The 110579-nt window shown below is 68.9% G+C and carries 110 protein-coding genes, 1 tRNA gene, 1 other RNA gene and 1 riboswitch (1 of these 113 running past the window's edge); of the genes, 60 read left to right on the top strand and 52 right to left on the bottom strand.

Going from position 1 to position 110579, the window contains the following annotated elements:
- From OM513_RS01090 to OM513_RS01050, 9 genes are all read right to left on the bottom strand, one after another.
- Window positions 1-272, bottom strand: partial view of a cystatin domain-containing protein gene (locus OM513_RS01090; RefSeq protein ID WP_264942298.1) — the 5' portion only. The gene continues 73 nt to the left of window position 1, outside the view; the window shows 272 of its 345 coding nt (coding positions 1-272); the start codon lies at window positions 270-272; its stop codon lies beyond the left edge, outside the window.
- Between the two features lie 120 nt (window positions 273-392).
- The gene (locus OM513_RS01085; RefSeq protein ID WP_264942297.1) at window positions 393-770 is read right to left on the bottom strand and encodes a hypothetical protein; all 378 of its coding nucleotides are present in this window, start codon (window positions 768-770) and stop codon (window positions 393-395) included.
- 243 nt (window positions 771-1013) lie between these two features.
- A complete protein-coding gene (locus OM513_RS01080; protein ID WP_264942296.1) occupies window positions 1014-1607 on the bottom strand; it encodes a hypothetical protein in 594 nt (197 codons plus the stop codon).
- A 160-nt stretch (window positions 1608-1767) separates the two neighbouring features.
- The gene (locus OM513_RS01075) at window positions 1768-2145 is read right to left on the bottom strand and encodes a hypothetical protein (protein ID WP_264942295.1); all 378 of its coding nucleotides are present in this window, start codon (window positions 2143-2145) and stop codon (window positions 1768-1770) included.
- 88 nt (window positions 2146-2233) lie between these two features.
- Window positions 2234-4099, bottom strand: a complete 1866-nt coding sequence (gene thiC, locus OM513_RS01070; RefSeq protein ID WP_264942294.1) for a phosphomethylpyrimidine synthase ThiC — start codon at window positions 4097-4099, stop codon at window positions 2234-2236.
- A 9-nt stretch (window positions 4100-4108) separates the two neighbouring features.
- Window positions 4109-4510, bottom strand: coding sequence for a hypothetical protein (locus tag OM513_RS01065; protein WP_264942293.1), 402 nt, complete (start codon window positions 4508-4510; stop codon window positions 4109-4111).
- Window positions 4511-4552: 42 nt separating this feature from the next.
- A riboswitch (TPP riboswitch) is annotated at window positions 4553-4662 on the bottom strand.
- 50 nt (window positions 4663-4712) lie between these two features.
- The gene (locus OM513_RS01060; RefSeq protein ID WP_264942292.1) at window positions 4713-5591 is read right to left on the bottom strand and encodes a MipA/OmpV family protein; all 879 of its coding nucleotides are present in this window, start codon (window positions 5589-5591) and stop codon (window positions 4713-4715) included.
- A gap of 110 nt (window positions 5592-5701) precedes the next feature.
- Window positions 5702-6421 (bottom strand): sterol desaturase family protein, encoded by a 720-nt coding sequence (locus OM513_RS01055; RefSeq protein WP_264943006.1) that lies wholly within the window; start codon window positions 6419-6421, stop codon window positions 5702-5704.
- Between the two features lie 126 nt (window positions 6422-6547).
- A complete protein-coding gene (locus tag OM513_RS01050) occupies window positions 6548-7165 on the bottom strand; it encodes a TetR/AcrR family transcriptional regulator (RefSeq protein WP_264942291.1) in 618 nt (205 codons plus the stop codon).
- Between the two features lie 66 nt (window positions 7166-7231).
- Here OM513_RS01050 and OM513_RS01045 point away from each other — a divergent pair, with 66 nt between their 5' ends.
- From OM513_RS01045 to OM513_RS01020, 6 genes are all read left to right on the top strand, one after another.
- Window positions 7232-7846 (top strand): glutathione S-transferase N-terminal domain-containing protein, encoded by a 615-nt coding sequence (locus OM513_RS01045; protein ID WP_264942290.1) that lies wholly within the window; start codon window positions 7232-7234, stop codon window positions 7844-7846.
- 162 nt (window positions 7847-8008) lie between these two features.
- A complete protein-coding gene (crtY, locus tag OM513_RS01040) occupies window positions 8009-9172 on the top strand; it encodes a lycopene beta-cyclase CrtY (RefSeq protein ID WP_264942289.1) in 1164 nt (387 codons plus the stop codon).
- Window positions 9169-10647, top strand: coding sequence for a phytoene desaturase (locus OM513_RS01035; protein WP_264942288.1), 1479 nt, complete (start codon window positions 9169-9171; stop codon window positions 10645-10647). Before crtY ends, OM513_RS01035 begins: the two co-directional genes overlap by 4 nt.
- Before the next feature lie 42 nt (window positions 10648-10689).
- On the top strand, window positions 10690-11271 hold the full coding sequence (locus tag OM513_RS01030; protein WP_264942287.1) for an LOG family protein: 582 nt from the start codon (window positions 10690-10692) through the stop codon (window positions 11269-11271).
- On the top strand, window positions 11268-12236 hold the full coding sequence (locus tag OM513_RS01025) for a phytoene/squalene synthase family protein (protein ID WP_264942286.1): 969 nt from the start codon (window positions 11268-11270) through the stop codon (window positions 12234-12236). The genes OM513_RS01030 and OM513_RS01025 overlap by 4 nt, the downstream gene beginning before the upstream one ends.
- Window positions 12237-12305: 69 nt before the next feature.
- Window positions 12306-12521 carry a hypothetical protein gene (locus OM513_RS01020; RefSeq protein WP_264942285.1) on the top strand — a complete coding sequence of 72 codons (216 nt, stop codon included), beginning with the start codon at window positions 12306-12308 and terminating at the stop codon, window positions 12519-12521.
- Between the two features lie 7 nt (window positions 12522-12528).
- On the opposite strand, the gene OM513_RS01015 is transcribed toward OM513_RS01020, so the two are convergent.
- A complete protein-coding gene (locus OM513_RS01015) occupies window positions 12529-12906 on the bottom strand; it encodes a hypothetical protein (protein WP_264942284.1) in 378 nt (125 codons plus the stop codon).
- Between the two features lie 167 nt (window positions 12907-13073).
- On the opposite strand from OM513_RS01015, the gene OM513_RS01010 reads away from it, so the two are divergent.
- From OM513_RS01010 to OM513_RS01000, 3 genes are read left to right on the top strand one after another with little or no spacing between them, the layout of a single operon-like run.
- Window positions 13074-14897 (top strand): ABCB family ABC transporter ATP-binding protein/permease, encoded by a 1824-nt coding sequence (locus OM513_RS01010; protein WP_264942283.1) that lies wholly within the window; start codon window positions 13074-13076, stop codon window positions 14895-14897.
- A gap of 14 nt (window positions 14898-14911) precedes the next feature.
- Window positions 14912-15916, top strand: a complete 1005-nt coding sequence (locus tag OM513_RS01005; protein WP_264942282.1) for an alpha/beta fold hydrolase — start codon at window positions 14912-14914, stop codon at window positions 15914-15916.
- A gap of 6 nt (window positions 15917-15922) precedes the next feature.
- A complete protein-coding gene (locus OM513_RS01000; protein WP_264942281.1) occupies window positions 15923-16420 on the top strand; it encodes a hypothetical protein in 498 nt (165 codons plus the stop codon).
- Between the two features lie 67 nt (window positions 16421-16487).
- On the opposite strand, the gene OM513_RS00995 is transcribed toward OM513_RS01000, so the two are convergent.
- Both OM513_RS00995 and OM513_RS00990 read right to left on the bottom strand, forming a co-directional pair.
- Entirely contained in the window at window positions 16488-17948 is a 1461-nt protein-coding gene (locus OM513_RS00995) for a helicase HerA domain-containing protein (RefSeq protein WP_264943005.1), read from the bottom strand.
- 73 nt (window positions 17949-18021) lie between these two features.
- Window positions 18022-18297 (bottom strand): GNAT family N-acetyltransferase, encoded by a 276-nt coding sequence (locus OM513_RS00990; protein ID WP_264942280.1) that lies wholly within the window; start codon window positions 18295-18297, stop codon window positions 18022-18024.
- A 41-nt stretch (window positions 18298-18338) separates the two neighbouring features.
- On the opposite strand from OM513_RS00990, the gene recQ reads away from it, so the two are divergent.
- The 4 genes from recQ to OM513_RS00970 are packed head-to-tail and all read left to right on the top strand — an operon-like array spanning window position 18339 to window position 21420.
- Window positions 18339-20126 carry a DNA helicase RecQ gene (gene recQ, locus OM513_RS00985; protein ID WP_264942279.1) on the top strand — a complete coding sequence of 596 codons (1788 nt, stop codon included), beginning with the start codon at window positions 18339-18341 and terminating at the stop codon, window positions 20124-20126.
- The gene (locus tag OM513_RS00980; protein WP_264942278.1) at window positions 20126-20602 is read left to right on the top strand and encodes a hypothetical protein; all 477 of its coding nucleotides are present in this window, start codon (window positions 20126-20128) and stop codon (window positions 20600-20602) included. Before recQ ends, OM513_RS00980 begins: the two co-directional genes overlap by 1 nt.
- A 12-nt stretch (window positions 20603-20614) precedes the next feature.
- Entirely contained in the window at window positions 20615-21043 is a 429-nt protein-coding gene (locus tag OM513_RS00975; protein WP_264942277.1) for a TIGR01244 family sulfur transferase, read from the top strand.
- A gap of 11 nt (window positions 21044-21054) precedes the next feature.
- Window positions 21055-21420, top strand: a complete 366-nt coding sequence (locus OM513_RS00970; RefSeq protein ID WP_264942276.1) for a hypothetical protein — start codon at window positions 21055-21057, stop codon at window positions 21418-21420.
- Here the strand turns inward: OM513_RS00970 and OM513_RS00965 are convergent.
- Together OM513_RS00965 and OM513_RS00960 are read right to left on the bottom strand one after the other, a co-directional pair.
- The gene (locus tag OM513_RS00965) at window positions 21389-21832 is read right to left on the bottom strand and encodes a copper chaperone PCu(A)C (protein WP_264942275.1); all 444 of its coding nucleotides are present in this window, start codon (window positions 21830-21832) and stop codon (window positions 21389-21391) included. The genes OM513_RS00970 and OM513_RS00965 overlap by 32 nt on opposite strands.
- Window positions 21833-21849: 17 nt before the next feature.
- On the bottom strand, window positions 21850-22461 hold the full coding sequence (locus tag OM513_RS00960; protein ID WP_264942274.1) for a TetR/AcrR family transcriptional regulator: 612 nt from the start codon (window positions 22459-22461) through the stop codon (window positions 21850-21852).
- Between the two features lie 175 nt (window positions 22462-22636).
- On the opposite strand from OM513_RS00960, the gene OM513_RS00955 reads away from it, so the two are divergent.
- Window positions 22637-23599, top strand: coding sequence for a sterol desaturase family protein (locus OM513_RS00955; RefSeq protein WP_264942273.1), 963 nt, complete (start codon window positions 22637-22639; stop codon window positions 23597-23599).
- A complete protein-coding gene (locus tag OM513_RS00950) occupies window positions 23533-25122 on the top strand; it encodes a GMC family oxidoreductase (protein ID WP_264942272.1) in 1590 nt (529 codons plus the stop codon). The genes OM513_RS00955 and OM513_RS00950 overlap by 67 nt, the downstream gene beginning before the upstream one ends.
- A 10-nt stretch (window positions 25123-25132) precedes the next feature.
- On the opposite strand, the gene OM513_RS00945 is transcribed toward OM513_RS00950, so the two are convergent.
- The 3 genes from OM513_RS00945 to OM513_RS00935 all read right to left on the bottom strand — a co-directional run bounded on the left by OM513_RS00945 (window position 25133) and on the right by OM513_RS00935 (window position 27984).
- Window positions 25133-25984, bottom strand: coding sequence for a hypothetical protein (locus OM513_RS00945; protein ID WP_264942271.1), 852 nt, complete (start codon window positions 25982-25984; stop codon window positions 25133-25135).
- Window positions 25985-26179: 195 nt separating this feature from the next.
- Window positions 26180-27631, bottom strand: a complete 1452-nt coding sequence (locus OM513_RS00940; protein WP_264942270.1) for an ammonium transporter — start codon at window positions 27629-27631, stop codon at window positions 26180-26182.
- A 14-nt stretch (window positions 27632-27645) separates the two neighbouring features.
- On the bottom strand, window positions 27646-27984 hold the full coding sequence (locus OM513_RS00935) for a P-II family nitrogen regulator (protein ID WP_264942269.1): 339 nt from the start codon (window positions 27982-27984) through the stop codon (window positions 27646-27648).
- A 408-nt stretch (window positions 27985-28392) separates the two neighbouring features.
- On the opposite strand from OM513_RS00935, the gene rimP reads away from it, so the two are divergent.
- The 6 genes from rimP to rbfA are packed head-to-tail and all read left to right on the top strand — an operon-like array spanning window position 28393 to window position 34541.
- Window positions 28393-28935, top strand: coding sequence for a ribosome maturation protein RimP (rimP, locus tag OM513_RS00930; protein WP_264942268.1), 543 nt, complete (start codon window positions 28393-28395; stop codon window positions 28933-28935).
- Window positions 28936-28940: 5 nt separating this feature from the next.
- Window positions 28941-30569: a transcription termination factor NusA gene (nusA, locus tag OM513_RS00925; protein WP_264942267.1), complete on the top strand. Its 1629-nt coding sequence runs from the start codon at window positions 28941-28943 to the stop codon at window positions 30567-30569.
- On the top strand, window positions 30550-31305 hold the full coding sequence (locus OM513_RS00920; RefSeq protein WP_264942266.1) for a DUF448 domain-containing protein: 756 nt from the start codon (window positions 30550-30552) through the stop codon (window positions 31303-31305). The genes nusA and OM513_RS00920 overlap by 20 nt, the downstream gene beginning before the upstream one ends.
- A complete protein-coding gene (gene infB, locus OM513_RS00915; protein ID WP_264942265.1) occupies window positions 31302-33986 on the top strand; it encodes a translation initiation factor IF-2 in 2685 nt (894 codons plus the stop codon). The genes OM513_RS00920 and infB overlap by 4 nt, the downstream gene beginning before the upstream one ends.
- Window positions 33983-34126: a hypothetical protein gene (locus tag OM513_RS00910; RefSeq protein ID WP_264942264.1), complete on the top strand. Its 144-nt coding sequence runs from the start codon at window positions 33983-33985 to the stop codon at window positions 34124-34126. The genes infB and OM513_RS00910 overlap by 4 nt, the downstream gene beginning before the upstream one ends.
- A 10-nt stretch (window positions 34127-34136) precedes the next feature.
- Window positions 34137-34541: a 30S ribosome-binding factor RbfA gene (rbfA, locus tag OM513_RS00905; protein WP_264942263.1), complete on the top strand. Its 405-nt coding sequence runs from the start codon at window positions 34137-34139 to the stop codon at window positions 34539-34541.
- Between the two features lie 11 nt (window positions 34542-34552).
- Here rbfA and OM513_RS00900 read toward each other — a convergent pair whose 3' ends face one another.
- Window positions 34553-35443, bottom strand: a complete 891-nt coding sequence (locus OM513_RS00900; protein ID WP_264942262.1) for a hypothetical protein — start codon at window positions 35441-35443, stop codon at window positions 34553-34555.
- Between the two features lie 133 nt (window positions 35444-35576).
- Here OM513_RS00900 and OM513_RS00895 point away from each other — a divergent pair, with 133 nt between their 5' ends.
- The 7 genes from OM513_RS00895 to OM513_RS00865 all read left to right on the top strand — a co-directional run bounded on the left by OM513_RS00895 (window position 35577) and on the right by OM513_RS00865 (window position 42351).
- Entirely contained in the window at window positions 35577-36161 is a 585-nt protein-coding gene (locus OM513_RS00895) for a thymidine kinase (protein ID WP_264942261.1), read from the top strand.
- A gap of 45 nt (window positions 36162-36206) precedes the next feature.
- On the top strand, window positions 36207-36683 hold the full coding sequence (locus OM513_RS00890) for a hypothetical protein (protein WP_264942260.1): 477 nt from the start codon (window positions 36207-36209) through the stop codon (window positions 36681-36683).
- A 185-nt stretch (window positions 36684-36868) separates the two neighbouring features.
- Complete coding sequence (locus OM513_RS00885; RefSeq protein ID WP_264942259.1) at window positions 36869-37219, top strand: hypothetical protein; 351 nt, start codon at window positions 36869-36871, stop codon at window positions 37217-37219.
- A gap of 38 nt (window positions 37220-37257) precedes the next feature.
- Window positions 37258-38253 carry a tRNA pseudouridine(55) synthase TruB gene (gene truB, locus OM513_RS00880; RefSeq protein ID WP_264942258.1) on the top strand — a complete coding sequence of 332 codons (996 nt, stop codon included), beginning with the start codon at window positions 37258-37260 and terminating at the stop codon, window positions 38251-38253.
- A 21-nt stretch (window positions 38254-38274) separates the two neighbouring features.
- A complete protein-coding gene (gene rpsO, locus OM513_RS00875) occupies window positions 38275-38544 on the top strand; it encodes a 30S ribosomal protein S15 (RefSeq protein ID WP_264942257.1) in 270 nt (89 codons plus the stop codon).
- 214 nt (window positions 38545-38758) lie between these two features.
- Entirely contained in the window at window positions 38759-41095 is a 2337-nt protein-coding gene (gene pnp, locus OM513_RS00870) for a polyribonucleotide nucleotidyltransferase (protein WP_264942256.1), read from the top strand.
- Between the two features lie 236 nt (window positions 41096-41331).
- Window positions 41332-42351, top strand: a complete 1020-nt coding sequence (locus tag OM513_RS00865) for a sensor histidine kinase (RefSeq protein ID WP_264942255.1) — start codon at window positions 41332-41334, stop codon at window positions 42349-42351.
- Between the two features lie 14 nt (window positions 42352-42365).
- On the opposite strand, the gene OM513_RS00860 is transcribed toward OM513_RS00865, so the two are convergent.
- Complete coding sequence (locus tag OM513_RS00860) at window positions 42366-42545, bottom strand: hypothetical protein (protein WP_264942254.1); 180 nt, start codon at window positions 42543-42545, stop codon at window positions 42366-42368.
- A 199-nt stretch (window positions 42546-42744) separates the two neighbouring features.
- Window positions 42745-43090: a transfer-messenger RNA gene (ssrA, locus tag OM513_RS00855) on the bottom strand.
- Window positions 43091-43138: 48 nt separating this feature from the next.
- Between ssrA and OM513_RS00850 the strand changes: the two genes are divergently transcribed.
- Window positions 43139-43570, top strand: a complete 432-nt coding sequence (locus OM513_RS00850; protein ID WP_264942253.1) for an RrF2 family transcriptional regulator — start codon at window positions 43139-43141, stop codon at window positions 43568-43570.
- A 20-nt stretch (window positions 43571-43590) separates the two neighbouring features.
- Here OM513_RS00850 and OM513_RS00845 read toward each other — a convergent pair whose 3' ends face one another.
- Entirely contained in the window at window positions 43591-44790 is a 1200-nt protein-coding gene (locus tag OM513_RS00845) for an RICIN domain-containing protein (protein WP_264942252.1), read from the bottom strand.
- Between the two features lie 93 nt (window positions 44791-44883).
- Window positions 44884-45324: a large conductance mechanosensitive channel protein MscL gene (gene mscL, locus OM513_RS00840; protein ID WP_264942251.1), complete on the bottom strand. Its 441-nt coding sequence runs from the start codon at window positions 45322-45324 to the stop codon at window positions 44884-44886.
- Between the two features lie 140 nt (window positions 45325-45464).
- Here mscL and OM513_RS00835 point away from each other — a divergent pair, with 140 nt between their 5' ends.
- The 4 genes from OM513_RS00835 to OM513_RS00820 are packed head-to-tail and all read left to right on the top strand — an operon-like array spanning window position 45465 to window position 48091.
- Window positions 45465-46055: a LemA family protein gene (locus tag OM513_RS00835; protein ID WP_264942250.1), complete on the top strand. Its 591-nt coding sequence runs from the start codon at window positions 45465-45467 to the stop codon at window positions 46053-46055.
- A 28-nt stretch (window positions 46056-46083) separates the two neighbouring features.
- Window positions 46084-46881, top strand: a complete 798-nt coding sequence (locus OM513_RS00830; protein ID WP_264942249.1) for a TPM domain-containing protein — start codon at window positions 46084-46086, stop codon at window positions 46879-46881.
- A complete protein-coding gene (locus OM513_RS00825; RefSeq protein WP_264942248.1) occupies window positions 46881-47564 on the top strand; it encodes a TPM domain-containing protein in 684 nt (227 codons plus the stop codon). Before OM513_RS00830 ends, OM513_RS00825 begins: the two co-directional genes overlap by 1 nt.
- The gene (locus OM513_RS00820) at window positions 47561-48091 is read left to right on the top strand and encodes an NUDIX hydrolase (RefSeq protein ID WP_264942247.1); all 531 of its coding nucleotides are present in this window, start codon (window positions 47561-47563) and stop codon (window positions 48089-48091) included. The genes OM513_RS00825 and OM513_RS00820 overlap by 4 nt, the downstream gene beginning before the upstream one ends.
- Window positions 48092-48139: 48 nt before the next feature.
- Here the strand turns inward: OM513_RS00820 and OM513_RS00815 are convergent, their stop codons facing one another.
- The 3 genes from OM513_RS00815 to OM513_RS00805 all read right to left on the bottom strand — a co-directional run bounded on the left by OM513_RS00815 (window position 48140) and on the right by OM513_RS00805 (window position 51166).
- Window positions 48140-48421, bottom strand: coding sequence for an ETC complex I subunit (locus tag OM513_RS00815; protein WP_264942246.1), 282 nt, complete (start codon window positions 48419-48421; stop codon window positions 48140-48142).
- Window positions 48422-48485: 64 nt separating this feature from the next.
- Entirely contained in the window at window positions 48486-50966 is a 2481-nt protein-coding gene (hrpB, locus tag OM513_RS00810) for an ATP-dependent helicase HrpB (protein ID WP_264942245.1), read from the bottom strand.
- A 65-nt stretch (window positions 50967-51031) separates the two neighbouring features.
- Window positions 51032-51166 (bottom strand): hypothetical protein, encoded by a 135-nt coding sequence (locus OM513_RS00805; protein WP_264942244.1) that lies wholly within the window; start codon window positions 51164-51166, stop codon window positions 51032-51034.
- 122 nt (window positions 51167-51288) lie between these two features.
- Between OM513_RS00805 and OM513_RS00800 the strand changes: the two genes are divergently transcribed.
- Entirely contained in the window at window positions 51289-51963 is a 675-nt protein-coding gene (locus tag OM513_RS00800) for a response regulator transcription factor (protein ID WP_264942243.1), read from the top strand.
- Window positions 51960-53321, top strand: coding sequence for a sensor histidine kinase (locus OM513_RS00795; RefSeq protein ID WP_264942242.1), 1362 nt, complete (start codon window positions 51960-51962; stop codon window positions 53319-53321). Before OM513_RS00800 ends, OM513_RS00795 begins: the two co-directional genes overlap by 4 nt.
- Window positions 53322-53325: 4 nt before the next feature.
- Here the strand turns inward: OM513_RS00795 and OM513_RS00790 are convergent, their stop codons facing one another.
- Both OM513_RS00790 and OM513_RS00785 read right to left on the bottom strand, forming a co-directional pair.
- The gene (locus tag OM513_RS00790) at window positions 53326-53550 is read right to left on the bottom strand and encodes a hypothetical protein (RefSeq protein WP_264942241.1); all 225 of its coding nucleotides are present in this window, start codon (window positions 53548-53550) and stop codon (window positions 53326-53328) included.
- A gap of 82 nt (window positions 53551-53632) precedes the next feature.
- Window positions 53633-54646, bottom strand: coding sequence for a polyprenyl synthetase family protein (locus OM513_RS00785; RefSeq protein ID WP_264942240.1), 1014 nt, complete (start codon window positions 54644-54646; stop codon window positions 53633-53635).
- 123 nt (window positions 54647-54769) lie between these two features.
- On the opposite strand from OM513_RS00785, the gene OM513_RS00780 reads away from it, so the two are divergent.
- The 4 genes from OM513_RS00780 to OM513_RS00765 are packed head-to-tail and all read left to right on the top strand — an operon-like array spanning window position 54770 to window position 58117.
- A complete protein-coding gene (locus OM513_RS00780) occupies window positions 54770-55060 on the top strand; it encodes a chorismate mutase (RefSeq protein ID WP_264942239.1) in 291 nt (96 codons plus the stop codon).
- A 36-nt stretch (window positions 55061-55096) separates the two neighbouring features.
- On the top strand, window positions 55097-56215 hold the full coding sequence (locus OM513_RS00775; protein ID WP_264942238.1) for a glycoside hydrolase family 130 protein: 1119 nt from the start codon (window positions 55097-55099) through the stop codon (window positions 56213-56215).
- A complete protein-coding gene (locus OM513_RS00770) occupies window positions 56212-57798 on the top strand; it encodes an alpha-amylase family glycosyl hydrolase (RefSeq protein ID WP_264942237.1) in 1587 nt (528 codons plus the stop codon). Before OM513_RS00775 ends, OM513_RS00770 begins: the two co-directional genes overlap by 4 nt.
- Window positions 57799-57847: 49 nt before the next feature.
- Complete coding sequence (locus OM513_RS00765) at window positions 57848-58117, top strand: hypothetical protein (RefSeq protein ID WP_264942236.1); 270 nt, start codon at window positions 57848-57850, stop codon at window positions 58115-58117.
- 125 nt (window positions 58118-58242) lie between these two features.
- Here OM513_RS00765 and OM513_RS00760 read toward each other — a convergent pair whose 3' ends face one another.
- From OM513_RS00760 to OM513_RS00735, 6 genes are all read right to left on the bottom strand, one after another.
- The gene (locus tag OM513_RS00760) at window positions 58243-58830 is read right to left on the bottom strand and encodes a hypothetical protein (protein WP_264942235.1); all 588 of its coding nucleotides are present in this window, start codon (window positions 58828-58830) and stop codon (window positions 58243-58245) included.
- Window positions 58831-58902: 72 nt separating this feature from the next.
- Window positions 58903-59238, bottom strand: coding sequence for a carboxypeptidase-like regulatory domain-containing protein (locus OM513_RS00755; RefSeq protein ID WP_264942234.1), 336 nt, complete (start codon window positions 59236-59238; stop codon window positions 58903-58905).
- Between the two features lie 18 nt (window positions 59239-59256).
- A complete protein-coding gene (smc, locus tag OM513_RS00750) occupies window positions 59257-62670 on the bottom strand; it encodes a chromosome segregation protein SMC (RefSeq protein WP_264942233.1) in 3414 nt (1137 codons plus the stop codon).
- Window positions 62671-62695: 25 nt separating this feature from the next.
- Window positions 62696-63415, bottom strand: a complete 720-nt coding sequence (locus OM513_RS00745; protein ID WP_264942232.1) for a DsbA family protein — start codon at window positions 63413-63415, stop codon at window positions 62696-62698.
- Window positions 63416-63445: 30 nt separating this feature from the next.
- Entirely contained in the window at window positions 63446-64156 is a 711-nt protein-coding gene (locus OM513_RS00740; protein WP_264942231.1) for a DsbA family protein, read from the bottom strand.
- Window positions 64156-64689 carry a DUF721 domain-containing protein gene (locus tag OM513_RS00735; protein ID WP_264942230.1) on the bottom strand — a complete coding sequence of 178 codons (534 nt, stop codon included), beginning with the start codon at window positions 64687-64689 and terminating at the stop codon, window positions 64156-64158. Before OM513_RS00735 ends, OM513_RS00740 begins: the two co-directional genes overlap by 1 nt.
- 27 nt (window positions 64690-64716) lie before the next feature.
- Between OM513_RS00735 and OM513_RS00730 the strand changes: the two genes are divergently transcribed.
- Genes OM513_RS00730 through OM513_RS00715 form a run of 4 tightly spaced genes read left to right on the top strand, consistent with a single transcriptional unit; the run spans window position 64717 to window position 68415 of the window.
- Window positions 64717-65733, top strand: coding sequence for an A/G-specific adenine glycosylase (locus OM513_RS00730; RefSeq protein ID WP_264942229.1), 1017 nt, complete (start codon window positions 64717-64719; stop codon window positions 65731-65733).
- A complete protein-coding gene (locus OM513_RS00725; protein WP_264942228.1) occupies window positions 65730-67058 on the top strand; it encodes a serine hydrolase domain-containing protein in 1329 nt (442 codons plus the stop codon). The genes OM513_RS00730 and OM513_RS00725 overlap by 4 nt, the downstream gene beginning before the upstream one ends.
- The gene (gene nudC / locus OM513_RS00720; protein ID WP_264942227.1) at window positions 67055-67966 is read left to right on the top strand and encodes an NAD(+) diphosphatase; all 912 of its coding nucleotides are present in this window, start codon (window positions 67055-67057) and stop codon (window positions 67964-67966) included. Before OM513_RS00725 ends, nudC begins: the two co-directional genes overlap by 4 nt.
- Entirely contained in the window at window positions 67963-68415 is a 453-nt protein-coding gene (locus OM513_RS00715; RefSeq protein ID WP_264942226.1) for a hypothetical protein, read from the top strand. Before nudC ends, OM513_RS00715 begins: the two co-directional genes overlap by 4 nt.
- A 22-nt stretch (window positions 68416-68437) precedes the next feature.
- Here the strand turns inward: OM513_RS00715 and OM513_RS00710 are convergent, their stop codons facing one another.
- On the bottom strand, window positions 68438-69328 hold the full coding sequence (locus tag OM513_RS00710) for a prephenate dehydratase (RefSeq protein ID WP_264942225.1): 891 nt from the start codon (window positions 69326-69328) through the stop codon (window positions 68438-68440).
- A 106-nt stretch (window positions 69329-69434) separates the two neighbouring features.
- On the opposite strand from OM513_RS00710, the gene OM513_RS00705 reads away from it, so the two are divergent.
- Window positions 69435-70043 carry a c-type cytochrome gene (locus OM513_RS00705; protein ID WP_264942224.1) on the top strand — a complete coding sequence of 203 codons (609 nt, stop codon included), beginning with the start codon at window positions 69435-69437 and terminating at the stop codon, window positions 70041-70043.
- 95 nt (window positions 70044-70138) lie between these two features.
- Here the strand turns inward: OM513_RS00705 and OM513_RS00700 are convergent, their stop codons facing one another.
- Complete coding sequence (locus OM513_RS00700; RefSeq protein ID WP_264942223.1) at window positions 70139-71026, bottom strand: LOG family protein; 888 nt, start codon at window positions 71024-71026, stop codon at window positions 70139-70141.
- 57 nt (window positions 71027-71083) lie between these two features.
- Complete coding sequence (locus OM513_RS00695; protein WP_264942222.1) at window positions 71084-71779, bottom strand: extensin-like domain-containing protein; 696 nt, start codon at window positions 71777-71779, stop codon at window positions 71084-71086.
- A gap of 169 nt (window positions 71780-71948) precedes the next feature.
- Here OM513_RS00695 and OM513_RS00690 point away from each other — a divergent pair, with 169 nt between their 5' ends.
- The 3 genes from OM513_RS00690 to OM513_RS00680 all read left to right on the top strand — a co-directional run bounded on the left by OM513_RS00690 (window position 71949) and on the right by OM513_RS00680 (window position 76107).
- Entirely contained in the window at window positions 71949-73103 is a 1155-nt protein-coding gene (locus OM513_RS00690) for a phosphoserine transaminase (RefSeq protein WP_264942221.1), read from the top strand.
- A gap of 127 nt (window positions 73104-73230) precedes the next feature.
- Window positions 73231-74808 (top strand): phosphoglycerate dehydrogenase, encoded by a 1578-nt coding sequence (gene serA / locus OM513_RS00685; RefSeq protein ID WP_264942220.1) that lies wholly within the window; start codon window positions 73231-73233, stop codon window positions 74806-74808.
- 201 nt (window positions 74809-75009) lie between these two features.
- Window positions 75010-76107: an ATP phosphoribosyltransferase regulatory subunit gene (locus OM513_RS00680; protein ID WP_264942219.1), complete on the top strand. Its 1098-nt coding sequence runs from the start codon at window positions 75010-75012 to the stop codon at window positions 76105-76107.
- A 53-nt stretch (window positions 76108-76160) separates the two neighbouring features.
- On the opposite strand, the gene OM513_RS00675 is transcribed toward OM513_RS00680, so the two are convergent.
- From OM513_RS00675 to OM513_RS00665, 3 genes are all read right to left on the bottom strand, one after another.
- Window positions 76161-77594, bottom strand: coding sequence for a mannitol dehydrogenase family protein (locus tag OM513_RS00675; RefSeq protein WP_264942218.1), 1434 nt, complete (start codon window positions 77592-77594; stop codon window positions 76161-76163).
- 68 nt (window positions 77595-77662) lie between these two features.
- Window positions 77663-78619: an aspartyl protease family protein gene (locus tag OM513_RS00670; RefSeq protein ID WP_264942217.1), complete on the bottom strand. Its 957-nt coding sequence runs from the start codon at window positions 78617-78619 to the stop codon at window positions 77663-77665.
- 84 nt (window positions 78620-78703) lie between these two features.
- Window positions 78704-81121: a ligase-associated DNA damage response DEXH box helicase gene (locus tag OM513_RS00665; RefSeq protein WP_264943004.1), complete on the bottom strand. Its 2418-nt coding sequence runs from the start codon at window positions 81119-81121 to the stop codon at window positions 78704-78706.
- A gap of 18 nt (window positions 81122-81139) precedes the next feature.
- Between OM513_RS00665 and OM513_RS00660 the strand changes: the two genes are divergently transcribed.
- Both OM513_RS00660 and OM513_RS00655 read left to right on the top strand, forming a co-directional pair.
- Window positions 81140-82138, top strand: coding sequence for a ligase-associated DNA damage response exonuclease (locus tag OM513_RS00660; RefSeq protein ID WP_264942216.1), 999 nt, complete (start codon window positions 81140-81142; stop codon window positions 82136-82138).
- 63 nt (window positions 82139-82201) lie between these two features.
- Entirely contained in the window at window positions 82202-82672 is a 471-nt protein-coding gene (locus OM513_RS00655; RefSeq protein ID WP_264942215.1) for a hypothetical protein, read from the top strand.
- Between the two features lie 6 nt (window positions 82673-82678).
- Here OM513_RS00655 and OM513_RS00650 read toward each other — a convergent pair whose 3' ends face one another.
- Window positions 82679-84106, bottom strand: coding sequence for a sigma-54-dependent transcriptional regulator (locus tag OM513_RS00650; RefSeq protein ID WP_264942214.1), 1428 nt, complete (start codon window positions 84104-84106; stop codon window positions 82679-82681).
- Window positions 84107-84275: 169 nt separating this feature from the next.
- Here OM513_RS00650 and OM513_RS00645 point away from each other — a divergent pair, with 169 nt between their 5' ends.
- From OM513_RS00645 to OM513_RS00615, 7 genes are all read left to right on the top strand, one after another.
- A complete protein-coding gene (locus tag OM513_RS00645) occupies window positions 84276-84416 on the top strand; it encodes an aa3-type cytochrome c oxidase subunit IV (protein WP_264942213.1) in 141 nt (46 codons plus the stop codon).
- Window positions 84413-85534: an NAD(P) transhydrogenase subunit alpha gene (locus OM513_RS00640; protein ID WP_264942212.1), complete on the top strand. Its 1122-nt coding sequence runs from the start codon at window positions 84413-84415 to the stop codon at window positions 85532-85534. Before OM513_RS00645 ends, OM513_RS00640 begins: the two co-directional genes overlap by 4 nt.
- Before the next feature lie 149 nt (window positions 85535-85683).
- A complete protein-coding gene (locus OM513_RS00635) occupies window positions 85684-85977 on the top strand; it encodes a proton-translocating transhydrogenase family protein (RefSeq protein WP_264942211.1) in 294 nt (97 codons plus the stop codon).
- 12 nt (window positions 85978-85989) lie between these two features.
- On the top strand, window positions 85990-87450 hold the full coding sequence (locus OM513_RS00630) for an NAD(P)(+) transhydrogenase (Re/Si-specific) subunit beta (RefSeq protein WP_264942210.1): 1461 nt from the start codon (window positions 85990-85992) through the stop codon (window positions 87448-87450).
- Window positions 87451-87489: 39 nt separating this feature from the next.
- Entirely contained in the window at window positions 87490-88443 is a 954-nt protein-coding gene (locus OM513_RS00625) for a hypothetical protein (RefSeq protein WP_264942209.1), read from the top strand.
- Between the two features lie 131 nt (window positions 88444-88574).
- Window positions 88575-89555 carry a helix-turn-helix domain-containing protein gene (locus tag OM513_RS00620; protein WP_264942208.1) on the top strand — a complete coding sequence of 327 codons (981 nt, stop codon included), beginning with the start codon at window positions 88575-88577 and terminating at the stop codon, window positions 89553-89555.
- A gap of 85 nt (window positions 89556-89640) precedes the next feature.
- Window positions 89641-89716 (top strand) — tRNA-Val (locus OM513_RS00615).
- 107 nt (window positions 89717-89823) lie between these two features.
- Here OM513_RS00615 and OM513_RS00610 read toward each other — a convergent pair.
- From OM513_RS00610 to OM513_RS00590, 5 genes are all read right to left on the bottom strand, one after another.
- Entirely contained in the window at window positions 89824-90546 is a 723-nt protein-coding gene (locus OM513_RS00610) for a hypothetical protein (protein ID WP_264942207.1), read from the bottom strand.
- Between the two features lie 255 nt (window positions 90547-90801).
- Window positions 90802-91748 (bottom strand): IS630 family transposase gene (locus OM513_RS00605; RefSeq protein ID WP_264942206.1). Its coding sequence is split into 2 segments (ribosomal slippage): window positions 90802-91412 and window positions 91412-91748, totalling 948 coding nucleotides; the frame shifts between segments, so codons are not numbered across the junction.
- 154 nt (window positions 91749-91902) lie between these two features.
- The gene (locus tag OM513_RS00600) at window positions 91903-93072 is read right to left on the bottom strand and encodes a serine hydrolase domain-containing protein (protein ID WP_264942205.1); all 1170 of its coding nucleotides are present in this window, start codon (window positions 93070-93072) and stop codon (window positions 91903-91905) included.
- 33 nt (window positions 93073-93105) lie between these two features.
- The gene (locus OM513_RS00595; RefSeq protein WP_264942204.1) at window positions 93106-93786 is read right to left on the bottom strand and encodes a GntR family transcriptional regulator; all 681 of its coding nucleotides are present in this window, start codon (window positions 93784-93786) and stop codon (window positions 93106-93108) included.
- 29 nt (window positions 93787-93815) lie between these two features.
- Window positions 93816-95123 carry a serine hydrolase domain-containing protein gene (locus tag OM513_RS00590; protein ID WP_264942203.1) on the bottom strand — a complete coding sequence of 436 codons (1308 nt, stop codon included), beginning with the start codon at window positions 95121-95123 and terminating at the stop codon, window positions 93816-93818.
- 177 nt (window positions 95124-95300) lie between these two features.
- Between OM513_RS00590 and OM513_RS00585 the strand changes: the two genes are divergently transcribed.
- A complete protein-coding gene (locus OM513_RS00585; RefSeq protein ID WP_264942202.1) occupies window positions 95301-97616 on the top strand; it encodes a TonB-dependent receptor in 2316 nt (771 codons plus the stop codon).
- Between the two features lie 341 nt (window positions 97617-97957).
- Here OM513_RS00585 and OM513_RS00580 read toward each other — a convergent pair whose 3' ends face one another.
- From OM513_RS00580 to OM513_RS00550, 7 genes are all read right to left on the bottom strand, one after another.
- Entirely contained in the window at window positions 97958-98698 is a 741-nt protein-coding gene (locus OM513_RS00580) for a glutathione S-transferase family protein (protein ID WP_264942201.1), read from the bottom strand.
- 10 nt (window positions 98699-98708) lie between these two features.
- Complete coding sequence (locus OM513_RS00575) at window positions 98709-99476, bottom strand: SDR family NAD(P)-dependent oxidoreductase (protein ID WP_264942200.1); 768 nt, start codon at window positions 99474-99476, stop codon at window positions 98709-98711.
- Window positions 99473-101242 carry a hydantoinase B/oxoprolinase family protein gene (locus OM513_RS00570; protein WP_264942199.1) on the bottom strand — a complete coding sequence of 590 codons (1770 nt, stop codon included), beginning with the start codon at window positions 101240-101242 and terminating at the stop codon, window positions 99473-99475. Before OM513_RS00570 ends, OM513_RS00575 begins: the two co-directional genes overlap by 4 nt.
- Complete coding sequence (locus OM513_RS00565) at window positions 101239-103287, bottom strand: hydantoinase/oxoprolinase family protein (protein ID WP_264942198.1); 2049 nt, start codon at window positions 103285-103287, stop codon at window positions 101239-101241. The genes OM513_RS00570 and OM513_RS00565 overlap by 4 nt, the downstream gene beginning before the upstream one ends.
- Entirely contained in the window at window positions 103271-104173 is a 903-nt protein-coding gene (locus tag OM513_RS00560; protein WP_264942197.1) for a BKACE family enzyme, read from the bottom strand. The genes OM513_RS00565 and OM513_RS00560 overlap by 17 nt, the downstream gene beginning before the upstream one ends.
- 2 nt (window positions 104174-104175) lie before the next feature.
- Complete coding sequence (locus tag OM513_RS00555) at window positions 104176-104931, bottom strand: SDR family oxidoreductase (RefSeq protein ID WP_264942196.1); 756 nt, start codon at window positions 104929-104931, stop codon at window positions 104176-104178.
- 77 nt (window positions 104932-105008) lie between these two features.
- On the bottom strand, window positions 105009-105743 hold the full coding sequence (locus tag OM513_RS00550) for a GntR family transcriptional regulator (protein WP_264942195.1): 735 nt from the start codon (window positions 105741-105743) through the stop codon (window positions 105009-105011).
- A gap of 202 nt (window positions 105744-105945) precedes the next feature.
- Between OM513_RS00550 and OM513_RS00545 the strand changes: the two genes are divergently transcribed.
- Genes OM513_RS00545 through OM513_RS00535 form a run of 3 tightly spaced genes read left to right on the top strand, consistent with a single transcriptional unit; the run spans window position 105946 to window position 110575 of the window.
- On the top strand, window positions 105946-108099 hold the full coding sequence (locus OM513_RS00545; protein WP_264942194.1) for a TonB-dependent receptor: 2154 nt from the start codon (window positions 105946-105948) through the stop codon (window positions 108097-108099).
- Between the two features lie 59 nt (window positions 108100-108158).
- Window positions 108159-109313 (top strand): serine hydrolase domain-containing protein, encoded by a 1155-nt coding sequence (locus OM513_RS00540; RefSeq protein WP_380916251.1) that lies wholly within the window; start codon window positions 108159-108161, stop codon window positions 109311-109313.
- Entirely contained in the window at window positions 109310-110575 is a 1266-nt protein-coding gene (locus tag OM513_RS00535) for an MFS transporter (protein WP_264942193.1), read from the top strand. Before OM513_RS00540 ends, OM513_RS00535 begins: the two co-directional genes overlap by 4 nt.
- Window positions 110576-110579: the final 4 nt, after the last annotated feature.

Genomic DNA, 110579 nt, shown 5'->3' with positions numbered 1-110579 from the left:
CCGTCGGTAAAGACCAGCGTCATGCGATAGTTGGTACCGGCCACCACCTGGGTATAGACGTCCACGATCTCGGCCAGCTCCGCGCCCGGCACGTCGAGCTGGTTGAACGCCCAGATGGCAGCGGCCTCGATATCCGGCGTGATCTTGTCCTGAGGCTTCCAGCCGCCCACGCTGGGCACCGGCTTGCCGGGGATCGTCTGCGCGGAAGCCGCGGACGGGGCCAACAGGCAGGCTGCGCCGAAAGCAGCGGCGGCGAGTGCGAGCTTTTTCATAAGACTATCCTCCCAACGGGCGCGAAGCGTGACGCCCGCGCAACAACCCCCCGGTTGCGGCGCGTTTCTGCCATGTATCCGTTGCGCGTCAAAGCGGGATTCGCGCGCCCGCGCCTGCCCTCAGCGGTTGGCGCACAGCCTGGCGTAGTCCGCTTCCTGCACGGGCAAGATCTCCAGCAGCGCGTTATGCTTCTCCACGGCGGCGTTATAGTCGCCGGTCTCGCCCAGCTTGTCCGCATATTCGGCGATCCGGACCAGCAACCGTTTTGCCTCGCCCAGATGATAGATGCTTGAGCCCAGCAGCTTGCAGCCGGCGCCGAAATCCCTCTCCTCGCTCATGCGTTCGCGCAGCCGCTGGATCTCGTCGAGCTCCTTGTTCAGGTCGCGGACGCCGAAATTATACTGCATGACGTAGAAGTCGGCCCCCTGCGCGGCCGCCGGCTGGGCGGCCAGCAGGAGCGGGGCGAGGGACAGCGACGCGAAGGCAAGGCGGGGCATGGTTCGATCCGCTTCGATGGATGACGCCATGGTGATGGCGCGTGCCGGGGCGGCGGGCAAGCGCGGACGCGAATGCCGATGCCGCCCGGATGCGCGGCCCGCAGGGCCTATTCGGCCGTGCCCTCGTCCGCCTTCCCGTCGATGCCCTTCGCCACCTCCTTGCGGATCTTGGTTCGCTGGGCGGCGGCGGTCGGCGTCCTCTTGCCGGGGCGCCAAAATCTTGCGGCGCGACCCGGCACCGGATCAGGCGCAGCCTTCCGAATAGCCCAGCACCGGTTCCGCGCCGGCGTGGATGATCGACAGCTTGCCATCCTCGCCGATCTCGAAGCGCAGGCCTGGGTTGCGGCCCTTCGTGCCGGGCGTCGTCAGGTTCTTCGCGGGGGCCGGCGTATAGTCATGGGGGCGTTCGATCAGCCCCGGATAGGCGGCGCGCACGGCCGCCTCGGTGGCGCCGATGCCGATGCCGGTCGCCAGCTTGACCGCGGTTCCCTCAACCACGCTGATCCGCCGCACCGCGCCGTCCTCGACGATGGCGTAGACGCCGGGGAAGGCCGCGGCGCTATAGGTGATGCAGCTATCCGAAGCCTGCTGCTCATCCTTCTTCCAGGCCGTGCCAGCCGGCAGCGGCTCGCCGATCCGCAGCTCGGCCAGCCCCTCGGGGGTCAGCACATTGGCGGCGGCGGCGGCGGCGGCGGCGGGCGAGGGTGCTGTGGCCGGCGCGGCCGCATTGGCGTCAACCGCATTGGCCGCGGCGTCGTTGGCGGGGGTCTCCGCCGGCTTCGGCGAGCAGGCGGGGAGCGAGAGGGCGAGCGCGCCCAGGGCAAGCAGGTGCTTCATGCCCGCAACAATGCGCGAACGCCGCCGCCGGACGCAACTGGACGGGTATCCAGTCGCACCGGACGAACGGCTAAAGTCTGACCGCCAGTGGCGGCATTGGCTCCACTCTGCGCTGCCTTTCCAACGATGCTGCGGATGGCCGGAACCTCAGGCCTGCGCTTCAGCCGCAGCGCTGGTCCTTCAGCAGGCGGACCTTGGCGAGCTGGGTCTCCAGCTCCTCGAAGGTCGCCTGGGCGCTGGTATAGGCGCTCTGGTCGCCCGAGCTCGACGCGAGCTGCTTCATCAGGTTGAGCGAGGCGAGCGCATCGAAACCCAGCTCGCGGATGCGGTCGATATGCCGGCAGCCCTCGGCGGCATCCGGCGCGGCGCGCATCAGCGTCAGTTCGCGCTGCATCTCGGCCTTGTCGGCATTCACCGTATCGGCGTGGCGGTTGTAGGCTTCGATCGAGGCGTCGCTCATCTGCGCATGCGCAGGGGCGGCGAGGAACAGCAGCGCGGCAGCGCCGGCGGCCGCGAACAGGGCCGGTACATTCGGCATGGAATCGCTCCGGATGGGAGTTGGCGGAAGATCAAGTCCCCGGCGGGCGCCGGACGCCCGCGATCAGGGCATCCGGCGGCGGGCCTTGTCAATCATGCTCGCGTCCGTTGGCGCCGATATAGAGTTCGCTGCCGGTCTCGCGATATTTCTCGCTCATCGCCTGCATGCCCTTCTCCGCATCCTCCGCCGATGCGGCGATGAAGGTTTCCGCGCCCTGATTCTGCTTGGCGGCGAAATCGCGGACCTCCTGCGTGATCTTCATCGAGCAGAATTTGGGGCCGCACATGCTGCAGAAGTGCGCGGTCTTGGCGCCTTCCGCCGGCAGGGTCTGGTCGTGATATTGCTCCGCCGTGTCGGGGTCGAGCGACAGGTTGAACTGGTCGCGCCAGCGGAATTCGAAGCGGGCGCGGGATAGGGCGTCGTCGCGGACCTTGGCGGCCGGGTGCCCCTTCGCCAGATCGGCGGCATGGGCGGCCAGCTTGTAGGTGACGACGCCGACCTTCACGTCGTCGCGGTCGGGCAGCCCCAGATGCTCCTTGGGCGTGACGTAGCAGAGCATCGCCGTGCCATACCAGCCGATCATCGCCGCGCCGATGCCGCTGGTGATATGGTCATATCCCGGCGCGATATCGGTGGTGAGCGGCCCGAGCGTGTAGAAGGGCGCCTCGCCGCAGGCGGCGATCTGCTTGTCCATATTCTCCTTGATCTTGTGCATCGGCACATGGCCGGGGCCTTCGATCATCACCTGCACGTCCTGCTCCCAGGCGCGCTTGGTCAGCTCGCCCAGCGTGTAGAGCTCGGCGAACTGCGCCTCGTCGTTGGCATCGGCGATGCTGCCGGGGCGCAGGCCATCGCCCAGCGAATAGGCGATGTCATACGCCTTCATGATCTCGGTGATCTCGTCGAAGCGCTCGTAGAGGAAGCTCTCCTTGTGGTGCGCCAGGCACCATTTCGCCATGATCGATCCGCCGCGGCTGACGATGCCGGTCACGCGCTTCGCGGTGAGCGGGATATAGGGCAGGCGCACGCCGGCATGGATGGTGAAGTAATCCACGCCCTGTTCGGCCTGCTCGATCAGCGTGTCGCGGAAGATCTCCCAGGTCAGCTCCTCGGCGATGCCGCCCACCTTCTCCAGCGCCTGATAGATCGGCACGGTGCCGATCGGCACGGGCGAATTGCGCAGGATCCATTCGCGCGTGTCGTGGATGTTGCGTCCGGTGGAGAGGTCCATGACGGTGTCCGCGCCCCAGCGGATCGCCCACACCATCTTGTCCACCTCGCTCGCCACGTCGCTCGCGACGGCGGAGTTGCCGATGTTGGCGTTGATCTTGACCAGGAAGTTGCGGCCGATCGCCATCGGCTCGCTTTCCGGGTGGTTGATGTTCGACGGGATGATGGCGCGGCCGCGCGCCACCTCGTCGCGGACGAACTCGGGCGTCACATAATCGGGGATGGCGGCGCCCCAATCCTGCCCGTCGCGCACATATTCGGCCAGCCGCTCGCGGCCCAGATTCTCGCGCGTGGCGACATATTCCATCTCGGGCGTAACGATGCCGCGGCGGGCATAGTGCATCTGCGAGACGTTCATGCCCGGCTTCGCACGCAACACCTGCTTGCGCACGTGCGGGAAGGGCTGGACGCCGCCGGAGCGATCGGGGCCGAGCTGGCCGTTGTCCTCCGGCTTCACCGCGCGCTGGGGCACCTCCTCCACGTCGCCGCGCGCGCGGATCCAGTCGCGGCGCAGCTCCGGCAGCCCGGCCATGATGTCGATGCGCGCGTCGGGGTCGGTATAGGGGCCGCTGGTGTCATAGACGCGCACCGGCGCCTCGCCGCTGCCGGGCTCCAGCCGGATCTCGCGCATCGCCACGCGATGGGGGCCGACATGGATCTTGGCGGAGCCGCGGATCGGGCCGGTGGTGACGCCGATCTCGGCCTTTGCGGGAATGTCTGCCATGTCGTGTCCTCAGTTCAGGATGCCGGCCGCGCCGGCGATGATCAGGATGGCCCCGGCGAGCATCACGCCCGCGCCCCAGGGCCGCGAATAACGCAGCAGCGGCCGGCCCATCGCCAGCCACGCGCCGGGGATCGCGATCAGCGCGAGCCCCTTGACGATCGAGCCGAGCCCGATCCCCGAAACCACGATGGCGAGCGGATCGCTCCAGCCGCCCGGCAACAGCACCACAAGCGCGCCGAACAGCACCGCCACCAGCCCGATGGCGGCGTTGAGCGCGGGGGAGCGCTCCATCTCCTCCACCATGCGCGGCCATAGCGTGGCGTCGCGCAGCCCGGCGAAGCCCAGGGCGATCATCACCGCGCCTTCGACCACGGCGAGCTGATAGGTGATGGGATCGGCAGTCGTCAGCATCGCGCGTCCATCCTCTTCGCAAGGGCAAGGGACGGATCACGGATTTCGGCCGCGCTCCCTCCCTCCGCCGGTGTCAGCCGGATCAGGTTCAGCGGGTCGCAGGCTGCAGCCTGCCTCTCAGCCGCGCGTCAGCGGCCCCCCGGGGATGGACGGAGCTTAGGCGCGATGCGGGGCGGCGTCCAGCGCGGCGGCAAGGCGCGGCTCAGAAGGTGTAGGCAAGGCCCAGCATGCCGGTCCACTGGTTGGGCGAACCGGCGACGCTGGTGACGGGCGAGGCGGCCGAATCGTCGAGCATGCGGCGGTAGGATCCGGCGCCGACCAGCGCCAGGCCGCGCGTCAGGTCGCCGGTCAGCGATACCGCGGCATAGCTGGCGATCGTCCAATCCTTCCAGCCCTTTCCGGCGCTGAAGACGGGCAGGCCGCTCGCCGCGCTGCCGGGCGCATCGACGCTGAAATAATAATCGGCATAGCCCCGCCCGACATAATCGGCCGACAGGTTGATGCCGATATAGGCCGTGGTGCTCAGCGGCGTGCTGTAGTCGATCGCCGGGGTGATCACATAGCTGCCGTGCGCGCCCAGCACGTCGTGGACATAGGCCAGCGAGACGCCCAGCTTGTCGTAATCGCTGGTCACCACCCCCTGGCGCGCGATCCCGGCGAAGGCCCCGGTCTCCAGCGCGATGTCACGCTTGGGCAGCTTCTTCACCTGCGCGTCGACGATCGACGAATGGCGGTTGAAATTGGCCTGGATCACCGGGCCTAGCTGGATGTCCCAGCCGGGGCCGCTGGAGGTGGGCACCAGATCGGCCCAGAAGCGGTTGCCGCGAAGCATGAAGTTGATGCCCGACACGCGGCCGCGCAGCCCGGGAATGATCGAGAAGGCGGTGTCGTCCGACCCTTCGTAGCTGGGGACCACGCCAGCGGCCAGGCCGATGGTCAGCCCGTCGCCCTCCAGCGCCGCGGTGTCGACCGGCGGCGGCGCATCGCCTTCCTGCGCCTGCGCCTGCGCCTGCGCCGGGGCGGCGGCGAGCAACGCGGCGATGGCGGCAAACGGGGCGGCGGCGCAGGCGGGGACTTTCACAGGGGCATGCTCCGGGGACGTGTTGCAGTTGCGAAACGCAACGCAGGGATATTCGCTCCCGCGCTTCGTCGCAATTGCGTCATGATTACGTCACGGGAATGAAATCATGGTTACCGCGCGAAACCGCCCAGCCCCGCGTCGGTGCCGCACAGCCGGTCCCAGAAGCGGAAATACAGGCCGTAGTTGCAGCGATATCGGTCGTGGTGGCGCTGGTGGTGGCTCGCGGTGATCAGCCATCGCCCGGCGGGGCCATGCACCAGCCAGCGCGGGAATATCTCCCACCCCATATGGTTGGTGACGCCCATCACGGTCATCACCGTCAGCACCACGCCCAGCGCGGCGGCGTGGATCGGCACGGCGAACACCAGCGCGGGGATCACGATCGCGCCGGTCAGCGCCTCCACCCAATGGAAGCTCATCGCCGCCCAGGCGGTGGGCGGGCGGCTGGCATGGTGGACGGCATGGGCGATGCGGAACCATCGCGGCCGGTGCATCAGCCGGTGCGTCCAGTAAAACCAGGTGTCGTGCGCCAGCAGGTAGAGCAGCACCGACAGCGGCAGATACCAGAGCGGATAGGCGTGGACGTCGGTGTAGATCAGCGTCCAGCCGCGGTTCTGCCAGCCCCAGGCGACGATCCCGGCGGGCACGCCATAGACCGCGGCGCTGGCGAGGCTCCAGCCGATCTCCATGCGGATCTGGCGGCCCATGCCGTGATAGAGGCCGGGGCAGCGCAGCCGGGTCGCAAGATCGAAGCCGCCGCTCGCGATCAGATAGCGCACGCCGACGATCAGCGTCATCGCCAATGCCGAAAGCAGGATCGGGATCGTCACGTCAGCCATCGCCGCGCCTCCATGGCATGGTGGAGGGCAGGAATCACGCCATCCCGGCAAAGATAGACGGTGCGAGGCCGCGGCCGGGCAGGCGGCGCGGCTTCTCCGCCGGCTGCGGGACCACGGCTAGGATTGAGAATCGCCGTCCGGCTTGCCCGCGATCATGTCGACGCAGGCGGCGGCGATCGCCTCCAGCTCCTCGCGCGGGCGGCCGGTGCGCGCGCGGATGCTGAGCGCCTGGAGCACCGATACGGCCAGGTGCGCATGCGCCTCCGGCGTCGGGCTGCCCGCGTCGGCCAGCATCGTCCGCAGCGCGCGATCCTCAAGGTCGAGGACGCGGGAGAGCATCGCGCGGATATCCGGATCGGTCACCGCCTCGGCCACCGCGGTGTTGAGCGCGATGCAGCCGGAGGGGCCGAACTCGCCGTCCAGATAGACCTTGATCGAAAAGCGGAACATCCGCTCCAGCATCTCGCGCAGCGGCAGCTTCGCCTCGATCAACCCGGCGAAGCTCTGTTCCAGCCAGCCATAGGTGCGTTCGAGCGCCGCCAGATAGAGCGCGCGCTTGTCGCCGAACGCCGCCGCCAGGCTGGGCCGCGCGACGCCGGTGACCGCGGCCAGCTCGTCGAGCGAGGTGGCCGAATAGCCGCGCGTGCGGAAACGCGCGCTCGCCGCCTGCAGCGCCAGGTCCTGATCGAAGGCGCGCGGACGGCCGCGCGCGCGCTTTTCTGTGCGATCTCGCATAAAATTCCTTGACCCGGTTATTTTTATGCGGAATCGTAAGAAAATCAAGTTCGGGGAGAACCGGCCATGAAGCTCTATTTCCGGCCCTTCGCATGCTCGCTCGCCGCGCGCATCGCGCTGGAAGAGGCCGAGCTGGACGCCGAATATGTCGCGGTCCCGCCCGGCGGGCGGCTGGCGGACGGCCGCCATTTCACCGCGCTCAGCCCGATGGGCTATGTCCCCGCGATCGAGACGCCCGGCGGCTTCGTGCTGACCGAGGGGCCGGCGGTGCTGGCCTATATCGCCGGGCTGGCGCCCGAAGGCGTGCTGGCCCCGCCACATTTCTCCGACGCGCATTACCGGATGCTCGCCTGGCTGAACTTCATCGCCACCGAGCTGCACAAGGGCGTGTTCGCGCCGCTGATGGCGGGCGATGCCGGGAAGGATGCGCGCGCCGCCGGGCGCGCACGTGCCGTCCGCCCGTTCGAGCTGCTGTCGGCGCATCTGGCGACGCGCGAACATCTGGAGGGCGGGTTCAGCGTGGCCGACGCCTATCTGCTCGCGGTGCTCAACTGGAGCGAGCACGCCGGGATCGCGCTCGGCGAATGGCCGGTGTTGCATCGCTGGCGCGAGGCGCTGCGCCGCCGCCCCTCGGTGGCGCGCGCGATGGCGCGGGAATGGCCGCTGCTGAAGGCCGCCTGATCGCGCCGCCACGATCTTCCGAGGAGCCGGTCCCACGCATCTCGGGTCCGCTCCCACTTCCTCCCCCTCCCGCTCCCCGGCGGGAGGGGATTTTTTGCGCCGTTGCCCTGCCGGAACGGTGCTTCCCTTGTTGCCCGCGGGCGCATCCGCTACGCGAGGCCGATGCCGGCAACCATCCAGTGCGACGTGGCGATCGTAGGGGGCGGGCTCGCGGGGGGGCTCATCGCGCTGGCGCTCAGGCGCAAGCGCCCCGATTGCGACGTCCGCGTGATCGAGGCCGGGCCGCGGCTGGGCGGCAACCATCTCTGGTCGTTCTTCGCGGGCGATGTGGCGCCGGCGGAGCGCTGGCTGGTGGCGCCGCTGATCAGCTATGGCTGGACCGGCTATGACGTCGCCTTCCCCGCGCGGCAGCGGACGCTGCGCGCGCAATATTATTCGGTGGAATCCGAACGCTTCGATCAGGTGCTGCGAGAGGCGTTGCCCGAAAAGGCGGTGATGACGCGGCGCAAGGCGCTGGCCGCCAGCCCCACCGCGGTCGTGCTGGCCGACGGCGACCGGATCGAGGCCAAGGGCGTGATCGACGCGCGCGGCCCGGGTGACCTGGGGCTGCTGGAGCTGGGCTGGCAGAAATTCCTCGGCCGCGAGCTGCGGCTGGCGGACGCGCACGATATGCCCCGCCCGATCGTGATGGACGCAACCGTGCCACAGGCCGATGGCTATCGCTTCGTCTATTGCCTGCCCTTCGCGGCGACGCGGATGTTCGTCGAGGATACCTATTACAGCGACGATCCGGCGATCGACGCGCCCGCGCTGGCGGCGCGCATCGGCGATTATGCGGCTGCGCGCGGATGGCATGTCGAGCGGGTGGTGCGTGAGGAAGCGGGCGTGCTTCCGGTGGCGATGGGCGGCGATTTCGACGCCTATTGGCAATCGGGCGGGAACAAGGTGGCCAAGGCGGGCGCCCGCGCCGGCCTGTTCCACCCGGTGACCAGCTATTCGCTGCCCGATGCGGTGCGTGCCGCGGCGCTGGTGGCCCAGGCGGGCGATCTTTCCGGCGCCGGGCTTAACGCGCTGCTCCACGGCTTCGCCAGGCGCACCTGGCGGCGGCGCGGCTATTACCGGATGCTGGCGAAGATGTTGTTCCGCGCCGCGGAGCCGGCCGAGCGCTATCGCGTGCTGGAACGCTTCTATGGGCTGGACGCGGGGCTGATCGCGCGCTTTTACGCCGGGCGGACGACGCTGCTGGATCAGGCGCGGCTGCTGGCGGGCAGGCCGCCCGTGCCGGTGGGCCGTGCAGTGGCGGCGGTCGCCGGGAGGAAGAAATGAAGCGCGCGGCAGTGATCGGATCCGGGTTCGGCGGGCTGGCGCTCGCCATCAGGCTGCAGTCCGCGGGGGTGCAGACCGTGGTGATCGAGGCGCGCGACAAGCCGGGCGGCCGCGCCTATCACTGGCAGCGCGATGGCTTCACCTTCGATGCCGGCCCCACCGTGCTTACCGCGCCCGAAGCGCTGAAGGAGCTGTGGCAGCTTTCCGGCCGCGACATCGGTGAGGATGTGACGCTGCGCCCGGTGACGCCCTTCTACCGGCTGAGCTGGCCCGACGGCACGACCTTCGACTATACCAACGACGATCGCGTGCTGCGTGCGGAGATCGCCAAGCTCGATCCCGAGGATATCGAGGGCTACCGCCGCTTCCTCGCCTATTCGGCCGGGGTCTATGAGGAAGGCTATGTGAAGCTGGGCTCGGTCGCGTTCCTCGACTTCATGTCGATGATCAAGGCCGCGCCCGCGCTGGCACGGTATCAGGCGTGGCGATCGGTTTATTCGATGGTCTGCTCGTTCGTGAAGAACGACAAGCTGCGCCAGGCGCTCAGCTTCCACACGCTGCTGGTGGGCGGCGATCCGACCAAGACCAGCAGCATTTATGCGCTGATCCACAAGCTGGAGCGCGATGGCGGGGTATGGTGGGCCGAAGGCGGCACCAACCGGCTGGTTAGCGGCATGGTGGCGCTGTTCGAGCGGCTGGGCGGCGAGATCCGGCTGGGCGATCCGGTGACCGCGATCGATACGCTGGGCGACCGCGTGACCGGCGTGCGCACCGCCAGCGGATATGCGGCCCAGGTGGACGCGGTGGCGAGCAACGCCGACATCGTCCACAGCTATCGCACGCTGCTGAAGGGGTCGCGCAGCGCCCAGCGCACCGCGGCCCGGATCGAGCGCAAGCGCTTCTCGCCCTCGCTGTTCGTGGTGCATTTCGGCGTGCGCGGCACCTTTCCGGAGATCCCGCACCACAATATCCTGTTCGGGCCGCGCTATGAGGGGCTGCTCGCCGACATCTACGACAATGGCGTGCTCAGCCGCGATTTCTCCATCTACCTCCACCATCCCAGCGCGAGCGATGCGGGCATGGCGCCGGAGGGGCATGCCGCCTTTTACGCGCTGGTGCCGGTGCCGCACCGGGGCAAGTTCCCCGCCGACTGGGCGGAAACCGCGCCGATGCTGGAAAAGCGCGTGCTGGACGAGGTGGCGCGGCGGCTGATCCCCGATCTGCACGAGCGGATCGTGACCAGGTTCAGCTATACGCCGGACGATTTCGTCCAGGATCTGAACGCGCATCTGGGATCGGCCTTCAGCCTGGAGCCGATCCTGACGCAGAGCGCGTGGTTCCGCACGCACAACCGCGACGATCACATCCCCAACCTGTACTTCGTCGGCGCGGGGACGCATCCCGGCGCCGGAATCCCCGGGGTGGTGGGCAGCGCCAAGGCAACGGCGGCGCTGATGCTGGAGGATTTGAAGTGAGCACGGCAAATCGCCCCGCCAAGCGCGATAGGGAAGCGTAAGATGAAGCGTATCGCAGTCTATTGCGGATCGGCCAGCCCGGCCGACCCGGTGTATATCGAGGCCGCACGGCATGTGGGGCGGACGCTGGCGGAGCGCGGGATCGGCCTGGTCTATGGCGGCGGGCGGCTGGGGCTGATGGGCGCGGTGGCCGATGCGGCGCTGGAGGCGGGCGGCGAGGTGATCGGCATCATCCCCGAAGCGCTGGTGAATGCCGAGGTAGCGCACCGCGGGCTGACCACGCTGGAGGTCGTCCAGACGATGCACGAGCGCAAGGCGCGCTTCGTCGATCTGGCGGACGGTTTCGTCAACCTGCCCGGGGGCACCGGCACGATGGACGAGCTGTGGGAGGCGCTGAGCTGGGCGCAGCTCGGCTATCACAGCGATCCGATCGGGCTGCTCAACATCGCGGGCTATTACGACAAGCTCGTCGAATTCTGGGAGCATATGGGCCGCGTCGGCTTCGTCCGGCCGCAGCACCAGGGGCTGCTGATCGTCGATACCACGCTGGAAGGGCTGCTGGACAAGCTGGCCAGCGCCCAGCCGGCGGTGCCGATCATCCATATGAAGCGCGAGGATCTGTGAGCCCCCCGCCGCCGGAGCCGCGCGGCCCGGCGGCCACCTCGCGCGCAGCGATCGTCGCGACGGCGGGGGAATCGATCGCCCGGGGATCGAAGAGCTTCGCGATGGCGAGCCGGCTGTTCGATCCCGCCACGCGCGAGCGGGCGTGGCTGCTCTATGCCTGGTGCCGCGCCTGCGACGATCTGGCCGACGGGCAGGACCATGGCCACGGCATGCACCGGGTAAGCGATCCGGAGGCGCGGCTGGCGGCGATCCGCGTGCGCACCGCCGCGGCGCTGGCGGGGCAGGTGGTGGGCGATCCCGCGTTCGACGCGCTGCGCATCGTGGCGGCGGAGACCCGGCTGCCGCACCGGCTGGCGCACGATCTGGTGGAGGGCTTCGCGCTCGACGCCGCCGGCTGGCGGCCGCGGCACGAGGACGACCTGTACCGCTATTGCTATCACGTCGCGGGCGCGGTCGGCTGCATGATGGCGGTGGTGATGGGGGTGGCGCCGGACGATGAGGCGACGCTGGACCGGGCGTGCGACCTGGGCATCGCCTTCCAGCTCGGCAACATCGCGCGCGACCTGAACGACGATGACGCGGCCGGGCGCTGCTATCTGCCCGAGGACTGGCTGGCCGAAATGGATATCCCGCCCGGCGAGCAGATGCGCCCGCGTTACCGCCCGCGCATCGCCGTACTGGCGCGGCGGCTGGCGGATCGCGCGGCGGCCTATGGCGACAGCGGGCGCGCGGGAACCCCGGCGCTGCCCTTCCGATCGGCCTGGGCGGTGCTGGCGGCGGCGGGCATCTATGGCGCGATTGCCGGGGAGGTCGCGGCGCGCGGCGAACATGCCTGGGACCGGCGCGTCAGCACCCCGGCGACGACCAAGCTGGGCTGGATCGCCCGGGCCTTTTCCCAGGCGCTGCGGCGGCGCGCGCTCTATCCCCCCGTGCCGCGCGACGGGCTGTGGACGCGGCCGCGTTAACCGCGTCCGGCAAGGGCTGCGAAAGGATCGCGGCGGCATGAACGAACCGGAAAAGCAAAGACGGGTCCGGTGACGCTTCTATCGCTCCAGCTATCGCGCGCATTGGCCAAGGGCCGGGCGGTTCCGCCGCCCGCGCCGACGCGCGCCAGCCTGCTGGAGGCGCTGCTGCGCAAGCGCGCCGCCGCGCACAACGCGGGTGCCGAAGAGCTGGAGGCGATGCTGCGCAGCCAGATCCAATGGTCGCTGCCGATGATCCGCGGCGATGGCGCGGCGGAGGGCGCGTAACCGCCCCTCAGGCGTTGCGCACCATCAGTCCGCCCAGCAGGGGTGCCACGCCCGTGGCGATCTGCATCCACAGCGGCTGCGGCACCAGCAATGCCGCCGCCGCCCCGCCCGCCAGCACCAGCGCCGCCACGATCCAGCCGGCCCAGCCCCATCCGCCCGCGATCCGCACCGCGATCAGCCCGCCCGTCAGCGCGCCCAGGAAATATCCGCCCGCGATCATCGCCTTGGCGCTGTCCGGCGCCGCCTGGATCGCCGCGTGGATCGAATCGAAATCGCCCGGATCGAACGCCGCCAGGGAGAAGATCTGGTGGTTCACATATCCGGTGAGCCAGATCGCCCCCGCGGCCACCGCGGCGCCGACCGCGACACCCAGCAGCTTGCGCATTGCAGTTGCCCCGTTTGTTTCCCGCCTGTTTCCCGGAACTAGCGCAAGCGGCAAGGCTTCGCCAGCGCGCCGAAAGGCGGCTGTCCCGCTTCGGGCAAGGCGGGACAGCCCCGGCGATGTGGTTTTCGCGCATTGCATGCGGGCGGCATCGGCCCCAAATGCGCGCCATGCCTCCCGAAAACCCCGCCGGCACTTCCGAGCGTCCGCTGCTCGGAACGCTCCGGCGCTTCCTCCCCTATCTGTGGCCGGCGGACGCGCCGGGGCTGCGCGCGCGCATCGTGATCGCGCTGGCGTTCGTCGTCGCGTCGAAGCTGGTGCAGGTCTATGGCGCCCCCTTCGCGCTGCAGGGCGCGATCGACGCGATGGCGGGGGGATCGCGCGACGCGGTGTGGCTCGTCGTCGCGCTGGTCACCGGCTATGCCGCCGCGCGGCTGGGCACCGTGCTGTTCGACAATCTGCGCAACGCGGTGTTCGAGCGTGTCGGCCAGGATGCGACACGGCGGCTGGCGGCGGACGTGTTCCGCCACCTCCACAAGCTCAGCCTGCGGTTCCACCTGGAACGGCGCACGGGCGCGGTCACCAAGGTGGTGGAGCGCGGGACCAAGAGCATCGATACGATGCTGTATTTCCTGCTGTTCAACATCGCGCCGACGATCCTGGAGCTGGCGCTGGTGCTCGGCATCTTCTGGACGCGGTTCGGCGTGTGGCTGGTGGCGGGGACGGTGACGATGGTCGTCGTCTACATCGGCTTTACCCGGATGGTGACCGACTGGCGCGCGAAGCTGCGCCAGCAGATGAACGATCTGGATACCGGCGCGGTGGCGCATGCGGTGGATTCGCTGCTCAACTTCGAAACGGTCAAATATTTCAACGCCGAAGAACGCGAGGCGGCGCGATACGAACGCGCAGTGACCGCCTATGCCAAGGCCGCGACGGTGAGCGAGAACTCGCTCGCCTGGCTCAACATCGGCCAGGCGGTGATCACCAATCTGATGCTGGGCGCGGGCATGGCGCTGGTGGTGTTCGGATGGGCGCGGCACGAATTCACCACCGGCGACGTGGTGCTGGTATCGACGCTGCTCAGCCAGCTCTTCCGCCCGCTCGACATGCTGGGGTTCGTCTATCGCACGATCCGCCAGGGCGTGATCGACATGGGCAGCATGTTCGACCTGCTCGATACCAATGCCGAGGTGAAGGACGCGCCCGGCGCCCAGCCGCTGCGGGTGGAACGCGGGCATCTGCGGCTGGAAGGGGTGCATTTCGCCTATGATCCGGATCGCGAGATCCTGAAGGGCATCGATATAGACGTGCCCGCGGGCAGCACGGTCGCGGTGGTCGGCCCCTCCGGCGCGGGCAAGTCCACGCTCGCCCGGCTGATCTTCCGCTTCTACGATCTCACCGGCGGGCGCATCACCATCGACGGGCAGGATATCGCGCAGGTGACCCAGGCCAGCCTGCGCGCCGCGATCGGCATCGTTCCGCAGGATACGGTGCTGTTCAACGACACCATCGGCTACAACATCGCCTATGGTCGCGAGGGCGCGACCCAGGACGAGATCGCCGATGCCGCGCGCGGGGCCGCCATCGCCGGGTTCATCCAGTCGCTGCCCGACGGGTTCGACACGCGCGTGGGCGAGCGCGGGCTGAAGCTTTCCGGCGGCGAGAAGCAGCGCGTGGCGATCGCCCGCACGCTGGTGAAGAACCCGCCGGTGCTGATCCTGGACGAAGCCACCAGCGCGCTCGATTCGCGGACGGAGGCCGATATCCAGGCGACGCTGGAGGCGATCGGGCGCGGGCGCACCACGATCGTGATCGCGCACCGGCTTTCGACGGTGGTGAACGCCGATCGCATCGTCGTGCTGGAAAGCGGGCGCGTGGCCGAGCAGGGGACGCACAGCCAGTTGTTGCGCAAACGCGGTCTTTATGCCGAGATGTGGGCACGCCAGGCGCAGGAGCGCGAGGCCGGCGAGGACCCCGTTCCCGCCGAATAGGGAGGATAAGGGCGATGAGCGTGCTGCTGTGGGTGATCGGGATCGCCGCCGCGATCGCCGTGGCGCTGGTGCTCCTGTCGCTGTGGATCGTGCGCAAGATCGACGCCGCGCTGCCCGCGACCGGCGCCTGGATCGACGTGAAGGGCGGGCGCATCCATTATTCCGCGATGGGCCCGGCCGATGCGAAGGGGCCGCCGCTGGTGATGATCCACGGCATCATGGGCCAGCTCCGCCACTTCACCTACGCCTTCGCCGATCGGATGGCGAAGGACCATCGCGTGATCCTGATCGACCGGCCCGGCTGGGGCCATTCGACGCTGCACGGCCCGCGCGCGCCGATCAGCCGCCAGGCCGACATGATCGCCGAGGCGCTGGGCAAGCTGGGCGTGGAAAAGCCGGTGCTGGTGGGCCATTCGATGGGCGGTGCCGTCAGCCTGGCGATCGCCGTGCGCCATCCGGAACTGCCCAGCGCGCTGGCGCTGATCGCGCCGCTGACCCAGCCGATCGAGAAGGTGGTGGACACGTTCCGCGGGCTGATGGTGCCCACGCGGCTGGCGCCGATCATCGCCTGGACGCTCAGCATCCCGATGGGGATGCGCAACGGCGCGAAGAATGCCGCCCAGGCATTCTCGCCCGATCCCGTGCCCGCCGATTTCGGGGTGAAGGGCGGCGGGCTGCTCGCGCTCAAGCCCGCCAGCTTCCAGTCGGGCGTGTTCGAGATCGCCACCGCGCTGCCCGAGATGCAGGCGCAGGCGGCGCGCTATGCCGAACTCAAGATCCCCGTGGCGATCCTCTATGGCCGGGGTGACTATCTGCTCGATCCGGAACTGCATGGGGAGAAGACCGCGGCGGCGATCCCCGGCGGGCGGCTGACGCTGGTGGAGGGCGGGCACATGCTCCAGGTCTGCCACGTCGACGCCACCGAGGAATGGCTGCGCGCGCTGCTGGCAGCGCAGGCCCCCGCCCCCGCTCCTGCCCCGGCGCGCAAGCGGGCGGCGAAGGCCGCGGCGGCGGAATAGCCGGGAATGCGCCGGATCGCGGCCATCGGCGCGCTGGCGCTGTCGATGCCGGTGCCCTGTACGGCGCAAACGGTGGTGCTGGCGGCGGGCGATCAGGTGACGCTGGCCCAAGGGGGCGATGGTGCGCTGCGCCCGGGCCTGATCGGCGTCGGCACGCTGCGCCCCGATGATGCCGCTGCGCTCGGGCCGCGCGACCCTGGGCGGACGGGGGACGCGGTGGAAGCGATCCCCGCGCCGCCGGTCGCGGCAAATGCGGTGGATCTGCGCTTCCTCTGGTCAGGGGACGGCGGGACCGTGCTGATCGTGGAAAACGGGCTGGAGCGCGCGGTCAGCTATCGTGCGCGCATCCGCGAGCGCGGCGGGGCGTGGCAGGCGGTTCCGGTGTGCTTCGTGCTGGCCGGGCGGCGCGGCTACGAACGCTGGCCCTTTGCGATCGACGAGATCGAGCTGAGCGGGTTCGCCCTGACGGACTGGTCGCCGGGCGATCCGCCGCTCTGCCGATAGCGCTTGTTCCGGCGAGGGAGCGGGCCGGTGCCGGTCCAGCGAAGCTGAAAACGACCCCAGGCGCGCGCTATCCCGCCTCGGCCGGCTGGGTGGTCCAGCCCAGGCGCGGGATGGTGATCGATCGCTTTCCCGAAAGATCGCTGCGCAGCACGAACAGCTCGCGATCCTCGATATAGCTGATCAGCCGCCGTGCGCGGCCGAGCGAGCTGGTGCCATAGCTCGACGCGATCTCCGCGTCGCTCGGGCAGGGCGCGCCCTCACGCGCCGCGCGGGCGACGAGCAGGAAGGGGCCGAGCATGTCGTCGGGCAGCGCGCGCGCCACGTCGAGCGCCTGTTCCCATTGCTCGTCGGGATCGTCGGGGATGCCTGCGCGCGCGGCGGACAGGCGGCGGACGAACCCCGAAAGGTCCAGCGCCGGGCGTGGCAGCCCGGCCATGCGGCAGCGGACCAGGAACTCCTGATAGAGCCCCGGTGGCGTGCGCAGCGCCGAATCCGCGTCCTCCACGATCGCGGCGAGGACCTGCGCCACGATGGTGGCGATCTCGGCCGGGTCGCGCGCCTCCTCGATCCGTTCGGGCTCGGGGGTAAGCGTGGTGCGCGCGGCCAGGCTGGCGATCAGCCGCTCCGAATCGGCCACGCGGGGCGGCGGCGGCGCGGGCGGGGTCCATTCGGGCTCGGCCGGGGCCAGCAGCAGGTCGCGCATGTCCTCCGCCGGGGCCTGGGGCAGCGGCACCAGCTTGGGGCTGCCGCTGCGCGCCGATGTCTCGACCGCGCCGATCTGCACCGACACGGGCCGCCGCGCGATCGCCGGGCCGAGCGCCAGGAACACGCCGCGCTGCAGGTCGCGGATCTGCTCGGCCTGGCGGCGTTCCATGCCCAGCAGGTCGGCGGCGCGCGCCATGTCGATGTCCAGGAAGGTGCGGCCCATCAGGAAGTTGCTCGCCTCTGCCGCGACATTCTTGGCCAGCTTGGCCAGCCGCTGGGTGGCGATAACGCCCGCCAGTCCGCGCTTGCGGCCGCGGCACATCAGGTTGGTCATCGCCGACAGCGAGGCGCGGCGCACCTCCTCGGCCACCTCGCCGCCGCCGGAGGGGGCGAAGAGCTGCGCCTCGTCCACCACCACCAGCGCGGGATACCAATGATCGCGCGGGGCATCGAACAACGCGTTGAGGAAGGCCGCGGCGCAACGCATCTGCCCCTCCGCCTCCAGCCCTTCCAGGCTCAGCACCACCGACGCGCGATGTTCGCGGATTCGCGTGGCGAAGCGTGCGATCTCGCGTTCGGCATAGTCCGCCGCCTCGATCGCGACATGGCCGTAACGATCCCCCAGCGTGACGAAATCGCCCTCGGGATCGATCACGATCTGCTGCACCTGCCCGGCGCTCTTTTCCAGCAGGCGGCGCAGCAGGTGCGATTTGCCGGAGCCCGAGTTGCCCTGGACCAGCAGCCGCGTGGCCAGCAGCTCCTCAAGGTCCATCGCGACGGCATCGCCCCTGCCGTCCACCCCCATGTCCACGCGCACCGTCATCGTCATGGCCTTTGGCAAAGGGAAGCGGCGGGGGGCAAGCGCCGTGGCGCCCGGGCGGACGATTAGCTGGGGATTACGCCAGCAGGTCCGCCCACTCCGGGTGCTTCTCGATATAGGCACGGACGAACGGGCATTGCGGCACCACCTTCATCCCGCGCGCGCGGGCATCGGCGAGCGCGAAGGCGATCAGCCGGCTTGCCACGCCGCGCCCGCCCAGCTCGGGCGGAACGATCGTGTGGGTGAAGGTGATCACATCGCGCGACACCAGATATTCGGCGCGGGCAAGGTGGCCCTCCTCGACCAGCTCGAATCGGCTGCGGGCGGGATTGTCGTGCGGGGCGCTGTCCATGGCCGCTGGCTATCACGCGAAAGGGCCACTAGGCGAGGCGCATGATCGATCCTGCCGAGATCCTGCACCGCACCTTCGGGTTCGTCGATTTCCGCGGGGTGCAGCGCCAGGTGGTCGATCGCGTGCTGGAGGGCCGGCACACGCTGGCGGTGATGCCCACGGGCGCGGGCAAATCGCTGTGCTATCAGCTTCCGGCGCTGGCGATGGAGGGCACCTGCCTGGTCGTCTCGCCGCTGATCGCGCTGATGCACGATCAGTTGCGCGCGGCCGAGGCGGTGGGCATCCGCGCGGCGACGCTGACCAGCGCCGACGACAACCGCGACGAGACGATCCAGCGCTTCCGCGCGGGCGCGCTCGATCTGCTCTATGTCGCGCCCGAACGGGCATCGGGCGAGGGCTTCCGCAACCTGCTGCGCCAGACGCCGCTCAGCCTGTTCGCGATCGACGAGGCGCATTGCGTGAGCGAATGGGGGCATGATTTCCGCCCCGACTACCGCCTGCTCCGCCCGCTGCTCGACAGCTTCCCGGAGGTGCCCCGGCTGGCGCTGACCGCCACCGCCGACGCGCATACCCGGGCCGACATATTGGAGCAGCTCGGCATTCCCGCCGACGGGCTGATCGTCGCGGGGTTCGACCGGCCCAACATCCGCTATGCCATCACCCCGCGCGAGAATACGACGCGCCAGATCATCGATCTGATCGCCGAACAGCCCGGCCCCGGCATCGTCTATGCCCAGACGCGCAACGGCGTGGAGACGCTGGCGGAGAAGCTGGCGGCGACGGGGCGCACCGTGCTGGCCTATCACGCCGGGCTCGATCCCGCCGTCCGGCGCCGCAACCAGGCGGCGTTCGTGGCGAGCGAGGATGCGGTGGTGGTTGCCACGATCGCGTTCGGCATGGGGATCGATAAGCCCGACGTGCGCTTCGTCGCGCATGCCGGCCTGCCCAAGTCGATCGAGGCCTATTATCAGGAAACCGGCCGTGCCGGGCGTGACGGCGATCCGGCGGTGGCGCACCTGTTCTGGGGTGCCGACGATTTCGCTCGCGCGCGCCAGCGGATCGCCGAGGTGGAGCCCGCGCGCCATGCGGGCGAACGCGCGCGGCTGAACGCGCTGGGCGCGCTGGTGGAGACCGCCGGGTGCCGCCGCCGCATCCTGCTGAAGCATTTTGGCGAGGACCCGCCGGAGACCTGCGGCAATTGCGACAATTGCCTGAGCCCGCCGGGCGCGGTGGATGCCACGGTGGTGGCGCAGAAGTTCCTCTCCGCCGTGTTCCGTACCGGGCAGATGTTCGGCACCGGCTATGTCGAGAGCATCCTGCTGGGCCAGTCGAGCGAGCGCAGCCTGATGAACGGGCACGAGAGTCTCTCGGTGTTCGGCATCGTCGAGGGCGATGAGGCGGCGCTGATCAAGCCGGTGGCGCGCGCGCTGCTGCTGCGCGATGCGCTGCGCGCCAACGCGCATGGCGGGCTGGAATTCGGGCCGGGCGCGCGGCCGATCCTGAAGGAAGGCGCGCGGGTGGAGCTGGTGCTGCCCCCCAAGCGCGAGCGGCGGCGCAAGGGGCGCGGCACGGGTGCCGGGGCGAACCCGGCCGGCGATCCGCTGTTCGAAGCGCTGCGGGCGAAGCGGCGCGAGCTGGCGCAGGCGGCTTCGGTGCCGCCCTATGTGGTTTTCCACGATGCCGTGCTGCGCGCGATGGCGTCAGAACGGCCGCGCAGCCTGGACGCGCTGGCCCGGATTCCCGGCGTTGGCGCGCGCAAGCTGGAAGCCTATGGTGCCGCCTTCCTGGAGGTTATCGGCAGCCTTGAGCTGGCAGGGGGAGAGGATTGATGCGCAGTTTCGGTATGGTGGCGCTGCTGGCGCTGGCGGGATGCACCCAGGGCGCCCCCGCGGCGAACAATGCGGCGGAGGCGAACCTGACCGCCAACCTGGCGGAGCCCGCGCCGGTGGCGAACAGCGCGAACGCCGCCGAGCCCGTGGTCAACGCCGCGGAGGCCGCGCCCGCCAACGCGAGCACCGCCGCCAAGCCGGCCGAGCCGCTGAGCGACGTGGACCTGGAACATTATCCGGAACTGCGCGGCGTTCCCGCCGAGGTGCAGCAATGGGTGATCCGCCGCCAGGGATGCGAGCATTGGGCGGGCGAGCCCGATTTCGACGCCCAGCGCCGCAAGCAGATCGAGGACGCGGTGGCCGAGCTGTGCCCCGGAATCGACAAGACGCTGGCCGCGCTGAACAAGAAATATGCCGGCGATGCCAAGGTGATGAAGGTGCTCAAGGAATATGAACCGCTGGGCATGGACGACTGACGGGAGCTTCGCGTGATCCACAAGATAGACGAGACCATATCGGTGGCGCCGCAGATCGCGCCGGAGCAGGTGGCCGGGCTGGCCGCCGCGGGCTTCGTGGCGATCGTCAACAACCGGCCCGATGGCGAGGTGGCCGACCAGCCCGATGGCGCCGCGATCGCGGCGGCGGCCAAGGCGGCCGGGCTGGCCTATACCGCCATTCCGGTGACGCACGCGGGCTTCTCGGCCAACCAGGTCACCGCGATGGCGGCGGTGCTGGAGGCGGCCGGCGGGCCGGTGCTGGCCTATTGCCGGTCGGGCACGCGCTCCTGCAACCTGTGGGCGCTGGCGGCGGCGAGCAAGGGCGGCGATCCCGCGCATCTGGTGGAGAAGGGCGCGCGCGCCGGATATGACCTGACCGGTATCCGCCCGATGCTCGACGCGCTGTCGGGCAAGGCCTGAGGGGCGCGGGGGTGAAGGATCTGATCCTGCTCGGCGGGTCGCTGGCGGCGATCCTGATGCTCGCCGCGGCCGCCTGGGCGCTGCGGCTGGGCGGCGGGCGCATCGCCGGCGAGGCCGAGGCGATCGTGGAGGCCGAGGCGATCCTTTCCGGCTTCGAAGGCGCGCGCGCGATCGTGGCGAGCGACGGGCAGGCCGCGATCGTCCATGGGCGCGACGGCAGCGTCGCGTTGCTGAAGGTCCATGGCGCGCGCGTGGCGGGCCGCCGCCTGTCGCATCCGGAGGCCCGGCCGACGCCCGAGGGGCTGCGCGTGGCGAGCGGCGAGGCGCGCTTCGGCAGCGTGCTGCTCAGGGGGCTGGGGCCGGACGCGCTGGCCTGACGTTCGCGGCCCACCAGCCGCGGCTGTCCCGGGTCACATGGAAGCGGACTCGGATCTCCCCGGCCTTTTCGAAGCGCAGCACGATCTCCACCGGCGCGCCCTCGGCCAGCGGGTGACGCAGGTCCATCAGCATCAGGTGGAGGTCGCTCCCCGGGCGGATTTCCAGGCCTGCGGCCGGAATGTCCCAGGCGGGATCGACCAGCATGGATATGTCGCCGTCCGCGCGCACGATGCGGTGCAGTTCGACGCGCGCGGCGCAGGTGCAGCTCGCCCCGGTCAGCCGCTCGCCCGGCGGCGCGGCGATCGCGGCATAGGCGGCGCTGTCGGCACCGGCCGGTGCCGCGACAGCCACGGGCGCCGATATCTCCGGCGCGCCCTGTGCCAGCGCAAGCGACAGCAGAACGCCCAGCATCGATCGTCTCCCCCCGTTCAGGCCCGTTCGAGTTGCGCCCGGGCCTGAAGCATCTCGAAATGCTGGCGCAGTGCGGCAACGCCGCGATCGAAATAGCCGACGTCGCGATGGGTGCGCGCCTGCATCACGCCGCCCTCCATCGTCGTCAGCACGAATTCGGCCAGGGTGCGGCGATCGAGGCCGGGCGGCAGGCGATCGCCCGCATCCCCCAGGCACTGTTCGATCGCCGCGGTCCATCCGGAGAAGTTGGCGGCCAGCAGCTCGCGCACCGCGGGGTCCGCCTCGTGCAGCTCCAGCGCCAGGCTGCCGATGGGGCAGCCATAGGTGCAGTCGGTCTGCAGGATCAGCCCGCGATAGGCGGCGAGCAGCGCGAAGATCCGCTCGATCGGATCTTCCACCCCCTCCCACGCAGGCGCGAGCAGCATCGGGTGCAGCCCCTCGCGATAGGCCTCCAGCACCGCGATCAATATGTCCTGCTTGCCCGGGAAGGCATGATAGAGGCTGCCCGAGTTGAGCTGGGTGCGGCTGAGGATGTCGGAGACGGAGGTCGAATTATACCCCTTCTCCCAGAACAGCTCCATCGCCGCCTCGACGATGCGATCGCGCGCGCTGCGGGCTGGGCGGTTCATCGGCGAATCGGCTTCCGGAAATTGGGCATGCTACTTGATTGATCATTCAATCAAGTGAGTCAATGACCCCTTCCGGTTCCCGGCTGGGGGGGGCCCGGAAGGCCGCACGCATCCGCCGCGCGCATCCGCATCCTGCCGGATGACAGCTTACCTACAATGATGTAAGCAAGCGCCGATGCCGCGCCTTCCCAACCCCGTCGACTATGCGATTCCCGCCTTCGTCCTGCTCGTATTCGCAGAGATGCTCTATGCCTGGGCGAAGGACCGGCGGGCCTATTGCCCGAAGGACACGCTGACGTCGCTCGCGCTGGGGCTGGGCAGCACGATCGCCGGCGGGATCACCGCGGGCATCGTCTATGTCATGGCGATGTGGCTGTGGCAGTTCCGGCTCTTCGACATCGGCTGGCAATGGTATTGGTTCGTCGCGGCCTTCGTGATCGACGATCTGGCCTATTATGTCTTCCATCGCTCGGCGCATCGCGTGCGCTGGTTCTGGGCCAGCCACGTCATCCACCATTCCAGCCAGCACTATAACCTGTCCACCGCGCTGCGGCAGACCTGGACCGGCTTCATCAGCCTGGCCTTCGTCTTCCGCATCCCGCTGTTCCTGATCGGCTTCCATCCGGCGATGGTGTTCTTCGTCGCGGGGCTGAACCTGATCTATCAGTTCTGGATCCACACCGAGGTGATCGATCGCATGCCGCGCTGGTTCGAGGCGGTGATGAACACCCCGTCGCACCACCGCGTCCACCATGCGACCAACCCGAGATATCTGGACAAGAACTATGCCGGGGTCTTCATCGTCTGGGACCGGATGTTCGGCACCTTCGAGCCGGAACGGGCGGACGACCGGCCGCGCTACGGCATCGTCAAGGATCTGGGCAGCTTCAACCTGATCTGGGCCGCGTTCCATGAATGGGTGGGGATCGCGAAGGATGTGTGGAAGGCACCCGGGATCGTCGCGAAGTGGAACTATATGGCGAAGCCGCCGGGGTGGAGCCATGACGGCAGCCGGGATACATCGGAGATAATCAAGGCGCGCTGGCAGGCGCGCGGGGAGCGGGGGACCGAGTGGAAGAAGCCGACATCGTCGTCATCGGCGGAGGATCCGGGGGAAGCGCCGCAGCGGGCCGCCTGAGCGAGGACGGACGCTACACCGTCGCGCTGCTGGAGGCCGGCGGGCGCAACAACGGCCTGAAGACCATCATGCCCGGCATGATGCCCTTCCAGAACGAGAAGACCAACTGGCGCTTCGAAACGGTGCCCCAGCCGGGGCTCGACGGGCGCCGGGGATATCAGCCGCGCGGGCGCGGGCTGGGCGGATCGAGCGCGATCAACGCGATGCTCTATGTCCGCGGCCATCACCAGGACTATGACGAATGGGCCGCGCTCGGCTGCACCGGCTGGGGCTGGGAAGACGTGCTGCCGTGGTTCCGCCGCGCCGAGCACAACGTTCGCGGTGCCGGCGAATATCATGGCGCGGATGGGCCGCTGTGGGTCAGCGACCAGGATTATGCCCATGGCGGCACCCGCGCCTTTGTCGAGGCGGCGGCCAGCCTGCAGATCCCGGTGAACGAGGATTTCAACGGCGCGCGCCAGGAAGGCGTGGGCATCTATCAGGTGACCCAGCGCAACGGCGAGCGCTGGAGCGCGGCGCGCGCCTATCTGGGCGGTGAGGCGGGGCGGCGCGAGAATCTGACCGTGCTGACCGACGCGCTGACCGAGCGCGTGCTGTTCGAGGACGGGCGCGTGTGGGGCGTCGCCTATCAGCGCGACGGCGCGGCGCGGGTGATCCGTGCGCGGCGCGCGGTGGTGATGGCGGCGGGGGCGTTCCAGACGCCGCAGTTGCTGATGCTCTCCGGCATCGGCCCGGGCGCGCATCTGGGCGAGCTGGGCCTGGCGGTGCGCGTCGACCGGCCCGAGGTGGGCGAGGGGCTGCAGGATCATATCGACTATGTCGCCGCGTTCGAGACGCAGGGCAGCTTCTTCCTGGGGCGCAGCCTGGCGGGCAGCCTGAAGTCGCTGGGCAACATCGCGCGCTGGATGACGACGCGGAAGGGGCCGATGACCACCCCCTATGCCGAGGGCGGCGGGTTCATCACCACCGATCCCGCGCTGTCGCGGCCGGATATCCAGCTCCACTTCCTGATCGCGATCGTGGAGGACCATGGGCGCGCTGCGGTGAAGGGCCATGGCTTCAGTTGCCACGCCTGCGTGCTGCGGCCCGAAAGCCGGGGCACGGTGCGGCTGCGCTCGCTCGATCCGCACGACGCGCCGGTGATCGACCCGCATTTCCTGAGCGATCCGCGCGACATGGAGACCCTGAAGCGCGGCGTGCGGGCGATGTACCGCATCCTGGAGACCCCGCCGATGACGGACTATAAGGGGCGGGACCGCTATCCGATCGATCTGGCCGACGATGCCGCGCTGGAACGTCTGATCCGCGCGCGCGCCGACACCGTCTATCATCCGGTGGGCACGGCGCGGATGGGATCGGACGATGGCGCGGTATGCGATCCGCGGCTGCGCGTGCGCGGGGTGGAGGGGCTCTATGTCGCCGATGCCTCGGTGATGCCGCGGCTGGTGGGCGGCAACACCAATGCGCCCAGCATCATGATCGGCGAACGCTGCGCAGCGTTCTTGCGCGAGGACCTGGGGTGAGCGGGGCGGGCTAGAGCTCGTTCTCAAACACCTCCTTGACCCACTCGGGAATGCTCTCTGGCTCGCGCGCGCGGTCAGCTGGCGTGCGGCCGGCCAGCGTCAGAACGAAGCTGCCGTCCGGCACATTGTCCCCGTCCGGACTATAGCGCAGGCCGCAGAGCATCTCGCCGACCATCTGCGCCTCGAATACGGTGCCGCCGCCGAAGCGGACGACCAGCCGGTGGTCCTTTCCGCGTTGTTCCCACTTGCCCTGATAGCCGCCGGTAAGACTGATCGTCCGGCCGCTGAATGTCCATGTCTGGGTGCCCCGGAGCCAGGTGGCGGTGCCCTTCCATGTGCCCGCGGGTGTGGATGGCGTGCGCCGGGCCGCGACGCCGCGATAGGTCTCCCGGGCGCCCGCACAGCTCGACCATACTGTGGGAGCGCCGTCGAGGGGTACTGTTCCGGGATCGTTACCTGAGCCGGAAAAGAGACCGCGTAGCAGTTCAAGGACCTTGTCCGGCCCGCCTGCCAGCCCGACCGCGGCAACCGCCGTGCCGGTCAGCGCCAGCGCTATGAGAAGGATCCGCGGCAGCCTGCGCTTGCGGGGCGGCTGATAGGCTTGGCCGAGCTTCCTCGCCTCTCGCTGACGCTTCCATTCGCGATAGGAGCGGGTGGCCGGCCCTAGCAATAGCCCGAAGATCGCGCTTCCAATCATCAGCACGCCGGCCGTAACCATCGCGGTGGTAGGTTCGGTCTCGTCCAGTGCAAGCGCCTTCCACAGGAATATAACCGCATCGCGCAAGTAGATGAAGAAGCCGATCGCATATGTGATCAGCGTCGCGACGGCGACAAGTGTCGGCCAAGGCGCTTTTTCTTTCATGTCCTCTCCCCCCTAGGACAACGAAGTCTCGCTATTGAATATCAGAGGATAGCGGGAATCAAGCTGGCAATTTGCCAATATTGCTGAGGAACAAAAAAAGGCCGGCGCTTTCGCACCGGCCAAGTCGTCCGCAGGAGGAACCTGGGTGGGGCGCCGCGCCCCGAGGAGAGAGAAGGGATGCGGCGCCCGAGCTTGTCAGTAGTTGTAGGCACGCTCGCCGTGCGCGTTGATGTCGAGACCTTCCATCTCGACTTCCACGCTCGGACGGATGCCGACGGTGTACTTGAGCAGCAGGAACAGGACGAGCGACACGCCGCCTGAGAGCGCCAGCGTGACGCCCACAGCCTTCGCCTGGGTCCAGATCTGCGCCATCATGTCATACTTGCCGGCCACGGCGGGGATCACGGTGAAGTCCATGAAGCCCTGGCCGCCGAAGTCCGGATTGGCGACGATGGCGGTGCCGATCGCGCCGATGATGCCGCCGACGCAGTGGACGCCGAACACGTCGAGCGTGTCGTCATACTTCAGTGCGTTCTTCACCGTGGTGACGAAGAAGAAGCAGCCGATCGAGGCGACGGCGCCGAGAACGATCGCGGTCATCGGATGGGCGAAGCCCGCGGCCGGGGTGATCGCGACCAGGCCGGCCACGACGCCCGAGGCCGCACCCAGCAGCGACGGCTTCTTGTGCACGATCTGCTCGATGATCGCCCACATCGCGCCCGCGGCGGCGGTGGCCACCATGGTGTTGATGAAGGCAAGCGCGGCGAACTTGTTCGATTCGAGGTTGGAACCGGCGTTGAAGCCGAACCAGCCCACCCACAGCAGCGAGGCGCCGATCATGGTCATGGTCAGCGAGTGCGGGGCCATCGGCTCCGACTTGTAGCCGGTGCGCTTGCCGATCACGATGCAGCCCACCAGGCCGGCGATGCCCGCGTTGATGTGCACCACGGTGCCGCCCGCGAAGTCCAGAGCGCCCCAGCCCCACAGCAGGCCGAAATCGCCCGGCATGGTCGACAGGAAGTCCGGTCCCGGCCAGTACCACACCATGTGGGCCATCGGGAAATAGACGAGCGTCAGCCACGCGACCACGAAGATGATCAGCGGGGTGAACTTCACCCGCTCCGCAAAGGCGCCGACGATCAGCGCCGGGGTGATCATCGCGAACGTCATCTGGAAGACGACGAACACCGTCTCCGGCAGATAGACGCCGTTGGAGAAGGTGGCCGCGAAGGTGTTGGCGTCAACGCCCTTCAGCAGCACCTTGGAGAAGCCGCCGACGAAGGAATTGAGATCGCCGCCGTTGGTGAAGGCCATCGAATAGCCCCAGGCGCACCAGACGAGGCCCGCGACGCAGACGATCGTCAGCACCTGCATCAGCACCGACAGCATGTTCTTGGTGCGCACCAGGCCGCCGTAGAACAGCGCCAGGCCCGGAACCGACATCATCAGGACGAAGGCCGCCGAGACGAGCATCCAGGCCACGTCGCCCTTGTTGACCATCGTGTCGTCGGGAACGACGGTGGCTGCGGCAGCGGCAGGCGCTGCATCGGCTACGGCGCTGGCGGCATCCGCCACGTTCGCCCAGGCAGGAAATGCCGCGAGCAGGGCCACCGTGGCCCCCGCGGCTATCTTCAGTCCGTGCTTCATCATAACCCCCTTGCTCACAGCGCCGTCTCGTCGGTCTCGCCCGTGCGGATGCGGACGGCCTGACCGACTTCGAGGACGAAAATCTTGCCGTCGCCGATGGCGCCGGTGCTTGCGGCGGCCTGGATCGCCTCCACCGCGCGATCGACGAGGCCGGCGCCGCACACCACCTCGATCTTGATCTTCGGCACCATGTTGGTGCTGTATTCGGCGCCGCGATAGATTTCGGTCTGGCCCTTCTGGCGGCCGAACCCCTTGACCTCAGAAACCGTCATGCCGGTGATGCCGACCCCGGTCAGGGCCTCGCGAACATCGTCCAGCTTGAACGGTTTGATGATGGCGATGATCAGCTTCATTTCGCCCCCTCGTTGGTGGTTGTCCCGGGGCATCTGCAGCAAAGGCCGTGCCAGAGGAAAGAATCGCGCGATTCCGGGGGCTTCCGGCGCAACCAAATATTACGCAAAGGTAAATTTTTGTGCAGTTGCGAATGCGTGCTTAAAAATCGGGCAGCTTGATTCACTTTTCGTTCGCAAGCGCAGCATCTTTCGCGGGCACCGGGCGGGGCGGGCGCGGGCGGGGGTGAAGGGGGCTGCCGGGCGCCGTCCGGCCCGCGGTTGCGAAGCGATTCTGTCCTCTTGTGCCGGGCGGCGGCCGCGCGTATATCGCGCCTGCTTTCTCGACATCGTCAAACATGTTGAGGCCGGGCGCCCCAGGGCTCCGGCGCCAGCGAGGCATTGCATCTGTACGGAACCCGAAAGGCACGCATGGCGGACATCGCCGCACTGACCGCGATCATCGAACCCGAGGCCAAGGCGCTCGGCTTCGCGCTCGTGCGCGTGAAGATGTTCGGCGGCCAGAGCGATCCGACGCTGCAGGTGATGGCGGAGCGGCCCGACACGCGCCAGCTCACCATCGACGATTGCGCCGATCTGTCGCGCCGCATCTCCGACGCATTCGACGCGCTGGAGGCCGCGGGCCGCGATCCGATCGATCATGCCTATCGCCTCGAGGTCAGCTCGCCGGGGATCGACCGTCCGCTGACCCGCCTCCAGGACTTCGCGGACTGGACGGGGCATGAGGCGCGCATCACGCTCGCCGAGAAGCTGGACGGCCGCAAACAGTTCAAGGGCGATCTGGCGGGCGTGGAGGGGCGCGATATCGCGATCGTCGACGCGCTGGGCGCGCGTCATCTGGTGCCGTTCGACCTGGTCGAGGACGCGAAGCTCGCCATGACCGACAAGCTTATCGCCGCAACCGCGCCGCTCTCCGCAGAGGGCGCCGACAAGATCATCGAAGTGGAAGGATAGGGACGATGGCCACCGCCATTTCCGCCAACAAGGCCGAGCTGCTCGCGATCGCCGATGCGGTCGCGAAGGAAAAGCTGATCGACAAGGGCATCGTCATCGAGGCGATGGAAGACGCGATCCAGCGCGCCGCCAAGAACCGTTACGGCGTGGAGAACGACATCCGCGCGAAGCTGGACCCCAATACCGGCGACCTGCGCCTGTGGCGCATCGTGGAGGTGGTCGAGGCGGTCGACGACTATTTCAAGCAGGTCAGCGTCAAGGACGCGCAGAAGCTCCAGAAGGGCGCGGTCGTCGGCGACTATATCGTCGATCCGCTGCCCCCGATCGAGTTCGGCCGCATCCAGGCGCAGGCCAGCAAGCAGATCATCTTCCAGAAGGTCCGCGACGCCGAGCGCGAGCGCCAGTATGAAGAGTTCAAGGACCGCGTGAACGAGATCATCACGGGCGTGGTGAAGCGCGTGGAGTTCGGCCACATCGTGGTCGACCTGGGCCGCGCCGAGGGCGTGATCCGCCGCGACCAGCAGATCCCGCGCGAGGTGGTCCGCGTCGGCGATCGCGTCCGCTCGATCATCCTCAACGTCCGCCGCGAGAACCGCGGGCCGCAGATCTTCCTGAGCCGCGCGCACCCCGAGTTCATGAAGAAGCTGTTCGCGCAGGAAGTGCCGGAGATCTACGACGGCATCATCGAGATCAAGGCGGCGGCGCGCGATCCGGGCAGCCGCGCCAAGATCGGCGTGATCAGCCACGACAGCTCGATCGATCCGGTCGGCGCCTGCGTGGGCATGAAGGGCAGCCGCGTGCAGGCGGTGGTACAGGAGATGCAGGGCGAGAAGATCGACATCATCCCCTGGTCGCCCGATACCGCCACCTTCGTCGTCAACGCGCTCCAGCCGGCCAATGTCAGCCGTGTGGTGATCGACGAGGAGGACGACCGCATCGAGGTGGTGGTTCCCGACGACCAGCTCAGCCTGGCGATCGGCCGCCGCGGCCAGAACGTGCGCCTGGCCAGCCAGCTCACCGCCAAGGCGATCGACATCCTGACCGAGACCGACGCGAGCGAGAAGCGCCAGCAGGAATTCGTCGCCAACAGCGAGATGTTCCAGAACGAGCTGGACGTGGACGAGACGCTGGCGCAGCTCCTGGTGGCCGAAGGCTTCAGCGCGCTGGAAGAGGTCGCCTATGTCGAGCTCGACGAGCTGGCGGGCATCGAGGGCTTCGACGAGGAGCTGGCGCAGGAGCTGCAGAGCCGCGCCGCCGAGGCGCTGGAGCGCCGCGAGGAGGCAAACCGCGAGGAGCGCCGCGCGCTGGGCGTGTCCGACGATCTGGCAACGATGCCGTACCTGACCGAGGCGATGCTGGTCACGCTGGGCAAGGCGGGCATCAAGACGCTCGACGACCTGGCCGATCTGGCGACCGACGAGCTGGTGCAGAAGCGCCGTTCCGAGCCGCGCCGCCGCGGCAACGATTCCGCGCCGAGCCGCAACGAGGACAAGGGCGGCGTGCTCGCCGAATATGGCCTCAGCGACGAGCAGGGCAACGAGATCATCATGGCCGCCCGCGCGCACTGGTTCGCGGACGAAGAGCCGGCCGCGGACGCCGGCGGGGAGGACGCAATTGCGGACTCCGAGCAATGAGACCGGCTCGCTAGCCGATAGCGCAGTCCCGGAGCGCACCTGCGTCCTCTCGCGCGAGCAATCGCCGCGCGAGGGGCTGATCCGGCTCGCGCTTTCGCCCGATGGCGAGGTGCTGCCCGATGTCCGCGCCAAGGCCCCCGGCCGCGGCGCCTGGATCGGCGCGGGCCGTGCGGAGCTGGAGGAGGCGATGGCCAAGGGCCGGCTGAAGGCGGGCCTGGCGCGCGCCTTCCGCACCGGCGATCTGCGCATCCCGCAGGACCTGCCCGATCGGATCGGGGCGGCGCTGGAACGCGCCTTCCTCGACCGGCTGGGGCTGGAGGCCAAGGCCGGCTATCTCCTCACCGGATCGGAACGGATCGAGGCGGCGGCGCGATCGGGCCAGCTTCAGCTCCTGCTCCACGCCGCCGACGCGCGCGCGGACGGCGCCGCCCGGCTGGCCCAGGCGTGGCGTGTCGGATCGGAACGCGAGGGCAGCGGGCTCAAGGGCTTAACATTGCCCGCTCCCAGGGCCATATTGTCCTTGGCGCTGGGCCGCGAAAATGTGGTACATTGCGGCCTGACCGACCACCGGGCGGCGTTGCGAGTGCGTGAGGCGCTCGATCGCTGGCTGCAATTTATCGGCCCCGAACGCGCTCCCAAGCCTTGCGAAACAGGCTCGCAGGGCGCATCGGCGCTTCCGGCGGAAGCGCGGACGGACGAACAGAAGAATACGCAAGGAACTCGAGCAGGCGCATGAGCGATACCGATAACGAAAAGCCGAAGCTGGGCATGCGCGCGCCGCTGGGCCTCAAGCGCACCGTAGAAACGGGCAAGGTGAAGCAGAGCTTCAGCCATGGCCGTTCGAACACCGTCGTCGTGGAGGTCAAGCGCCGCCGCGTCCTGGGTCCGCAGTCGGGAGCCGAAGAGGCGGCGCCGCCGCCCGCGCCCGCCGCCGCCGCTCCCGTCGCGCCGCCGCCCCCGCCCGTCGCGCCCGCGCGCCCGGCCCCGTCCGGGGAGACCGCCCAGGAGCGCCAGGCCCGCCTGCTGCGCGAGGCCGAGGAACAGCGCATGCGCGCGCTGGAAGAGGCGCGCCGCCGCGAGGAACGCGAGCGCCAGGAGGCCTCCGATGAGGAGCGCCGCCGCGCCGAGGAGCGCGTGCGTGCCGAGGCGGAGGCCGCGGCGGCCCCCGCCGCGCCCGAGCCCGCACCCGTGGCTGCTCCGGAGCCCGCCCCCGCGCCTGCCGTTGCGGCCCCTGCACCCGCCCCGGCCCCGGCGCCCCAGCCCCAGCCGGTCGCGCTCCAGCTTGACCCCAGCCGGCCCGCGCCGCGCCGCTTCACGCCCGTTCAGCGGCCCGAGATTCCGCGTCCCGAGCCGCGCCCGGTCGAGCGCGAGGCGCCCGCCGCGAACACCCAGAACACTGCGAACGCCGCAGCCCCCTCGCCGCGCCCGGCTCCGTCCGGCGGCGCAGGCCCCGGCGCCGCGCCGAAGCGCCCGTCCGACACGCCCGCCCGTCCCTCGCGCGACCGCAAGGGCGACGATCGCCGCCAGTCGGGCAAGCTGACGGTCAACCGCGCGCTGGGTGGGGACGACGGCGCCCGCGCCCGTTCGCTCGCCGCGCTGAAGCGTGCGCGCGAAAAGGAACACCGCCGCCAGTTCGGCGGCTCGCGCGAGCCGCAGGCCAAGCAGGTCCGCGACGTGGTCGTCCCCGAGGCGATCACCGTGCAGGAGCTCGCCAACCGCATGGCGGAGAAGGGCGCCGACCTGGTGAAGGCGCTGTTCAAGATGGGCATGCCCGTCACGATCAACGCGACGATCGATCAGGACACCGCCGAGCTGCTGGTCACCGAATTCGGCCACAACATCCAGCGCGTGAGCGAGAGCGACGTCGATCTGGTCGAGTCCGAGGCCGATTCGCCCGAGACGCTGCTGCCGCGCCCGCCGGTCGTCACGATCATGGGCCATGTCGATCACGGCAAGACCAGCCTGCTCGACGCGCTGCGCGGCACCGATGTGGTGAAGGGCGAGGCGGGCGGCATCACCCAGCATATCGGCGCCTATCAGGTAACGCTGAAGGACAAGTCGAAGATCACCTTCCTCGACACGCCGGGCCACGAGGCCTTTACGGAGATGCGCGCGCGCGGCGCCAACGTGACCGACATCGTCGTGCTGGTGGTGGCCGCGAACGACGGGCTGATGCCGCAGACGATCGAGGCGATCAACCACACCAAGGCGGCCGGCGTGCCGATGATCGTGGCGATCAACAAGGTCGATCTGGACAGCGCCAATCCCCAGAAGGTGCGCGAGCGCCTGCTGGAGCATGAGGTGATCGTCGAGGAGATGGGCGGCGAGACCCAGGACGTGGAGGTCTCCGCGCTCAAGAAGACCGGGCTGGACGCGCTGATCGAGAAGATCCAGCTCCAGGCCGAGCTGCTCGAGCTGAAGGCCAACCCCGATCGCGCGGCCGAAGGATCGGTGATCGAGGCCAAGCTGGACAAGGGCCGCGGCCCGGTGGCCACCATCCTGGTCACGCGCGGCACGCTGCGCGTGGGCGACGTGTTCGTCGTCGGTGCGGAGAGCGGCAAGGTCCGCGCGCTGGTCGACGACAAGGGCCGCCAGGTGAAGGAAGCCACCCCGGCGATGCCGGTGGAGGTGCTGGGCCTTTCGGGCGTGCCGATGGCCGGCGACGCGCTGCAGGTCGTCGAGAACGAGGCCCGCGCGCGCGAGGTCGCCGAATATCGCGCCGGCGTGATCCAGCAGAAGCGCACCACCAACGCGCCTGCGAGCCTGGAGAGCATGTTCTCCGCGCTCAAGGAGAAGCAGGCGATGGAATATCCGCTGGTGGTCAAGGCCGACACCCAGGGAACCGTCGAAGCGATCGTGGGCAGCCTGAACAAGATCTCGACCGACGACATCAAGGTGCGCATCCTGCACTCCGGCGTCGGCGGCATCACCGAGAGCGACGTGACGCTGGCCGGGGCATCGGGGGCGCCGATCATCGGCTTCAACGTCCGCGCCAACGCCAAGGCGCGCGAGATCGCCGAGCGGAACAAGGTCGCGCTCAAATATTATGACGTGATCTACGACCTGACCGACGAGATCCGCGCCGGCATGGCTGGCCAGCTCGGTCCCGAGGCGTTCGAGACGGTGGTGGGCCGCGCGGAGATCAAGGAGGTCTTCTCGGCCGGCAAGCACGGCAAGGCGGCGGGCCTGCTCGTCACCGACGGTGCCATCCGCAAGGCGCTCAAGGCGCGCATCACCCGCGACGACGTCATCATCTACCAGGGCGAGATCGCTTCGCTCCGGCGGTTCAAGGACGATGTGGCGGAGGTCCGCGCGGGCTTGGAGTGCGGCGTGACGTTCAGCCAGAACTTCACCGACATCAAGCCGGGCGACTATCTCGAGACCTTTGAGGTAGAGCTGCGCGAACGGACGCTGTGACGGAGAACAAGGAAGACGCCGAGCAGGAGCGGTACGACCGCTTGATGGAGGGCTGTTTCTACAAGGGCCTGGGCCGCGTGTGGTTCGCGGCCCATGGCCTGGCCCTGGTGTTTCTGCTGCCGCTCCTGCTTAAGATGTGAACGGTTGACCATGCCCCGCCCAACCGAAACCCCCGAGACCCGCTCCGTCCGCCTGCTGCGCGTGGGCGAGCAGGTGCGCCATGTGCTGAGCGAGATCCTGCAGCGCGGCGAGGTGCATGACGATGTGCTCGCCAGCCATATGGTGTCGGTGACCGAGGTGCGGATGTCGCCGGACCTGCGCCACGCCACCGTGTTCGTGAAGCCGCTGCTGGGCCAGGACGAGCCTGCGGTGCTCAAGGCGCTGCGCACCAACACCGCCTATCTCCAGCGTGAGGTCGCGGCGCGGGTGAAGATGAAATATGCCGCCCGGCTCAAGTTCCTCGCCGATGAGAGCTTCGACGAGGGCACGCATATCGAGACGCTGCTGCGCGATCCCCGCGTGGCGCGCGACCTGGAGGGCGAACCGGAAGCCTGATGCGCGCCCGCTCAGGCGGCGCGGGCCTCGCCCTGGTCTTCGTCCCAGCGGCCGAACCGTTCCAGCGCGGCGCGATAGCTGGCGCCGTAGCGCGCGCCCACGGCCTCCGCATAGGCGGGCACCGCGGCCAGATTGGCGGCCAGATGCTCGCTCACCGCCTTGCGCACCATGTGCCAGGTTGCGCGATCGCCCGCCGCCTCGCGCAGCCGCTCGCGGAAGAACTTTGCCGCCCGCTCCTGCGTCAGCCGGTGGTTGAAGCCCCATTCCTCCGGCTGCTCGACCAGCACGTCGAACACGCCCAGCCGCCGCATCAGCCGCCAGCCGGGATAGGGATCGCGATCGGCATAATCGTGGACGAACAGCCGCCGCCCCGGCGCGGCGAAGCTTTCCAGGAACGGCTGATAGTCGAAGCAGAAGAACCAATAGGGCGTGGCGCCTTCGCCATGATGCGGCTCGGGCAGGAACAGCACGCCCTTCTTCATCACTTCGCTGAACATGTGCAGCGCGTCGGCATAGGTGTGCCAGCTCAACTGCGAATGGATGCTGGCGAAATAGGCGCCGGGCTCGCGGATCGCGGCATGCCATTCGATCGTGTCGGCCCCGCCGGCGGCCGCGGTTGTCTCGATCAGCTCGGCGACACCGGGATTGAAGGGCAGCGCCTCGAGGTTTTCGGAGGAAAGGATGACGGTGTGGCATCCCGCCGCCGCGGCATTGGCCAGCATCGCCGCGAAAGGGCCGGCATCGCCCACCAGCAGCGGGTTGGCGATATCGTGGTGCGCCGCGAAGCGGTGATGCTCGTACCAGATGCCGCGCGCGGCCATCGCCTCGCAATTGCCGTTCATCAGCGCCTGCAGGTGCGTGGACGCGGTCTTGTGGAAGCCCATGTGGACGATCAGGCGCACTCTGAATTCTCCCGCGCCGGAGCGGCCCTTGCCCCTCCGCCGCCCAGTTCGGCAGCGATGCTAGCGGCGCATGGTTAACCGCGGGATAAAGGGGCCGTTGACCGGCCCGGGCGCGCGGTCCCATCAGGCGGCGATGGCCAAGCTCTATTTCTACTATGCCTCGATGAACGCGGGCAAATCGACCACGCTGCTCCAGGCCGATTTCAACTATCGCGAACGCGGCATGCGCACGCTGCTGTTCACGGCGGGGGTACATGATCGCGGCGGCCATGGCGTGATCGATTCGCGCATCGGGCTGAAGGCGGAGGCGATCCCCTTCGATCCCGCCACCGATCTGCGCGTGATCGTGGAGGCGGAGCATTTCCGCGCGTCCGTCGCCTGCGTGCTGGTGGATGAATCGCAGTTCCTGTCGGACGCGCAGGTGCGCCAGCTCGCCCATTTGGCGGACGAGGTGGGAATCCCCGTACTCTGCTATGGCCTGCGCACCGATTTCCAGGGACGGCTGTTCCCCGGATCGGCAGGGCTGCTGGCGCTGGCCGACTCGCTGGTGGAGATCAAGTCGGTCTGTGAATGCGGGCGAAAGGCGACGATGAACCTGCGCGTGGATGCCGCGGGCAACGCCGTGAGCGAAGGCGCGCAGAAGGAGATCGGCGGCAACGAGCGCTATGTCGCGCTGTGCCGCAAGCATTTCATGCTGCGTTCATCTAGGGATGCATAGAATTTCGTGCGGTTTGTTCAGACCGGTCGCAGAGGGAGTCCGATCATGACAAATATTCGTGCTTTTGCCGTTATTCCCGCCGTGTTTCTCTCAACTGCCGTGCTTGCGCAGACGGATGCGCCCCGGGCCGGCGCGCCGGCTGTAATCGACTATACTTCGCTCGACGGACTGTTCCGCGAGTTCGTCGCGACCCCCGATGGGTCCGCGCTCTATCTGCGCGATCGCAAGAACCAGTGGTATCTCGCCCGCTTCGCTTCACGGTGCGAAGCAGCGTCGCGCGCAGCGATTCTGGGCTTCGAGCGTTCGGGCGACCGGCGAATAGCGGCCGGCACGCGCGTTACCTTTTCGCGCGAGGCAGGCATGGCGGAATGCCGGATTTCCGATCTGCGCTATAGCGCCTCCCCAGCCGCCGGCCTGCGCCGCGGCGCGCGCGCCGCGGATGGCGGGGCGATGCGGGTCGCCAGCCTGCCGGGCAGTGACCCCGGCATGCGACAGAACCCGCGGGGTGTGACGTTGCGTTGACGGGGCTCGCGTTTCTACGAGGCGCCGGTCGATCCTGTTGCTTGCGGATCAGCCTGGGTTCAGGTGGAGCGCGTTAGCGCTGCGGGTACGTGGGGCGGCGTTGCAGGAAAGCGTCCCGGCAGCGGGATGCTGGAAAGGACCTTGTCGTGTTGCGTCCGTCAATCGCGTTTCTGCCTCCGCTCCTGTTGCTCGCAGGCCCGGCGCTGGCGCAGACCCCCGGCCCGAAATCGGGCGAGCGCGCCGATATCCCGTTCATCGATCACGGCGGCATCCGCAATTTCGAGCCCGCCCGCGACGGCAACGGCGTGTACCTGCAGGACAGCCGCAAGAACTGGTATTACGCCAGTTTCTTCACGCGCTGCCATGAGCTGCCCTATGCCTTTGCGGTGGCGTTCAAGACCTGGGGGCCGTCGCTGACGCGCGGCGATTCGGTGCTGGTGCGCGGCGAGCGTTGCGCCATCGCCGATCTGGTGCGCTCCGGCCCGCCGCCCGCCAAGCCCAAGAAGGCCAAGGCGGAGCAGCCCGCGGGCGCGTGACGCTGGCGCGCGCGCGGCGCTGCGGCTAGACGGCCCGCGTGCATGGCTGGATCATCCTCGACAAGCCCCTGGGGCTGGGCTCCACCCAGGGGGTGAGCGCGGTCAAGCGCGCGCTGCGCGAGGGCGGCTACGGCAAATGGAAGGTGGGCCATGGCGGCACGCTGGATCCGCTGGCGAGCGGCGTGCTGCCCATCGCGATCGGCGAGGCGACCAAGCTGGCGGGCCGCATGCTCGACAGCGACAAGGTCTATGACTTCACCATCCGCTTCGGCGAGCAGACCGACACGCTGGATGCCGAGGGCAAGGTGATCGCGCAATCGGACGTGCGGCCCACGATCGCCGGGGTGGCGGCGGTGCTGCCCCGCTTCACCGGGCCGATCGATCAGGTTCCGCCCGCCTATTCGGCGCTGAAGGTGGACGGCGAGCGCGCCTATGACCTCGCCCGCGCGGGCGAGGCGGTGGCGCTGAAGAGCCGGTCGGTGACGGTGCATTCGCTGTGCCATTCCTCCCCCGGAGGGGGAGGGGAACCGCGAAGCGGTGGAGGGGTATTATCCACGAGCGATGCGTCCCTGGGGGCGCTACCCCTCCACCAGCCTGCGGCTGGTCTCCCTCCCCCCCCGGGGGAGGAGTTGGAGACCGTGACGTTGCGTGCCCATGTCTCCAAGGGCACCTATATCCGCAGCCTGGCGCGCGATATCGCGCTGGCGCTGGGAACGGTGGGCCACGTCACCTATCTGCGGCGCGTGAAGGCGGGGCCGTTCACGCTGGACCAGGCGATTTCGCTGGACAATCTGGCGGATACCGCTAAGAGCCGCGCGCTTGAACAACATCTCCTGCCGTTGAGGGCGGGGCTGGACGACATCCCGGCTCTATCCCTCTCCCCCGGTCAGGCAGGGATGCTCCGCATGGGGCAGATGTTGACCGGGATCGCCGCCGACGATGGCCTCCATTTCGCGACGCTGGACGAGATTCCGGTCGCGCTGGTGGAGGCTCAGGCCGGGGAAGTCCGGGTCGTTCGCGGTTTCAACCTGTAATGTGATGTCGAAGGAAAACGCATGTCGATCACGCAGGAGCGCAAGGAAGCGCTCATCAAGGAGCACGCCCGCGTCGAGGGCGACACCGGCAGCCCCGAGGTCCAGGTCGCGATCCTCACCGAGCGGATCCAGAACCTCACCGAGCACTTCAAGAGCCACGCCAAGGACAACCATTCCCGCCGCGGCCTGCTGATGCTCGTGAACAAGCGGCGCCAGTTGCTCAGCTACCTGAAGAAGAAGGACGCGCAGCGCTACACCGATCTGATCGGCAAGCTGGGCCTTCGCAAGTGATCAAAGGGCGCCCCTAGCGGCGCCCTTTTCGCACCGGCGCAAGCCGGTTTTCCAGCAATCCGGGGCCAGCGCGCCCCGCCGGCCGCTGGACCGGACCCGGCACCCGCCGGGGAAGACTGACGGGAGGAAGGCAATCCGGCCGACCTCCACGGGCCAACCCGGCCCGCTCTCATTGGCCCCCCGCGCATAGGGCGCGGGGAGTGAAGGAAACAACATGTTCGACAAGAAGACTGTATCGATCGAGTGGGGCGGCAAGTCGCTGACTCTCGAAACGGGCAAGGTTGCCCGCCAGGCCGACGGCGCCGTGATGGCGACGCTGGGCGAGACGGTGGTGCTCTGTGCGGTGACCGCCGCGAAGAGCGTGAAGGAAGGGCAGGATTTCTTCCCGCTCACCGTCCATTATCAGGAAAAATATTCCGCCGCCGGCCGCATCCCCGGCGGTTTCTTCAAGCGCGAGCGCGGCGCGACCGAGAAGGAGACGCTGGTCTCCCGCCTGATCGACCGCCCGATCCGCCCGCTGTTCCCCGAGGGCTTCTACAACGAGATCAACGCCATCGCTCAGGTGCTGAGCTATGACGGCGAGAACGAGCCCGACATCCTGGCGATGGTCGCCGCGTCGGCCGCGCTGACGATTTCGGGCGTGCCCTTCATGGGGCCGATCGGCGCCGCGCGCGTGGGCTATCTGGATGGCGAGTACATCCTGAACCCGACCGACGAGCAGGTCGCCGCTGGCGAGCTCGATCTGGTCGTCGCCGCCACCTATGACGCGGTGATGATGGTCGAGTCCGAGGCCAAGGAGCTTTCGGAAGAGGTCATGCTGGGCGCGGTGCTGTTCGCGCACGACGCCTGCCGCGAGGTGATCAAGGCGATCGTCAAGCTGGCCGAGCAGGCGGCCAAGGATCCGTGGGAGATGGCGTCGCAGGACGACAACGCCAAGCTCAAGGACTCGATCAAGAAGCTGATCGGCAAGGACATCGCCGCCGCCTACAAGCTGACCGACAAGTCGGCCCGCTCGAACGCGCTGAACGAGGCGCGCGCGAAGGCGAAGGCGAAGTTCGCCGAAGACGGCCTGAGCCCCCAGGAAGTCATGGCCGGCATCAAGCTGACCAAGAAGCTGGAGGCCGAGATCGTCCGCACCGCCATCCTGAAGGACGGCAAGCGCATCGACGGCCGCACCACCACCCAGATCCGCCCGATCGTGGCCGAGACCCATTTCCTCCCGCGTGCGCACGGCTCCGCGCTGTTCACCCGCGGCGAGACCCAGACCATCGCCACCTGCACCCTTGGCACCAAGGACGCCGAGCAGATGATCGATGGCCTGAACGGGCTCAGCTACCAGCATTTCATGCTGCACTATAACTTCCCGCCCTATTCGGTCGGTGAAGTCGGCCGCTTCGGCGCGCCGGGCCGCCGCGAGGTTGGCCATGGCAAGCTGGCGTGGCGCGCGCTGCACCCGGTGCTGCCGGCCAAGGAGGATTTCCCCTACACGATCCGCCTGACCAGCGACATCACGGAGAGCAACGGCTCGTCGTCGATGGCGTCGGTTTGCGGCGGTTCGCTGGCGATGATGGACGCGGGCGTGCCGATCACGCGCCCGGTTTCCGGCATCGCGATGGGCCTGATCCTGGAAGGCAAGGATTTCGCGATCCTCTCCGACATCCTGGGTGACGAGGATCACCTGGGCGACATGGACTTCAAGGTGGCTGGCACGTCCGAAGGCATCACCACGATGCAGATGGACATCAAGATCGCCGGCATCACCAAGGAGATCTTCGAGGCCGCGCTGGCGCAGGCCAAGGATGGCCGCGCGCACATCCTGGGCGAGATGAACAAGGCGCTGGGCGAAGTCCGCGCCGAGCTTTCCGCCCATGCCCCGCGCATCGAGACGATGCAGATCGACAAGTCGAAGATCCGCGACGTCATCGGCACCGGCGGCAAGGTGATCCGCGAGATCGTGGCGACCACCGGCGCCAAGGTGGACATCGACGACGAGGGCGTGATCAAGATCAGCTCGTCGGACCTCGATCAGATCGAGGCGGCCCGCAAGTGGATCCTCGGCATCGTCGAGGAGCCCGAGGTCGGCAAGATCTACAACGGCAAGGTGGTCAACCTGGTCGATTTCGGCGCCTTCGTGAACTTCATGGGCGCGCGTGACGGCCTGGTCCACGTCTCCGAGATCAAGAACGAGCGCGTCGAGAAGGTGTCCGACGTCCTGAGCGAAGGCCAGGAGGTGAAGGTCAAGGTTCTCGAGATCGATCCGCGCGGCAAGGTGCGCCTGTCGATGCGCGTCGTTGATCAGGAAACTGGCGCCGAGCTGGAGGATACCCGTCCGGCACGCGAGCCGCGCGAGGGCGGTGATCGCGGTCCGCGCGGCGATCGTGGCGGTCGTGACGGTGACCGCCGCCGCGAGGGCGGCCGGGATCGCGGCCCCCGCCGCGAGGGCGGCGACCGCGGCCCGCGTGGCGATCGCGGTCCGCGCCGCGAGCGTTCGGAGGGCAAGGACGACGACGGTGCCGATATCGGCCTGCCCTCGTTCATCACCGAGAACTGATCCGCAGCCCGGGCAACCGGGAGGCAGGAACGGAAAGCCGGGGGGGCGCGGGAAACCGCGTCCCCCCTTTTCGTTTCCGGCCATTTTCATTTCCGGCCGGGGAGCCGGAACCGCTTCAGCGATCGGCGCGGCCGGGCGCCAACGGCCTGCCGCATTCCGCTACGGCAATGGGATAATTCGCTGGGGCTCCGCCGGGCGCTGGGCTAGGGTGCCCCGAAAACGGCAACAGGTCGGGGATGGCAGGGAAAGAGGCTTCGCCTGGCGAACGCTGGCACGAACGGTTTCCGATCGCGCCCGCACGCCCCTGGATCGCCCCTGCCGCCGCGCTGGGGCTTGTGGCGCTGGCGCTGCTTTTGCGCATCGCGATCCGGCCCTGGGCGCCCACGGGCCTGCCCTTTCTGTTCTTCTTCCCGGCGGTGATGCTCACCGCGTTCCTGTTCGGCGTGCGCACCGCGGTGGCGGCGGCCGGCTTCAGCCTGCTGTTGGCCTGGACCTTGCTGATCGGCGATCCGATGCGGCCGGGCGTGTTCGTCGCGATACTGCCGGCGGTGGTGCCCTTCGTCGTGCTGGCGGGGTTCACGCTGTGGCTGTTCCACCTGATGCAGCAGACCAACGCAATGCTGCGGCGCGAACGCGCGCGGTCGGCGGCGCTGGCGGAAACGCGCGAGGCGCTGTTCCGTGAGCTGCAGCACCGGGTTTCGAACAATCTTCAGGTCGCCGCCGGGCTGCTGGTCCTTCAGAAACGGCATGTGACCGACGCCAACGCGCGCGCCGCGGTGGACGAGGCGGCGCGGCGCATCGGCATGATCGGCCGTGTCAGCCGCCAGCTCTACGCCGCCGACGGCAAGGCGCGCGCGATGCAGGATTTCCTGGCGCCGCTGTGCGCCGACGCGGTCGAGATGAGCGGCCGCGACGGCATCACCGTGGCCGTCCAGGGTGACGGCGACGTGATGCTGGCCCCCGATGCCGCGCTGCCGGTGGCGCTGATCGTGGCGGAGGCGGTGGCCAACGCCATCGAGCATGGCTTTGCCGCGCGCTCCGGCGGGCGGATCGACGTTGTCCACGCGCGCGATGGCGAAGGCATGCTGACCGTGGAGGTGCGCGACGACGGCTGCGGCCTGCCCGATGGCTTTGCGATGGCGGAGGCGGCGGGGCTTGGGCTCGGCATCGCGCGGACGCTGGCGGAACAGCTTGGCGGCAGCTTCACCCTGGAGCGCGGCGAGCGTACCGTGGCCCGGCTGACGCTGCCCGCCTGAGGGCGGCGGGAGCTTCAGCGGGTGCGGAAGCGGGTGCCGCCGGCGCCTGCGGCGTCGCGATCGGCGAGCAGCGCCGGGGCCTTGATCTCGGGCTTGGGCAGCCTCGGCGGGCGGGTGCCCTCCACCAGCGTAACCGTCGCCATCACCGCGAAAGCCAGCATCCCTGCGGTACCTTGCCAGCGCTTGCCCAGCATTTCGGGCCTCCATCGCCTGCGGCGGAATCGCCGTCCTGATGGTTAACAAAAGAGCGCATGCGGACGGCTGGCGACATTCGGGGGATCGCCGTTACGGGATCGGCACGATCGGGGAATGCCCGGAGGCCGGGGCGGGACGGGAGGGGTCGGGACGCGGAAGGGTGGGGAGCTTCTGTTGCCCGGCGCTCCCCGTGCCGCTGGAATCCGCTTCTGTTGCCCGGTGCGGTCCAACCGCGCTTTTGTCTGACTAACCTAGTCCGTGAAGACTTGGGTTAGGCCGCAATCGCGAGCGCCTCGTTATCGTTGGCACTTGTGTAACGGACCGTCGCAGTGGCCCACGCTGAGAGATGGAATGCGCTTTTCAACACACGTCGATCCTGGTTCGGCCCCGTCAGAAACGGTGTCCAGATACACCACCGGTTATGGTGGAGCCGCCGGGTACTGCCCCCGGGTCCGCTGCGCCTATTGCACGCCTTCGTTTATCCCCATAGCCGGCCGAAACCGGCAACTTCCAATATAGGGATTCGGGCGCGGATGAAAAGACCGCGCAAAGGCTTCCCAGCAAAGCAGAAAATTGGCATGGAGCATGCACCATGCTGACCCAGCGTTCCCGTTATGCGCTGCGTGCGATGCTGTTCCTCGCAACGCAGCCGCCCGAAGGCAAGCCCACGCCGATGAACCGCATCGCCGCCGAGGCGAATGTGCCGCGCAAGTTCCTGGAGCTGATCCTGGCGGACCTGCGTGAGGCCGGGTTCCTGGTCAGCCATCGGGGCAAGGCGGGCGGCTATATGCTCTCGCGGCCCAAGCATATGATCTCGCTGGGAGAAATCATCCGCGTGATCGAAGGGCCGCTGGCGCTGGTGCCCTGCGTCAGCCGCACCGCCTATCGCCCGTGCAACGATTGCAAGGACGAGGCGAGCTGCGCGATCCGCGCGGCGATGGCGCGCGTGCGCGACGAAACCGCGCGCATCTTGGACGGCACCAGCCTGGCCGACGCCACCGCGGCAAGCCTGGCCGCCGCCTGAGCGCAGGCCCGGAAGCCGCCTCAATCTTCCTGCGGATAGAGCTCGAAATATTGTTCCCCGGCTGCGCGGCAGGGCTCCGGGAATAGCGCCGAGTTGTTCACGCCGGTCCCAATGTCGTTCTTGCCGCGCACCGCCAGGCACAGGCCGCCTGCGGTCTTGATCACCCAATAATCGCGAAAGCCGGCCGGTTCGATCGTGAAATGCTGGGCGTCTGCGGGGGTACAGGCTTCGGCGGTGATCCACGGCCTCTTGCCCGCGACGAAACACAGTCCGGCGGGCTCCAGGTTGGCGAGGCGGAAGCCGCGCGGGCCGGTCCAGTCGAGCTGGGTGAGCGAATCGGGGTCGGGCGTGCAATCGCGGCCAAGCCGGACCGTGGCCGCGGCGCCGGTTCCGGTCACGCGCACGCAGGCGCCCTCCCGGCCCGCCGGAAACAGCCAGTAGCGCGCCGGCGGCGGGGCGTTGGCGGGCAGCCCGGCGGGACGGGGCAGCGCGGCCATCCGCTCGGCCCCGGTCGCGGGTGCGCGGGGCGGCGGCGGGGGGGTGATCACGGGAAGCGTCACAGCCGGCGATGGGGCCGCCGGGGCCGGGGCGGCGCCCGTGGCGGGCTGCACCCGGCCATCGGGTGCCACGCGCCCCGCGGCGGCGGGCTGAAGCAGGCGGAAGCGCTGCCCCGCGCTGCGATCGCAGGGGAGCACCAGGATGCCGGTGTCCGCAACCGTCCAGCACTTGCCATCGGCGGTGCGGATGGAAACCAGGCCGTCGCCCGCCCAATCGATGCGGTAACGCAGCTCGATCGCATCGGTGCAGGGCACGGCGGCCAGGCCATCGGCCCAGGTGCGATACATCAGCCCGCTGCCGTCGAAATCGCGGCGGCGGACCGCGACACAGCTTCCGCTGCGGTCCAGCTCCAGCCGCGCGCGCTGGTTGCCATGGAAGCGCGCGTTGAGCAGCACGCCGTCCACGCAGGCGCCGGGGCGCAGCAGATAGACCTGGTTGTCGCGCATCTGCGGCACCAGGCATTTGCCGCCGCTGGTCTCGATCCGGTAGTCGGCTGTGCCGGTTTCGGGCACCGGCGGCCGGGATGCGTCAACCGTCGCGGCCACGACCCCGTTCTGCGGCCGCTCGGACGATCCGGCGGGGGCGACATAGACAGGCTGTGCCGCCGCGGGCAGCGCCCAGCAGGCAAGGATCGCGGCAATCATGGCATCGCGCAGGCGCATGGCATTCCCCCGGCCGGGTTGAGCGGCGAGCCTATCATCGCTCCGCTTCCGCAACAATCGCCCCGGCCCCGGCGCGCGCGTGGCCCGCGACGATCAGCGTTTCTTCAACTCGTCGCGGATCTCGCGCAGCAGCGCCAGCTCGGCCGGTTCGGGGGCGGGCGCCGCCTCAGGCTCGGGCTTTTGCGCCGCCGCCATGACGCGGTTCACGAAGCGCACCATCAGGAACACGATGAAGGCGAGGATGACGAAGTTGATCGCCACCGTCACGAACTCGCCATAGCCGAGCACCGGGGCGCCCGCCTTCTTGAGATCGGCATAGCTGGCCAGCGATCCCGCATAGCCCGCGGGCACATCGCCCAGCAGCACGAAATGGCTGGAGAAATCGAGCCCGCCGAAGATCGCGCCGATCACCGGCATGATCACGTCCTCGGTCAGCGATTTGGTGATGTTGCCGAACGCCGCGCCGATGATCACGCCCACGGCCAGATCGAAAACATTGCCTCGGGCGATGAAGGTCTTGAACTCGTTCCACATTCTGGCGCTTCCTCCCTTTCTTGCGGGTGCCGTTGCCTGTCCCGGCAATGGGCGCCATCGGGCGATTGCGCGCAAGCCCCTTTTCGTCGGGGGTGTCATGCCCATATAAGCCGCCATCAGACTGGTCCGGAGGGAACCCGATGAAGATTCGTGCTGTGCTGGCGCTCGCTGCTGCGGCGCTGCTTTCCGCCTGCGGCCTCAACAGCGTGCCGACGGCCGAGGAGAATGCCAAGGCCAAATGGGCCGACGTGCAGGCCGCCTATCAGCGCCGTGCCGACCTGATCCCCAATCTGGTGGCCACCGTGAAGGGCGCCGCCGCTTCCGAAGGCAAGATCCTGACCGACGTGACCGAGGCGCGCGCCAAGGCCAGCTCGATGCAGGTGACCGCCGACGATCTGACCGATCCGGCGAAGGTGGAGCAGTTCCAGGCCGCGCAGCAGCAGCTCAGCGGCTCGCTAAGCCGCCTGCTGGTGACGGTGGAGGCCTATCCCCAGCTCCAGAGCCAGGCGAACTTCACCGCGCTGATGAGCCAGCTTGAGGGCACCGAAAACCGCATCAACATCGCCATCCGCGATTATAACGCGGCGGTGCAGAGCTATAACACCACCATCCGCACCTTCCCGGATTCGATCGGCGCGACCGTGTTCTACGGCGCCAAGCCGATGACGCCGTTCCAGGCGAAGGCGGGCGCGGACGTGGCGCCGACCGTCAGCTTCGGCAACACCAACTGATCCCGGCGGGCGGCCCGGGAGCACGGGGATGAACATCCGCAACTGGCTGGCGGCACTGCTGCTCGCCCTGCTCTGGGTGCCGCTGGCGCACGCCCAGAACTTCCCCGCGCTCACCGGCCGCGTGGTCGATGCCGCCAACCTGCTCAGCCCCGAGCAGGAGGCGCAGCTCACCGCGCTCTCGGCGGATATCGAGAAGGCGTCGTCGCGCCAGTTCGTGGTGGCGACGATCCCGGACCTTCAGGACTATCCGATCGAGGATTACGGCTATCGCCTGGGCCGCGCGTGGAAGATCGGGCAGGAAGGCGCCAACAACGGCATCCTGCTGATCGTCGCGCCCAAGGAGCGCAAGGTTAGGATCGAGGTCGGCTACGGCCTGGAGCCGGTGATGACCGACGCGCTTTCGTCGCTGATCATCAACGACGTGATCCTGCCCAAATTCCGCGACGGCGACATGGCCGGCGGGATCATGGCCGGCGCGCAGGAGATCGGCGAGCAGATGAAGCTGCCGCTCGAAGCGGCCGAGGTGCGCGCCAAGGAAAAGCTGGACGCCCAGGCCCAGTCGGGCGGGAATGGCGACGATGGGCCGGGGCTGTGGTTCTTCATCGTCGCGATCATCGTGATCGCCACCCTGGCCGGCATCGGCAACCGGCGTCAGGGCCGGCGCTATCGCGGCGGTTGGGGCCCGGTGATCCTGTGGAGCGTGCTGGACGCAGCGACGCGCGGCGGCGGCGACAATGACGGCGGCGGCTGGGGCGGCGGTGGCGGTGGCGGCTTTTCCGGCGGCGGCGGGTCGTTCGGCGGCGGCGGCGCATCGGGGAGCTGGTGATGGCAGGATTTCGCTTCACGCCCGAACAACATGCGCAGGTCACCGCCGCGGTGGCCGCGGCCGAGGAAACCACCGACGGCGAGATCGTGACGATCGTCGCCGGCCGTTCGGACAGCTATCATGACGTCGGGCTGCACTATGCGATCGGCGCGATGCTGTTGCTGATCGTCGCGGCCGCGGTGTTCCCCGGGCTGATCGACATGAAGCTCGCCTGGTTCGGCGGCGGCTGGCACAGCGAGGAGAGCGTGCTGCCCACCGCGCTGTTCCTGCTGGCGATCGGCCAGACGATCGTCTTCCTGATCGTGCGCTATGGCCTGGCCTGGATGCCGTTGCGCATGCTGCTGACGCCCGGTGCCACCAAGACGCGGCGGGTGCGCCGCCGCGCGCTCCAGTTCTTCCGCACCAGCGCGGAAAAGCGGACCGTGGGGCGTGTCGGCGTGCTGCTCTATCTGTCGCTGCGCGAGCACCGCGCGGAGATCATCGCGGACGAGGCGATCCATTCGAAGGTCGCGCCCGAACGCTGGGGCGAGGCGATGGCGGCGCTGATCGATCAGGTGCGCGCAGGCGATCCGGCGGCCGGCATGGCCGAAGCCGTGACGATGATGGGCAGCATCCTGGCCGAGCATTTCCCCAAGACCGGGGACGATATCAACGAGCTTCCCGACAGGCTGATCGAACTATGACGCCCGACGCCGACGCACCGGTAGAGACGCCCTGGGAAGGCAAGTGGATCGTCGCCAAGCGGCAGGGCCGGTGGGAATATGTCGCCCGCGCGCGGGGCATCCGGGCCGCCGTGATCGTGGCGGTGGACGCCGAGGGGCACCTGCTGATGGTCGAGCAGTATCGCGTGCCGCTGGGCCGCCGCTGCCTGGAGCTGCCCGCCGGGCTGATCGGCGACGAGCATGAGGGCGACACGGTGGAGCTGGCCGCGATCCGCGAGCTGGAAGAGGAAACCGGCCACACCGCTGAGCGGGTGGAGCTGCTCGGCGAATATTTCAGCTCGCCCGGCATGGTCTCCGAAAGCTTCACGCTGGTGCGCGCGCATGGCGTGCGGCGCGTGGGCGAAGGCGGCGGCGTGGCGGGCGAGGACATCACCGTCCACCGCGTGCCGCTGGCGGGCGTGAGCGCCTTCGTGGCCGAGAAGCGCGCCGAGGGCGTCGCGATCGACGTCCGCATGCTGCTGCCGCTGGCGCAGGTACTGCTGGGCTGAGCTTCGCTCGATCCTCCCCCCGGCGGGCGAGGATGGGGCGGCCCGGTCCTACCGGAAATTGTCGGCGTAGGCCTGGAGCTTGAGCTTGCGATCGGGCGCGGGGACGACGTGATAGGCCACGCCTTCGCGCTCGGCATAGGCCTTGGCGGCTTCCAGCGTGGGGAATCGCAGGCGAAGCTGCGCCTGGGTGTCGCCCGATCCCGCCCAGCCGGTGAGCGGATCGGCGCGCTGCGGCTCGGCCGGTTCGAACTCGATGATCCACTGGCCGGTGAGCGCGCGTCCGGACTGCATCGCGTTCTTCGGGCGCTGATAGATGCGGGCGGTCTTCATGGGCGAATCCTCTAGAGTCTGTCCGCCTTCGGCGCAATCGGCACCGCCTAATACGAGGGAAATCCTAGCGCGGGCCTGCGCCCCTTGCGTCGGCTTTCTTTGTCCTGAGCGTCGCGGATGCGCTTGCGGGATCGTCGGGCCAGGGATGTTTGGGGTATCGCCCGCGCATCTCCTTCGCCACCGCGGCCCAGCTCCCCTTCCAGAAGCCGGGCAGGTCGCGCGTCGTCTGGATCGGGCGGCCGGCGGGCGAGGTGAGGCTGAGGACGATCGGCACGCCGCCCGCCATCGGATGTTCGGAAAGCCCGAACAGCGCCTGCACGCGCACCTCCACGGTGGGGCCGCCCTCGGCGCCATAGTCGATCGCGTGGCTGGACCCTGCGGGCGTCTCCATCCGGGCGGGCGCGATACGGTCGAGTGCGCGCATCGCGTCCCAGCCGATCAGCCCCTCCAGCGCATGGGTCAGCGCCTCGGCCGCGATCGCGTCGAGCCGGCGCTTGCCCGCGAGCAGCGGCGGCAGCCATTCGTCGAGCCGTGCCACCAACGCCGCGTCCGAAAGCGCATCGTCACCCCCGCCATGCTTTGCCGCGAAGGCGGATCGCGTCCGCAGCGCCGCCGCCCCTTCGGACCAGGGGAGCAGCGCCAGCCCGTGCGTGCGCACGCCCTCCAGCAGCGCGGCCTCGATCTCCGCCGCGCTCGCTGCCGAATCGGGGCCGCCCGACAGGCGGATCGCGCCCAGCCGCCGCTCGCGCTCGGCCTTCACCGCGCCGGTGGCGGGATCGAAGGCCACGCTGCGGCGCGTCTCGATACGGTGGCCGAACAGCGCCTCCACCGTCGCGGCGTCGATCTGCGCGGCGGAAAGGATGCGCGCGCCTGCCGCCATGCCCTGGGTCTCCGCCACCGCCAGCCATTCGGCGCGGGCCAGGCTGGAGGAAGGATCGAGGCGGAAGCCACGCCCGCCCGCCGAAGCCCAGGTCTCGCCGCTGCCGTCGCGCCGCCTGGCGATGCGATCCGGGAAGGCGAGCGCGATGCAGGTAGCGGTTTCCTCGCCGCCGCCGCCGCCGTCTTCGGCAGCCGAGCCGGGGACCAGCTTGCGCCAGCGTTCGGCCAGCCGCCGGGCGTTCTCCGCGCGCTGGCCGCGCTCGCCCCGCCAGCGCCGCAGCCTGAGCTCCAGGTCGGCGTCGTTGCCGCCCAGCCCGCGCTCGCCGAGCAGCACGGCCACCTCGGCGGCGGTGCGCGCCAGCCCGCGCTCGCCCGCGCGCACCAGCATATGGCCCAGCCGCGGAGGCAGGGGCAGCGCGGCGATCGCCTTGCCGTGCGCCGTGGGGCGGCCGTCGCCGTCGATCGCCTCCAGCGCCGCCAGCCGCGCGCGCGCTTCCTGCACCGCCGCTTCGGGCGGGGGATCGAGCCAGCGCAGCGCCCGTGGATCGGCCACGCCCCACAAGGCGCAGTCGAGCGTCAGCGCGGAGAGGTCCGCCTCCAGCATCTCGGGCGGGTCGAACCGGGGCAGGCCGGCGGTGGCGGCGGCCTCCCACAGGCGATAGGCCACGCCCGGCCCCTGGCGCGCGGCGCGGCCGGCGCGCTGGGTCACGGCGGCGTGGCTCGCGCGTTCGGTCACCAGCCGAGTCATCCCCGCCGCGCGATCGTAGCGCGGGCGCCGCGCCAGCCCCGAATCGACCACCACGCGGATGCCGTCCAGCGTCAGCGACGTCTCCGCGATCGATGTGGCCAGCACGATCTTGCGCCGCCCGGCGGGATCGGGGGCGATCGCCGCGCGCTGGGCGGCGGGCTCCAGGCTGCCGTGGAGCTTGTGGAGCACGGCGCCGGGAACCTCGCCGATCCGCTCGGCGGTGCGCTCGATCTCGGCCACGCCGGGCAGGAAGGCGAGCACGCCGCCGTCGGCCTCTCGCAGCGCCTGGCGGATCGCGGCGGCCATCGAATCCTCGATCCGCGCCTCTGCCGCGCGGCCGATGTGGCGCAGCTCCAGCGGGTGGCTGCGCCCCTCGCTCTCGATCACCGGGGCGGCGGCTCCGGTTTCCCCTGCCATCAGCGCGGAGAAGCGGGCGCCGTCCAGCGTGGCTGACATCGCCAGGACGCGCAGGTCCGGGCGTAGCGCCGCCTGCGCGTCGAGCGCCAGCGCCAGGCCGAAATCGCTGTCCAGGCTGCGCTCATGCACCTCGTCGAACAGCACGGCGGACACGCCCGAAAGCTCCGGGTCCGCCTGGATCCGGTTCACGAAGATGCCCTCTGTCAGCACGGTCACGCGCGTCGCGGCGGATCGCTTGCTGTCCATCCGGGTGGCATAGCCATAGGTCCGGCCCACCGGCTCGTCCGCCAGCGCGGCCATCCGCTCGGCGGCGGCGCGCGCGGCCAGGCGGCGGGGCGAGAGCAGCAGCACCTCGCCGGTACACCATTCTTCGCCCAGCAGCGCGGGCGCCACCGCCGTCGTCTTGCCCGCGCCGGGCGGGGCGACGAGCACGGCGGAGCCGCCCGCGTTCAGCGCGGCGAGCAGGTCCGGCAATATGGCAAGGATGGGAAGGCCGCTCATGCGCGGCGGCCTTGGCATATTTCACGGCCGCGCGCACGCCGCCCGGCGCGCGCCGCGGCGGCGGATCAGCCGTGGCGGGGCTCGCCCGCCGGGGTCTCGGCGTTGCGCATGCCCCACAGCAGCAGGCCGACGAACAGCGCGAAGCAGGGCTTGCCCGACTTCATCTCGTGGCTCCGGTTACGCTCGGTTCGCATGGACATGACATCTCCTTGGCGGCGCCAATGGCACGGTCATGTCGCAGTTCGATGACAGTAACATTTGTTTCCCGCCATGTTCGCGCCCGGCTATCGAAATCCGGCGGTGGCTGGCACATAGGCTGCCCATGCGGGTGCTGCTGATCGAGGATGACGACCGCGTCGCCGACTTCGTCGACAAGGGGTTGCGCGAGGAAGGGCATCTTGCCGCGCGCGCGGCGGACGGCGCTGCGGGGCTGGCGCTCGCCAGTTCCGAACAGTTCGACGTGATCGTGCTCGATCGCATGCTGCCCAATGTGGACGGGCTCAGCGTGCTGCAGACGATCCGCGCGACGGGCGACACCACCCCCGTGCTGATCCTGAGCGCGCTGGGGGCGATCGACGAGCGGGTGAAGGGGCTGCGCGCGGGCGGTGACGATTATCTCACCAAGCCCTTCGCGCTCACCGAGCTGCTGGCGCGGGTGGAGGCGCTGGGCAGGCGCCCCGCCGCGGCCCCGCCCGCCACCGAGCTGCGCATCGGCCCGCTGGAGATCGATATCGCCGCGCGCATCGTGCGCCGTGCCGGGCAGCGGATCGAGCTGACCGCGCGCGAGTTCCGCATCCTCGAATATCTTGCGCGCAACGCGGGCCGGGTGGTCACGCGATCCATGCTGCTGGAGCATGTCTGGGACTATCATTTCGATCCGCAGACCAATGTGATCGACCAGCATGTCAGCCGCCTGCGCCAGAAGATCGAACGCGGGTTCGACGATATGCTGATCGAAACCGTGCGCGGATCGGGCTACCGGCTGCGAACGGGATGAGCCGGCTGCTCACCAGCTTCTCGTTCCGGCTGGCACTGCTCTATGCGGTGCTGTTCACCGTATCGCTGTCGATCCTGCTCGGCTCCTTCTACTGGATCAGCATCCACCGCCCGATCGAATCGATCGAGCATGAGGTGGAGGCCGAGGCGCATCAATATGAGCGGTTGTTCGCCGCGCGCGGGCCGCAGGCGCTGGCGCAGGCGCTGCGCGTGCGGGCGGCGGAGCCCGGCGCGGCCTCACTCGCCTATCACGCGCTGATCGCGGCCGACGGCCATGTGCTGACCACCAACCTGCCGAGCTGGCCCGCCGCGTCCGACGCGCGATGGCTGCGGATCGAGGCGGACATCTATCGCGACGGCGACGAGGACGATCACGAGGCGCTGGTGCTCGATCTGCCGCTGGCGGGCGGCATGCGGATGCTGATCGGCCGCGACATCGAGGAATATGACAAGATCGGCGACGTCATCCGCAACGCGATGGCCTGGGGCGTCCCGGCGGTGCTGCTGCTGGTGATCGCGGGCGGCGCGCTGCTCAGCCGGTCGATCGGCCGCCAGATCGAGGCGATGACCGCGGCCGCGCACCGCGTGATGGCCGGCGATCTTTCGGGCCGCATCCCCGAACGCGGCAACCGCGACGACATGGACCGGCTGGCGGCGACGCTAAACGCGATGCTCGACCGGATCGAGGCATCGCTGGAGGCGGTGCGCCGCGTGTCGGACAGCGTGGCGCACGAACTGCGCACGCCGCTCGCCCGGCTGCAGGCGGAGCTGGCCGAGCTGGCCTGTGCGCCGCCCGATCGCGCCCCGGCGCTGGTCGCGCGCGCGCAGGAGGAGGCGGAGCGGCTGGCGCGGATGTTCGATGGCGTGCTGCGCATCTCGGGTATCGAGGCTTCGCGGCCGCGCGCGGCGTTGCGCCCGCTGGATCTCAGCGCGCTGGTGGCCGACGCCGCCGAATATCACGCCCCCCAGGCGGAAGAGCGCGCGCTGACGCTGGAGACCGCAATCGCCCCCGGCATCGCGGTGACCGGCGATCCGGATCTGTTGTTCCAGGCGGTGAGCAACCTGATCGACAATGCCGCCAAGTTCACCCCGCGCGGCGGGCGCATCGCGGTGACGCTGGCGCGCGAGGGCGGGCAAGCGCTGCTGGGCATCGCCGACAACGGGCCTGGCGTGCCGCCCGAACTGGAGGGCAAGCTGGGCGAACGCTTCTTCCGCGCGCCGGGGACGGAACAGGTGCCTGGCTTCGGCCTGGGGCTGGCGCTGGTGACCAGCGTGGCGGCGCTCCACGGGTCGGAAGTGCGCTTCGCCGATGCCGGCCCTGGCCTGCGCGTCGAATGGCGGCTGCCGGCGGGGGATTAGGGGCTCAGGCTGGCTGGCTGCCGTTCGCTTCATCCCGTTCGTGCGCGGCGATGATGCGTTCGAAGCGGCGCTGCGTCTGGCGCAGGAAGAACGCGCGGAACTGCGCATAGGCCAGCACCATCGCGGCGGCGGCGTAGAGCGCCTTGGCGTTGGCGCTGCCCGAAAGCTGCATCGCGATGCCGATGGCGAGCAGCACGAGCCCGATCATCCGCACCGCCGTTACGAGCATGCGCGCGATCCGCCACCCCCTGGGCGCCAGCGGCCTGCCGGTCAGCGGATCGCGTTCGAGTGAGCCGCCGCTGTCCAAGCGCTCAATAGGCGCGGGCGACGGCGAACTCGACCGCCTCGACCATCGCGTCCTTGGCCGCGCCGTTGGGGAAGCCGCCGATCGCGTCGATCGCGCGCTGGCCGTAATGGCGCGCGCGGGCCAGTGTGTCGTCCACCGCGCGGGTGGCGCGGATCAGCCGTACCGCCTCGGCGAAATCGGTGTCGGCGGCGCGGCGGCCGGAGACGGCCTCCTGCCAGAACACGCGCTCGCTGTCGCTGCCGCGGGCATAGGCCAGGATCACGGGCAGGGTCATCTTGCCCTCCCGGAAATCGTCGCCGGCGTCCTTGCCCATCGTGCCGGCGTCGGAGACATAGTCGATCGCGTCGTCGACAAGCTGGAAGGCGATGCCCAGGTTGCGGCCATAGGCGTCGAGCGCCAGCTCGTCCGCCTCGGGCCGCTCCGCCACCACGGCGGCGATGCGGCAGGCGGCGGCGAACAGCGCGGCGGTCTTGGCGCCGATGATCTCCAGATAGCGTTCCTCGCCCAGATCGATCCGGCGCGTGGCGGTGAGCTGGTTCACCTCGCCCTCGGCGATCACCGCGCTGGCGTTGGACAGGATCTTCAGCACCTTCAGGCTGCCGTCCTCCACCATCAGCTCGAACGAACGGCTGAACAGGAAGTCGCCCACCAGCACGCTGGCCGGGTTGCCCCAGATGATGTTGGCGGTGCGGCGGCCGCGGCGCAGGTCCGAACTGTCGACCACATCGTCGTGCAGCAGCGTGGCGGTGTGGATGAATTCCACCGCGGCGGCCAGCTTGTGGTGGCGCGCGCCCGAATAGCCGAGCAGCCGCGCGCTCGCCAGCGTCAGCATCGGCCGCATCCGCTTGCCGCCGCCCGCGATCAGGTGGCCGGCCAGTTCCGGGATCAGCGGAATGTCCGACTGCATCCGGTCCAGGATGACGGCGTTCACAAGGTTCATGTCGGGCGCCACCAGCTCCAGCATCGGCTCAAGCGAAGGCGGGCGCTCGCTGCCCAGGCGGTGGATCGTGGCGCTCATTATGAGGAGGCGCTCTGGAACCAAGCGGCGGCAAAGGCAAGAGCGGGCGGGGCGGCGGCGGCCGATTCCGGTAACGCGATTCCGGCCCTTGCGCGCGGTCGCGCCGCGGGCGAAAGAGGCGCCATGCCGGACGAGACGCTGAATCGCTACCGCCAGAGCATCGACAATATCGACGCCGCGCTCGTTTTCCTGCTCGCGGAGCGGTTCAAGGTCACCCAGGCGGTGGGCCGCCACAAGGCCGAATCGGGCCTTCCCCCCGCCGATCCGGGGCGCGAAGAGGCGCAGATCGCCCGCCTGCGCGCGCTGGCCAAGTCCGCCGATCTCGATCCCGAGTTCTCGGAGAAGTTCCTGCGCTTCATCATCGACGAGGTGATCCGCCACCATGAGCGGATGCAGGGGGCGGGGGCCGCATGATGCCCGCCGGATCGCAGCGGGCGGGGCGCCGGCACCATGTCCGCTGACGATTATCTGATCTTCACGCCCGGCGACGTCGATCTGGCGCAGTCGCCGCTGCGCGGGTCGATCGACGCGCCCACCTTCGTGCTGGGCGCCTTCAACCCCGGGCTCGCGCGGCTGCCCAACGGCAATCTGCTGCTGATGGTGCGCGTGGCCGAGGCGCTGGCCGATCCGGTGGACGGCGACTGGGTGCAGACGATCCGCTGGACGCCCGAGGGCCATGTGCTGGACCGCCACCGGCTGGCCGGCGTCGAGATGGCCGATCCGCGCACCTTCGCGCTGAAGGGCGCGGGCATGCGGCTCTATGGCCTCACCTCGCTTTCCTGGCTGCTGCCGGTCGAGGTGACGCGCGACGCGCGCGAAATCGTGAAGGTGCATTACGACAAGGCGATCGCGCCATCCGCCTCCTATCAGGAATATGGCGTGGAGGACGCGCGGATCAGCCTGGTCGGCGGAACCTGGTGGATGACGACCTGCGGCGTTTCCGCCGATCGCCAATGTACCGCCATGTATCATTCGGTGAACGGCATCGACTACAAGCCGCTGGGGGTGGTGCTGGATCACCAGAACAAGGACATGATCCTGTTCGAGGGCAAGCCCCACGGCAAATATATGGCTCTCACCCGCCCGCTGGGCGACGCCTATTTCGCCTATCCGGAGGATTCGCCCTGGCTGGGCGGGCCGGCGATCCATTTCGCGGTCTCGCCCGATGCGCTGCACTGGCGTCCGCTCGACACGCCCGGCATCCGCGCGCGCAAGGGAACGCCGGTCAGCGCGCGGCTGGGCGGCGGCACCCAGCCGATTCTGACGCCCGAGGGCTGGCTGATGCTCTATCACGGCGTGGAGCGGCGCGAGGCGGTGGGCGTCTATCGCACCTTCTGGGCGCTGCTCGATCGTGAGGACCCGTCGAAGCCGCTTCGGATCGAGGACAGCCAGCCGCTGATCGAGGCGAACCCGGCGCTCACCGCGCCGCTGGCCGATCGCATGTACCTGCCCACGCCCGTGGTCTTCACCACCGGCATCGCGGACGCGGGCGATCATTACATCGTGGTCTCGGGCGAGGCCGATCTGGCGTGCCGCGTGACCCATATCCCCAAGGAACGCTTCCGGTGACCGAAGCCGCCTGGTGGCAGCGCGGGGTGATCTACCAGGTCTATCCGCGCAGCTTCCAGGACAGCGACGGCGACGGGGTGGGCGATCTGCGCGGCATCGCGGCGCGGCTCGACGATCTTGTCGCGCTGGGCGTGGACGCGATCTGGATCTCGCCCATCTTCCCGTCGCCCATGGCGGACTTCGGCTATGACGTGGCGGATTATTGCGGCATCGATCCGCGCTTCGGTACGCTGGCGGATTTCGATGCGCTGCTGGCCGCGGCGCATGCGCGGGGCTTGAGGGTGCTGCTCGATCTGGTGCCCAACCATACGTCCGAACAGCACCCGTGGTTCGCCGAGAGCCGCAGCGCGCGGACCAGCCCGAAGCGCGACTGGTATCTGTGGCGCGATCCCGCGCCCGGCGGCGGGCCGCCCAACAACTGGATCAGCGATTTCGGCGGCTCGGCGTGGGAATGGGATGCGGCCAGCGGCCAATATTATTACCACGCCTATCTGAAGCAGCAGCCCGACCTGAACTGGCGCAACCCGGCGGTGCGCGCGGCGATGATGGAGGTGCTGCGCTTCTGGTTCGATCGCGGCGTGGACGGTTTCCGCATCGACGTGCTGTGGCACATGATCAAGCACGCCGGTTTCCCGGATAATCCCGCCAACCCGGACTGGCGGCCGGGGCTGCCCGAATTCCTGAAGGTCCTCCAGACCAACTCGACGGACCAGCCGGAGGTGCATGCGATCGCTGCCGCAATGCGCGCGATCGCCGATGAACATGGCGCGGTGCTGGTGGGTGAGATCTATCTGCCGGTCGAACGGCTGATGGCCTATTACGGCAGCGCGGAGGCGCCGGGCGTCCACCTGCCCTTCAACTTCCAGCTCATCGGCGCGGACTGGCACGCCCGCAAGATCGCGCACCGCATCGCCAAATATGAAGGGCTGCTGCCGCCCGGCGCCTGGCCCAACTGGGTGCTGGGCAACCACGATCGCCCGCGCGTCGCGACGCGGGTGGGCGCGCGCCAGGCGCGGGTGGCGATGATGCTGCTCCTCACGCTGCGCGGCACGCCGACGCTCTATTACGGCGACGAGCTGGGGATGGAGGATGTGCCGATCGCGCCGGAGCAGGTGCGCGATCCGCGCGAAATCAACGAGCCCGGGCTGGGCTGGGGCCGCGATCCCTGCCGCACGCCGATGGCGTGGGACGGATCGCCGAACGCGGGCTTTTCCACCGGGGAGCCGTGGCTGCCGCTCCACGCGGACTGGCCCGCGCGCAATGTGGCGGCCGAGCGCGCCGATCCTGCGTCGATGTGGTGCCTGACGCGCGGCCTGCTGGCGCTGCGCCGTGCCCATCCGGCGCTGGCGAGCGGAAGCTGGCATGGCGTGGCGGCGGAGGGCGACGTGCTCGCCTATGAACGGCGGCATGGGGACGCGCGGCTGCTGGTGGCGCTGAACCTGGGCGGCGGAGAGGCTGTGCTGGCGCTGCCCGAAGGACGCTTCCGCCCGTTGCTCACCACCGCCGGGCCGCCGGGCGAAACCGTTGAGGGCATGCTGTCTCTGCGCGCGGACGAAGGCGTGGTGCTGGCCCGGGAACCCTGAGCGGACTCAAGCGCTTGATCCCCGCCTGAATGTAACAGGGGACAAGATTATGAAATTGCTCATAAAGGCGGCGGGTGCCGCAGGATTGCTGACGCTTGCCGCATGCGGTGGCGGCGCTGACGATCGTGCCGCGCAGAATGTCGAGGCGAACGCCGAGGCGATGTCCGACGCGCTCGAGGCCCAGGCCGACGCGACCAACAATTCGGTGCTCGCGGAGATGCTCGAGGACAAGGCCGACAATGTCGAGGACGCGGGCGAGGCCAGGGCACGCGAGATCGATGCCAAGGACGACGCGAGGCTGGAGAACAAGGCGCGCTGAGTCCGGATATCCGTCCGCGCTTCGTTCGGACCTGGCTTGCTGGAGACGATATCCCGTGGCCGATCCCGGCCTGGATGGTCTGTGCAAGCTGGGCAGAACGGAGCGCGGGCGCGCTCTTCCGTGGCCTACCGCGGCCTTCCCTTGCACTTGCGGGCCACCTGCAACCCGCGCAGGAAGCCGCGCCGGGCCAGCCCCGCGTCGATGGAGGCGTCCAGCTCGCGCTGCGCCGATGCCGCGCCGCTCACCTCCCGCACGATCCCGCGGAACGGCACGATTAGCCCGGCGACGGTATGGCCCGTCACCTTCATCTTGCGGCTGTATCTGGGGTCGGGGTTCGCTTCATAGTCTGGGCCGAGCACGGCATTCAGTTCCTCCAGCGACGCTCCGATCTGGCGGCAATTGGCCGCGCCCTGAAAGGAATAGGGGTCCTTGCGCACCTCGACGAGCAGCGGGGGCACCTTGGTCTTCATGATCCCCACGTCGCGCACGGGCTGGGTGGCGATATCCTCGGCCACTTCGCCGGTGGTGCGGCTGTCCCGGGCGTCCTTGGGGTCTTTCGCGTCCCGTTCCTTCGGGTCCTTATCCTTCTTGTCCTTCGACGGTACGGGGGCCTCCTGCCGCTCCTTGCCGCGTCCGTCCTGCGCCAATGCCAACGGCGCAGCCACCAGCCCGGCCACGGCAATCGCACCCCAGAATCCGCCGAACCCCGCCATCGCCACACCTCCCTGACGGCACCTTGCCTGGCATCGACAACGTGCGAGCCCCAGGATTCGTTGCGGCGGCGCTCAATCCGCGGCGGTGGTGCGTTCCAGCACGAAATCCTGCTCCAGCCTTGGCGCGGGCGTGATGCGCAGCGATGCGCTGCCCGGCTTCAGCCCGTCGCGCGCCGCGGTGATCGTCAGCGTCGCACCGGCAGGGATATAGCCGCCCGGCAGTTTCAGCCGGTAGCTGCCGTCGATGCCGGTGGTGGTGCTCACGTCCAGCCGCTCGATCCGCACGGTCACGCCGGCTTCGGGCGTTCCCGCGCCGCTGGTCACCCGGCCGGTTACCAGCACGGGCGCGCCCTGCGCGGCGATCAGCACCGGTGCGGCCAGCGCGGCGAACCAGGTCAGTCGGGTCATCCTCTCGCTCCCTTCCGGCTATTCGGCGGCCAGCAGCCGCTCCGCCCCGCCCAGATCGACGCTGACCAGGCGGCTGACGCCCTGTTCCACCATGGTCACGCCGAACAGCCGGTGCATGCGGCTCATCGTCGCGGCGTTGTGGGTGACGATCAGGTATCGCGTCGCGGTTTCTTGAGTCATCCGGTCGAGCAGGTCGCAGAAACGCTCGATATTGGCGTCGTCGAGCGGCGCGTCGACCTCGTCCAGCACGCAGATCGGCGCGGGATTGGTGAGGAACAGCGCGAAGATCAGCGCGACGGCGGTCAGCGCCTGCTCGCCGCCCGAAAGCAGCGTGAGCGATTGCAGCTTCTTGCCCGGCGGCTGGGCCATGATCTCCAGCCCGGCCTCCAGCGGATCGTCCGAATCAACCAGCTCCAGATGCGCCTGGCCGCCGTTGAACAGCGTGGTGAACAGCCGGCGGAAATGCTGGTCCACCGCCTCGAACGCGGCCAGCAACCGCAGCCGCCCCTCGCGGTTCAGCGTGCCGATGCTGCCGCGCAGCCGGTGGACGGCCTGCACCAGCTCGTCGCGCTCGCGGGCATTGCCCTCCGCGGCGGACATCAGCTCGGCCAGTTCGGTCTCGGCCACCAGGTTCACCGGGCCGATCCGCTCGCGCTCGGCGATCAGCCGGTCGTGCGCGGCCGATTCGTCGCCGGGCTCGCGCACCGTGTCTTCCTTGAAGCCCGCGCGTTCGGGCAGCAGCGGCGGGGGACATTCGAAACGCTCGCCCGACAGGCGGCCCATCTCGATCCGCCGCGCGTCCTGATTCTCGGCGCGCGCGGTGGCGCCGGCGCGATGCTCGCGGGCCTGGGCCAGCGCCTCTGCGGCGGCGCGCACGGCGGCCTCGGTGCCGCGCAGCGCGGCTTCGGCGGCGGCCTCGGCGGCCTGGGCGGCGGCGGATTCGCTGCGTGCGCCCTCGCTCTCGCGCTCGGCCTCGGCGATCGCGGCGTCGAGCTGGGCGGGGCGGCCGCTCAGCGAATCGGCCTCGTCGGAAAGCTCCTGCGCGCGCTTGTCCATCTCGGCGATGCGGCGTGCGGCCTCGCCCGCGCGGGTCTTCCAGCTCCGGCTCTCGGCGCCCGCGGCGGCCAGCCGTTCGCGCGCCGACGCGATCTCGCGCTCCAGCCCGCCGCGCTCGGCGCGGGCGGCGGCGGTGGCGGTGCGGCGGGCCTCGGCCTCGGCATTGAGCGCGGAGACGCGCGCGCGCGTCTCGCTGCCGTCGGGCAGCGCGGCCTTGGCGGCTTCGGCACGGGTCAGTTCGCCGGCCGCCTCGTCGCGCTCGGCGTCCACGCGCGCGCGGCGCGCCTCCAGGTCGGCGCGCTGCGCGTCGAGCCGCTCGAGCTGCCCGGTCGCGCGGTCCTCGGCACGCGCGGCATCGCGCCCGGCGGTTTCGGCATGTTCCAGCACGCGGCGGGCGTCGGCAGCGGCGCGGCGGGCCTCGGCGATGTCGGCGTCGATCCGCGCCAGCTCCGCGTCGGCCGCGTCCACCGCACGCACGGCGGCGGGCCGCGCCTTCTCGATCGCGTTCAGCCGATTGACGCGCTCCAGCCGCTCGGCCGCCGCCGCGCCGCCCGATCGCGCGACATAGCCGTCCCAGCGCCGCAGCACGCCCGCCAGCGTCACCAGCCGCTGGCCCGCCGCGAGCGGCTGGCCGCTGTCGCTCTCGGCCACCAGCACCTGCGCCAGCCGCCGGGCCAGCGCATCGGGCGCGCGGACATGCTCGGCAAGCGCGCTGGCGCCCGCGGGGGCCGGGGGATCGCCCGGCTGCGGCGCGGCGCCCGCCCAGTGGCGCTCGTCGTGCGGGTCCAGCCCGGCCTCCAGATCGTCGCCCAGCGCGGCGGCCAGCGCGCGCTCATAGCCCGCATCGACGTCCAGCTTGTCGAGCAGCCGATCCTTGCCGCTGGGCCGGGTGGCCTTGGCCAGCGCGGCGGCCTCGCTGTCGAGCTGGGCCAGTTCGGCATGGGCGGCGGCGCGTGCGGATTGGGCGCGATCACGCGATTCGATCGCCGATCGCTCCGCGGCGTCGGCGCGGGCCAGCCCGGTGCGCGCGGTCTCTGCCTGGTGCAGCGCCTGTTCGCGCGCCTGGGCGGCACGGGTCTTTTCGGCGCGGAGCGGATCGGCATCCGGCAGCGCGCGCAGCTCGGCCTCGACACGCGCCTGATCGCGGTCGGCGCGCTCCACCCGCGTCCGTGCGGCGTTCAGCGCGGCCTCTGCCACGCGCGCCTCGGCCGCCTCGCTCGCCTGCGCCGCCAGCGCCTGGGCCAGCGCCACCTCGGCATCGCGCGCGGCGCGTTCGGCCTCGGCCAGCGCGGTGTCGAGCTGGGGCATGCGCGCCTGCGAATCCGCGATGCGCCGGTCCAGCGCGGCGCTTTCCTCCTCCAGCCGCGCCAGCGCCTCGGCGGCGTCGCGGGCCAGCGCGCCCTCGCGCCCCTTGTCCTCGGCCAGCCGCAGCGCGGAGGCGCGCAGCTCGCCGATCCGCCGCTCCACGGACGCGCGGTCGCTGCGCAGCGTTGCCAGCCGGTGCATCGCCTCGGTCGCGCGGTCGCGGATGCGAAGCGCCTCGGCGCGGGCGGCGGCCAGCGTTTCGGCCGCGGATTGCTGGGCCGCGGCGGCGGCATCGTGCGCGGCGGTGCGCTCGCTCACCTGCGCCTCGGCCGCCTGTGCCTCGCGCCGGGCCGCGTCGGCGGCGGCCGCGGCATCGCGCCAGCGGGCGAAGATCATCCGCGCCTCGGCGGTGCGGATCCGGTCGGAAAGCTCGCGGTAGCGCTCGGCCTGGCGGGCCTGGCGCTTCAGCGCGGCGGCGCGATTCTCCTGGTCCAGGATCAGTTCGTCGAGCCGGGTCAGGTTCGCTTCTGTCGCGCGCAGCTTCTGCTCGGCATCCTTGCGGCGGACGTGCAGCCCGGCGATGCCGGCAGCCTCCTCCAGCATCGCGCGGCGCTCGCCGGGCTTGGCCTGGATGATCGCGCCGATGCGCCCCTGGCTCACCAGCGCGGGGCTGTGCGCGCCGGTGGCCGAATCGGCGAACAGCAGCGCCACATCCTTGGCGCGCACGTCGCGCCCGTTGATGCGATAGGCGGAACCGGCGCCGCGTTCGATCCGGCGCACGACCTCCAGCTCGCTGTCATCCTCGCCGCCCATCCGCTCGGCCAGGATCGACACTTCGGCGAAGTCGCGCGCGGGGCGCGTCGCCGTGCCGGCGAAGATCACATCCTCCATGCCGGCGCCGCGCATCGATTTCGGGCTGTTCTCGCCCATCGTCCAGCGTAGCGCTTCGAGCAGGTTCGATTTGCCGCAGCCGTTGGGGCCGACGATGCCCGTCAGCCCCGGCTCGATGCGCAGGTCGGCGGGATCGACGAAGCTCTTGAAGCCGGTCAGCCTCAGCCGCTTGATTTGCATCGCCTGCGCCCGCGCGCGCCGTGGCCTATCGCGCCCCGGCCGCCTGCAGCCGCTGCTCGATCGCGGGCCACGATCCGGCGCCTTCCTGCTGCCGGTCGTTGATGAAGAAGGTCGGCGTGCCGCTCACGCCCTTGGCGGTGGCGGCCTCGATGTGCTTGGAGATGGTCTCCAGCGACTTCTGGTCGCTCAGACAGGCGTTGGCCTTGTCCTCGCTGACGCCCATCTGCTTGATCAGGTTCACATAGCCGAGGCCGTGCGCCCATTGGGCCGCCAGCGTGAGCGGCGCGGCCGCGGGATCGAGCGAGCGGTACACCTCTTCGGCCTTGGCGCTCAGCACGTCCTGCTGCTCGTACATCGCGTCGAGCACCGGGAAGAACGCCTCGTTCGAAACGCAGCGGCCGACAAGCGCGATGCCCAGATCCTGCGGGTGGACGAAGAACTCGCGGAACTCATAGCTCACCCGGCCGGTGGAGACGTACTTCTCGCGCAGCGGCGCCATGCCGGTCAGCGCGAAGGCGCGGCACGCCGGGCAGCTTCGCGATCCATATTCCACCAGCTTGATCGGCGCTTCGGGATTGCCCTGGATCATCCCGCCCTCGGGCGTGGGGGTCACCACGTCCACCCATTGCTTGCCGGCGGGCGGAGCGATGTTGGCCACGGGCGGCGCGGTGACGTTGCCGTCGCTGCTGCCGCCGCCGCAGCCGGCCAGGATCATCAGGGGAATCAGGGCAAGCGCTACACGCATTTCAGCTCTCCGTTGGATTCGATGCGGCGGTCATCCGCCATAGCCTTTGAGCACGGGCTCAAGCTGCGCCCAGAGGTAGATGCCGTCGAGCCGGTTGCCGTTCACGAAAAAGGTCGGCGTGCTGTTCACGCCCTGGCTGCGCGCGGTTTCGATCAGCGTGCCGAACGAACGGATGTTGGCCGGATCGTTGAGGCACGCCTGGATGCGCGCGGCGCTCATCCCCTTGCGCTGGAGCAGGTCGATATAGCCGGCCTTGCGCGCCCAGAACGCCTGGACCCTGGTCAGCGGCGCGTCGGCCAGCGGAGCCAGTTCCGCGTCGGTGGCCGATTCGGCGTTGGCGTTCAGCCGCTGCTGCTCGGCGTAGAAGGCGTCGAGCACCGGGAAGAAGCCGGCATCGGTGGTGCAGCGGCCCAGGATCGCGCCCGCCGGATCCTGCGGATGCACCGGATAGTCGCGGAATTCATAGCTCACCTTGCCGGTGGCGATATAGTTGGCGCGCAGCGGCCCCACGCCTTCCTGCGCGAAGCGGCCGCAGGTGGGGCAGCTTCGCGATCCATATTCCACCAGCTTCACCGGCGCGTTGGGATTGCCCTGGCGCACGCCGCCGCCCGGCACGCGCGCCACCACGCGCACCCAATCCACCTTCTGCGCCGCCGGCGCGGCAGCGGGGGGCGTGGCAGGCCCGGCAGCGGCCAGCCCCAGCAGCGCGAACGGGGCGAGAAGGGCATGCAGGGGACGCATCAACTGATCTTTCCGATCTTGGGAATGCCCGATTGCGCCGCAACGCCCGCCGCAAGCGATTCGAGCACGGCCTTCAGCTCCGGATCGGCGATGCCGCGCAGGCTCTCGCCCAGCTCGTCGGGCACGTGATCGGGCGCGGGGGGAGCGACGGCGCGGCCGGGGCGCTTCACATCGCCCTGGCGGATCGCCAGCCGCGCCACCGCGGGATAGCCGAAGAAGCGGTTGACCCGTTCGACGATCTCAGGCGCCACATGCTGCAGCATCGTGCCGTGCGCGCCGCTGACGACCAGGTGGAGCACCCCCGAGTCGCGCTGGCCGCGCGGGAAGCGGATCGCCTCGGGCGCGGAAACGGCGGCATAGCGATCGCCGACGATCTCGCCCCAGCGGCTCACCACCGAATGCTGGACGAAGCCGAAACGGCGGAACGCCGCGCGGCCGACGCTGGGCAGCAGCTCGGAAACCGGGCGGGCGCGGTTGGCGCGCTGGGCCTCGGCCTTCGGCTTGCGGGTGGTGGTGCGCGGAGGCTTCGTCATTCCATCCGGTCCATGCCATAGGGGCCTGTGCCCGACAACATCTCCGCAGCGCTTCTGAGCTGGTACGATGCCAATGCCCGCACGCTGCCGTGGCGCAGCGCGCCCGGACCCTATCGCACCTGGCTGTCAGAGGTGATGCTCCAGCAGACCCAGGTCGCCACGGTGATCCCCTATTTCGAGCGGTTCACGGCGCGCTGGCCCGATTTCGAAAGCCTGGCGGCGGCGGACGACGCCGATCTGATGTCGGCCTGGGCGGGGCTCGGCTATTATGCCCGTGCGCGCAACCTGCTGGCCTGCGCGCGGGAGGTGGCGCAGCGCGGCGCGCTGCCGGACAGCGAGGCGGAGTTGCGCACGCTGCCCGGCATCGGCGGCTATACCGCGGCGGCGATCGCCGCCATCGCCTTCGGCCGCCGCGCGGTGGTGGTCGATGCCAATGTCGAGCGGGTCGTCGCGCGGCTGTTCGCGCTGGAAGAGGCGCTGCCGGGCGCCAAGCCGCGCATCCATGCGCTGGCCGATTCGATCACGCCGCAGGAGCGCGCTGGCGATTTCGCCCAGGCGATGATGGATCTGGGCGCCACGGTCTGCACCGCGCGCGCGCCCGCCTGCCTGGCCTGTCCGCTGCGCCGCGCCTGCGCGGGGTTCGCGGGCGGGGCGCCGGAACGGTTCCCGCTGAAGGCGCGCAAGCCGGATCGGCCGCTGCGGCACGGCACGATCTTCTGGGCAGAGCGCGACGGGCATGTCCTGCTCGTGCGCCGCCCGGCCAAGGGGCTGCTCGGCGGCATGCGCGCGCTGCCCACCGGCCCCTGGACCGATTCGCCGCCCGGGCTGGCCGACGCGCCGTTCGATGCGGACTGGCGCATTGCCGGGGCGGGCGTTTCGCACGGCTTCACCCATTTCCGGCTCGATTGCGCGCTTGCGACTGCCACAATCGCGGAGCATTCAGGGCAGGTTACGGGCGAGTGGTGGCCCGTGGCGGCGATCGGCGATGCGGGCCTGCCCACGCTGTTCGCCAAGGCGGCGAAGGCGTTGGGGAGAGGGCGATGATCAAGCGGAACTGGGTGCGGCTGGCGCTGGCCGGCGTGGCGACGGCGGGAATCGCGGCGGGCACACCGCTGTGGCATCCTGCGCCCGCCAATGCCCAGGCGGTGGCCGTACAGGCGGAAACCGGCGGCCCCTGGCCCGCCACGGCGGCGGCGGCATCGGCCTATGTCACCAGCGGCAAGATTCCCGGCGCGGTGGTGGCGATCGGCCGCAAGGGCGAGTCGCCCGACTATCTCACCTATGGCGCCATCGCCGCCGATGCGGGAGCCCCGCGCGCCGACGAGAACAGCCTGTGGCGCGTCTATTCGATGACCAAGCCGGTCACCGGCATCGCCGCGATGATCCTGGTCCAGGAAGGCAAGCTGAAGCTCGATCAGCCGATTTCGGACTTCATCCCGGCGTTCAAGAACATGAAGGTGCTGGTCGATCCGGCCAAGGACCTGACCAGCCGCCCGGCCAAGCGCGAGATCACGGTGCGCCACCTGCTCACTCACACCGCGGGGCTGGGCTACAACATCATCACCACCGGGCCGCTGCTGGCTGAATACAACCGGCTGGGCATCACCCCCGGCGCGCTCAACACGGCGCTGGAGGCGACGGCGCGGCCGGTGCGCCCCGCCAGCCTGGCCGAGTTCGCCGATCGCGTGGCGACGCTGCCGCTGATCGCCGATCCGGGCGACAAATGGAGCTATTCGATCGCGCTCGACCTGCTCGGCCGCGTGATCGAGGTGGCCAGCGGAATGCGGTTCGATACCTTCCTCGAAACCCGGCTGTTCCGCCCGCTCGACATGAGCTCGACCTGGTTCACGGTGCCCGCGTCCGAAAAGGGGCGGCTGGCGACCAACTATACCTGGCTGGGCGAAACGCGCCTGCCGATCGATCCGGGCGCTACATCGGTGTGGCTCACCCCGCCCAGCTTCCCCTATGGCGGCGCCGGGCTGGTCTCCTCGGCGCGCGACTATGACCGGTTCCTGGCGATGCTCCAGAACGGCGGCGACCTGGATGGCGTGCGCGTGCTGAAGCCGGAGACTGTGAAGCTCGCGATGTCGAACCTGCTGCCCCCGGGCACCGATACCGCGGGCCTTCAGGCGCTCTCGGGGCTGGGCGCGCCGCTCGGCTTCGGTGCGGGCGGGTCGGTCTATCTTGCCGATGCGCCTGACGGGCCGGGCAAGGGCACCTTCGGCTGGGCCGGCGCGGCGGGAACGCTCGGCTGGGTCGATCCGGTGCGTGGCGTGCGCGGCACGGTGATGGTCAATTACTTCCCCGACACCCGCTATCCGGTCCGCACAGACGTGTCGAAGGCGGTCTACGCCGACCTGGCCCGGTGAGTCCCGGCTTCACGGGCGCGACAATCGATCGCGCCGATCGCGTCCGCGCCGATCCGGAAGCGCTGGCGGCGGTGATGGCCGATCCGCGCGCGCGGCTGCTGCGCTGGCGCAACCTGGATCCGGAGATCGCGGACGGGCACCTCGCGTGGGGGCCGCTCGCCGATGCCCCGGCGGGCGGGGAGGTGGTGTTCCTGGGCCTGGACGAAGGTGTGCCGTGCTTCGCCGCGGCCGATCCGGCAGAGCCCCCGGTGAAGGGGCGCAACCCGGCGATCTTCGCGGCGCTGGCGGCGCTTCCGGTTGCGGAGGCCGCGCTCTATGCCGGTGCCCGCAGCGTGGTGGACTGGCACATGCGGCACCGTTTCTGCGCGCAATGCGGCACCCCGACTGCGCCGTTCAAGGCCGGCTGGGGCCGCCGCTGCCCCGCCTGTTCGTCCGAGCATTTTCCGCGCACCGACCCCGTCGTCATCATGCTGGCCGAGTTTCGGGGTCGCGCGCTGCTGGGCCGCGGACGCGGCTGGCCGCCGGGCCGCTATTCGGCGCTGGCGGGCTTCGTCGAGCCCGGCGAATCGATCGAGGAGGCGGTTGCGCGCGAGACGCTGGAGGAATCGGGCGTGCGGGTGGCGCCGGAAACGGTGCGCTATATCGCCAGCCAGCCCTGGCCCTTTCCCTCGTCGCTGATGATCGCCTGCATCGGCGCGGCGCAGGGCGACGCGCTCGACATCGACACGACCGAGCTGGAGGACGTGATCTGGGTGACGCGCGACGAGGTCCGCGCCAGCTTCGCGGGCGAACCCGCGCCGTTCCTGCCGCCCCCGCCCTTCGCCATCGCCCACACGCTGCTGAGGACCTGGATGGCGGAGCAGGACGAGTCAGCGGAGGCGCCGCGGCTTGACGAGGATGCGCGATGACCGTGCTGTTCGCTGCCCTGATCGCCGCCGCGCTGCCGTTTCCGGCCGTGCAGGACGCCGCGGCGCTGGGCCGGGCGGGAACCGCGGCCTTCGATCGCGGCGCCGGCGCCGGCGTCACGCCGCAGACGATAGGCGAGGAGACACGCTGCGCGCTCTACTGGGATCAGTGGCGCCGCGCGATTTCGGACGGCGTGCCCAGCGCGGCGCTGCTGGCCGCACTGCCCGCGGCGGTGAGCGAGGAGGCCACCGGCCGCACCGCCAGCGCCTGGTCGTCGCGCGTGATGGACGTCCATTTCGAACGCAACGGCAATCTGGATGCCATGCACGGCCAGTTCGAGCGGGAGGCACCCGCGCTGCTTTCCGGCATCGACAACGCCGTGTTCGGCGACGTGAAGGCGATGGACGGCCTGATGGAAATGCTGGGCATCTGCCGCAACGTGCCGGGCTGATCCGGCGGACGCGGCTTCGGGCTCAGCCCCGCTTGCGCGCCTGGGGATAGGTGCCCAGCACGCGGACGTGCTTGGCGTGGAACTGCAGCTCGCGCAGCGCCTCGGCCACATTGGGGTCGTCCGGGTGGCCGACGATGTCCGCGTAGAATTCGGTCGCCGCGAAGCTGCCGCCGCGCTGATAGCTTTCCAGCTTGGTCATGTTCACGCCGTTGGTGGCGAAGCAGCCGAGCGCCTTGTAGAGCGCGGCGGGCACGTTGCGCACCTCGAAGATGAAGGTGGTCATCTGCGGCCCGGTGCGCGGGCGTTCCGGCGCGGATCGGGCCAGCACCACGAATCGCGTCATGTTGTGCTCGGCGTCGGCCAGCCCCGAAGCCAGCACGTTCAGGCCATAGAGCTTGCCCGCGCCCGGCGGCACCAGCGCCGCGACTTCCGGATTCGCCATCTCGGCCACCACCGCGCCGGCGCCCGCCGTGTCGGGATAGGCCACCGGCATGATGCCGTGCGCCTTCAGCCAGTTGCGGCACTGGCCCAGCGCCTGGGTGTGGCTCATCGCCTCCTTCACCTGATCCAGCGTGCCGGTGGCGGCGAGCTCATATTTGATCGGCAGGAAATGCTCGCCGGTGATCACCAGCCCCGATTCGGGCAACAGGAAATGGATGTCCGCCACGCGGCCGTGCAGCGAATTCTCGATCGGGATGATCGCGCAATCGGCCGCGCCTTCCTTCACCGCGTCGATCGCGTCCTCGAAGCTGAAGCAGGGCAGCGGCAGCCCGTCGGGAAAGGCCTGGAGCGCCGCGACGTGCGAATTGGCGCCGGGCGCGCCCTGAAAGGCGACCGCGCGCTCCGGATGGGCGGCGGCGGCGGCGGTCATGGCGGCGACGATCGGGCGTGCCGGGGCGGCGAAGTTCTCCATGGTGGGCGCGCGCTAGCCGGGTGCGCGATCGTGGGCAACCCTAGCTTGCGATGCGTCGAAGGCGGTACTAAGGGGGCACGTCTTTTCTTCTGGGGCATCGCTGGAAATGGATGATCGTTCGAATACGTTCGCGGGCTGGGCTCTGGCGGGTGGCATTGTGGCGCTCGGGCTTTCGATCGTGAGCGGCATCGTCTTCAAGTCGGAGCGTCCGGAGAAGATGGGTTACCCGATCGAGGGTGTCGAATCAGGCGGCGAGGGCGGCGGCGCGGCCGCCGTGGCGCCGATCGCGGTGCGCCTGGCCTCGGCCGACGTCGCCAAGGGCGAGACGGTGTTCAAGCAGTGCACCGCCTGTCACACGATCAACCAGGGCGGCGCCAACGGCATCGGCCCGAACCTCTACGCCAGCGTGGGCAAGGCGCACGGCCATGTCGCCGGCTTCGCCTATTCGGACGCGCTGAAGGGCGTTCCGGGCAACTGGACGTTCGAGGCGCTGGACGAGTGGCTCACCAGCCCGCGCAAATATGCCCCCGGCACCAAGATGACCTTCGCCGGCATCGCCGATGCCCAGGCGCGCGCGAACGTGATCGCCTATCTCAACGCCCAGGGCTCGAACCTGCCGCTTCCGGCCGCCGATGCGGCTCCTGCGGCCGCCGCGGCAGAGGGCAATGCCGCCGCTCCGGCGGAAGGCAACGCCGCGGCGCCGGCCGCGCACTGATCCGCGAAGCGATTCGCTGATCCGGCAAAAAAGGGCCGGGCCGCATTGGCCCGGCCCTTTTTGCATCCGGCCTCGAAGCAGCCTCCAGGCCGCCGTCAGGCCCGGCCGCTGGTCCGCGGTGTCTTGCCGCGCCAGAAATCCTGCACGATCTCCCAGCCTTCCTCCGCTCCCTCGCAGAAGTGGAACAGGTTCAGGTCGCGCGGGCTGATCACGCCTTCCTCGCACAGCGCCTCGAAATTGACGACGCGGCTCCAGAATTCCTTGCCATAGAACAGCACCGGGATCGGGCTGACCTTGCCGGTCTGGATAAGCGTCAGCAGCTCGAACGCCTCGTCAAACGTGCCGAAGCCGCCGGGGAACACCGCCACCGCGCGCGCATGGAGCAGGAAGTGCATCTTGCGCAGCGCGAAATAGTGGAACTGCATGCTCAGCCCGGGGGTGACATAGGGGTTGGGCGCCTGTTCGTGCGGCAGAACGATGTTCAGCCCCACCGATTCGGCGCCGACATCCGCCGCGCCGCGGTTCGCCGCCTCCATGATCGAAGGGCCGCCGCCGGAGCAGACCACGAAATGCTTCTTCCCCGATTCGTCGAGCGGGAAGTTGCTCGTCATCCGCGCCAGCTCGCGCGCGACATCGTAATATTTCGATTTGGCGATCAGCCGCTCGGCGATCCGCTTCGACTGGTCATCGTCGGCCAGCGCGCGCAGCGCGACCGCCTTGCCGGGTTCCGGAATCCGCGCGGAGCCATAGAAGACGAAAGTCGACGCGATGTTCGCCTCGTCCAGCAGGAGCTGCGGCTTGAGCAGTTCGAGCTGGAAGCGCACCGGGCGCAGATCCTCGCGCAGCAGGAAATCCATGTCCTGGAAGGCGAGGCGATAGGCCGGATGCTCGGTCTGGGGCGAGCTGCTGATATCCTTGACGCTCTCGGCGTCCTGCTTCGCGGGGCGGAATACGCGCGAAGGTACATGCGTTTCGTCGGTCATTCGTCCGGGCTTAGATCATCTGCGCGATATAGGAAATGGCGGGCACCCGGCGGCGGTTCAGCGGCAGAAGGGGCCGGTGCCCATGTCCAGGTGCAGGTGGTTGTAATGCGCCGCGTTGTAATCGGGGCTCAGCACGGTCTGGAACCGGCGGCACGCGGACTTGTGGATGGTCTGGAGGAAGGCGCGGATCTGAAGGTCCGGCGATCCCCATCCCGTCTCGATCGTGATCCTGCGCCCGTCGGCCAGGACGAAGGCGGAGACGTCCACCGCGTTGCCGCGGCCATGTTCGGAAAGCTTGGCGGCGCCCTGTGCCCCGCGGCCCACCACGCCGCGGCAGGCATAGGTGCCATAGGTCTCGACGCGCACCAGCCGGCTGCCCAGCACCTGCCACGCGGCGGGCGCGACGGCGTGGCGCACCCAAGCGGTAAAGGCGCGCGCCAGCGGGCAGCGCATCTCCTTCAGCCCCGTCACCGGCACGCCGATATCGTTGAGCGAGACCGCCCCGGCGACGATGCAGCCGCTGCCATAGTCGCGATCGGGAACCGGCGTGTAGCGGACGTCCGCGCGCACCAGATCGGTGAAGCATTGCTGAGTCTCGGCGCTGGGCGGAAGATCCAGCGTCACGGGTCCGCCGGGGCGTTCGCGGATGGGGAAGGGCGCAGGCCGCGGCGCGGCCCGGTCGCCGCCGCCGAAGCAGCCCGAAAGGGTAAGGCCGATCAGCGCGGCCGCGATCATCCGGCGCCAGTTTCGCATGCGCCGAGGCTAGGCGAACATGGTTAACGAATTGCCAACGCCGTGCCGGCCGCGACGTTTGAACGGGCGCCGCCAAGGCCGCGATTGACTTTGCCGGCGCCGTCGCTAGTTCGGTCGACGGGCCACGCGGTCCCAACGCCGCGCGTGCTCTCTGCAAGGAGAGTCTGACATGACTGAACTTACTGCCGCGGGCGCCGTTGCGCCTGCCAAGCCTGCCACCCTTCCGGCGCGCCCCTTCTTTTCCTCCGGTCCCTGCGCGAAGCCCCCGGGCTGGTCGCCCGAGAAGCTCGCCACCGAGTCGCTCGGCCGCTCGCACCGCTCGAAGCTCGGCAAGAACCGGCTGCAATATTGCATCGATCTGATGCGCGAGATGCTCGCGCTGCCCGATACGCATCGCATCGGCATCGTCCCCGGTTCGGATACCGGCGCATTCGAGATGGCGATGTGGACGATGCTGGGCGCCCGCCCGGTCACCACGCTGGCGTGGGAGAGCTTCGGTGAAGGTTGGGTCACCGATGCCGCCAAGCAGCTCAAGCTCGATCCCACGGTGATCCGCGCCGGTTACGGCGAACTGCCCGATCTGTCGCAGGTCGACTGGAGCAACGACGTGCTGTTCACCTGGAACGGCACCACCAGCGGCGTGCGCGTGCCCGACGGCGAATGGATCCCCGCCGATCGCGAGGGGCTGAGCTTCGCCGACGCCACCTCTGCCGTGTTCGCCTATGACATTCCGTGGGACAAGATCGATGTCGCCACCTTCTCGTGGCAGAAGGTGCTGGGGGGCGAGGGCGGCCATGGCGTGCTGATCCTCGGCCCGCGCGCGGTCGAGCGGCTGGCCAGCCATACGCCGGCCTGGCCGCTGCCCAAGGTGTTCCGCCTGATGTCGAAGGGCGCGCTGGCCGAGGCCGTGTTCAAGGGCGAGACGATCAACACCCCGTCGATGCTGGCGGTGGAGGACGCGATCTTCGCGCTCGAATGGGCGAAGTCGCTGGGCGGGCCGGAAGGCCTGATCGCGCGATCGGACGCCAATGCCGCCGCGCTCGACCGGATCGTGGAGGCGCGCGACTGGCTCAGCCACCTCGCCGCCGATCCGGCCAGCCGGTCGAAGACCAGCGTGTGCCTGTCCGTCGCGGGCGCCGACGAGGGCTTCATCAAGAAGTTCGCCGGGCTGCTCGAGAAGGAAGGCGCGGCCTATGACGTCGCCGGATATCGCGATGCCCCGCCGGGGCTGCGCATCTGGTGCGGCGCGACGGTCGAGACCGCCGATATCGAGGCGCTCGGTCCCTGGCTCGACTGGGCCTATGCGGCCGTGAAGGCTGGCTGACCCTTTGGCCCGCTCCCCTCCGGGGGAGGGGCCGGGAGAGGGAAGGCCCTCTCCGCCGATCCGAACATCGACAGGGCCGGGGCGCTTTCCCCGGCCGCTCCCCTGAAGGGGGAGAGGGAGAATTGAAATGCCCAAGGTACTGATTTCCGACAAGATGGACCCGCTCGCCGCCCAGATCTTCCGCAACCGCGGGGTCGAGGTGGACGAGATCACCGGCAAGACGCCCGAAGAGCTGATGGCGATCATCGGTAAATATGACGGCCTGGCCATCCGCAGCTCGACCAAGGTGACCAAGGAGATACTGGAGGCCGCGACCAACCTGAAGGTGGTGGGCCGCGCCGGGATCGGCGTGGACAATGTCGATATCCCGGCCGCATCGGCCAAGGGCGTGGTGGTGATGAACACCCCGTTCGGCAATTCGATCACCACCGCCGAACACGCCATCGCGCTGATGTTCGCGCTCGCCCGCCAGCTTCCGGAGGCGGATGCCTCCACCCAGGCGGGCAAGTGGGAGAAGAACCGCTTCATGGGCGTCGAGCTGACCGCGAAGACGCTGGGCCTGATCGGCGCGGGCAACATCGGCTCGATCGTCGCCGATCGCGCGCTGGGGCTCAGGATGAAGGTGGTAGCCTATGATCCGTTCCTGACGCCCGAGCGCGCGCTGGAGATGGGCGTGGAGAAGGTGGAGCTGGACCAGCTCCTGGCCCGCGCCGACTTCATCACGCTCCACACGCCGCTGACCGATCAGACGCGCAACATCCTGAGCGCGGAGAACCTGGCCAAGACCAAGAAGGGCGTGCGCATCATCAACTGCGCGCGCGGCGGGCTGATCGACGAGGCGGCCCTGAAGAAGGGGCTGGAATCGGGCCATGTCGCCGGCGCCGCGCTCGACGTGTTCGCGGTGGAGCCCGCCAAGGAGCATCCGCTGTTCGGCACGCCCAACTTCATCTCCACCCCGCACCTGGGCGCGTCGACCACCGAGGCGCAGGTGAACGTGGCGATCCAGATCGCCGAGCAGATGGCCGACTATCTGACCACCGGCGGCATCACCAACGCGCTCAACGTGCCGAGCCTGTCGGCCGAAGAGGCGCCGCGGCTGAAGCCCTATATGGCGCTGGCGGAAAAGCTGGGCAGCCTGGTGGGCCAGCTTGCCCATGGCGGCATCGCGCGCGTCTCGATCCACAGCGAGGGCGCGGCGGCCGAGCTGAACCAGAAGCCGATCGTAAGCGCGGTGCTGGCCGGGTTCCTGCGCGTCCATTCGGATACGGTGAACATGGTCAACGCCCCCTTCCTGGCGAAGGAGCGCGGGATGGAGGTGCGCGAGATCCGCACCGAGCGCGAGGGCGATTATCACTCGCTGATCCGCGTATCGGTGAAGACCGGCGCGGGTGAGCGTTCGGTGGCGGGCACGCTGTTCGGCGATGCCGCGCCGCGCCTCGTCGAGCTGTTCGGCGTGAAGGTCGAGGCCGATCTGGCGGGCGACATGCTTTATATCGTCAACGAGGACGCCCCCGGCTTCATCGGCCGCCTGGGCACCGCGCTGGGCGAGGCGGGCGTGAACATCGGCACCTTCCACCTGGGCCGCCAGTCGGCCGGGGGCGAGGCGGTGCTGCTGCTCTCGGTCGACGATCCTGTCGGTCCCGATCTGGTGGCCGCGGTCCGCGCGCTGCCCGGGGTGAAGACGGTGATGGCGCTGAAGTTCTGACATCGCCGGCGCGTCATCCCGGCTTTCGCCGGGATGACGGCTTGGCTAGGGACGCTTCCAGCTTCGCCGAAGCGGCACCGGCCCGCTCCCCCGCCCGGCCACCCACAGGATACTGCCGATGGGTGGCCGGGCGGGGGAGCGGGCCAGTGCCGGCGCCGGCGCCGTTGCGGCGTCGCCGAAACAAACGCTAGGGGTCACTCCATGACCGGCCTGTTGCCAGAGGGATTCCACGATCGATTGCCGCCGCTGGCCGATGCCGCGGCGGCGCTGGAGGCGCGCGTGCTGGGGCATGCGCGCCTCTATGGCTATGAGCGGGTCGATCCGCCGCTGGCCGAATTCGGCGATGCGCTCGCATCGCGGCTGAAGGCGGGCGGGATGCGCAACGCGGTGCGATTCGTCGATCCGGTGTCGCAGCGCACGCTGGCGATCCGGCCGGATATCACCGCGCAGGTGGGCCGGATCGCGGTGACGCGGATGGGGCATCACCCGCGCCCCGTGCGGCTTTCCTATGCCGGACCGGTGCTGAAGCTGCGCGCGTCGGAGCTGCATCCGGAGCGCGCGATGCGCCAGATGGGCGCCGAGCTGATCGGGCTCGACAGCGTCGGCGCGGTGGCGGAAATCGTTCGCGTCGCCATCGAGGCGCTGGCAGCGGCAGGCCTTAGCGGCATCAAGGTGGATTTCACGCTGCCCGATCTGGTCGATACGCTGGCGGCGGGTGCGCTGGACGGCGCGTCGCTGGCGGCGCTGCGCGACCGGCTGGACGCCAAGGACGCGGGCGCCGTCGCGGCGATCGACGCGCGCTATCTGCCGCTGATCGAGGCGGCCGGGCCGTTCGCGCCCGCCATGGCGCGGCTGCGCGCGATCGACGCGGGCAATGCGCTGGCCAGCAGGCTGGACGGGCTGGCGGCGGTGGCGGACAGCCTGGGCGGCGCGGCGGCGCTGACGCTGGACCCGACCGAGCGGCACGGTTTCGAATATCAGAGCTGGATCGGCTTCTCGCTGTTCGCGGACGGCGTGCGCGACGAGATCGGCCGTGGCGGCGCCTATGCCATCATGCACGAGGACGGGCGCGAGGAGCCGGCGGTGGGCTTCTCGCTCTATGCCGATCGCATCCTGGATGCCGGGCTGGCGATGGGGGAGCGGCGGCGGCTGTTCCTGCCGCTGGGCACGCCAGCGGAGACGGGCGCGGAGCTGCGCGCGGCCGGCTGGGTGACGGTGGCGGCGCTGGAGCCGGACGATTCGCCGGAGAAGCAGCTCTGCACGCACCTGCTGGGCACGGACGGCCCCCGGGCGATCTGATCGGGGCGGCCTGGATTCGGTCCGGTGCCGACTCCGCCAGAAATTGGCAGACTTTAGAGCGCGAGCAGCGCGTCCGTCCTGCCCCCGTCCAGCATCGCGAAGGTGTCTGCCACCGCGGCGGCGTAGCGCGCGTCCTCGGCCAGCCGCTGCGGGAACACCTGGCGGATCGCCAGCACGGCGGCGACGGGATCGTTCCCCGATGCGGCGGCCGCCAGCTTGTCCGCCAGCGGATCGGTGATCGCTTCGCCCGCCAGCGCCTTGCGGCGGAGGAAGGCGATCCAGGCGGCCACGGGCACCGCCAGCCGGTCCACGGGACGGCCCGCCTCCAGCGCCTCGCGCGTGGTATCCAGGATGCGATAGGGCAGCTTCTGCGATCCATCCCACGCGATCTGCGACAGCAGGTGGCGGATCGCGGGATTGCGGAAGCGATCGAGCACCGCATCGGCATAGGCGGCGGTATCCAGCCCCTCGATCGCCGGGAGCGAGGCGCGGATATCCTGATGCACCAGCCGCGCGGCGAAGCCCGCCAGCGCCGGGTTTGACATCGCCTCGAACACCGTCTCGTGCCCCAGCGCCAGCCCGGCATAGGCGAGCGTCGAGTGCGCGCCGTTCAGGATGCGCAGCTTGGCCTGCTCGTAACCGCGCACGTCGCCGGTCAGCGTCACCCCGGCGGCGGCAAGATCCGGCGCGCCGGGCAGATCGCAGCGTTCGAGCACCCATTGGGTGAAGCGTTCGCGCTGGACGGCGGCGCGATCCTCGACGCCCAGTCCGGCCGCCACCCCGGCCAGGAAGGCGGGATCGCTGGCGGGGGTGATCGAATCGACCATCGAATCGGGGAACGCCACTTCGCCCGCGATCCAGTCCGCCAGACCCGCGTCCCATTCGCGCGCCAGCGTGACGCAGGCGGCGCGCACCTTCGCGCCGTTGCCGGTCATGTTGTCGCAGCACAGCATCGCGAACGGCGGGACGCCCGCCGCGCGGCGATCCGCGAGCCCGGCGACGATCCATCCGATCACGCTGGCCGGCTCGGCGGGCCGGGCGCTGTCATGGACGATATCCGGGTGGGCGAGATCGAGCGTGCCGTCCGGCCCCAGGCAATAGCCCTTCTCGGTCACCGTGCTGGTCGCCAGCCGCACCGCCGGGTCCGCGAGCAGCGCGCGCAGCCGGGCGCCCTCGCCGGGGCCGATCGCGTCGCTGTGCGCGGCCAGGATGCGCGTTTCGGGCTCGCGATCGATCACCGCCAGCGCGTAGAGGCCCTGCTGCGCCTTCAGCGCATCGGTGGTGGTGCCGCTTCGCAGCGAGACCGCGGCGATGCCCCAGCGCGGGTCCTGGTCCAGCAGCCGGTCGACATAGGCGGCTTGGTGCGCGCGATGAAAGGCGCCGGGGCCGAAATGGACGATGCCGGTGGCGATGCCGGCGGGATCATGCCCGGGCCGGAGGATGGCGGGCGGAAGCGAGGCGAGCGCGGTGCGGGAGAGGCGGGTCATCGCGCCACCCTGAGCGCGAGTGGGGCAGCGTTGTCAATCGGCTGGCGGAGCGCGGCGCCGATCGGCCGTCAGCGGAACCGCGGGACGGAGAGGCGCTTCTGCATGCGGAAGCGCACCTGCCGGTTGGGGAAGTCGATCTCCACCTGGCGGAAGCCGCGCAGCGCATCCATGCCGAGCAGCAGCGCGGGCTTCTGCGTCAGCCCGAACTTGGCGAAGGGCGCGACCTCCGCAAAGGCGACCGGAAGCTGGTCGAAGCGCACGCCCCCGACATGCATCTTGGGCACCAGCGCATAGTCCGCGGCCAGCTTGCCGCCGGTCACGCTGGTAAGCTCGATCGGGGTCACCGCCAGCTTGCGCTTGCCGATCAGGTTGCGGAACGCGGTGTTGCCCATGCTCACCTGCGCGCCGGTATCGATCACCACCTCGACGCGGCTGTTGGCGAAATAGGCGTCGGTCACGATCAACTGGCCGAAGCGGCTGCGCGCGGTGACGACGATCTCGTCGTCCGAGCGGGGCGCGCGGCGGCGCTTCTGGCTGGCCGCCACCGTCATCGTCCCGGCGTCGAAATCGATGCGGACGACATGATCCTGCAGCGTATCGATCCCCAGCAGCCCCTGCGCGCCCAGATCGCTCCGCTCCAGCGCGGGGGCCAGGATGTCGTGACGCTTGCCGATCGCCTCGATCGCCAGCCCCGGCACCACCACGGTGTTCACCTGTTCCGTTCCGCTCATTGAGACGAGCTGGACCGGCACGCCCGGCGCCAGGCCGAGCGATCCGGCCAGCTCGCGCGAGACGACGGTGCGTTCGGCGCCGGTATCGATGATGAAGTTGAACGGGCCGGCGTCGCCCACCGCCACCTTCACGGTGAGCCGGGAATCGAGTTCGCCCAGCATCAGCGACCGGGTTTTCGCATCGGGCGGGATGCCCTGCATCTCCCCGGTCGGCGGGTCCTGGGGGGCAGGGTGCGCTGCGCCCAGCGTCCCGAGCGGGAGCATCAGCGCGGCAAGGGCGCGAAGCGCGGCCATGGCGGCAGGATATCGCGCGCCATGCTGCGCAGCAATCGCAAATATGGCCGGGGCGGACCCAGCCGCCAGCGGCGGCATCCGCGCTCAGTCCAGGCGCATCGCCTGCGCCGCCAGCGCTTCGGCTTCCATCAATATCGCGTCGTCGGCGCTGCCCTGGGGCAGGCTTTCGCGGCCGATCATGATCAGCACCGGAACCGCCATCGGCGATACGCGCGGCAGATCGATGTGCAGCATCGTCTCCGCCGCATTGTCGAGCAGGTGGCCCAGCCGCCCGACATCGGTCATCCGTGCGCGCGCATCGGCCCAGGCCGCGCGCAGCAGCAGGTGATCGGGCTCATACTTGCGCAGCACGTCGTAGATCAGGTCGGTGGAGAAGGTGACCTGGCGGCCACTCTTCTTCTTGCCCGGATGCTGCCGCTCGACGAGTCCGCCGATGATCGCCACCTCGCGGAAGGCGCGCTTGAGCAGCGCCGAGCCCTGCACCCATTCGACGAACTCATGCTCCAGTATCTCGGGCGAAAGCAGTTCCTGGGGGTTGCGGACCGGCTCCAGCCCGTAGCAGGCGAGCGCATAGTCATTGGCGACGAAGCCGATCGGCTTCAGCCCCTGCGCCTCCATCCGCCGCGTGATCAGCATGCCGAGCGACTGGTGCGCGTTCCAGCCTTCGAAGCTGTAGATCACCATATGGTGCTTGCCTTCGTGCGGGAAGGTCTCGACCAGGAGCTGGCCCGGCGCGGGCAGGCGTGAGCGCAATTGCTGCACCTCCAGCCATTCGCGCACATCGTCTGGGAAGCGCGGCCATTCGCGGCGATCGTGCAGGAAGGCGCGGACGCGGCGCGCCAGATTGGCGGTGATCGCGAGGCGCGCGCCCATATAGCTCGGGATGCGCGCGGGGCGGCTGGTGGCGCGGACCAGGATGTCGCTGGTGTCGACGCGCTCCACCTCCAGGCTGAGCCCGGCGAAGAAGAAGGTGTCGCCGGGGCTGAGCGAGGCGCCGAACATCTCCTCGACACGGCCCAGCTTGCGGCCGTTGCGGAAGCGGACCTCCAGCATCGGCTCCTCGACGATGATGCCCGCGTTCAGGCGATGCTGCGCGACGAAGCTGGGGTGGCTGACGCGCCACATGCCGTCTGCGCCGCGCGTGAGGCGCTTGAACCGGTCATAGGCGCGCAGCGAATAGCCGCCGTCGGCGATGAAGCCGAGGACGCGATCGAACGCCTCCGCCGTCAGCGCCGAATAGGGCAATGCTGCGCGTACCTCGTGCAGCAATTCCTCCGCGCGGAAGGGGGCGGCGCAGGCGCAGGCCATGACATGCTGCGCCAGCACGTCGAGCGCGCCGGGGCGGAAGGCGTCCGGGTCCAGTTCGCCTTCCTCCACCGCGTCCAATGCGGCGCGCGCCTCCAGATATTCGAAGCGGTTGCCGGGGACCAGGATCGCCTCGCTGGGCTCGTCCAGCCGGTGGTTCGCGCGGCCGATGCGCTGGAGCAGGCGCGACGATCCCTTGGGCGCGCCCATCTGGATCACGCAATCGACGTCGCCCCAGTCCACCCCCAGATCGAGGCTGGCGGTGGCGACCAGCGCGCGCAGCCTGCCGTCGGCCATCGCCTGCTCGGCGCGGCGGCGGGCCTCCAGGCTAAGGCTGCCGTGGTGGACGGCGATGGGCAGGCCGTTGACGTTCACCTTCCACAATTGCTGCAGGATCAGCTCGGCCAGCCCGCGCGTGTTGCAGAAGACGATGGTGGTCCGGTGCCGCTCGATCTCCGCCATCACCTGGGGGATGGCATAGGTGCCCGAATGGCCGGCCCAGGGCACGCGATCCTGCGGCAACAGGATATCGACATGCGGATCGGCGCCCTTTTCCCCCGCCACCAGCGTCACCGCATCGATGTCGCCATGCGGCGCCAGCCAGGCGCGATAGCCGTCCGGATCGGCGACCGTGGCCGACAGCGCGACGCGGCGCAGCCCCGGCGCGATCCCCTGGAGTCGCGCCAGCGCCAGCGCCAGCAGGTCGCCGCGCTTGCCGGTGGCAAAGGCGTGGACCTCGTCGATCACCACGGTGCGCAGGTCGCGGAACAGGTACAGGCTGTCCTCGTGCGACAGCAGCAGGCTGAGGCTTTCGGGGGTGGTGAGCAGGATCTCGGGCGGGTCGGCGCGCTGGCGTGCCTTGCGCTCGTGCGGGGTATCGCCGGTGCGCGCCTCGACGCGGATCGGCAGGCCCATCTCCTCGATCGGGGTCAGCAGGTTGCGGCGCACGTCCACCGCCAGCGCCTTGAGCGGCGAGATATAGAGCGTGTGGAGCCCGCGCGCCGGCGCCTCGACCAGCTCGGCCAGGCTGGGCAGGAAGCCCGCCAGCGTCTTGCCGGCGCCGGTGGGGGCGACGAGCAGCGCATGCTGCCCGGCCCGCGCGGCGGCTAGCATGTCGCGCTGGTGCCGCCGCGGTGTCCACCCGCGCGCCGCGAACCAGCGCGAAATGGGTTCGGGGAGCTGGGAAGCGGCGGGCATCACGGCCATATAGGCATGATGGCTAGGCTGGGCGACTGGATCGAACCGCATCGCGAGGGGATATATGTTCCCGCCGCGGATGCCTGGATCGATCCTTCGCGACCGGTGCCGCGTGCGATCGTGACGCATGGCCATGCCGATCATGCGCGCGGCGGCCATGGCGAGGTGTGGGCGACGCGCGAGACGCTGGCGATCATGGTGGCGCGCTATGGCCCCCAGAACGGCCGCGCGCTGGCCTATGGCGAGGCGGTGGCGATGGGCGCGGTGGCGGTGCGGCTGGCGCCCGCCGGCCATGTGCTGGGATCGGCGCAGGCGGTGCTGGAGCATCGCGGCGAGCGCATCGTGGTATCGGGCGACTACAAGCGGCGGCCGGACCCGACCTGCGCGCCGTTCGAGCCCGTGCCGTGCGACGTCTTCGTCACCGAAGCGACCTTCGGCCTGCCGGTGTTCCGCCATCCGGATACGCATGACGAGCTGGACAAGCTGCTCGCCCGGCTGCGCGCCGAGCCCGAGCGGTGCGTGCTGCTGGGCGCCTATGCGCTGGGCAAGGCGCAGCGGGTGATCCGCGAGCTGCGGGCAATGGGGTTCGACGATCCCATCTACCTCCACGGCGCGCAGCAGCGGTTGTGCGACCTGTATGTCGAACTGGGCGTCGAGCTGGGCGAGCTGCGCCCCGCGACGGGCGTGGCCAGGGCGGAGCTGGCGGGGCGGATCGTGGTGGCGCCGCCTTCCGCGCTCAACGATCGCTGGTCGCGCCGGCTGCCCGATCCGGTGACGGCGATGGCGTCCGGCTGGATGCGCATCCGCCAGCGCGCGCGGCAGCAGAATGTGGAGCTGCCGCTGATCCTTTCCGACCATGCCGATTGGGACGAGCTGACCGGCACCATCGCCGAGCTGGCCCCGCGCGAGGTGTGGGTGACGCATGGGCGCGAGGACGCGCTGGTCCATTGGTGCCGGCAGCGCCAGATCCGCGCACGGGCGCTCGAACTGGCGGGCTTCGAGGACGAGGACGATTAACTCCTAGAAATGGCGTCCCGGCGGGCCTATCCTGACAGCGCAGGACAAGGAGAGGAGGTCCCGATGCGGACGATGCTGCGCAGCACGCTGGCGATCGCGGGGCTGACGCTGGGCGCCGGGGCGGCGCATGCCCAGGCGGTAAGCGCCCCGCCGGCCGTGGCAGGGCCGGACGCCACGCTGGTGGGCTCGGAGGCGCGCGACTTCCGCGGCGGCGATGCGGCGGCCCGCAGCGCGGAAATCGCACGCGACGAAGCGATCGCCCGGGGTCAACGCGCCGAACGGACCAAGGCGCCGCGCGCCGTCCCCGCCAAGCCCGGCGATATCGCGGCGGGGGCGGAGGTGCGCGACAGCAAGGGTGTGGTGATCGGCACGGTCGAATCGGTTGCGATGGCCGATGCGGTGGTGTCCGCGCCCGGCGGCAAGGTCGCGGTGCCGCTCGAAGCGTTCGGCAAGGATCGCAAGGGGCTGCTGATCGGCATCACCAAGGCGGATTTCGACGCCATGGTCGCATCGGCCAACGCCCCGGCGAACTGAGCCGCGTCAGGCGGCGCTCTGATCGATCCCCAGCTCGCCCAGCTTGCGGTAGAGCGTGGAACGGCCGATGCCCAGGCGCCGCGCGACCTCTGTCATGCGGCCGCGGTAATGGCCGATGGCCAGGCGGATCACGTCCGCCTCGATCTCGTCCAGCGCGCGCAGGTTGCCGTCGGGGCGGAACAGCGTGATGCCCGCGTTGCCCGATGCCTGGCCGGCGACGGGGCCGCCCGCGGGACGTCCGGCGGCGAGCTGGGCGATCTGCGGGAAATCGGCGCGGGTCAGCCCGTCGCTCTCGCAGAGCACGGCCGCGCGGAACAGCGCGTTCTGGAGCTGGCGGACGTTGCCCGGCCAGTCATAGCTGCCGAGCAGCGCCAGCGCGTCATCGGTGATGCCCAGCGGGCGCAGCCCCGGCTGATCGGCGATGCGGCCGAGCAGGTGGCGGGCCAGCGCGGGAATGTCGCCCGCGCGCTCGCGCAGCGGCGGGATCGTCACCTGCACGACGTTGAGCCGGTAATAAAGGTCCTCGCGGAAGCGCCCGGCCTCCACCTCGGCCAGCAGCGTCTTGTTGGTGGCGGCGATCACGCGCACGTCCACCTCGCGCACATGGCGCGCGCCGATCGGCTGGATCTCGCCCGACTGGAGCACGCGCAGCAGCTTCACCTGCGCCTCCAGCGGCATCTCGCCCACTTCGTCCAGGAAGATTGTGCCGCCGTCGGCATCGGCGAAGCGGCCGATCTTGCGCTCGAACGCGCCGGTGAAGGCGCCCTTTTCGTGCCCGAACAGCTCCGATTCGACCAGGTTGGCGGGGATCGCGCCGCAATTGACGCGGATCATCTCTTTCTTGGCGCGCGGCGAGGCGGCGTGGATCGCCTCGGCGATCACTTCCTTGCCCACGCCCGATTCGCCTTCGACCAGCACGGGCACACGCGCGCGCGCCGCCTTGGCCGCGATCGCCAGCGCGGCGCGGAACTGCGGCGCGGCCCCGACGATCTCGTCGAAGCCCAGCGGGGCGGAAAGCTTCTCGGTCAGCGGACGCAGCTCGCCCGCGGTCTTGCCGCCGACGGCGCTCTCCAGCGCGGCGAGCAGGCGTTCCGACGCGATCGGCTTGACCAGGAAATCGGTGGCGCCCGCGCGCATCGCGGCAACCGCGGCGGCAACCGATCCATTGGCGGTGAGCACCAGGATCGGAAGCTGCGGCCGGCGCGCGCGCAGCTCGGCGATCAGCGCCGGCGCGTCGAAGTCCGGCGAGCTGTGATCCAGCACCGCCGCGTCCAGGCCCATGCCGTCCGGCGTGCCCAGCGTGGCGATGGCGGTTTCCGAATCGCCCGCGAAGATGGTGCGCCAGCCCCGGCGCGATGCGATCGCGGCGACCAGCCGGCGCTGTGCCGGCTCGTCGTCGATCAGCATGAGGAGGCGCTGCCCGTTGCGCGTCATTCCTGTCCCCAATGTCCCGTTTCCGGTCGCATGAAATAGAGAAGAGGGGTAAAGGCGGCCTTAAGCCTGACACGGAATGTATCGATTGCGTAACGGACGCCGCCGGGCTTGATGCCGCGGGCCGGCCGCGGCTAAGGACGGCGGGCAAGCGTTGAGGGGATAGAAACGCATGGCTGGTGGTGGAGAGAACGGAGCCGAGCTTCAGGCGCATGAGCAGACCTGGACTGGCTTCAAATCGATGATGACGTGGGGCACGGTGATCGCTGCCCTGATTGGCGCTTTCGTAGTTTTCCTGATCGCGCCCAAGTGAAGATCGCGGTCCTCAAGGAATCCGCCGCCGGCGAGCGGCGGGTTTCCGCGACGCCCGAGACGGTAAAGAAGTTCGTGGGGCTCGGCGCCGAGGTGGCGGTCGAGGCCGGTGCGGGCCTGACCGCCTCGATCGACGATGCCGCCTATGCCGCGGCGGGGGCCAGCGTGGGAACGCGCGCTGAGGCGCTGGCCGGCGCCGGCATCGTGCTGGGCGTGCAGGGGCCTTCGCCCGATTCGCTGGGCGGCGCCGCGCCGGGCGCCTGGATCGTCGCGGGGCTGAACCCCTTCGGCGAGCGCGGGCGCGTGGACGCCTATGCCGCCGCCGGGTTCGAGGCGCTGGCGATGGAATTCATGCCGCGCATCACGCGCGCGCAGTCGATGGACATCCTGTCCTCGCAATCGAACCTGTCGGGCTACAAGGCGGTGCTGGACGCTGCGGCCGAATATGGCCGCGCCTTTCCGATGATGATGACCGCGGCGGGCACCGTTTCCGCCGCCAAATGCTTCGTGATGGGCGTGGGCGTGGCCGGGCTGCAGGCGATCGCCACCGCGCGGCGGCTGGGCGCCCAGGTCTCCGCCACCGACGTCCGCTCCGCGACCAAGGAGCAGATCCAGTCGCTGGGCGCCAAGCCGATCTTCGTCGAAAATGTCGCCGGGATCGAGGGCGAGGGCGCGGGCGGATACGCCACCGAGATGAGCGAGGAATATCAGAAGGCCCAGGCCGAGCTGGTTTCCGCGCACATCGCCAAGCAGGACATCGTGATCACCACCGCGCTGATCCCCGGGCGCCCGGCGCCGCGGCTGATCAGCGACGCGCAGATCGCGACGATGCGTGCCGGCAGCGTGATCGTTGACCTGGCCGTCGAGCAGGGCGGCAACGTCGAGGGTGCGGTCGCGGGCGAGGTGGTGGAGCGGCACGGCGTGAAGATCGTCGGGCACAAGAACGTGCCCAGCCGCCTGGCCGCCGACAGCTCCGCGCTGTTCGCGCGCAACCTGTTCAACTTCCTGTCCGCCTTCTGGGACAAGGAGAAGGGCGCGCCCGTGCTGGACGAAGAGATCGGCGACGCGATCCGGCTGACCCAGGGCGGCAAGGTGGTGAACCCGAGGCTGTTAGGGTGAGCTCAGGCAGGCTCCCCCGCATCGGCGCTTCAGAGACTATGGAAGACGCGGACCGGGCGGCTGCTTCGGCCGGTTCGCTTGCAGCGAACCCCCTCCACCGTCCTGCGGACGGTCCCCCTCCCCGTGCCGGGGAGGATTAAGGAAGAGCCATGGACTTCATCTCGATCCTGTCGATCTTCGTGCTGGCGTGCTTCGTCGGCTATTATGTCGTGTGGTCGGTTACGCCGGCGCTGCACACGCCGCTGATGAGCGTTACCAACGCGGTCTCTTCGGTGATCATCGTCGGCGCGCTGATCGCCAGCGTGGCGCCGTTGCCGATCGGGGCGGATCCGCTGCCCAAATGGCTGGGGCTGGTCGCGGTCGGGCTGGCGAGCGTCAATATCTTCGGCGGCTTCGCGGTAACCGCGCGGATGCTCGCCATGTACAAGAAAAAGACCAAGTAAGGGGCGGGGCAGATGCACGAGGGGGCTGCAGTCAATCCGTGGGTGGCGCTGGCCTATCTGGCCGCCGGCATCTTCTTCATCCTGGCGCTGCGCGGGCTTTCCAGTCCGTCGAGCAGCCGCGCGGGCAACCGTTTCGGCATGCTGGGCATGGTGATCGCGGTGGCGACGACGCTGATCGTCCATCCGCCCGCCAACTGGACGCTGCCCTATAGCTGGACCGAGGTGGGCGCCGCGGTGGGCATCGGCGGGCTGATCGGCTTCGTCACCGCGCGCGCGATCAAGATGACGGCGATGCCGCAGCTCGTGGCTGCCTTCCACTCGCTGGTGGGCATGGCGGCGGTGCTGGTGGCGGCGGCGGCGTTCCTGAACCCGATCGCGTTCGGCATCGCCGAGATGGTGCCGCTGGCGGGAACCGATGGCCTTTACACGCCGGTCATCCACTCGGTCAGCCGGATCGAGATGGGGCTGGGCGTTGCGATCGGCGCGATCACCTTCTCCGGATCGGTGATCGCGTTCCTGAAGCTCAACGGCAACATGAGCGGCGCGCCGATCCTGCTGCCCGGCCGGCACCTGATCAACCTGGGCACGCTGGCGGCGATCCTGGGCCTGATCGGCTATTTCCTGACCGACCAGAGCCCCTGGGTGTTCTGGACGGTGACGGCGCTCAGCTTCGTCATCGGCTTCCTGCTGATCATCCCGATCGGCGGCGCGGACATGCCGGTGGTGGTCAGCATGCTCAACAGCTATTCGGGCTGGGCGGCGGCGGCGATGGGCTTCACGCTGCATAACAGCGCGATGATCATCACCGGCGCGCTGGTGGGCAGCTCGGGCGCGATCCTGAGCTATATCATGTGCAAGGCGATGAACCGCAGCTTCATCAGCGTGATCGCGGGCGGATTCGGCGCGGAGAGCGGCGGCGCGGCTGCGGGCCAGGCGATCGACCGGCCGTGGAAGCGCGGATCGGCCGAGGACGCCGCCTTCCTGATGAGCCAGGCCGAGCAGGTGATCATCGTCCCTGGATACGGCATGGCGGTCGCCCAGGCGCAGCACGCGCTGCGCGAGATGGCCGACAAGCTGAAGGAACATGGCGTGCGCGTGAAATACGCCATCCATCCGGTCGCCGGGCGCATGCCGGGGCATATGAACGTGCTGCTGGCCGAAGCAAACGTTCCCTATGACGAGGTGTTCGAGCTGGAGGACATCAACAGCGAATTCGCGCAGACCGACGTCGCCTTTGTCATCGGCGCGAACGACGTGACCAATCCCGCGGCGAAGACCGACAAGACCTCGCCGATCTATGGCATGCCCGTACTCGACGTGGAAAAGGCGAAGACCGTGTTGTTCATCAAGCGATCGATGGGCGGTGTGGGCTATGCGGGCGTCGATAATGAGCTATTCTATCGTGACAATACGATGATGCTGCTCGCAGACGCCAAGAAGATGGTCGAGGAAATCGTAAAGTCCCTCGACTGACGGCGGACGCGCGCGGCACTGGAACAGGGGGCTGCGGCGATGACGACGGTGGGGACCATATTGGGCGATGCGTTCGGCCTGATCGCGCGGCGGCCGGGCGCCGTGCTGATCTGGGTGCTGGTGTATGTCGCGGTGGGCCTGGCGGGTGCGGCGCTGGTGCTCGGCCAGATGCCGCAGATGTTCGAGGCGATGCAGCACATCGATCCCGAGAACCCGGCGGGCGCCCAGATGGCGATGATGAACGGCATGGGACGGTTTCAGGGGCTGTCGCTGCTGATCCAGTTCGGCGGGGTGCTGCTGACGTCCGTGGTGCTGTGCGCGGCGTTTCGCGCGCTGCTGCGGCCGGAGGAGGACGGCTTCGGCTATCTGCGGCTCGGGTGGGATGAGCTGCGCACCTTCTTCACCTATGCGGTGATCGTGATCGCGGCGATCATCCTTGGCTTCATCCTGATGCTGATGCTGTTCATGCTGACCGGCCTGGTGGCGGTGATCACCCGCGATTCGCCGGCCACGGGCGGGATCGTGGGCTTTCTGCTGGCGGTGGCCGCCTTGTGTCTTGTGATCTGGGTGATGGTCCGGCTGTCGCTGATCTATGCGGTGTCGTTCCTGCGCGGCCGGCTTTCGATCGACGAGGCATGGGCGGCGACGCGGGGGCGGTTCTGGACGCTGTTCCTCGCCTATCTGCTGATCGCGATCTTCTGGATCGTGCTGAACACCATCATGTCCATTCCCCTGTTGTTCAGCCTGTTCGGCGGGATGGCGTCGCTGGTGCCGGCCGATCCTTCCGCCGAGCCGGACCCCAAGCTGGTATTCGCCTTCATGCAGCAGTGGTTTGCCGCGAACATGGGCCTGCTGCTCGCGGTCAGTGCGCTGGCCTATGCGGTGCAGGGCCTGATGACCGCGCTGTTCGGCGGGGCGATGGCGAGCGCGGCGCGCGGTTTCCTGACCGATGACGGGCACGCGATGCCGCAGGATTTCGATCCGGAAGGGTAACGTAACCGGTCCGCTCCGGAGCATTCGCGTCCCTAAGCCGCGGGGCCGCGTAGCCCAAACTTCCGAAATGGAGGAATTCGGACTCACCCGTTTCGGAGGAGTGCGGCATTCCGGAACAGAAGACGAACTACATGGGGATCAAGGTGGGGCCGAACGCGAACGCTGACCCGTATCAGGCCGATTATGCCCGCCAGGGAAGCGCGCTGGTGGTGGCGGAGAGCGACGGTGACGCGCACGAAGCCGTCGCGGCGCTGGAGGCGGCGGGAATCCGCACCTGCCGCCGCATCGGCTTTGCCGAGGCCGCGGCCGGGCTGGAGCGCCAATATGCCATGGACCTGCTGTTGATCGAGGGCGAGGCGGCGCCGGACGCCCTGCTCGATCTGGTGCTGCCGCAGGCCGATACGGTGGCACGCGAACGGCAGCTTGGCCTGGTGGCAACCGTTTCGCCCGAACAGATCGACATTGCCGCAACGCACCTGCTGGGCGGCGAGGCGCTGATGCTGTGCCGCCCGACCCAGGGGGATCGCGCCGCGGCGGTGGCGGTGGCGCGGATGCGCGCGGCGCAGCGGCGGCATTTCCGCGTGCGATCGCCCGCGCGCGCGGTGCCCGAGCCGGACGGCTCGCCGCTCCAGCGGCTGAGCGAAGAGATGGCGCGGCTGGCAGAGGAACTCGCGCGGCTTTCCCGCGGCGACGAGCAGGGCAACGGCGCCATGCCGCTGCGCGAGCCGGACGGCGGCTATCGCGGACCCGACGAGGACCGGCCGGAGGCGACGGCGGCGGAGATCCGCGCCGTGATCCGCGCACGGCGGATGCGCAGCCAGTTCTTCCGTGGCGACCTGTTCGCCGATCCGGCCTGGGACATGCTGCTCGATCTGTTCGCCGCGCATCTGGAGCGGCGGCGGGTGTCGGTTTCTAGCCTGTGCATCGCCGCGGCCGTGCCGCCCACCACCGCGCTGCGCTGGATCGGCACGCTGCACGACGCCCGGCTGTTCGAGCGGCAGGCGGACCCCAGTGATCGCCGCCGCGCCTATATCGCGCTGAGCCCGATGGGGCTGGACGGGATGCGCGGCTATGCCGCCGCCGTGAAGCGGGCCGGGTTGGCGATCGTCTGAAGCCCCCTTGCGGGCGCGGCACCGGTCTGGCATCCGCGCTGGCTTCCGGAAGCGGCGTGGCCATGCCCCGCGCGCCAGGCCGGGCGGGCGGTTAGCTCAGTTGGTAGAGCATCTCGTTTACACCGAGAGGGTCGGCGGTTCGAGCCCGTCACCGCCCACCATATTTTCAAGTAGTTAGCGACTGTCGGCCTTCGGGCCGACAATTTTCTGCGCGGATTTTGCGCGACTTCCGATTTGCGCGGGGCGGTGCCGGAACACCGCCCCAAGGTCAGGCTGATGCCATCGCCATTGCGAAAAGGCGGCCCTGGTCGCGACGGGTCATGATCGGATGGCCAGCCGTTGCGCGGATCGTCTTGCTTGAGATGTTGAAGCAGGCATTCGGTCCGTAATCGATCTGCTTCGCCTCGAACCCACAGGCGAGCGCGGCGATGATAAACATGCCGTTCGACACGTAGTCGCCGAGATGGGTGTACTGCCCCTGCTTTCGGGAGAGATTCTCGGCCCTGTGCTTCAGGCCATAACTGCCGAAGTCCATGTTGATGGTCTTCCGCCGCTGTTGCATCGAGAGGTAAATCCAAGCGAGCTCGAACTCGTCCATCGAGTTGTCGTGCAGCGTGTCTTCCCGGCGCTTGGCAAAGGCAGCCTTGCGCTCATCGAGCGTCATTTTCCGCTCGTCCGAAAAGCGCGGCCAGACCGTGTCATAGCCACGCTCCGTAAGCTGCGGCTCACGCTCCATGACCGAGCGCACGGCTACTCGGGCAAGTGCCCGGGACAGAGTTCGCGGCCCATACTCGTCTGCTGTGAAGCCAATATAGTCGGCAAACACCGCGTCGTCCGGTTCCACCACTTGGATGCCGTCCTGTAGGGCGAGCCTCATCGTTGCGTAGCTGCCGTATCCGAAGCCTCGGGCAGCGCCTTCGATGCGGCGGGCGGCCTGAACGTCGATATTGGCTTTGCGTAGATCGCTTTTCAGCGCGGGAAGATCAGTCAATGATAGCGGTAGGCGCACAGCGTCCTCCATCGTCAAGCTGCCGGTCGCCATTTAAGCTGCAGCCGAGATGGAAAGTCGGCGTGCGGAATGTGATTAGAGCAGCGGTTTGACTTGGCGACAGGTCGGGTGCTGCGTGCCCAATCTGATCAAATCACGTCGCGCCGGTTTTAGTCAAGGCTGCTGCAAAGGTGTCGTCGATTATGATGTGGGTAAGCCAGATGACGGAGAGGGACGGGTGCTTAGAGCGGTTTCCGTTCATTCTGGTTCATAGCCGCAGGATTTGAAGTAATTGGTGCATTCGTTGGGCTGGAAGATGTCGACGAGCTTGCCGATCAGGTCCCACAAGCCGCTGACGGTTCGCTCGCCAGCCCTGCGGAGCATGGCCTTGAGGCGGGAGAAGGCCTTCTCGATAGGGTTGAAGTCGGGGCTGTATGGCGGGAGGAAGCGCAGGGTTGCGCCGGCTGCTTCGATCCTTTCCTTCACGGCGGTCCGCTTGTGGCTGGAGAGGTTGTCCATGATGACTACGTCGCCAGGGCGCAGTTCGGGCACCAGCACCTGCTCGACATAGGCCTCGAACCAATCGCCGTTGATCGGTCCGTCGAGTACCATCGGCGCGACCATGCCGGTCATGCGCAGGCCAGCGACGAGCGTGGTGGTCTTGCGGTGCCCGTGCGGGAAGCCCATCCGCAGTCGCTCGCCTTTCGGGCAGCGTCCATGGCTGCGGGTCATGTTCGTGGCAGTCCAGGTCTCGTCGATGAAGACCAGGCGTTCAGGTTCAAGGTCGACCTGGCCGTCGAACCAGTGCCGGCGTTGCCTCAGGACGTCGGGACGGTCCTGCTCGATCGCGTGCCCGGTCTTTTTTTGCGCGTGATCCCGTGACGGACGAAGAAGCGATGCACCGTGCCGATCCCCACCCAGGCGCCGCGCTCGATCAACCGCGCCTGAACCTCAACAAGGGTCATGTCTCCTTGTTCGGCGATCAACTCACGGATGAAAGCGCCATGGGCCTCGATCTTGCCCGAATGCCTGTCGCCGCCGCGCGGCTTGGCCAAGGCCCGGCCATGCTCCAGCGCAAGCCGTCGCCAGCGGATCGCACTCGACACGCTGACATCAAAGCGGGCCGCCGCCGCCCGGCAGCTCAGACCGCTATCGACCGCTGCCACAACCCGGTCCCGAAGATCCTGTGAAAGAGTGCGTCCCATCCATGCCGGCCTCCTGCCACCAGCAGGAAGTCTGAATCACAACGCCACCGCAAAGGGGATCCCCGTCGATTCAGTTCGTGTGGAAACCGCTCTAATCGGCTTTGCAGGCGGCGGCCCCTGGGGGGAGCCGCCGCCGTCGCGATTGCTGTGGGGGTTAGAGCGCCGCCACCATCAGCGGCTGCAGCACCTGCTCCAGCTCCACGCCCTTCTCGGCGCCGTTGTCATGGTCTTCGGTGGCGATCAGCGCCCAATAGCCGTTCTGGCGATCGATCCAGGGCGTGAAGCCCCAGGCGCCGGGCGAGGAGTTGATCTTGTCGTTGGCGCATTGCGTCGCATAGTTGGCGCCGCCGGTGCCATATTCGCACTCCACCCAGCTTCCCTGGGCATATTCCCATTGACTGCCGTTGTTGGCCAGGATCGCGGCCGGCACCTCGCCCTTCGTCGCGGTCAGCGTGCGCGGCGCGAAGAAGTTATTCAGGTCGGTCACCAGCGTCCCGTTGAACAGCGCCTGCATGATCACGGCATAATCCTCCGCCGTGCTCTCGCCGCCCGCGGCCGCCCAGGGGTTGGCGGCGCTCTGCAGCGCATAGCTGGTGTTGGTAAGGCCCAGCGGCGTCGTCACATAGCGGGCGAAGATGGCGCCGAAATCGCCGGTATCGGCCGCGTCGAGCATGCCGGCGGCGACCTGCATGTGATGCGGGCCATAGAAATAGACCGCGCCCGGCACGCTATCGAGGTTGCCCAGATAGATCCGGCGGATGCACAGATCGAGCGTCGTGTAGGCATTGTACACGCAGCTCAGCAGGTTCGCGTCCTTGGTGTTGAAGCCGCTGGTGAACGCCAGAAGCTGCTCCAGCGTGATCTTGCTGCGGTTGTCGCTGGCGCTGTTGGTCCAATAGCCGAAATATTGCTGCGGCTTGGCGTTGGCGGTGATCTTGCCCGCCTGGATCATGCGATAGGAAAGGATGCCGGTCAGCAGCTTGGTGGCCGAGGCGAGCGCGAGCTTCTGGTTATACTCGATCGCGCCCTTCTTGTAGCGGCAGATCTCGCCCGCGCCGTTGCCGAAGATCACCGCGACGTTCTGAAGCCGGGCGGCGTCGATCGCGGCGCGGATCGGCGCGCAATTGTCGACCAGCGCGGCGCCCTCCTGCGGCTGGGCGGCGAGCGACGCTCCGGCCGATCCGCCGGGAGCCTGTGGCCCCGCCGCGACGCGGACGGCACCAGGGGCCTGCGGCGGGGCCTTGACCGCCTCGTTGATCGCATAGGCCGCGAACGCGCTGCTCGATGCGAACAGCAATCCGGCGCCGATAAGTTTCTTCGACAATTTCATTATCCTCTCCTCTGCTTTTTTGGGTGTTCACTCCCTCCGGTACGCATTCGGTTTTGGATCGCCGGCGCGCTGGACCTGCCAGCGAAGGATCCGGCGATAGGAGGTCTCGGTCATCCGGCGGCCCAGCCGCTCGGCGGCGTCGGCGTCGCGCATGCGAAAGGCGGTGGCGAGCTCGATCCACAGATCGGTCGCTTCCTGCATCGCCTGTTCGTTCTGCACGCTCATCGGGATGAAGCCGGAAAGCGCGCCCTGCGGAACCGGGCCGACGATATCGTCGATGCGGCGGTTGTCGGCGAGCGCGATGGCGAAATTTCCCGCGTCGATCGCGGCGCGCGCGAACTCGTCGGGCGATGTCCCCTCGGCGCGGCCCAGCGTGATGACGCGGCTGGCGCGCGCGAAGAAATCGTCGATCTGCGCGTCGCTCGCCTTCATCACCGCGAAGCGATAGGCGAGCCCCAGCATCGAGCCGGAGATCAGGATCGATTCGAGCGTCGGCGAACCGTCGAGCGCGGCCACCCGCGCGCCGACCTTGGGCACGATCTCCACCCAGCCCTTGGCATGGAGCAGCTTGAGCGCGTCGCGCACCGGGCCGCGGCTGGTGTCGAACTCGTCGGCCAGCGCCTGTTCGGTGATGCGCGCGCCCGGCGCCAGCGCGCCCTGGTTGATGCGGCGGACGATCTCGCCCGCGATGCGTTCTGCCGCCGGCATATCGTCATGCGGCGGTGGTATTCTCCGGCTCAAGGCAGCCTCCCGTAGACAAGGCGACGCAGCTCGTCGCGCAACGGGTGGATGCCGGAGGGAAGCTTTTGAGTCATCAGCACCACGCTGGTGCGGGTGACGGGATCGACCCAGAAGGTGGTGCTTGCCGCGCCGCCCCAGGCATATTCGCCGCGATGGCCCATGCCGCCGGCCGCCGCCGGGTCGACCAGCACGGAGCCGCCCAGGCCGAAGCCCAGCCCCTTCACCTCGCCGCCCAGCCCGAAGCGCGCGGCGGCGCTCAACGGCATGTCGCCCAGCGCCGGGGGCAACTGGTTCGTCATCATCGCCGTGACGCTTTCCGCGCGCAGCACCCGGGCGCGGCCCAGCCGCCCGCGGCCGATCAGCATCTGCGCGAACCGCGTGTAATCGCCGAGCGTGGAGAAGAGGCCGCTGCCGCCCATCGGGATCACGCTGTCTTCGCCCCAGGCGGGGATCATCGGCGGGTTGAGCCGCGCGGTCTTGCCGTCCGGGCTGCCCACATACATGGCGGCCAGGCGTGGCCGCTTCGATGCCGGGAGCGCGAAATGGGTGTCGGCCATGCCCAGCGGCTGCAGCAGGCGCGCGCGCAGATAGGATTCGTAATCCCGGCCCGAAGCCGCCTCGATGACGCGCCCCGCCACCTCCAGCCCGCTGCTGTAGAGCCACTTCTCGCCCGGCTGGAAGGCGAGCGGAATCGTGGCCAGCACCTCGCTGTAGCGCTTGAGCGACGTGATCCCGAGCGCGGGGCGGAACTGGCCGGCGATCAGGCCGATGCGATGATAGAGGTCGGCGCTGGGCTCGAAACCCTTATTGAAGCTCTCGCTCAGGCCCGAGGTATGCGTAAGCAGGTGGCGCACGGTGATCGGGCGTTTCGCAGGCTCGGTCACCGGCTTGTCGCCGTCGAAACGCACCAGCACCTGCGGGTCGGACCATTCGGGCAGCAGCTCGCGGACCGGCTGGTCCAGCGCGACCTTGCCGTCCTCCACCAGCGTCATCATGCAGGCGGCGGTCACCGGCTTGGTCATCGAATAGATGCGGTAGATGGTCGATTCGCCAAGCGGCGTCCGCGCCTCGCGGTCGGCGAAGCCGTGCAGCCGCGTGAGCGGGGCGGCCCCCGCCTTTTCGATCCGGACCGCGGCGCCGCTGACCCATCCATTGTCGACAATCCGGGCGAGCCACGTGTCGAGCGCCGCCGCGAGTCGCTTGCGATCCCCCGTGGCGGCGAGGCCCGGCGCGGGCAGCATCGTGGAGAAGCAGGTGCCCGCAAGCATGGCGCCAAAGGCGCGGCGGCCCATCATCTCGGTCATTCGGGTCCTCTCCGTATCGCTGCACATCTTGTAAACAAAATCTAATATCGTTGACAATAGCTGTAACTGCGGAGTAACAGGATGTGCCGCAGGATGGCTCCGGACGAGGGTGCGCGCGGCGGGGAGGATCAGAAAATGAAACTACGGCAAACGGGCCGCACGCTACTTGCTACGAGCATGATCGCGCTCTGCGCGACGTTGGGCGCCACCGCCGCGCAGGCCCAGGCCTCGGACGATCCGGCGGACCAGTCCTCCGAAGGCGACATCGTCGTCACCGCGCGCTTCCGCGAGGAGACGGTTCAGGACATCGGCGGCAGCATCTCCGCGATCGACGGCCGCGCGATCGCGCGCGAGGGCATCGACGAGTTCGAGGATATCGCCCGCCGCACGCCCGGCCTTTCGACCATCGATCGCGGCCCCAGCCAGAATGACGTCAGCGTCCGCGGCATCTCCAACGGCGTCTCGCCGCGGCTGTCCGATCTCGGCGGCTCCGGCCCGCTGGTCAGCCAGTTCCTCGACGACATTCCCGTCGCCGCCGCGACCGCGAGCCAGCGCGACTTCAACTATTTCGACTTCGACCGGATCGAGGTGCTGCGCGGGCCGCAGCCGACGCTGTTCGGCGAGGGATCGGTGGGCGGCACGATCCGCTATTTCTCGCGCGATCCGAACCTTGGCGGCGCCCTGGCATCCGACATGGTGTTCCAGTCGAGCCTGTCGTTCACGGACGAAGGCGGCACCAATGTCGCCGCTTCCGCCGCAAGCTCGTTCATCCTGGTTCCGGACCGGCTCGGCATCCGCGCGGTCGTCAACTATCGCAAGGACGACGGGTTCATCGACAATCCGCGCCTGGGCATCGACAATTTCAACGATTATCGCGCGTTCAGCGGCCGCGTGGTCGCGCTGTGGAAGCCCACGGACGATCTCTCGATCCGGCTGATGGCCTTCGCCGGCCGCGACGATTTCGGCGGCAGCTATGAGGTCAACGCGCCGCCCGCCGCCAAGACCGCGCTGGTCCTCTCGACACCGGTTCAGGGGGACAATCGCGACAAGTTCGAGCTCTATACCGGCAAGGTCGAATATGACGCCGGGCCGGTTACGCTCACCGCGATCACCGGCTGGTACACCCGCAGCCGGCGGGACGAGTTCTTCGACGCCCAGTCGGCCGCGGCATTCGGCCTGTTCACCACCGTGCTGACCGCCACCGGCCTGTCGAACGCGGATGACGAGAGCTTCACCCAGGAGCTGCGCTTCGCCACCGATCTGGGCGGCGCCTTCGATCTGATCGGCGGCGTCTATTATCAGGATGCGAGCTATATCGCCCACCTGACCACTACGGCCCCGGAGTTCGCGCCCTATACGACGCCCGTCGGCGGCACGACGCTGATCGGCCAGGCCGGCTCGGTCGATTCGCGCCAGATCTCGGGCTTCGTCGAAGGCACGCTCAGGGCGAGCGAGCGGCTGCGCCTGATCGCGGGCGTGCGCTATGTCGACGAGAAGATCACGAGCGTCTCGATCCAGTCGATCGCGGCGTTCGGCGGCGCGCCCAACGGCCTGGCGCCTCCCTTCGTCATCGCCGACGTCAACGCGACGGCGACCGCGGCGGGCATCCCGCTGGAGGAATCCTTCCAGCTCCGCCGCTTCCTGCCGCGCGCCGCGATCGAGCTGGACGTCGGCGACGATGCGATGCTCTACGCCATCGCCGCCACGGGCGTGCGCAACGGCAACCTCAATCCCTTCACCTCGGCGCTGCGCGGCGCGGGCACCCCGCCCAGCCTGGCCCGGTTCGAACAGGCGCGCTCGTTCCGCGAGGATGAGGTGCTCTCGTTCGAGATCGGCGCCAAGACGCGCTGGCTGGACGACGCGCTGACGCTCAACGTCTCCGCCTTCCATACCGATTTCAAGGATCCGCAGATCCTGACCGCGAACCCGTTCGTGCTCACGCTGAACGGCCCCGATCTTGAGATCTACGGCGTCGAGCTTCAGTCGAGCTGGCGCGCGGCGCGCGGCGTGAACTTCTATCTGAGCGGCACCTGGCAGGATGCGTCCTTCCAGAGCGGCGCGGCGCTGGCCAATCCCGCCACGCTGGCCGCGCTCGGGTTCACGGAAGACCTTCAGAAGGGCAACCGGCCGGTCAACACGCCGGAATGGGCGGCGGCGGCGGGCGTCGACATCCGCCAGCCGGTGGACGGCGATCTCTCGGTCACCGCCAACCTGTCGTACCAGTATATCGGCTCGCGCTTCGCGCTGTCGCAGAACTATCCGTCGAGCCGGATGGGCGCGCAGAATTTCGTCAACCTGCGCGTCGGCCTGGAAAGCGAACATTGGTCGCTGACCGCGTTCGTCGACAATCTGACCAACGAGATCGAGTATCAGGCGATCCAGGGTAACACCGGCACCCCGATCCTGAACGCCGGCAAGCTGGACTTCCGCCCGACCAGCGTATCGGTCAACCGCCCGCGCACGATCGGAATCCAGTTCGGCACGCGCTTCTAGGCGCCGGCGCCGCTTCCGCCGGGGGCATATACGGGCCGGGAAAGCGGCGGGCGAGGCACATTGCCGCGCCCGCCGTTTCCCGATCCGGACACATCGCGACCCGCGCCGCGCCATCAAGCCCAAAGCCGCCGCGATGACGCGCAGATCGCCCTTGCTTCAATAGGTGCCGAACCGACGTGTTTTTCCTTGCGCCGGCGCCGGTCAACCGCCCCGGCCTGCCAGTTGATGCGGTTCGCCGGTGGCGTCTCGACAGGGCCATGTCCGCCCTGCCTTCAACCTCGCCGCGAGCCGTTTCGCATGCCCGCAAAGATGGAGCGCATTTCAAGCCGCACTGTCGCCGATCAGGCCGCAGGATGGTCAGCCGGGGCATATTGCAGCCTGAGCCGGTCAAGCGCAGCATAGGCCGGGCGTGCGCGCATCTGTTGCCACCAGGACGACACGGCGGGCAGCTCGCTCCAGAGAGACGTCACGCCGAGTTGTTCGAACCTGCGGAAATAGGGCGCCATCGCGATATCGCCCAGGCTCAGCATATCACCGGCGAGCCACCGCGATCCGCGCAACTGCTCTTCCATCGAGATCAGCACCTTTCGGATAGACGTCAGGTACCTGCCAATTTCCTCGTCGCTGAACGGAGCACCCGCTGCGCGATCCCAAAGATCGGCTATCTCCTTCTTGGGGGTCCGGGAAAGCATAGCCGCCCGTTCGGCCTCCGAAAGCGCCTTTGCGCGCGGCGCAACGAAGCGCGCGAAGCTGATCGGCCGCACGGAGGGATGCACGATATCGTCCACCTGGCGCATCCACCAGCGCATCCGGGCACGATCCGCGGCCGCCGCCGGCCGCAGCGCGAAATCCGGAAACGCATCCTCGAGATATTCCAGGATAACTGACGACTCGAGGATGACGTGGCCATCGTGGACAAGCGCCGGGACCACGCCCGCCGGATTGATCGCGAGATATCCGGGCTCGAGCTGCTCGAACTTTCCGAGCACGATATGGCGCGGCGTCCAGTCCACGCCCTTCTCGGCCAGGCACAGCACCACCTTCAGCGCGCACACCGCATTCCAGTTGAAATAGAGTTCCACGCGCCGCCCCCTACATGCCAGCAAACAGGCCTTCGTCGATCAGCAACGTGGCGCCGTGCATCGCGCGTACTTCGCCCGAAACGAGGAAGTGAATCGCGGCGGCGATCTCCTCCGGCGGGGAATAGGTGCGCCCGCTGGGCGTGATCGCCGCCTTCGCCGCCAGGATCTCGGCGCTGCCCGCTCCCAGCCGGTCGTTCTCGTTGAGCGGGGTCGCGGTATTGCCTGGCGCGACAGCGTTGATGTGGATTCCGTGCGGTGCAAGCCGTCCGACCAGCGACTTGGTCAGCATCATGACGGCGGCCTTGGTCGCCGCGTAGAGCGGATAGGAGGACGAGCCGCGAAAGGCGGCGACCGATGCCAGGGTGACGATGCGCCCGCGCCCGTGCGTCTTCATCGCCCCGGCAACGGCGTCGATCGCGAAGAAGGCTCCCTTGAAGTTGATATCGACCATCGCGTCGAACTTCGCTTCGTCGAGCTCGCCCAGGATCGTCGGGTAATAGACGCCGGCCGAATAGACCATGATCTCGATCGGGCCGAGCGCGGCCTCGACATCGGCGACGACCGAGCGGATCGACTGCACATCGCGCACATCGGCGACGAAGCCGCGCGCCTTTCCGCCAGCGGCCGCGATCTCGTCGGCAACGGCGGTCGCCCGGGCCAGCTTTTCGCTGGCGACGACCGCCACTGTCGCGCCTTCGCGCGCCAACCGTAGGGCAGTCGCCTTGCCGATGCCCGAGCTGCCGCCGAAGATGAGCGCGACCTGGTTTGCGAGTTTCATTCCGAAGGGCCTTTCGTGCGGAGTTCAGTGGTTGCGCGGGCATCGATCGCGCCGTCCTCGCCGATCGCGACGCCGTAGGTCAGCCATGCCCGCTGGCGCGATATCCGCCGGTCGCGAACATCCTCGCACACCTTGGCCGGATCGCGCCGCCGCGGATCGCCGAAGCCTCCACCCCCGGTGCCGACCGAAAGCAGCGCCTCGCCCGGGCGAAGGCGCAGATGACCGAAGGGCGGGAGATCCACGACGCCCGCCTGCGTGCGCTTTGCCTGGGCGGCCGCGCCGGCGGCCGCGCCGCCGCAAACGCCCTGCGCCCGATTGATCGTGCCGTCGCTGACATAGGCGATCTCGATCTCGGCCCCGATCGGCTCCAGCTCGACGGTCAGGGCCGGCGCGCCGGTATGTTCGCCGGCCCCTTCACTGTCCGGCACGAGTTCGCGCCGCAAGACGCGGAGCGGGTGGTGCATCTCAACCATCTCAATGCTGTCGACAAACGACATGCCGGCATTGCCTGCGTGCGAATAGGTCAGCCAGGCGTCGGCGCGGGCCGACGCCGCACCTCCGGTGCTGCCCAGGAAAAGCTGGTTGATGAAAGCCCGGCCGTCGCGTGGATCGATACCTGAGACAACGCCCTTGTGCGGGGGATTGACCGCCCCCGTTTCCGCGAGGGCCATTTCCGGCAGGACCTCGCTGACCGCGATCTGCACCGCGGCGACGATGCGGTCGGCGAGGTTGGTGGTGGATACCGAGAAAGACGTGGGGTGGCGCCCGCCGCCGATGCAGCTTCCGTCGCGCAGCAGGATTTCAACCCGGCCGATGCTGCCCGCGTTCTTGACTACGCCGGCGCCCAGCGTGTTGAAGATACCGATCAGCGCGCCGGTGCGCGCGCACGCCTCACTGACGTTGAGGCCACAGGGCAGGACGTCGATGTTGTCGGTCAGATCGACGATAATCCGATGCGCGCCGGGATCTATCCGGACCGTCGCGCGCACTTCCACGCCGTCGGCGGGCGTGCCCGGCATCGGATCGTGCCTGCTCGATCCGGACGCGGTGAGCGCGGGAAGGCCGGCGATCCGATCGCGCATCTGCCGCTCGCCATAGGCGAGCCACCCCTGCGAGAAGGCATCGAGCACGTCCCAGCCGACCTCCGCGCCAAGATCGAGCAACTCCTGCTCTCCGCAGCGTGCTGCGCCGATCATCGCAAGGAAATCGCCATACCATTGGTCCGGAACGCGGATTCGCGCACGGCACATGCGAACGATGTCGTCGATGATCCTGTAGTCGCGCTGCACCTGTACTGCCGGGAAGATAAGCGCCCCTTCCTCGTACACATCGCGCGCGCCGGCGAAATAGGTGGTCGGTGCGCTATCGCCGATATCGGCCTGATGGGCCTTCACCAGCACCGTGAAGCGATGCCGGCCTTCATCGTCGATCACCGGGACCAGGATCGTGTGGTCCGCGGCGTGCGAGCAACCCGTATAGGGGCAGTTGTGCAGAAAGGCGTCGCCCCGGCGCAGTTCGGGATGTGCGTCGAGCATCGATCGCGCCATCAGGTCCGGGCCGCTCAGCACATGGATGGGCAGGCTGTCCGCCGCGCTCAGCAGCGCACATTCCGGAGACAGGATCGCGCAGGACAGGTCCTTGGCGCGATTCAGCACGCCGGATCGTCCCGCGCGGGTCAGCGCCTTCGACATCTTGCGCGAGATGCCGTCCATCCGGCTGCGCAGCACCGCGAGGCGAGCACCGCTCAAGGCAGGTTGCGAGATCATAGGTCGATCACCAGGCTGCCGTCGGCCGCGCGATGAAATTGCGCATGATCGATGACGACGGACGTGAAAAAGGATTCGACGACGGCAGGCCCGGAGAAGATTTCCTGCACGGGCATGTCGGACCAGCGATGCACCGGCGCATCGTGCCGCTCCCCGTTCGGCAGCGTGATCGCGCGCGCGGGCCGATCGAGCCGGCCGGGGATCTCCGCGAGGCGGCGCGCACCGGCATTCTTGAGCCGGCACGCGACGCCGACCCGCCAGCTCACTATCTCCACCGCGCTCGCCGGATCGCAGAATCCGTAGAGCCGCTGGTGCTCGGCATCGAACGCCTGCCGGAAGCGAGCGACATCGGCCGGCCCCTCCAGCCGCCCGGCCGGCAGCATAACTTCGATCTCCCAGGCCTGATCGGCATATCGGGCCTCGACGGTACGCACGAAATCGGCCTCCGCAGGATCGCCGGTCTGCGCTGCGGCGAACGCGGCACATTCCTCCTGCAACCTGTCCAGGACGTCGTTCGCGGCGGCTGGCGAAAAGTCGACGGTCGACATGCGTGCCGTCGCACGGCGCTCGGTCACGAGGTCGGACATGAGCGCGCCGGCCGCGCTCAACGTGGAGCCCGCTTCGGGCACGATGATGCGCGGGCATCCGAGGCGGCGGCCGATGAAGATAAGGTTCATGCCGGCCGCGCCGCCACCGCCCACCAGCGTCGCGCGCTCCGGATCGATGCCTTGTTCCTCGGTTATCTGCAGGATGGCCTGTGCCATCGTCTCGGTCGCAAGCTCGACTACCGCAGCGGCAGCGGCGGTGACGTCCACGCCAAGCGGCGTTGCGATCGTCGCCAGCGCTCGCTCGCTGGCCGTGACATCGAGCGGCATCGTTCCGCCCAGGAAGAACGCGGGATCCAGATATCCCAGGACCAGCGCGGCATCGGTCAGCGTCGGCTCGGTCCCGCCGCGTCCGTAGCAGGCGGGTCCGGGCCATGCGCCGGCGCTTTGCGGGCCGACATGGAGGATGCCGCCGCGATCCACCCGCCCGATGCTGCCGCCGCCTGCACCGACACTGCGGACATCCACCGAAGGAAAACCCGTCAGATGCCCGACGATCGGCGGCCCGACCCACAGTTCCCGGGTGAGCGGTAGGCGCCCGTCCCGCACGACGCTGATGTCGAATGTCGTCCCGCCGGTATCGGCGACGATCGCGTCGCCGGCCATCGCGCCGGCGAAGTGCCTGCCGGCCACGGGCGCCATCGAAGGCCCGGAGTTCAGGACGTGGATCGGCGCCTTGGCCAGCGCTCCCGCGTCCATCACGCCGCCTTGCGAGGTCACCATCAGCACGCGCCCGCCGAAGCCGGCATCGGCGAGCCGCCGGGTGAGCGAGCCCAGGTAGCGGCCCATCATCGGCTTCAGCGAAGCATCGATGCTCGCCGCCGAGGCCCGCCGGTACTCGCGCGGAATCGGGTTGAGCTGGTGCGACAGCGTGTAGGGGATGCCGGGCAGCCGCGCCTCGATCAGTTCGCCGAGGCGCAGTTCGTGCGCCGGATTGACGATCGACCAGAGCAGACAGACGGCGATCGCCTCCACCCGTTGCTCCGCCAGTTCGTCGAGGATGGCGATCACGCGCTCCTCATCGAGCGGGGCAAAGACGCTGCCATCGGCGTCGATGCGCCCGGGCAGCTCCCAGACGTCGCGTCGCGCGACATAAGGCTTTGGAAAACCGGTCGAGAAGTCGAACGGATCTGGCCTGCCGCCTTCGCGCAGGAGCAATATGTCGGGATGGCCCTGAGTCGTCAGCAGCGCGGTCCGCGCCACCGTTCCGGTCAGCACCGCGTTGATCGCATGGGTGGTCGCGTGGATGAACGTGTCACCGCGCTGCAAGAGGTCCCGTAGCGTCAGGCCATAGTCGCCGGCAGCGAGGCGCAGCGCGTCGAGCACGCCCCGAACCGGATCCTCGGCGACCGTGGAAGCCTTGAACGCCCGCCACAGGCCGTCATCGCCTTCCACGACCAGATCGGTGAACGTGCCTCCGGTATCAGTTGCAAAGCGCACCCGCCACCCCCTCGGCCTTCTTGAGCTCAAGGATCTCGCGCGCTTCCGCCGCGGTCGCGAGTTGCCCCCCCAGTTTGCTAACGATATCGACGGCCTGTTCGACCAGCGCCGCATTGCCGGGCGCGAGTTCGCCGCGCCGCAGATACAGATTGTCCTCCAGGCCCACGCGGACGTGCCCGCCGAGCAGCACGCACAGCGCCACCATCGGCAGCGACGCGGCAGAAACCCCGAAGCCGCCCCAATGCGCATCGGGAGGAAGGAAGGACTTGAGGGCGATCAGCGCTTCGGGCGTTGCGGGCGCCCCCCCGGCAACGCCCAGGCAAATCTGGAAGAACGGATTTCCGGCGATAATGCCTTCCCCAACCATTCGCCGGGCATGGTCGATATGCCCCACGTCGAACACTTCGAGTTCCGGCTTGGTGCCGACCGCCTGGACCATCTCCGCCATCGCCGCGACATGGGCGGGCGTGTTGAGCACGGCATGCCGGCCGAAGTTCATCGTGCCGATGTCGAGGCTGCAGATTTCCGGCTTCAACTCGACGACGTGACGGACCCGTACCTCGGGTGTCGTCAGCGTCGATCCCGCGGCAGGAGTCAGCGGATCGTCCTTGTCCGGGATGTAGCGCGCGCCGGCACCGGTGGTCAGGTTTATGACCAGATCCGTGTCGCTGGCGCGAATCCGCTCGGCCACCTCGCGATACAGCGCGGCCTCCATACTGGGAGCGCCCGATGAATCGCGGACGTGGATGTGGCACACCGCCGCGCCCGCGCGGGCCGCCGCGATGCATTCGCCGGCGATCTGCTCCGGGCTGACCGGCACGTGGCGCGACTTCTCGGTATAGGCGCCCGCCCCGGTAACGGCGCAGGTCAGGATCGTCTTGCTCATACTCATTCCCACTCGGCATTTCCGCACACGCTCAGGCACTGGCCCGAAATGTGCCGGGCGGCGTGCGAGGCCAGGAAGACCGCCGCATCGCCGATCTCGCTCGGATCGATCTTCGTGCGCATCGAAATGAAGGCCAGGCGTTGCGCCAGAGCCGCATCGTAGGTCAGTCCCTCGCGCTCCGCGCGCGCCGCCAGCAGCGCGCGGCCGCGTTCGTTTTCGATCGATCCGGGGCGCAGGCTGTTGCAGCGGATGTTGAACGGCCCGAGTTCGCGGGCGAGGTTGGACGTCAGCGCCTCCACCCCGGCCTTGGCCACCACATAGGGGGTGCGTTCGGGCAGGCCCGTCTTCACCGATGTCGTGGATATGTTGATGATCGCGCCCGATCGCTGCGCCTTCATCGCCGGTGCGAACGCGCGGACCACATAGAACATGCTCGACAGGTTCGTCCGCAGCGTGCGGTCCCAATCCTCGTCGCTCAGGGCCTCGATCGGGCAGCGCGCGCCGCCGATACCCGCGTTGTTCACGACCGTGTCGATCCCGCCCAGCGCGGAAAGGGCGTGGGCCGCGAGGTCCGCGATCTGGATCGAATCCGAGACGTCCGTCACGCTCGCCGTCACCGGACGCGTCGCGACGGCCCTGGCGACCGCATCGGCGTCCACATCGCAAAGATGCACCGACGCGCCCGACGCCAGAAAGCTGTCGACGATCGCCAAGCCGATCCCGCTTCCGCCCGCAGTAACCAGTACTCTGTTGCGCATCATTCCCTCGCCGATGTGATATCTGATACAACACTTTTCGGCGGAAGCAATGGCCATCGGTCCTCAGGCCGGGATTTTTATCGCGAAGCAGAGCGCCGGCGCGGCTTTTCCGGACGCTCGCCGACCGACAACAGGGCGTTGCGCAGCTCGACCTCGCCGTCGCGAAGATCCTGTTCGATCGCCTGCCGAACGGCGGCCGGCTGCCGCGAACGCAGCGCATCCACCACGGCAAGATGGTGGACCACGCCCGTTCGCGAATGATTATAGGAAGGATAGAGGAGGTTCATCGTCGGGCCGAGCTTGAGCCAGAGTTGCTCGATCGCCTCGACCAGCATGTGATTGCCGGATTCGGCATAGATGCCGAAATGGAATTTCTCGTTTTCTATCAATACCTTCTGATAATCCTGACGATCCATCGCAGCGATCAGTGACATTTGGACGAGCTCAAGCTCGCGCACCTTTTCGTCCGGGAGGCGCTTTGCGCCCTCTTCCGCGGCAAGGCCCTCCAGCGCGATGCGCATTGCGTAGAGATGGCTCAGCTTCTCCGCGTCGAGTTGGGGCGCGAAAACGTTGCGGTTCGCGTCGCTCTCCAGAACCCGCTCGGACAGCAGCCGGCTGATCGCGTCGCGCGCGGGTGTCGCGCTCACGCCCAGCACCGCCGCAATCTTCCGAATCGTCAGCTTCTGGCCGGGGTGAAATATCCCGGTCATCAGCGCCTGCCGGAGCTGCTGATATGCGCGGTCAGCCAGCGTGTCATAACGCTTGACCGGCTCTATCACGGGAATTTCTGACATTTTCGATGTTTCGGCCATGGAAAATCCGCCAGTTTCAATCGAGCGCCATATAGCGCCGCGCTCTCCGCAGATGCAATTCCTCTCGGAGCGCCCCTACTCCGGCACGCGACGGATTGACAGCATAGTGTTGTAACAGATATCAGATAGCGAATATTGAGCCACAGCAGAGAATAAGGGGGTGCGCATGCGTCTGGGGGATATGAAACATACCATTGCGGCCATGCCCGGCTTATTGGGGGGCGTCGCCGCGATGACCCTGCTCGCCATGCCAGCGGCCGCGCAGGAGCAGGCGGACCAGGCCGAGGCGCCGGCGGCGGAAGATGCGTATCACGGCGATATCGTCGTCACCGCGACCAAGAACGGGGCAACTCGCCTGCAGGATACCGCGATGGGCATCAGCGCCTATGGCGGCGATGCGCTGCAGCGTTCCGGCGCCCGCGACATGCGTGATCTCACCCAGTTGGCGCCCAGCATGACGGTGTCGGAGAACAGTTCGTTCGCGCAGATCTATATCCGCGGCGTCGGATCGAACAACGTGTTCGCCGGATCGGATCCGAGCTCGACCGTACACATGGACGGCGTATACCTCGCCCGCCCCGCATCCTATTTCAACAGCTTCCTCGATGTCGAGCGCGTCGAGGTGCTCCGTGGGCCGCAGGGCACGCTGTACGGCCGCAATTCGGTGGGCGGCACGATCAACGTGATCTCGCGCAAGCCCGACGAGGTCCTTCGCGGCAAGTTCGAGGCGGGTTATGGCAATTACGACGCCGTCCAGCTTGCCGGCTATCTCAGCGGCCCGCTCGGCGGCGACTTCTCGGCCAGCATCGCGGCACTCTATTCGGCCCACGATGACTATGTGAAGAACATCAACCCAAGCGGCAACGACATCGACGACGACGATACCAAGGCGGTGCGCGGGCAGTTGCGCTGGAACCCGGCTGCGGGCACCGACATCATCCTGCGCGCCGATTATCTGCGTCAGAAATCGGCGATCATGAGCTACAGTAAGCTGCTGGAACTGCGCGGCGGCACGAGCCTGAGCGACACGCTGCTGGGCGATTATTCCAGGATCGCGAACAATTTTCCGCACAATTCGCGGCGCGAGGGCTGGGGCGTGGGCGCGGAGGCCAGCTTCGAGCTTTCTCCCAGCCTGACGCTCAAATCGATCACCTCGTACCGCGAATCCGATTTCGCCGCGTCGTTCGATACCGACGCCAGCGATCTCGACCTCAATCGTACGATCCTGAACGAGCGCCAGTCGCAAAAGTCCGAAGAGCTCAACCTGACCGGCAAGTTCGACCGGCTGTCGTTCGTGCTCGGCGCCTATTATTTCTCCGAGACGATCGACTATCCGCTGCGTGTCCAGACGATCTCGACCAACACCGAGACCTTTTCGGCGCCGCACGTGGAAACCCGGAACTGGGCGGCATTCGGCCAGGCAAGCTACGCGCTGACCGACACGCTGACCCTCACTGCGGGGTTGCGCTATTCCACCGAAGACAAGGACTTCACCCAGCGTCGAGCCGTCCGGAACATCACCACGCAGGTGGCCAGCGCCACCCAGAATTACGCGCTCGAAGGCCGCTATTCGGCGTGGACGCCCAAGGCCGGGCTGGAATGGCGCCCGCGCGACGGCATTCTGACCTATGTTTCCGCCTCGCGCGGCTTCAAGAGCGGCGGCTTCATCAACAGCAGCCCCAGCGCCACCCAGGGCTTCGGCCCGGAATATCTGTGGAGCTACGAAGCCGGGGTGAAGACGAGCTGGCTCGACCGCCGGCTGCAGGCCAACATTACGCTCTTCTATTACGACTATACCGACCTGCAGGTGAACTTCTTCATCGTGCCGGGGCAGACCGACATCCGCAACGCGGCGAATGCGTCGATCAAGGGCCTGGAGCTCGAATTGCGCGCGACGCCGGTCGACGGGCTCACCCTTGAGGGCAATCTGTCGCTGCTCGATGGCGTCTACAAGGACTTCACGAGCGCGCCGCGTCGCAACACTTCGCTATCGTTCGACGCCTCGGGCCAGGATCTGAGCGCGACGCCGAACTACACGCTCAACCTGGCGGCGGAGAAGAGCTTCACGATGGCGTCCGGCTGGCGCCCGTCGATCCGCGTCGAAGGAAGCTGGAACGGAAGGCGCTATTTCACGCCGGAGAACACGCTGCTCGAGAGCCAGAAGCCGTATTTCCTGCTGAACGGATCGCTGGTCGTGGCGGCGCCTGGAGACCGGCTGAGCGTCTCGCTATGGGGCCGTAACCTGACGAATACCGAATATGTCACGGGAACCGCGAGCTTCGCCGCCGCGCGCGTGGCGGGGCGTGTCGGGAATCCTCGCACCTTCGGCGTGCGCATCGGCTACAAATTCGATTGAAACTCATGAAATCGGGCGGCGGGCCGGAACCGCTCCGCCGTCCGGAAAGGCCGCGTAACTTGCCCCCGCCATTTGCTATCGATGGCTTCACGGACGACCGGTTTGCGCCCGTCCGCGAAACTTTCGTCGAGAATTTCAGCGCGCGAAGCGAGGTGGGCGCGGCGGTTTGCGTCTATCTGGGCGGACGGCCGGTCGTGGATTTGTGGGGTGGACATGCCGACGCCGCGCGAACCCGGCCGTGGGAGGCCGGCACGATCCTCTGCATGATGTCGGTAAGCAAGGCGATGGTGGCGCTTTGCGCGCATATCCTCATCGACCGCGGCCTGCTCGATCTCGACGCCCCGGTGGCGCGATATTGGCCGGAATTCGCGCAGGCGGGAAAGGCGGACATAACCGTCGACTGCCTCATCAGCCATCTCGCTGCGCTGGTCTATCCGGATGCCGTTCCGCAAGGCGCGCTTCCCGGCTGGAACGCGGTGATCGAGGGCCTGGCCCGTCAGGCGCCGGCCTGGGCACCGGGTACGCGCGGCGCCTATCACTCGTCGACCTTCGGCCATCTGGTGGGGGAGCTGGTCCGGCGGGTATCGGGACGGCCGGTTGACGCCTTTTTCGCGGAGGAGATCGCCGGGCCGCTGCATGCGGATTTCCGGTTCGGGCTGACCGCGGCAGACGACGCGCGTGTGGCTGAGTTCATCGTCAACCCGGACTCGGTGAGCCTTCGCCACATCGCGGCGGAGACCGGATCGCCGTTGAGCCGCGCATGGCGGCCACTGCCAAGGGCCGAGGACGTGTTCAACTCGCGGATGTGGAGAGAATCGGTGCTGCCATCCGCCAACGGCCACGGAAATGCCCGGGCGGTCGCGCGGATCATGGCGGCGGTAATCGGTGAGGTCGACGGGGTCAGGCTGCTGTCGCCCGCCGCGGTCGAGACGCTTCGCGAAGAACGCTGGCATGAGGAATGCGGCCTGACGGGCCGCCGCTTCCGCTTCGGACGCGGCTTCGCGCTTCACAATCCCGCATTCCATCCCATGGGCGTGAATCCGCGTGCCTTCGGCCATGCCGGGGTCGGGGGATCCTTCGCCTTCGCCGATCCCGAGGCGCGGCTCAGCTTCGCCTACAGCATGAACCACGCCGCCTCGGGAAGCGCCATGGACGATCGCCCCAGAGCGCTGATCGATACACTCTACGATTGTCTGCGAGAGGGAATCGCTTGATCGAACACGATATTTCCGGCCGGCGCCCCTTGGGTCTGCCTATCGCGTGGTGGGTCGCGCTGGGCACCGCGATCGGCCTATCTGTGGGCTTCAGCGCCGTCGCATCGACGGTCTTCGGCCAATTCGTTACGCCGCTTTCCCAAGCGTTCGGATGGAGCCGGGGCGAGACGACGCTCGCGGTCGCCTTCGCCAATATCCCGCTGCTGCTGATGGCCCCGCTGTTCGGCGTCCTGATAGACCGGATGGGGGCGTGGCGGACCTTGTGCGTATCGCAGGTAGCGGTGCCGCTGATCCTGATGTCGTTGGCAACGCTGCAGGGGAGCCTGACCCAACTGTATATTTCGTTTTTCCTGCTCGCCCTGTTCGGTGCGGGTACGCTGCCGGCGGCCTATACGCGGATTATCCTGACCTGGTTCGATCGCCGGCGCGGTTTGGGATTCGGCATCGCGCTGTCCGGCGTCGGGCTGGCCTCGCTGGTGCTTCCCCCGATCAGCCAGGCGCTCATCGGCGCCTTCGGCTGGCGAATGGCGATCGTGTCGATCGGCGTATTGTTCCTGCTGGTGGGCGGTTTGAACGTGGCGACGCTGCTGCGGATCAGGCCGCAAGGGCCGCACGAGATCGACGCCGGAGCGGCGTCCGGATCTCACCCGGCAATCGATCCGCTCAGCGGCATCCCGTGGCGCAAGGCGCTGCGCACCATGACCTACTGGACGATAGCGCTTGCGTTCGTTCCGCTGGGGGCGGCGTCGATGGGCCTGCTGGTCAACCTGCCGTCGATCCTGGCCGATCGCGGTTTCAGCCCGCTTGCCGCGGCCTCGGGTGTTTCGATCCTGGGAGCGACGCTGATCTTCGCCCGGCTGGTCACCGGCTGGCTGCTCGACAACGTTAGTACGATGTATGTCGTGGCGGTGATCTTCGCGGCGCCTGCGCTTGGCTTCTTTCTCCTCGCCGATTCCCACACCGCCGGGATTACGGCTTTCGCGATCTTCCTGATCGCTTTCGGCATCGGTGCCGAATTCGACGTAATGGCATTTCTGCTTAGCCGCCTGTTCGGCCCGATCTCTTATGGCGGGCTGTATGGCGGCGTCTATGCGGCCTATAACATCGGTGTCGCCGTCGGACCGGCATATCTGGCAACCCGGTTCGATGCTAGCGGCACATATGATCTCGCGCTGGCAGTATTCGCCGTCCTGTTCCTCCTGTCTGGCGCGGTGCTCACGATCGTCGCCCGGCGCGTTCCGGGGGCCGCCGGCGCTGCATGATGCG

The sequence above is a fragment of the Sphingomonas canadensis genome, from assembly GCF_026013525.1.
Taxonomy (GTDB): domain Bacteria; phylum Pseudomonadota; class Alphaproteobacteria; order Sphingomonadales; family Sphingomonadaceae; genus Sphingomonas; species Sphingomonas canadensis.
Note: the sequence above shows the minus strand (reverse complement) of the source record. Positions and strands in the feature narration are given on the sequence as shown.

What these genes read in the sequence shown, in the direction of transcription:
- OM513_RS00945 (WP_264942271.1), bottom strand. Translation starts at nt 25,984, where the DNA reads ATGAAAGAAAAAGCGCCTTGGCCGACACTTGTCGCCGTCGCGACGCTG.
- OM513_RS00735 (WP_264942230.1), bottom strand. Translation starts at nt 64,689, where the DNA reads ATGACGAAGCCTCCGCGCACCACCACCCGCAAGCCGAAGGCCGAGGCC.
- OM513_RS01005 (WP_264942282.1), top strand. Translation starts at nt 14,912, where the DNA reads ATGAGCGTGCTGCTGTGGGTGATCGGGATCGCCGCCGCGATCGCCGTG.
- OM513_RS01075 (WP_264942295.1), bottom strand. Translation starts at nt 2,145, where the DNA reads ATGCCGAATGTACCGGCCCTGTTCGCGGCCGCCGGCGCTGCCGCGCTG.
- OM513_RS00955 (WP_264942273.1), top strand. Translation starts at nt 22,637, where the DNA reads ATGCCGCGCCTTCCCAACCCCGTCGACTATGCGATTCCCGCCTTCGTC.
- OM513_RS00940 (WP_264942270.1), bottom strand. Translation starts at nt 27,631, where the DNA reads ATGAAGCACGGACTGAAGATAGCCGCGGGGGCCACGGTGGCCCTGCTC.
- OM513_RS00835 (WP_264942250.1), top strand. Translation starts at nt 45,465, where the DNA reads ATGAAGATTCGTGCTGTGCTGGCGCTCGCTGCTGCGGCGCTGCTTTCC.
- OM513_RS00625 (WP_264942209.1), top strand. Translation starts at nt 87,490, where the DNA reads ATGACGACGGTGGGGACCATATTGGGCGATGCGTTCGGCCTGATCGCG.
- OM513_RS00575 (WP_264942200.1), bottom strand. Translation starts at nt 99,476, where the DNA reads ATGAAACTCGCAAACCAGGTCGCGCTCATCTTCGGCGGCAGCTCGGGC.
- rpsO (WP_264942257.1), top strand. Translation starts at nt 38,275, where the DNA reads ATGTCGATCACGCAGGAGCGCAAGGAAGCGCTCATCAAGGAGCACGCC.
- OM513_RS00660 (WP_264942216.1), top strand. Translation starts at nt 81,140, where the DNA reads ATGGCTAGGCTGGGCGACTGGATCGAACCGCATCGCGAGGGGATATAT.
- recQ (WP_264942279.1), top strand. Translation starts at nt 18,339, where the DNA reads ATGATCGATCCTGCCGAGATCCTGCACCGCACCTTCGGGTTCGTCGAT.
- OM513_RS00680 (WP_264942219.1), top strand. Translation starts at nt 75,010, where the DNA reads ATGACCGGCCTGTTGCCAGAGGGATTCCACGATCGATTGCCGCCGCTG.
- OM513_RS01085 (WP_264942297.1), bottom strand. Translation starts at nt 770, where the DNA reads ATGCCCCGCCTTGCCTTCGCGTCGCTGTCCCTCGCCCCGCTCCTGCTG.
- OM513_RS00665 (WP_264943004.1), bottom strand. Translation starts at nt 81,121, where the DNA reads ATGCCCGCCGCTTCCCAGCTCCCCGAACCCATTTCGCGCTGGTTCGCG.
- OM513_RS01035 (WP_264942288.1), top strand. Translation starts at nt 9,169, where the DNA reads ATGAAGCGCGCGGCAGTGATCGGATCCGGGTTCGGCGGGCTGGCGCTC.
- OM513_RS00850 (WP_264942253.1), top strand. Translation starts at nt 43,139, where the DNA reads ATGCTGACCCAGCGTTCCCGTTATGCGCTGCGTGCGATGCTGTTCCTC.
- OM513_RS00745 (WP_264942232.1), bottom strand. Translation starts at nt 63,415, where the DNA reads ATGCGTGTAGCGCTTGCCCTGATTCCCCTGATGATCCTGGCCGGCTGC.
- OM513_RS01045 (WP_264942290.1), top strand. Translation starts at nt 7,232, where the DNA reads ATGAAGCTCTATTTCCGGCCCTTCGCATGCTCGCTCGCCGCGCGCATC.
- OM513_RS00635 (WP_264942211.1), top strand. Translation starts at nt 85,684, where the DNA reads ATGGACTTCATCTCGATCCTGTCGATCTTCGTGCTGGCGTGCTTCGTC.
- OM513_RS00590 (WP_264942203.1), bottom strand. Translation starts at nt 95,123, where the DNA reads ATGACCGAGATGATGGGCCGCCGCGCCTTTGGCGCCATGCTTGCGGGC.
- nusA (WP_264942267.1), top strand. Translation starts at nt 28,941, where the DNA reads ATGGCCACCGCCATTTCCGCCAACAAGGCCGAGCTGCTCGCGATCGCC.
- OM513_RS00980 (WP_264942278.1), top strand. Translation starts at nt 20,126, where the DNA reads ATGCGCAGTTTCGGTATGGTGGCGCTGCTGGCGCTGGCGGGATGCACC.
- thiC (WP_264942294.1), bottom strand. Translation starts at nt 4,099, where the DNA reads ATGGCAGACATTCCCGCAAAGGCCGAGATCGGCGTCACCACCGGCCCG.
- OM513_RS00595 (WP_264942204.1), bottom strand. Translation starts at nt 93,786, where the DNA reads ATGCCGGCGGCAGAACGCATCGCGGGCGAGATCGTCCGCCGCATCAAC.
- OM513_RS00690 (WP_264942221.1), top strand. Translation starts at nt 71,949, where the DNA reads ATGACTGAACTTACTGCCGCGGGCGCCGTTGCGCCTGCCAAGCCTGCC.
- OM513_RS00800 (WP_264942243.1), top strand. Translation starts at nt 51,289, where the DNA reads ATGCGGGTGCTGCTGATCGAGGATGACGACCGCGTCGCCGACTTCGTC.
- OM513_RS00670 (WP_264942217.1), bottom strand. Translation starts at nt 78,619, where the DNA reads ATGGCCGCGCTTCGCGCCCTTGCCGCGCTGATGCTCCCGCTCGGGACG.
- OM513_RS01080 (WP_264942296.1), bottom strand. Translation starts at nt 1,607, where the DNA reads ATGAAGCACCTGCTTGCCCTGGGCGCGCTCGCCCTCTCGCTCCCCGCC.
- OM513_RS00935 (WP_264942269.1), bottom strand. Translation starts at nt 27,984, where the DNA reads ATGAAGCTGATCATCGCCATCATCAAACCGTTCAAGCTGGACGATGTT.
- OM513_RS00795 (WP_264942242.1), top strand. Translation starts at nt 51,960, where the DNA reads ATGAGCCGGCTGCTCACCAGCTTCTCGTTCCGGCTGGCACTGCTCTAT.
- hrpB (WP_264942245.1), bottom strand. Translation starts at nt 50,966, where the DNA reads ATGAGCGGCCTTCCCATCCTTGCCATATTGCCGGACCTGCTCGCCGCG.
- OM513_RS00570 (WP_264942199.1), bottom strand. Translation starts at nt 101,242, where the DNA reads ATGATCTCGCAACCTGCCTTGAGCGGTGCTCGCCTCGCGGTGCTGCGC.
- OM513_RS00760 (WP_264942235.1), bottom strand. Translation starts at nt 58,830, where the DNA reads ATGGCGGGGTTCGGCGGATTCTGGGGTGCGATTGCCGTGGCCGGGCTG.
- OM513_RS00630 (WP_264942210.1), top strand. Translation starts at nt 85,990, where the DNA reads ATGCACGAGGGGGCTGCAGTCAATCCGTGGGTGGCGCTGGCCTATCTG.
- OM513_RS00865 (WP_264942255.1), top strand. Translation starts at nt 41,332, where the DNA reads ATGGCAGGGAAAGAGGCTTCGCCTGGCGAACGCTGGCACGAACGGTTT.
- OM513_RS00560 (WP_264942197.1), bottom strand. Translation starts at nt 104,173, where the DNA reads ATGAGCAAGACGATCCTGACCTGCGCCGTTACCGGGGCGGGCGCCTAT.
- OM513_RS00550 (WP_264942195.1), bottom strand. Translation starts at nt 105,743, where the DNA reads ATGGCCGAAACATCGAAAATGTCAGAAATTCCCGTGATAGAGCCGGTC.
- OM513_RS00830 (WP_264942249.1), top strand. Translation starts at nt 46,084, where the DNA reads ATGAACATCCGCAACTGGCTGGCGGCACTGCTGCTCGCCCTGCTCTGG.
- OM513_RS00740 (WP_264942231.1), bottom strand. Translation starts at nt 64,156, where the DNA reads ATGCGTCCCCTGCATGCCCTTCTCGCCCCGTTCGCGCTGCTGGGGCTG.
- rimP (WP_264942268.1), top strand. Translation starts at nt 28,393, where the DNA reads ATGGCGGACATCGCCGCACTGACCGCGATCATCGAACCCGAGGCCAAG.
- rbfA (WP_264942263.1), top strand. Translation starts at nt 34,137, where the DNA reads ATGCCCCGCCCAACCGAAACCCCCGAGACCCGCTCCGTCCGCCTGCTG.
- smc (WP_264942233.1), bottom strand. Translation starts at nt 62,670, where the DNA reads ATGCAAATCAAGCGGCTGAGGCTGACCGGCTTCAAGAGCTTCGTCGAT.
- OM513_RS00620 (WP_264942208.1), top strand. Translation starts at nt 88,575, where the DNA reads ATGGGGATCAAGGTGGGGCCGAACGCGAACGCTGACCCGTATCAGGCC.
- OM513_RS00790 (WP_264942241.1), bottom strand. Translation starts at nt 53,550, where the DNA reads ATGCTCGTAACGGCGGTGCGGATGATCGGGCTCGTGCTGCTCGCCATC.
- OM513_RS00700 (WP_264942223.1), bottom strand. Translation starts at nt 71,026, where the DNA reads ATGACCGACGAAACGCATGTACCTTCGCGCGTATTCCGCCCCGCGAAG.
- OM513_RS00645 (WP_264942213.1), top strand. Translation starts at nt 84,276, where the DNA reads ATGGCTGGTGGTGGAGAGAACGGAGCCGAGCTTCAGGCGCATGAGCAG.
- OM513_RS01030 (WP_264942287.1), top strand. Translation starts at nt 10,690, where the DNA reads ATGAAGCGTATCGCAGTCTATTGCGGATCGGCCAGCCCGGCCGACCCG.
- OM513_RS00755 (WP_264942234.1), bottom strand. Translation starts at nt 59,238, where the DNA reads ATGACCCGACTGACCTGGTTCGCCGCGCTGGCCGCACCGGTGCTGATC.
- OM513_RS00705 (WP_264942224.1), top strand. Translation starts at nt 69,435, where the DNA reads ATGGATGATCGTTCGAATACGTTCGCGGGCTGGGCTCTGGCGGGTGGC.
- OM513_RS00655 (WP_264942215.1), top strand. Translation starts at nt 82,202, where the DNA reads ATGCGGACGATGCTGCGCAGCACGCTGGCGATCGCGGGGCTGACGCTG.
- OM513_RS00815 (WP_264942246.1), bottom strand. Translation starts at nt 48,421, where the DNA reads ATGAAGACCGCCCGCATCTATCAGCGCCCGAAGAACGCGATGCAGTCC.
- OM513_RS00990 (WP_264942280.1), bottom strand. Translation starts at nt 18,297, where the DNA reads ATGGACAGCGCCCCGCACGACAATCCCGCCCGCAGCCGATTCGAGCTG.
- infB (WP_264942265.1), top strand. Translation starts at nt 31,302, where the DNA reads ATGAGCGATACCGATAACGAAAAGCCGAAGCTGGGCATGCGCGCGCCG.
- OM513_RS00715 (WP_264942226.1), top strand. Translation starts at nt 67,963, where the DNA reads ATGACCGTGCTGTTCGCTGCCCTGATCGCCGCCGCGCTGCCGTTTCCG.
- OM513_RS00860 (WP_264942254.1), bottom strand. Translation starts at nt 42,545, where the DNA reads ATGCTGGGCAAGCGCTGGCAAGGTACCGCAGGGATGCTGGCTTTCGCG.
- OM513_RS00820 (WP_264942247.1), top strand. Translation starts at nt 47,561, where the DNA reads ATGACGCCCGACGCCGACGCACCGGTAGAGACGCCCTGGGAAGGCAAG.
- OM513_RS00960 (WP_264942274.1), bottom strand. Translation starts at nt 22,461, where the DNA reads ATGAACCGCCCAGCCCGCAGCGCGCGCGATCGCATCGTCGAGGCGGCG.
- OM513_RS00890 (WP_264942260.1), top strand. Translation starts at nt 36,207, where the DNA reads ATGACAAATATTCGTGCTTTTGCCGTTATTCCCGCCGTGTTTCTCTCA.
- OM513_RS00805 (WP_264942244.1), bottom strand. Translation starts at nt 51,166, where the DNA reads ATGTCCATGCGAACCGAGCGTAACCGGAGCCACGAGATGAAGTCGGGC.
- OM513_RS00895 (WP_264942261.1), top strand. Translation starts at nt 35,577, where the DNA reads ATGGCCAAGCTCTATTTCTACTATGCCTCGATGAACGCGGGCAAATCG.
- OM513_RS00725 (WP_264942228.1), top strand. Translation starts at nt 65,730, where the DNA reads ATGATCAAGCGGAACTGGGTGCGGCTGGCGCTGGCCGGCGTGGCGACG.
- OM513_RS00710 (WP_264942225.1), bottom strand. Translation starts at nt 69,328, where the DNA reads ATGGAGAACTTCGCCGCCCCGGCACGCCCGATCGTCGCCGCCATGACC.
- OM513_RS01010 (WP_264942283.1), top strand. Translation starts at nt 13,074, where the DNA reads ATGCCTCCCGAAAACCCCGCCGGCACTTCCGAGCGTCCGCTGCTCGGA.
- OM513_RS00545 (WP_264942194.1), top strand. Translation starts at nt 105,946, where the DNA reads ATGCCCGGCTTATTGGGGGGCGTCGCCGCGATGACCCTGCTCGCCATG.
- OM513_RS00555 (WP_264942196.1), bottom strand. Translation starts at nt 104,931, where the DNA reads ATGCGCAACAGAGTACTGGTTACTGCGGGCGGAAGCGGGATCGGCTTG.
- serA (WP_264942220.1), top strand. Translation starts at nt 73,231, where the DNA reads ATGCCCAAGGTACTGATTTCCGACAAGATGGACCCGCTCGCCGCCCAG.
- crtY (WP_264942289.1), top strand. Translation starts at nt 8,009, where the DNA reads ATGCCGGCAACCATCCAGTGCGACGTGGCGATCGTAGGGGGCGGGCTC.
- OM513_RS00675 (WP_264942218.1), bottom strand. Translation starts at nt 77,594, where the DNA reads ATGACCCGCCTCTCCCGCACCGCGCTCGCCTCGCTTCCGCCCGCCATC.
- OM513_RS01065 (WP_264942293.1), bottom strand. Translation starts at nt 4,510, where the DNA reads ATGCTGACGACTGCCGATCCCATCACCTATCAGCTCGCCGTGGTCGAA.
- OM513_RS00585 (WP_264942202.1), top strand. Translation starts at nt 95,301, where the DNA reads ATGATCGCGCTCTGCGCGACGTTGGGCGCCACCGCCGCGCAGGCCCAG.
- mscL (WP_264942251.1), bottom strand. Translation starts at nt 45,324, where the DNA reads ATGTGGAACGAGTTCAAGACCTTCATCGCCCGAGGCAATGTTTTCGAT.
- OM513_RS01015 (WP_264942284.1), bottom strand. Translation starts at nt 12,906, where the DNA reads ATGCGCAAGCTGCTGGGTGTCGCGGTCGGCGCCGCGGTGGCCGCGGGG.
- OM513_RS00775 (WP_264942238.1), top strand. Translation starts at nt 55,097, where the DNA reads ATGTCCGCTGACGATTATCTGATCTTCACGCCCGGCGACGTCGATCTG.
- OM513_RS01050 (WP_264942291.1), bottom strand. Translation starts at nt 7,165, where the DNA reads ATGCGAGATCGCACAGAAAAGCGCGCGCGCGGCCGTCCGCGCGCCTTC.
- OM513_RS00965 (WP_264942275.1), bottom strand. Translation starts at nt 21,832, where the DNA reads ATGCTGGGCGTTCTGCTGTCGCTTGCGCTGGCACAGGGCGCGCCGGAG.
- pnp (WP_264942256.1), top strand. Translation starts at nt 38,759, where the DNA reads ATGTTCGACAAGAAGACTGTATCGATCGAGTGGGGCGGCAAGTCGCTG.
- OM513_RS01000 (WP_264942281.1), top strand. Translation starts at nt 15,923, where the DNA reads ATGCGCCGGATCGCGGCCATCGGCGCGCTGGCGCTGTCGATGCCGGTG.
- OM513_RS00995 (WP_264943005.1), bottom strand. Translation starts at nt 17,948, where the DNA reads ATGACGGTGCGCGTGGACATGGGGGTGGACGGCAGGGGCGATGCCGTC.
- OM513_RS00845 (WP_264942252.1), bottom strand. Translation starts at nt 44,790, where the DNA reads ATGCGCCTGCGCGATGCCATGATTGCCGCGATCCTTGCCTGCTGGGCG.
- OM513_RS00695 (WP_264942222.1), bottom strand. Translation starts at nt 71,779, where the DNA reads ATGCGAAACTGGCGCCGGATGATCGCGGCCGCGCTGATCGGCCTTACC.
- OM513_RS00825 (WP_264942248.1), top strand. Translation starts at nt 46,881, where the DNA reads ATGGCAGGATTTCGCTTCACGCCCGAACAACATGCGCAGGTCACCGCC.
- OM513_RS00785 (WP_264942240.1), bottom strand. Translation starts at nt 54,646, where the DNA reads ATGAGCGCCACGATCCACCGCCTGGGCAGCGAGCGCCCGCCTTCGCTT.
- OM513_RS00780 (WP_264942239.1), top strand. Translation starts at nt 54,770, where the DNA reads ATGCCGGACGAGACGCTGAATCGCTACCGCCAGAGCATCGACAATATC.
- OM513_RS00765 (WP_264942236.1), top strand. Translation starts at nt 57,848, where the DNA reads ATGAAATTGCTCATAAAGGCGGCGGGTGCCGCAGGATTGCTGACGCTT.
- OM513_RS00650 (WP_264942214.1), bottom strand. Translation starts at nt 84,106, where the DNA reads ATGACGCGCAACGGGCAGCGCCTCCTCATGCTGATCGACGACGAGCCG.